Below are 115343 nucleotides of genomic sequence, written 5' to 3' on the forward strand. Positions count from 1 at the left end.
TGGACCTGGCGGGGGCCGTCGCGATCGTTCCGCTGCGGGCGTTCTCCGACTCCGGGGCGCGGGAGGACGAACCAAGGAAGGCACGAGAGAAGAAAGAAAAAGCGGCGGACAGGCCTGGCGCAGAGGTGCCCGTGCGACTTACCGTGCAATTGCAAGACCAATCGCATGTGCACCGTAGTGTGCACGCGGTTTTGGGCCTGCTGAGGGACGGAGTGGCGACGCTCCAGGCCGGTGACCGGCAGGTGCGGGTGTCAGTCGGCGTGAGCGCCGTCCTGACCGGGCCCGGAGCCGTCCGCGGGGGCGCGGAAGAGGCGGCTCACGCGAGGCGTCTTGCGGAGGCGCGAGGTGGAGGGGTGGTGACCAGCGACGAGATCTACACCTGTGATCTTCTGCTGGCCACCGTGCCCGACGAGGTGCGGCGATCGTTCGCGCAGCGGATCTTGGATCCGCTTTTCGAGTACGACCGGCGTCACCGGTCGGAGCTGGTCCGTACCCTTGCGGAGTTTCTCGACTGCGCCGGCTCCTGGAACGGGTGCGCGGCGCGGTTGCACGTGCATGTCAACACGGTGCGCTACCGCATTCAGCGGGTCGAGGAACTCACAGGACGGAACCTGTCCTCAATGGCGGACAGGGTTGACCTGTTTCTCGCGCTACGTGCCTGTTGAGTCACAAATCAGCAGCAAGGGAAGTCGTTTGCCATGAGATGGGAAGACGTGGAAGCTTCGGCAGTCATAGCATTGGCTCCGACGCCCAGAAGGGCGAGGAAGCATACGCTCAGGGCCGAGAGGGCGAGACGGCGACGACGCATGGAGAACTCCCGTTCGTGGCAGTTGTCGGGGCTTTACATCTTCAAGGAGTGCCAGTGACTGGTCAAGATCTCATAGGCCAGCGAATCAAGACGATTCGTCGCCAGCGCGGTCTTTCGCAAGCACAACTGGCGCACCCTGAACTCTCAGACAGTTATGTGTCACTCATTGAGAGTGGCAAGCGTACGCCGACGGCGGCGGTTCTGGAACTGCTGGCGGCCAAGCTCGATTGCTCCCTGACGTATCTGATCAACGGCGTCACCGCCGAGCAGATGCAGGAGCTGGAGCTCGGCCTGCGGTACGCCAGCCTCGCCCTCAACAACGGCGAGGTCACCGAGGCGCGGCGGCGCTACGCCGAGCTGCTGGAGGACGGCAGCCTCGCCGGCCTCATCTCCCTGCGCCAGGAGGCCGAGTACGGCTACGCCCTGGCCAGCGAGGCGTGCGGGGACCTCGACGGGGCGATCTCCGTGCTGTGCCGGCTGCGCGAGCCCGGTAGCGACCCGCTGCCTCCGGACCGTTCCATCGCCGTCGCCATCGCGCTCTCCCGCTGCTACCGCGAGTCGGGCGACCTCGCCGCCGCCGTGCGCGTCGGCGAGGAGGCGATCATCGGCCCGGCCCGCCCGGCCTGGAACGACGACCTCGTCGAGCTCGGGGCCACGCTGCTCTCCGCCTACGAGCTGCGCAACGACATGCTCAGGGCCGAGCAGTTCGCCGCCGAACTGCTGTCGGCCGCCGAGATGCTCGGCACCCCCCGTGCCACCGTCGCCGCCTGCTGGAACGCCGCCATCGTCGCCGAGCGCACCGGCCGCATCACCGAGGCCCTCGCCTTCGGCGAACGCGCCCTGGCCATCCAGTCCGAGAACGGCGCCGAGCCGCGCAACCTCGCCCGGCTGCGGCTGGCCGTCGCCGTCCTGCGGTTCCGGGCCAGCCCGGCGGAGGCCGAGGCGTGCCGCGACCTGTTCCTGCGCGGCGAGCGCGAGCTGACCGAGAGCTCGGGCAGCATCGCCGACCGCGCCCGCTGCGCCGTCGAGCTGGCCAAGGTCGAGATGGCGCTCCACAACCCCGACAAGGCCGCCGGGTACGCCCGCAGGGCCAACGAGCTGGCCCAGGAGCGCCCCCGTTCCGTGCGCGCGGACGCCCACCTGGTGCTCGGCAACGCCCTGCTCTCGCTCGGGCGCACGGAGGAGGCCGCCGCCGAGCTCGTCGCCGCCGAGGACCTGCTGTCCACCTCGCCGGTGACGCGCAAGACGGCCGAGGGCTGGCTGACCGCCGCGACCGCCCTGGAGCGGATGGAGGACGGCGAGGCCAGTGTGGCCGCCTACCAGCAGGCCCTGGCCTGCGTCGGCCTGTGATCCACCGGGCTCTCTGAGCACGTCCTTCACGTCCTCGCGGGGCGCCGTCCCCGCGAGGACGCCGCTTTTCCGGGGCCGACCGGGCCGTGCTCCCCCACTAGGGGTGAGTTGTGGTAGGGACCGACCTGGTGCCTGGATAGCCTTAGGGCATTATGAGGACTTCTCCGCTCGCCGCCGCGCTCGCGCTCCTCGCCGCCCTCGTGCTCGGCACCGCCCTGGCCTCGCCGGCGCTGGCGCACACGGCCCTGAAGAGCAGCGACCCCAAGAAGGGCTCCACGGTCGAGACCCTGGAGGGGGTGACGCTCACCTTCACCGAGAGCGTGAAGTTCCCCGTCGTGCTGGTCCGCGACGCCGACGGCCGCGCCCACCAGGACGGCAAGGCGAAGCTCGACGGCGCGACGGTCACGCAGAAGGTCTCCGGCGCGCTGCCCTCCGGGAAGTACGTCATCGCCTGGCGCGTGGTCTCGGTCGACGGCCACCCCATCGAGGGGGAGATCCCCTTCACCGTGAAGGCCCCCGCCGCCTCCCCGACGCCCACGACCTCGGAGTCCTCCACGGCGCCGGCCTCGCCCGAGCAGCCCGCGCCCGTGACGAGCTCGCCGCCGCCCTTCACCCCGACCCCGGTGGCCGACCAGGCCGCGCAGGACGACAAGGGCTCCGGCGTCCCCGCCTGGCTGTGGATCGCCGTCTTCGGCGTCGCCGGCGTCGGCATCGGCACGGCGATCAGCCTGCGGAAGAAGTCGTGAGCAGAGCGGTCCGCCTCGCCGTCGCAGGGGTGTGCGCGGCGCTCGCGGGCCTGGTCGCCGCCATGGTCGCCGGCGGTGCGGCCACCCCCCGCATCATCCCCGGCCTGCCCGACGAGGGCACCCTCACCCGCTGGGCGCTGCCCGTCTCCAAGCTGACCATGGACGTCGCCGGCGTGCTGACCGTCGGCCTGCTGCTCACCGCCACCGTCTTCCTGCCCAGCGACAAGGGGCTGCTGAGCAAGCCCGCCCAGGTCTACGTGCGGGCCGCGGCGTGGACGGCGCTGCTGTGGGCGCTCGCCGCCGCCTCGTCGCTGGTGTTCAGCCTGTCGGAGACCCTCGGCATCCCCGTCGCCGAGGCGCTCGGCGGCAACGAGCTCACCAGCTACGCCAGCCAGGTCCCACAGGGCATCTCGCTCACGCTCGTGGTGCTGTTCGGCACCGCCATCGCGTTGTTCTCGCGCGGCGCGATCACCACGGGCGCCTCGGGCGGCCTGCTGGTGCTGGCGCTGGCCACGCTCATGCCCCCCGCGCTCACCGGCCACTCCTCCTCCGCGCCCAACCACAGCCTCGCCACGACCGGCGTCGCCCTGCACCTGGCGGTGCTGTCGCTGTGGGTGGGCGGGCTGCTGTTGCTGTGCGCCCACGCCCTGCGCGGCGCGCCGCACCTGGACCTGGCCGCCGGCCGCTTCTCGCGCATGGCGCTGTGGTGCTTCATCGGCACCGGCCTTTCCGGCCTGTTCAGCGCGCTGGCCCGCCTGACCTCCGTCGCGGAGCTGTTCACCACCTCCTACGGGCTGATCCTCGTGGCCAAGGCCGTCGCCTTCACCGTCCTCGGGGTGCTCGGATGGTGGCACCGCCGCCGCACGCTGCCCGAGCTGTCCGCGGGCAGGCCCGGCGCCTTCGTCCGGCTCGCGGGGGCCGAGGGCCTGATCATGCTGCTGGCCGTGGGCCTGGCGGTCGCCCTCTCGCGCACCGCGCCGCCGCCGCTGCTCGACCAGCCTCTGGACCGGGCGTTCGAGCTGCTCGGCTATGTGATGCCGCCGCCGGTCTCGGTGGCCAATCTCGTGACCCTGTGGTGGTTCGACCTGTTCTTCGCGGTGATCGCCGTCGTGCTGGCGGGGTTGTACGGCGCGGGGGTGGCCCGGCTGGCCCGCCGCGGCGACCGCTGGCCGGTGGGCCGCACGATCAGCTGGGGCGTGGGCGTGCTCCTGCTGGTGCTGGCCACGCAGAGCGGCGTCGCCCGGTACGCGCCGGTGCTGTTCAGCGTGCACATGGCCGAGCACATGGTCCTCTCCATGCTGGTGCCGATCTTCCTGGTGCTCGGAGCCCCGGTGACGCTGGCGCTGCGCGCGCTGAAGCCCGCCGCGCGGCGCGGCGACCGCGGCCCGCGTGAGTGGATCATGGCGATCCTCCACAGCAGGATCACCAAGGTCGTCACCCATCCGGCCGTCGCCACGATCCTCTTCGTGACCTCCACCTACATGCTGTACTTCACGCCGCTGTTCACCTCGGCCATGGAGGAGCACCTCGGCCACATCGCGATGACGCTGCACTTCCTGCTCAGCGGCTGCCTGTTCTTCTGGGTGATCATCGGCGTGGACCCCGCGCCCACCCGGCTGCCCTACGTCGGGCGGCTGCTGCTGCTGTTCGTGACCATGCCGTTCCACGCGTTCTTCGGCATCGCGCTGATGAACATGGGCACCGTGATCGCCGCCGAGTGGTACGACCAGCTCGGCCGCACCTGGGGGACGTCGGGGCTGACCGACCAGAGCACGGGCGGCGGCATCGCCTGGGCCTTCGGCGAGATCCCCACGCTGATCGTCCTCATCGCGCTGGCCTTCCAGTGGTACCGGGACGAGGACCGCACGGCCCGGCGCGCCGACCGCCGCGCCGACGCGCGCGCCGCGAAGGTGGGCGGCACCGGCGACGCCGCGTTGGACGCCTATAACGCCTACCTCGCCAAGCTCAATAAAATGGACAGTCTGGACAAGACTGGCAAAGAATGACGCTTCACCATATTTTCCATACGGCAATCCCAAGCAAATCAGGTATCACCCGGCTCCTCGACGCGTCGTCCCCTACCTGCGGGTAGCGTGGCAGTCGAGGGTTTCGGGCATATACACGGTGGGTGGGCTTGGGTCGGACGCCTCGCCCGGGGTCGTCCCATCACTGTCCCATTCAGGTACAACCGCTCTTCAAGCGCGCGCCGGTAGCGTCGCCCCGATCATCGAGCGGGGCGCACGGGTGGGGACCGGAATCACGTCGCCGGAGCGGTGCGCCGGGAGGGTGGGAAGTTGTACGAAGAGCTGGCCATGCGCGGAAAGCGAAGTCTGGCGCGGGCGATAGAGGACTACCTGACGGAGTGGTCGGAGCGCACCGGCATCACCGTCGAGGTCTGGGCGATGCCCAAGGACCGCGTCACCGGGCCGGTCGCCGACGCCGTCTACGCGGTGGTGATCGAGGCCCTGACCAACGTCGAGCGGCACAGCGGCGCGCACACCGTGTCGATCGCGCTCACCACGGGCGGGTCCGGCCTCCGGCTCACCGTCAGCGACAACGGCATCGGGTTCCCTCCCGGGCGCACCGGCCGCGGCATGGACCTGATGAAGCTGCGGTTCAGCCAGGTCGGCGGCGTCCTGACGATCAACAGCGTGGTGGGCGAGGGCACCACCGTCAGCGGCCAGATCTGACCACGGCCGGCACGGCGTCACGGCTCGGGGCAGTGCGCCGCCGCCGGCTGCTTGGCGTACAGCTTGCCGCACTGGCGTACCACCACCTGGCGGCCGTCCGGGTCGAGCGCCACCAGCAGGATCGGACGGTCCTTGGCGTGCCGCCGGTCGGCGGCGCCGTGCAGCTTGACCAGGCCGCTGTCGCCGTCGATCTCCTGGAGGTTCTCCAGCGCCAGCAGCACGCCGCCCCGGTCCACCACGGGAGGCGGGCCGCCCGGCGCGGCGGTGACGCCCTGCCCGGCGAAGGCCTCCTGAGCGGCGGCCATGAGCGCCACCGCGGCGTCCTGCGCCTGCACCGCGTACTCCGGCGAGGGAAGCTGCGTCCTCGGAAGGCCGGTCAGGCGCAGCGTGGCGGTGAGCCCGTCCAGCCGCCGGTAGAAGTCCGTCTTGTACTCCGGCGGGAAGATCCGCTGCTGGTCGCGGGTCGCGCTCGGCGGCGCGAGCGCGACGTACATCACCCGCACGCGCTCGTTGCCGCCCAGTTCGGGGGCGTGGTCGTTGACGTACTGGGTGACGTCGTCGTTGGCCAGGATGGTCAGTCCGTGGCACTGGGACTGCCCGATCGCCGTGACGAACGCCCCGAACTGCGCCGTACGCCCCGCGTAGTACATCAGGTCGGGCTGGGTCTTCTGGCCGCACGCCTTGGTGACGAGCGCGGGGAAGTCCCGCGCGTGGTGGTACCGGACGGGCTCGGCCCCCGGTCCGAAGGCGGCGACGAACTTCGCGCCGAGGTCCGTGCCGATCAGGTCGGTCGTGGTGCTGTCGATGAACACCTTCGCCGTCCCGGCTCCCCGCACCTTCCGCTCCGGAACGCCCGCGTGCGCCCAGCCCGCCGCGACGGCGGCGAGCCTGCTGTTGGGCGGGGCCAGCGGGAAGAACGACGGGACGCGCCTGCCGTCCCGCACGCGCAGGTCCAGGTCGTCGAACGTCGCCGTCGTGCTGATCACGGGCAGTGCCTTCCTGCCCAGCTCCTCGATCGCCGCGCGGACGTGCGTCCTGCTCTCGCCGAGCCCGATCACGCCGATGACCGTGGGATCCTCCTCGGCCTTGCGCACCGTCTCGCGGGCGACGTCCTGCGCGTACCGGAAGTCGGCGCCCGCGTTGGCCAGGAGCACCCGCATCTGCAGCAGGCTCCCGTCGGTGTTGTTCTCGATGAGCCGGCCCTGGGCCAGGGCGATCCCGGCGAGCTCGCCGTGGATGTCGGTCAGCGGATCGTAGGCGCCGGCCTGCGAGCTGCCCGAGGTCGTCATCTTCCCGAAGTAGACCACGGTCGCGTACGGGTGGCCGGAGGCGAGGATCGTCCGGTTCTGCAGGTCGATCAGCCCGAGCACGGGCGCCAGGTGGGGCGCGAAGTCGAACCCGCCCTCGCTCACCCCCACGCACTCGCCCGTGGAGGTCCGCCAGATGCCGGGACCGCAGGTCGCGGTGGCGGTCGCCAGCACCCGCACCAGCGAGACGGCGATCAGCGCCGTGACCGCGATCCAGGGGATGAGCGGGTGGGCGAGCAGGGGGCGCGGCCTGCGGTACACGGGGAGGGAGTTGGCCTTGGCCACGGCCTGCTCGTCCTCGGCCTCCAGCTCGATCCGCAGGTCGCGGACGGATCCGAGTGCGCGGTCCCTGGCCAGCTCGGCGCCCCACCGGTCCCACAACTCCTCGGCGGTGTCGGGACGTCCGGCCAGCACGCCGGGCCGGGGAGCCGATCCGGGCCGCTCGCCCGCGTCGGTCACGACCACGAGCAGGGGGTCGGCCTGGCGCGTGGCGCCGCGCACCTCCTCGATCCGCGACACCAGGCGGAGGTCGCCGCCGTTCACCAGCATCACCGGATAGGACGTGCGGGCCCAGGCGACCCGCCGCCAGACCTGCCACAGCCGCCGCTCGAACCCCTGGCGCAGATCCTCAAGGAAGGCGTTGACCAGGAGGCGCTCGATCTCGGCGTTCGCCTGCGCGGCCTCGCGGGACCTGCGCGGCTCGGCCGCCGCCGCGCCGTCGCGGGCGGCCAGCAGGCGCACGGCGAAGCCGGTCAGGTCGCGGGGCTGGTTGCGGCGGTTCTCCGGCATGAGGTACGGCTGGCGCAGGAACCACATGTACCGCCGCCGTCCCGCCCACGTGCGCGACAGCAACAGGACGTGGAAGGAGCCGATGACCGGGCCCGCCAGCAGGGCGCACAGGCCGAACAAGGTGGTGAGCTGGTCGGCCCAGCCCGCGCTGAGGATCGCCGTGGCGGCGGCCCACGCCGGCAACGGCCCCTCCGCGTACGCACGGACGTTCTTCCAGAACGACCTGCGCTCCTGCTCGGTGCCCGTCTTGATCTGCCTGCGCCGCTGGTTCATCGCCCGCCGCACGCCGTCGCGCAGCTCGTGGCCCTCCTCGGTCACGTGCAGGCCGAGCAGCCACTGCACCTGCGCGAACAGCGGGAAGCGCAGGTGGGCCTCGCCGGGCGCGGCGTGCTCGGCGAGGTGCTTGGTCGCGTCGTAGAGCTGGGACGCCAGCGCGGCGTACGGGGGAGCGGAGCCCTCGCCGGGCGGGTCCTGGGCCGGGGCCGGCACGGTGTGCGGGGTGCCCGCGCACCGTTCCTCAAGGGCGTCGGCCAGCGCCGAGGTCGCCTCCCAAGGGCCGGTCACCCACAGGACCGGCAGGGGGATGTCGCCGCCCCGCCGGGTGGGGCGGATCCGGATCCGGTCGAAGACGCGGAGGAACTCCTGCAGGCCCTCGCGCCGCGACTGCGGGGTGTGGGCGGGCTCGGCGGGGGCCCGGCCGGGCGGCGGCACGGGACGCGGGCCTTCCGGGGTGGCGGAGGGGAGAGCTGAGGTCACGGATCTCCTCCGGGTCGACGGGAGTGCGCGACGGCGTCGCGGGCGCGCCGGCGGGCGCGCGGACGGCGCCGCGCGGGCCTCCGCGGCCGACCGGCGTTCCCGTCCTCCCCCGTCGAATGGGAGCCGGTTTCACGGCAGGCGGAGCCCAGGTGTCTCCGGTCCCCATATAAGGGGAACCGGTTTTAGATACGTGACCGTGAACGATTTCTCACGGGGTCCAGCATATGCGGCCGGAGCGTGCGGCGCGGGGGTGATCAGGGGCTTTCGCGCGTGAAAAGACGTGCGTGCGGGCGTCGCGCGGTGGGGGAGTGCCGCCGGTTGCTTATGCGCGGTGGTCGGCGCTCGGGACGGCTCCGGTGCGTGCAGTAATGAAATGGTCTGAAAAGTCGGTATATCGCGGGCTGAAATCCGGGGTGGTCCATCAAAGATCGCGGCGCATGCACACGCGCGGCCATCGGTCCAGCCCCTGCGCGGCCTCCTGACGGCGCAGCGCCCGCAGGCCGGGGGTCAGCTCGCCCTCGTCCAGGGACCAGAACCCGCAGCGCTCGTAGTAGGGCGCGTTCCACGGCACCCGCGCGAAGGTGATCAGCGTGAGCGCCGGGAACCGCTCGGCCCGCGCGTAGGCGGCGGCGTGGTCGATGAGCGCGCGCCCGAGACCCCGGCGCGCCGCGTCCGGATGGACCGAGACCTGCGCCAGATGCAGGTTGCCGTCCACGACCTCGGCGATGAGGTAGGCGAGGGGACGATCCTCGGCGTCGGGCCGCACCCACGCCCGCCCCGCCCCCTGGTACCCGGCGAGGACCTCCAGGGAGAGCGGCTCGTCCTCGGCGACCGACGGCATGCCGATCTCGCGGAAGAGCCGCCCGGCGGCACGCTCGATGTCCTGAAGCACGGGGAGTTCGCCGACGGCGGCCACGCGAATGCTCACCGGATCATTGTGGCGGGAGTGAGCCCCGCTGAACAGCGATATATCCACTGCCCCGACCTCCTTTCGGACAGCCACCTGACCAAGCTTCCCGGCCCCGGCTCCGACAGCCGGGACATGACGACGTACCCGCTCCCCCAAGGGCCGCTCGGCGCCGGCCCGGCGCCGCCCCTGCCCCTGCCCCCGGCTCGCGGATCCTGGGGATCACCGCGCCCCCACCCATGAACTGCGTACCTTCGCCGACAGGCAGCGCGGCGCGGCTGGTGCGGGGGGAGAGTCCGGGTTCGCGGCGGCGGGATGAGGTTTCCCGCGGGAGGCGGCCGGTGGCGCGCGGCCTGCGGCGATCCCCCCGTGACCTCTTGGAGTTCGTCTTGCATGCAGGGAGGAGAATCTGCCGGCTGGGGTTGTGTGATCCCACCCGTACCGCGCCGTCGTGGTGGCTCACCGCGCTCCCACCCATGAACTGCCGGCCTCCGGCGATCGGAAGGATGGCCCGGTCTGTAAGGGACGAGAGGCCGGGGTTTGCGGCGGCAGGTCGGCGCTTCTCCATGGGAAGTAGCTGGTGGTATGCGCGGCCTGCGGCGATGCCGCCCGGCGATCTCTGCGAGTTCGTCTTGTGTGGAGGGGGGAGGGTTTGTCGGCTGGGGTTGTGTGATCCCACCCGTACCGCCCCGTCGTGGTGGCTCACCGCGCTCCCACCCATGAACTGCCGGCCTCCGGCGATCGGAAGGGCGGCCCGGTCTGCGGCGATGGAAGGACGGCCCGGCCTCCGGCGATGGAAGGACGGCCCGGTCTGCGGTGATCGGAAGGGCGGCCCGGTCTGCGGCGATGGAAGGACGGCCCGGCCTCCGGCGATGGAAGGACGGCCCGGTCTGCGGTGATCGGAAGGGCGGCCCGGTCTGCGGTGATCGGAAGGGCGGCCCGGTCTGCGGCGATGGAAGGGTGGCCCGGCCTGTCCGATCGGAGGGGCCGGGCGTGCGTGGCATGAGCGGTGCTCACGGTCTACGGCGGTGACAGCGGTGCTTGCGCCTGCGGGGACAGAAGTGGCGCTTCTCGGGGTAGGGGGTACTGTGCCCGGCTGCGGCGTGTGGGGGAGCCCGCTTCCCGATCCTTCGAGCTCGTCTTGGGCTGATCTGCTGACCGCTCGGACCAGGAGGGCGGGAGGAAAGCGACGGGGGCGGGGCCCGCTGTAGGCGGGGAGCCATGGGTGGGAGCGTGGGGTCGGTTCACGCCGGAGGCCGGGAGGCCATGGGTGGGAGCGCGGTGAGTGACCACGACGGCGTGGTACGGGTGGGTTCACACAACCCCAGCCGATAGGCCCTTTCCTTCCGCAGGGTTGAGGCCCTGGCCGGTGCCGTGGCGGTATGCCTGGGGCGGTGCTGTCGGGGAGGGGCGGGGCGGAGACGAAAAGATAGCTCTCGTCGACGGCGTGATCTGGCGGGTCGGCTGGGCTCTGGTGGCCTTGACTCATGGTCGGGATTATCGAGTCAGCGCATGCGGAGCGTAGCCTTTCGTTTCCGGAGCGAATTGGTGCGTTCTAATCACTGTCTTCGTCGTATATCCGCAGGCAGGGGGTGTGGTGGTGGCTTTGGGGGGTGTCTGTGGTGTGCCGACGGTGAAGGTGAAGGATATCTTAATGGCAACCAAATTCGATGAAATGATGACACGGCAGGGCCCAGTCAGGAAGGCTCACTCCGGGCCCGATCCTTGCGGGCACCGCGTGTTTCGGCGGCGCCGCAGTCAGTCATGGGAGGACGAGTGTCCGTGCCTCGTTCGCGCTCCGGGTTCTCGCCGGAGGTCGCCGCGGCGCTGAGCCAGGCCGACCGCGGAATCCGCGCGCGCATGGGCGATCACTATGCGCTGTTCGACTACTGGCGCTTCGCCATGAGCACGGTCTGCACGGTAGACGCGTTCTATGTTGGCTTTTACCGGGACAACCGGAAAATCGTATATCCTTACACCTTCGACGTGACGCTGCCCGTGAAGCAGTACGTCCCTCCGGAGGTGTCCGGCTACGGGCCGAAGGGGCAGGCGGCCTGGATTCTCCGGCACCGGCGCGCGTACACCTTCGCCGAGGACAACGGCGCCCTGCTGCACAACGGGGCCGCGTTCGGCGACGAGAGGCGCGCCTCGGCGGACGCCGTCACGATCCCCCTCTTCGAACGGCGCGACGGCGGGCTGGCCGTCATCGGGCTGGCGTCGATGCAGTCGTACAAGGCGGGGGTCTACAGCGGCGAGCACGTGCGCGCGTTCGAGTGGACGGCGCGGTCGGTGGCGACCGTGCTCGCCCGGGAGCGCGAGGACGCGCTGGACCGCGACGAACTCGCCGTGCCGGGGGCCGGTTCCGAGACGGGGCCGCCCACCGTGATGGACGTGGTGCAGGACGTGTCGGCCATCCTCGCCGCCCTGCACGCCGGGATCTGCGAGCTGGAGGAGGCCGCCGCGCTGGAGGGGTCGCCGCTGCTCGGCCGGGTCCGCAGGCTCAGGCGGCGGTGCGAGCAGGGGCAGACCGAGACGATGGACATCATCGCCCGCCCCTCGCTGCACGAGGAGAACCTGCTCAACTCGCTGTCCTCCAAGGAGCGGGAGATCGCCTTCCTCATCGCCAGGGGAGGGATGACGAACAAGGAGATCGCCGCCCGTGTTTTCGTCACCGAATCGACCATCAAAGGCCACGTCTCGCGGATACTGCGGAAACTCGGCGTCGAACAGCGGTCGGGCATCGCCGCCAGGCTCGGGCATTTCATCGAAGAACCTCACCGGTAAGGCTTCTTACCGTCGGACGCCACGGTCAGGATCCGCCCGGGCCGCCCGGCCCGGCCGCGTTTCCGCACGTTGGGTTCACCGGTGTTCGCGCGCCGGGCGCCGGCAGTACTTAGTACTGGGGGCGTCCCCGGAAAACCCGACGCGGATGTGGACGCCGCAGATGATCCGTGGGGATATGGTCCTTATGTCTAAAGGGAGGGTTTGTCCGAACCTGCCGGTTTTCTTGGCATACGTACGTGCCGTATGCCGGGGCCGGACGGCGCGGACACAGGCAAGGAGCCGGCTATGGAGGGGTTGACCATCGCCATCCTCCTGGTCACGCTCGTCTTCGGAGTCCTGGTCTCCTGGCTTCACCGCCAGGGGATGGCGGCGCGCGAGCGCGTCTGCGAGGAGTTCCCCCTCGCTCCGGACCGGGCGATGCGGATCACGTTGGAGGCGGGTCTGACGACGCGGGAAAGGCTGTTGGGGAAGGCCGTGCCCGTCCAGTGCACAGGGAAGGGGATGAAGGTCGCGTTCGCCTGCCGGGCGGGGGTGATGAGCTTCGAGATCAGCGGGCTCGGTCACGCGGCGGGAAGCCGGGTGCTCGCGCACGCCGAGGATCTGGCCGTCATCCGGCTGCCCGAGGTGGGGGGCCTCGGGGCGTCGGCGACGAACGTGGTGTACCTGAAGGGAAGCCTGGCGAGGAACCCCGCCAGGCTGCTCCGCCGGCGCGAGCGCGTCTTCCGCGCGCTGGAGCGGGCGGCGCGACGGCAGGACGACCTCGCCGACGATCGGCGCGTGGGGAGACGCGTCAACGTGGGCGAGGCGGCCGCGGATGAGGTGACACCGCGGGCGCGGTGACACCGATCAGGTGACCCCGTCGTTCCGGTGGCGTTGTCATCGGGCGGCGTTGTCATCGGGTGGCAGCGTCGTCGAGGTGGCGTTTCGGGGGCGGGGTGCGCGTCCGGGAGTCTCGTCCCGGGCGTGCGCCCCGCCGGCCTAGTCGGGCAGGACGCGGACGTCGATCACCGCGGAGCGGCCCGACTCCACCGACTGCAGCCCCCGGCGCAGCGCGGGGACCAGCTCGGCGAGGGCCGTGACGGTCTCGCCGTGGGCGTGGCAGGCGCGGGCGACCGCCGCGAAGTCGGGCGGCGCGGCGAACCGGGTGCCCTCGGCGTCGCCCCGGGCGGCGGACAGGCCCTCGGGGAACAGCTCGAAGACCGGCAGCCTGCTCGCGCGGTACCCGTTGTTGTTCACCACCACGGCCATGATCGGGGCGTTCGCCTCGGCGGCCAGGCACAGCGCCGCCGTGGGCACGCCGAACATGAAGCTGCCGTCGCCGACCACGGTCACGACCCGGCTGCCCGGCGAGGCCATGCGGACGCCGACCGCCCCGGCCAGGCCCCAGCCCAGGCCGGGCGTCCCCGCGCCGTACATGGTGCCGGGCAGGGTGCGGTGCAGGGTCTCGTGCAGGGCCCCCGCGCTGGTCACGGCCTCCTCGACCACCAGGTCCTGAGGGACGAGCACCTCGTTGAGCGCGGTGAACACCTCCTCGACGGTGATGTGGCCGCCGGCCGGGCGGGGGGCGGCGGACGGCGGGGGCGCGCCGGCGCCGGAGGAGGCGTCGGCGGCGAGGCCGGGCCGGTCGTCGGCCGGGGTGAGCCCGAGCTCCTCCAGCCGCACGGCGATCTGGTCGAGGGCGGTGGCGCCGTCGGCGGTCACCGCGAGGTCCACCGGGAACGTCCACAGCGGCATGTCGGTCTTCAGCGGGTCGGCGTCGATGTGCACGATCGTGGCGTCGTCCCGGGGACGGGTGACCTTGGGGATCCACGGCACGTCGGCGTCGGCGACGAGGATGAGGTCGGCCTCCTCGACGGCCCGCCGCGCGTCCGCGGCCGAGAGCACGTTCATCGGATGGGAGGTCGAGATGTTGACGCACCCGCTCTCGGCCAGGTCGACGACGCGCACGCCCGCGAGGTCCGCGAGGCGGGTGACGGCGCGGAAGCCGTCGGGGCGCCTGCCGGTCTTGGCGGTGATCAGCAGGGGGCGCTCGGCCGCCACCAGCCGCTCGGCGATCCACCGCACGGTCTCGGCGTCGGCCGCGGGAGGCCGGGGGACGGCGTAGCCGGTGGTGCGGCCGGGCTCGCGGGCGGGCGGGTCCATCAGCACGTCGCGCGAGACCATCAGGTAGGCGGGGCCGGGCAGCCCGCCCGCCGCGACCTGCACGGCGCGCCCGATCGCCCGGGCCAGCATCTGGGGCCGGGTGATCTCGGTCACCCATTTGGCGTACGCGCGGACGGTCCCGGCCTGGTCGGGCACGTCCTGCAGCCAGTGGATCGGGGTGGACCGGCCACCCGGGGCGTCGGGCTCCTCGCCGTAGGGCGTCTTCCCGGCGATGACGATCACACCGGCCCGGTCGCGCAGGGCGTTGTGCATCATCGCGCCGAGGTTCTGCGTGCCGACGTCCACGTGGACGAACACGCACTGCGGGCGGCGGGTGACCTGCCAGTACCCGTGCGCGGCCGCCAGCGCGACCGACTCGAAGGAGCAGGTGACGATGCCGGGGATCGTCACGCCCGCCTTCTCCAGCGTGGCGGCGGCCTCCTGCAGGGGCGCCGAGTCGGTCCCCGGGTTCAGGAACAGGTGCTCGACGCCGTGCTGCGCCAGCAGCCACAGCAGGTGCTCCGCGGTCGTCGCCGGCCGGAAGTCGTCCACGCGGTGTCTCCTCGTGTTGGGCGGCGTCCGACGCCGGCATCGACATATAGGAAATCCGATCGTATGTGATCGCTCCCTCGGACGTCAGGCCCGGTCGGGGCTTCGGCCCCGTCAGGACCCGAGGAAGCGCAGGACGGCGAGCACCCGGCGGCTGTACCCGGTGACGTGGGAGAGCGCCAGCTTGTCGAAGATCGCGTTGACGTGCTTCTCGACCGCGCTCTGCGAGACGAACAACTGCGCGGCGATCGAGGCGTTGGTGTAGCCCTGCGCCATGTGCCCGAGCACGTCGCGCTCGCGGGGCGTCAGCGTGGCCAGCGGGTCGGCGTGCGTGGTGCGGGCCAGCAGCCGCCGCACGACCTCCGGGTCGAACGCCGCGCCCCCGGCCCCGACCCGTTCCAGCGCGTCCAGGAAGTCCGACACCTCGGCCACCCGGTCCTTCAGCAGGTAGCCCACGCCCGCCACGTCGCCGCCCATCAGCTCGGCGGCGTACTTGCGCTCGACGTACTGCGACAGCATCAGCACCGGCGTGCCCGGCCAGCGCCGCCGGATCTCCAGGGCCGCCCGCAGCCCCTCGTCGGTGTGGGTCGGCGGCATCCGCACGTCGGCCACCACGATGTCGGGACGGCGCTCGGCGACGGCCGCGAGCAGCGCGGCGGCGTCCCCGACGGCGGCCTGCACCTCGTGGCCCTCCTCGGCGAGCAGGCGCGCCAGCCCCTCGCGCAACAGGGCCGAGTCCTCGGCCAGGATCACCCGCATGGCAGCTCCGCGGTCACGGTCGTCGGCCCTCCGGAAGGGCTGTGGACGGCGAGACGCCCGTCCAGCGCCGCCACCCGGCGCGCGAGCCCGGACAGGCCGCCGCCCGCGGGGTCGGCCCCGCCCCGTCCGTCGTCATGGACCCGCACGACCAGCATTGTGCCCGCACGGGCCAGGCGGACGGTCACGAGCCCGGCCCCGGCGTGCTTGGCGGCGTTGGTGACCGCCTCGCACGCCACGAAGTACGCGGCCGTCTCCAGGTGCGGCGCGGGCCGCTCCTGGAGCTCGTAATCGACCGTCACGGGGACGGCCGCGCGCTCGGCGAGCGTCGCCAGCGCCTCCTGCAGACCCAGCGAGTCCAGCCCGCTCGGGTAGGCGCGCCAGGCCACCTCGCGCAGGTCGCCGATCGCGGCCCGCGCCTCCTGGTGCGCCTGCGCGAGCAGCGCGTCCAGCAGCTCGGGCGAGCGGCCCCGGCGCGCCCGCCCGATCAGCACCGCGAGGGCGACGAGGCGCTGCTGCAAGCCGTCGTGCAGGTCGCGCTCGATGCGCCGCCGCTCCTGGTCGACGGCCGCCACCACCCCGGCGCGGGTCTGGGCAAGCTCGGTGATCCGCCGTTCCAGCCGTTCGGTCGGGCTCGGGCCGAGCAGGCGGCCGGCCAGTGCGCGGTCCAGGTTGAGCACCCCGATCATGCCCATCACGTCCAGGAACAGCAGCAGGGCCGCGGCGGTGCCGAGGTACAGGACGATCCAGGGCTTGGGCGGGATGCCGTCGAGGGTCCCGCCGGTCAGCCAGGCCACCGCCATCTGCCCCACCGTGGCCGCGCCGAGCACCAGCAACAGCAGCACCGCGCCCCCGAGCAGGCCCACCGGCCAGCGCGCCGCCACATAGGCCAGCGGCCGGGAGCCCCGGGGCGGCGACTCCGGCAGGCCCCGCGCGCCGCAGAAGCGCAGGCGCCGCAGCTCCAGCGCGGCCAGCCGCCAAGCCGCGCCCTCCAGCGCCCGCCGGGCCGCGCCCCGTCCTCGCGGCCCTCCCGCGCGGACCGGGACGGCGGCGGCCCCGGCCAGCGCGCAGGCCAGCTCCGCGGGCGCGGTCACCGTGCCGAGCGCCAGGCCGGCGACCAGCCGCACGGCCCGCCGGGCGGCCCGCAGGACCGCCCGCCGGTCCCGCGCCGCCCCCGGGTCCGCGCCGTCCGGCTCCTCAGCGAGCCCCATGCCTGCCTTTGCGCCGCTCGGCCAGCCGCACCCACACGAACACGGCCACGGTCAGCGCCACCGCGCCGACGACGACCTTGCTGAGGATCCCCGCGTAGGTCTCCACCAGCGACCAGTTCTCGCCCAGCAGGTACCCGGCGACGACGAACGCGGTGTTCCAGATCAGGCTCCCCAGGGTGGTGAGCAGGGTGAACGGCACGATGGGCATGCGCTCCACGCCCGCGGGCACCGAGATCAGGCTGCGGAAGATCGGGATCATCCGCCCGAAGAACACGGTCTTGCGGCCGTGCCTGGCGAACCACGCCTCGGATCTCTCGATGTCGGACACCTTGACCAGCGGCAGGCGGCACGCGATGGCCACCACGCGGTCGCGCCCGAGCAGCGCCCCCACGGCGTACAGGGCCAGCGCGCCGATGACCGAGCCCAGCGTCGTCCACACCACCGCGTCCAGCAGGTCCATGTCGCCCCGGCTCGCGGTGAACCCCGCCAGCGGGAGGATCACCTCGCTCGGCAGCGGGGGGAACAGGTTCTCCAGCGCGATGGCGAGCCCCGCCCCCGGCGCGCCGAGCTGTTCCATGAGTCCGATCGCCCATCCGGCGACCCCGTCTACGGTCGTCGTGTTCATGCCCGAGAGGCTATGCAACACCGGACAAATCCGGGCATGAGGCGCACCACCCGCGTCCCGACGGTGCTCCACACCCCGGCACTGCGGAAAACCGCACCCCGCGCGGCGTCAGGGCAGCGTGAGGATCTCGCTCCCGCCGTCGGTGACCACGATGGTGTGCTCGAACTGCGCGGTGCGCCTGCGGTCCTTGGTGACGGCGGTCCAGCCGTCCGGCCACAGGTCGTACTCGATGGTGCCGAGCGTGAGCATGGGCTCGATCGTGAAGGTCATGCCCGGCACGAGCGTCACGGCCAGCGAGGGATCGTCGTAGTGCGGCACGATGAGGCCGGAGTGGAACGAGGTCGAGATGCCGTGGCCGGTGAAGTCGCGCACGACGCCGTAGCCGAACCGCTTGGCGTAGGCGGAGATCACCCGGCCGACGATGTTGAGCTGCCGTCCGGGCGCCACGGCCTTGATCGCGCGCATCATGGCCTCGCGGGTGCGCTCGACCAGCAGCCGGGACTCCTCGTCCACCTCGCCGACCAGGAAGGTGGCGTCGGTGTCGCCGTGCACGCCGCCGATGTAGGCGGTGATGTCCACGTTGACGATGTCGCCGTCGCGCAGCACGGTGTCGTCGGGGATGCCGTGGCAGATCACCTCGTTGATCGAGGTGCACAGGGACTTGGGGTACCCGCGGTACCCGAGCGTGGAGGGGTAGGCGTCGTGGTCGCAGAGGAACTCGTGCCCGACGCGGTCGAGCTCGTCGGTGCTGACGCCCGGCGCGACGTGCCGGCCCACCTCTTCCAGGGCCTGGGCGGCGATGCGGCCCGCGACGCGCATGCGCTCGATCGTCTCGGGCGTCTGGACGTCGGTCTCGCCCCGGCGGGGCTGCTTGCGGCCGACGTACTCCGGCCGCTCGATGTGGGCGGGAACCTTGCGGGTGGGCGAGAGCCGCCCTGGCCGGAGCGTTGTCGTCATGCGGCAAGTCTAGTTCCGCCCCGGTAGGGCAGGATCTGAGTGGACGGCGGGCGCGCAGCGGCTGAGGAGGGCGTATGAGCGGCGGCCAGTGGTGGTTCTGCCTCAAGCACACGAGGGTCGAGCCGGACAAGGGATGCCCCGACAAGCACCGGATGGGCCCCTACGCCACCGAGGGGGAGGCGGCCGCGGCGCTGCAGACCGCCGCCGCCCGCAACGCCTCGTGGCGCGAGGACGACAAGGAGTGGAACGGCGACTAGAGGGCCCCGGGGCGCTCAGCCCCGGCCTCCCCCCGAGGAGCGCCCCCGCTTCCAGGGCCTGGCCGCGATGATCCGCGTCAGCGCGAGCACGCCGATCCCGCACCAGACCAGGTTGAGCACGGCCGACGGCCAGGCGAAGTGGTAGGCGGAGTTGACCATCAGCGCGACCGCGCCGCCCAGGTTGATGAGCTGGTAGGCCAGGCCGCCGCCCGACATCTTCGCCATGGACAGCATCGCGTAGGCGTACAGCAGCGCGGCGGCGCCGAGCATGCCGAACGCGTCGATGAGGTAGGAGACCACCGAGGACTCCATCTCAGGCTTTCCCGAGACGGACGGTCGCCGGCGCCGCGCCGGAGTCGCGGCTTGAGACCCTGCGGTACAACCGAGCTCACCCCAATCAGCGAAGAGGTCGGTTTCCTGTCGGTCATGCCGCTGACCGGCTCGTTCTCCAGGCTACGCCCCCCGGGGCCCGGGGCCGCGGCGCCGCCGGGGCAGGGATGCGACGCGGGCGGTGAGGCTTCAGAAGCGAGCGGAACGCATTGCCATTCCGGGTGAGGTTTTGCTCCCGATAAAGCTCGCGATATAGGGACAGATGGTCACTCGGGGACCCGCGGGCCGCTGACGCGCTCGGCCAGGCGGGCCAGCCGGTCCAGGAAGCGGGAGCGCGACCTCGGCGCCTCGCCCGCCGCCATGCTCACCAGATGCTGGGCGGCGTCGAAGGTGAACAGGCCCTCCTGCGGCGGCACGGCCAGCGCGTCGTGGGCGAGCCCTTCGAGGTCCGGGTCGCCGCCGTCCAGCGACAGGATCGTCGCCCCCGTGCGCCGCGCGTCGTCCACCCGCTCCAGCAGGGGCGCGGGCGCCTTGTGCTCGGTGACCACGAACAGGGTCTCGCCGCGGCGCGCCGCCTGGATGCGGTCCACGCCCACGGCCAGGTGCGGCGGCGCGCCGGGGGGCGGGGACCAGCGCACCAGCGTGGGGGCGAGCTGGGCGAGCCCGGACAGCCGGGCCTCGTCGCCGAGGTGGGCGGTGAGGTGCCAGGGCTCCTCCTCGGGGGTGCCGACCACGAGCAGCCCGCCCGGCGTGCGCGTCGCGCGCAGGGAACGCCCGAACTCGCGGGTGCGTTCGACCCAGCCGGTGGCGGAGAGCACCTCGCGCAGAAAGGTCACCGACGCAGCGTCCATGGGCTCCATGGTGCATCACCGCCCCCGCCGCCGTCCTGGTTAGCGGCACCTGGCATGATCTGGAGAATCGCACAGCACGTGAGGGGATGAAGATCATGGGGGATGAGGGTCTGGACGTCAGCGGCCTGTCCATCGGAATCCTCGGCGGCACCGGCCACCAAGGGATGGGCCTCGCGCACCGCTTCGCCGCGGTCGGCCACCAGGTCCTGATCGGGTCGCGCAGCGCCGCGCGCGCCCACGAGGCGGCCGAGAGCCTCGGCCCCGGGCTGCCGGTGCGCGGCGAGGAGAACGCGGTCGTGGCGGCCGAGTCCGACGTCGTCATCATCGCGGTCCCGTGGGAGGGGCACCGGCTGACGCTGGAGGCGCTGCGGCCCGTGCTGGCCGGCAAGATCGTCGTGAACTGCGTGAACCCGCTGGGCTTCGACAAGCAGGGCGCCTACCCCCTGGACGTCGAGGAGGGCAGCGCGGCCCAGCAGGCGGCCGCCATCCTGCCGGAGAGCCGGGTGGTCGCGGCGTTCCACCACGTCTCGGCGGTGCTGCTGCTCGACCCCGAGGTGTCCGAGATCGACCTGGACGTGCTCGTGCTCGGCGACGACCGGCAGGCCACCGACACCGTGCAGGCGCTGGCGGCCCGCATCCCGGGCATGCGCGGCGTCTACGGCGGGCGGCTGCGCAACGCCCATCAGGTCGAGGCGTTCACGGCGAACCTGATCTCCATCAACCGCCGGTACAAGGCGCACGCCGGGATCCGCGTCACGGACGTCTGACCCGCGGCCGGGCGATATCAAACTGACAAATCCGGCTTGAGCCGTACATCCTTGACAGCATGAGCGACCTCCACCCGGATACCCGCGCCGTCCACGTGCCGCGGCCGTCCCTGGACGGCAGCACCCCGATCGCGACACCCATCTACCAGACCTCGGGCTTCGCCTTCGACGACCCGGCCGTCTTCGCCGACGGCATGACCAGACCGGACGGCGCCTTCGTGTACGGGCGGCTCACCAACCCGACGGTCCGGGCGCTGGAGGACGCGGTGGCCGGCCTGGAGGGCGGCGTGTCCGCCGTGGCCGCGGGGTCGGGGATGGGGGCGATCAACTGCGTGCTGCTCGGCCTGCTCACCCCCGGCGACCACCTGATCGCCCAGCGGGCCCTGTACGGCGGGACCGCGTCCATGATCGCCGACCTGGCCCACCGGTTCGGCGTCGAGGTCACCTACGTCGACCAGGACGACCCGGCGGCGGTGCGCGCGGCCGTGCGGCCCCGCACCCGCCTGCTGTACCTGGAGACGATCGCCAACCCGATGACCCAGGTCGCCGACCTGCCCGGCATGTGCGCCGCCGCCCGCGAGGCGGGCCTGGTGTCGGTGGTCGACAACACCTTCGCCTCCCCGGTGCTGTGCCGCCCGCTGGAGCACGGGGCCGACATCGTCGTCCACTCCGTGACCAAGTACCTCAGCGGGCACAGCGACGTCCTCGGCGGGGTGGCCGTCTTCGCCGACGAGGCCCTGCGCCGCAGGGTGTGGTCCTTCGCCATCGAGCTCGGCGCCACGCTCGACCCCTTCGCCGCGTGGCTGACCCTGCGCGGCGTCCAGACCCTTCCGCTGCGCATGGCCCGGCACTGCGAGAACACCCGCGTGCTCGCCACCCGCCTCGACGAGCACCCCGCCGTCACGGCCGTCCACTGGCCGGGACTGCCCTCCCACCCCTCCCACGCCCTGGCCGCCAAGCTCCTGCCCGACTTCGGCGGGGTCTTCTCCTTCGACCTGGCCGGCGGGCGCGCGGCGGGGGAGCGGTTCATGGCCGCCCTGGAGCTGGCGCTGCTCGCGCCCTCGCTCGGCGGGGTCGAGACCCTCGTCCTGCACCCGGCCACCACCTCGCACCGCGCGCAGACGCCCGAGGAACTGGCCCGCTCGGGGATCGGCGAGGGCACCGTGCGCGTGGCCGTCGGCATCGAGCACGCCGAGGACCTGTGGGCCGACTTCACCCAGGCCCTCCGCCGGACGGAGACCCCGTGATCATGACGCGGGCGGAGGTGGAGCGGGCCGCCTCCCGGATCGCCGGGCACGTCCGGCGCACCCCGGTGGCCGAGGCCGCGCCGGGTCTGCTGCTCAAGCTGGAGTCCCTGCAGCACTCCGGGTCGTTCAAGGTCCGGGGCGCCTTCAACCGCGTCCTGGCCGCCGGGACCGTGCCCGAGGCGGGGGTCATCGCGGCGAGCGGCGGCAACCACGGCGTCGCGGTCGCGTACGCGGCCCGCGCGCTCGGCGTCCGGGCGGAGATCTTCGTGCCCGAGGTGTGCGCGCCGGTCAAGGTGGCCGGGCTGCGGGCGCTCGGCGCGCACGTCACCCAGACCGGCGCGATCTTCGCCGACGCCTACGAGGCGTCCGCCAAGCGGGCGGCCGAGACCGGCGCCCTGGAGGTCCACGCCTACGACCAGGCCGACGTGGTCGCCGGGCAGGGCACGCTCGGCCTCGAACTGCTGGAACAGGCGCGCCCTCTCGGAGGACTGGACACGGTGCTGGTCGCGGTGGGCGGCGGCGGGCTGGTCGCGGGCGTCGCGGCGGCCCTGGCGGGCGAGGAGCGGGGGCCGCGGGTCGTCGCGGTGGAGCCCGAACGCATCCCGACCCTGCACGAGGCGCTGGCGCGGGGAGGCCCGGTGCCGGTGGAGGTCGGCGGGGTCGGCGCCGACGCGCTCGGCGCGACCAGGGCCGGGCGCATCGCCTTCGACACCGCCCGCGCCCTCGGCGTGGAGGTCGTGCTGGTGGGGGAGGAGGCGATCGTCGAGGCGCGGCGCGCGCTGTGGCGGGACCACCGGGTGGCCGCCGAGCACGCGGGGGCGGCCGCGCTGGCCGCGCTGCGCGCCGGCGCCTACGTCCCCGGGCCGGGCGAGCGCGTCGCGGTCGTGGTCTGCGGCGGCAACACCGACCCGTCCACCCTGGCCTGACCCGGCGGGGACGCCGCCCGTCCCGTACGGGTGGCTGAGTGACCTGGCGACGGCCGTGCCGGGTGGGCACGGCCGTGCGCGGGGCGACGGGGTCAGCTGTAGCTGTGCTCCGGGGCCGGGAAGACGCCGGAGACGACGTCGTGGGCGAACGCGCGGACCGCGTGGTCCATCTCGCCTGCCAGGTCGGCGTACTTCTTCACGAACTTCGCCGGGTGCGGCGTGAGGCCCATGAGGTCCTGCCACACCAGGACCTGGGCGTCACAGGAGGGCCCGGCGCCGATGCCGATCGTGGGGACCGACAGGGCCGCGGTGACCCGTGCGGCCAGGTCGGCCGGGACGCATTCGAGCACGACGGCGAACGCGCCCGCGTGCTCCAAAGCCTTGGCGTCGGCCATGAGCTCGTCGCCCGACTGGCCCCGGCCCTGCACCCGGTAGCCGCCGAAGGCGTTGACCGACTGCGGGGTGAGCCCGAGGTGCCCGATGACCGGGATGCCCGCCGAGACGAGCAGCTCGATCTGCGGGAGCACGCGGCGGCCGCCCTCCAGCTTGACCGCGTGCGCGCCGGCCTCCTTCATGAAGCGCGCCGCCGTGGCGAGGGCCTGCTCCGGAGACGCCTGGTAGGAGCCGAACGGAAGGTCCGCGACGACCAGCGCGCGGGAGGAGCCGCGGACGACGGCGGCGGTCAGCGGCAGGAGATCGTCCACCGAGACCGGCAGCGTGGAGTCGTAGCCGTACACGACCATCGCGGCCGAATCTCCGACGAGCATGACCGGAATCCCCGCCTCGTCGAACACCTTGGCGGTCATGGCGTCGTAGGCGGTGACCATGGGCCACTTCTCGCCGCGTTCCTTGGCGGCGGCGATGTCGCGGACGGTCACCCTTCGCCCAGCCTGGCCGCCGTAGAGCGTGGTCGGCGAGCTGGGAATTCTCGACGTAGAGGACATCATGGATACCTCCAGGTCTCGAGGCGCCCCTGTGGCGTCCCCGGACGGTCAGATCATCGCACGGCTGACCGTTATGACAACACCCGGGCTGCCCACTACTCATCCCTCCACTCCCCGAGGGACGTCCTTTACCCGCGCCGGGGCCGTGCGCGGTGACCCCCTACGCCTCCCCAGGGCGCCCAGAGGGAACCGCCGGCGCCGCGATCCCGGCGCCCGTCGGCGCTAGCATTACGAAACGGGACTGTTGCGTATCGAATCGGGACCTTGTAGCGTGGCCCAGCGAAACGCATCCGTATCGAATTTCGTCTTACGTGTACTTGGGGGATTCGTGGAACACCCGACAGGTCACCCACGCCGCTGGCAGATCCTCGGCGTGATGGTGTTCAGCCTGCTGGCCGTGGTTCTCGACAACACCATTCTCAACGTGGCCCTGAAGGTCATCTCCGACCCCGACGCGGGGCTCGGGGCGTCGCAGAGCCAGCTCGAATGGGCCATCAACAGCTACACCCTTGTGTTCGCGGGGCTTCTGTTCACCTTCGGGGTACTGGGTGACAGATTCGGACGCAAGCGCATGTTGCAGATCGGGATGGTGCTGTTCGGCCTGGCGTCCCTGGCCAGCGCCTACGCACAGGATCCCGGCCAGCTGATCGCCGCGCGGGCGGCCATGGGCCTCGGCGGCGCCGCCGTCATGCCCGCGACGCTCGCGATCATCTCCAACGTCTTCGCGCCCCGCGAGCGCGCCAAGGCGATCGGCGTCTGGGCCGGCGGGGTGGGCCTCGCCGTCGCCATCGGCCCGATCGCCGGCGGCCTGCTCCTCGAGCACTTCTGGTGGGGCTCGGTCTTCCTGGTCAACGTGCCCATCGTGATCGTCAGCTCGATCCTGATCGCGCTGATCGTGCCCGACTCGCGCAACCCCGACAAGGCGCAGCTCGACCCGCTCGGCGTGCTGCTGTCCATCATCGGCCTGGTGGGCGTCGTGTACGGCATCATCAAGATCGGCGAGCTGGGCACCGTCGCCGACCCGCAGGTCTGGGCGCCCGCCCTCGGCGGCATCGCCGTCCTGGTGGCGTTCGTGCTGCACGAGCGCAGGACGGCGCACCCCGCGTTCGACGTGCGCTACTTCACCGTCCCCCGCTTCTCCACGGCCGTGGCGAGCGTCGGCCTGGTCTTCTTCGCCATGATGGGCGTGATGTTCTTCCTGGCGTTCTACCTGCAGCTCGTCCGGGGATACTCCCCGCTCGCCGCGGGCGCGCTCATGCTGCCGTTCGCGGCGGCCCAGCTCATCTTCTCGCCGCTCAGCGCCGGCATGGTCAGGCGCTTCGGCGGCAAGATCGTCGCCACCGTCAGCATGCTCCTGGTCGCGGCCTCGCTCAGCGCCTACCTGCTCGTGGGGGTGGACAGCCCGATCCTGGTGTTCGAGGTCATCGCCTTCGTCCAGGGCGCGGCGATGGCCAACATCGGATCCCCGGCCACCGAGGCCGTGATGTCCTCGCTGCCCCGCGAGAAGGCCGGCGTGGGCTCGGCCATGACGAACACCATCCGGCAGGTCGGCGGCGCGCTCGGCGTGGCGCTGCTCGGCTCGGTGCTCTCGGCGACCTACCGCGAGAACGTCGCCGGCACGCTGACCGTCCTGCCCGAGGGGGTGCGGCACGCCGCGGGCGAGTCGATCACCGCCACCCTCGGCGTCGCCGAGTCCCTCGGCGCGCGCGGCGCCGCGCTCATCGGGCCCGCCAAGGAGGCGTTCGTCGACGGCATGCACGTGACGGCCCTGTGCTCCGCCGCCATCGCGCTCGTCGGCGCGGCGGTGGTGGCCAGATGGCTGCCCGGCAAGGAGAAGCCCGTGCCGCCGGTGGCGCGGCCCGAGAAACCGGAACCGGCAGTAGTGTGATCGCACCATGGTGACGCAGCAGACGGGGCAGGCGGGACCGGTCCGCGCGCCGGGCCGCCCCCGCAGCGAGAGGGCCGAGCGGTCGATCATCGACGCGACGATCGACCTGCTGGCCGAGGGCACGAGCGTGGCGGAGCTGTCCATCGAGGCCGTGGCGGCGCGCGCGGGGGTCGGCAAGACCACCATCTACCGGCGCTGGTCCAACAAGGAGGACCTCGTCGTGGACGCGCTGGCCACCCTCAAGCCGCCGCTGCCCGAGCCGCTCGGCAGGTCGGCGCGCGAGGACATCGTCCGCCATCTGGGCGCGATGCTGCAGGAGACCCATGACCGGCGTCTGCGCTGCATCATGACCGTCGCGCTGAACGAGTCCGACCGCTTCCCGCACCTGGCCGAGCGGTTCCACGAGATCGCGGTCAAGCCCCGTCGCGACCTGCTGCGTTCCATCATCCAGCGCGGCGTCGACACCGGCGAGTTCCGCGCCGGCGTCGACGTCGAGGTGGCGATGGCCGCCCTCAGCGGCGCGATGCTGTTCTTCAGCAAGTGGCGCGGCAGCGGTGAGGAACTCCCCGACGACCTGGCCGAGCGCATCACCGGCCAGGTCCTGGAGGGGCTCTACGCCTAGGTGGCGGGCGTCTCGCGCCAGCGGTTGGTGATGGGCAGCCGGCGGTCGCGCCCGAAGTTCTTCGGGGTGATCTTCGGGCCCGGGGGGTACTGGCGGCGCTTGTACTCGGCCAGGTCCACCAGCCGGATCACCCGCGCCACCAGCTCGGCGTCGTGCCCGGCCGCCACCAGCTCGCCCTTGCCCATGTCCCGCTCGACGTAGTCGGCCAGCAGCCGGTCCAGCAGGTCGTACGGCGGCAGCGAGTCGGTGTCGCGCTGGCCGGGGCGCAGCTCGGCGCTCGGCTCCTTGGTGATCGAGTTCTCCGGGATGGGCGGCACGGCGAAGGGGTGCAGCAACTCGCCGCCCCGGCCCGCCTGGGCGTTGCGCCACCGCGACAGCTCCCACACCGTCGTCTTCAGCACGTCCTTGATCGGGGCGAACCCGCCCGCGGAGTCGCCGTAGAGGGTGGAGTAGCCGGTGGCGAGCTCGCTCTTGTTGCCGGTGGTCAGCACCAGGTGGCCGTGCTCGTTGGACAGGCTCATCAGCAGCATGCCCCGCACCCGCGCCTGCAGGTTCTCCGCGGCGAGCCCGTGGACGTCGATCTCCTTCTCGAAGGCGTCGACGATCCCCTCGATGGGCACCAGCCGGGAGTGCAGCCCCTGCCGCTCGACCAGCTCGCGGGCGTCGCCCACCGAGTGGTCGGAGGAGTGGCGCGAGGGCATGAGCACGACGTGGACGCGGTCCGGGCCCACCGCGTCGGCGGCGATGGTGGCGGTCAGCGCGGAGTCGATGCCGCCGGACAGGCCGAGGATCACCGAGCCGAAGCCGTTCTTGGTGACGTAGTCGCGCACGCCGAGCACCAGCGCCGAGTACACCTCCTCCAGGTCGTCCAGGCGCGGGGCCACGACGGGCGGCTCGGGGGTGTAGGCGGGCAGGGGCCCGGCCGAGAGCTCCAGCCGCTCGACGGTGATCGTGGTGCCGTCCTTGGCGTCCACCGGGAAGGCGCCCGGGCGGGCCGCGGGGTCGGCGGCGGGCAGCTCCAGATCGGTGACCAGCAGCTCTTCGCGGAACTGGTCGGCGCGCGCGACGAGCCCGCCGTCCGGGCCGACCACGATCGAGTCGCCGTCGAAGATCAGCTCGTCCTGGCCGCCGACCTGGTTGACGTACGCCAGCGCGCACCCGGCCTCGCGGGCGCGGTCGGCGCACAGCGCCAGGCGCACGTCGTCCTTCTCGCGCTCGTACGGCGAGGCGTTCGGCACCACCAGCAGGCCGGCGCCCGCCTCGGCCGCGGCCGACACCGGGCCGCCGTCCTGCCACAGGTCCTCGCAGACGGCGATCGCGACGTCGACGCCGTGCAGGCGGAAGATCGGCATGCGGTCGCCGCGCACGAAGTAGCGGTACTCGTCGAACACGCCGTAGTTGGGCAGGTGGTGCTTGGCCGTGCGGGCGACGATCCGGCCCCGGTGCAGCAGCGCGGCGGCGTCGAGCGGCGCACCCTTGGGCTGGCCCGGCCGGGGCGCCACGCCGGCGCGGTCGACGTAGCCGACGACGACCGGCAGCTCGCCGAGCCCTTCCTCGGCCAGCCGCGCGGCCACGGCCTCAAGGGTCGTGATCGAGGCGTCCACGAACGACGCGCGCAGCACCAGGTCCTCGACGGGGTACCCGGTCAGGAACATCTCGGTGAACACGACCAGGTGCGCGCCGCGGTCCGCGGCGCGGCGCGTCCACTCCAGCAGGGTGGCGGCGTTGGCGGAAAGGTCGCCGACCGCCGGGTTGGTCTGGGCGAGGGCTATACGCAGTTGTGGCACGACCTCCACCTTACGCGCGGCACTCCCGTGGCCCCGGGCGAGGATCAGCGCTGGGGGCGCAGGCCGTCCATCATGATCGTGAGCAGCAGTTCGCCGCTCTCCGGCGAGCGCTCGGTCGCCACCGCGACCGCGTGGCCCATGCGCAGCAGCTCCAGGCCGTCGAGGCCGTCGCGTACCTCCCCGGCCGCCACGGCGCGGGCCAGCAGGGTGTCCGCCGCCTGGCGCATGTAGGTGTGGCAGGCGGAGAAGACCTCGGAGCGGCCGTCCAGCGTGGACTTCAGCGCCTCGACCAGCCCGCGCTTGGTGTGGCTGTGGGCGACCAGGGCGCGCAGCCACTCGCGTACCGCCTCGCGTGGCGGGAGGCGGTCGGCGAACTCCGCGGCCTGCCCGGCCAGGCCCACCACGTGGTCGTGGTAGACGGCCTCCTGGAGGGCGAGGCGGGTGGGGAAGTGGCGGTAGAGCGTGCCGATGCCCACGCCGGCGCGGCGCGCGATCTCCTCCAGCGGAGCGTCCGGGCCCAGCTCGGCGAACGCCGCGTGCGCCTCGGCGAGCAGCCGCTCGTAGTTGCGGCGCGCGTCGGCGCGCATGGGGCGGGGTGCCGAGGTGGTGCTCATGGCTCTCTCGCAATGCGGACGGGTGGGCGAGGATCGCGCGCCCACATCACGACCTTAACCGATTGCCAACCGGAGGCAGCCTCCGTATAGTCACAAGCGGAGGAACCCTCCGATTGTCGCACGGGGTCGTTTTCCGCGTGCCCGTCGTTTCCGTCTTTTCCGTCTTTTCCTTTTCCCGACTTCCCGTCGTTTCGTGGAGCGTCCATGTTGACTTCGACCACTTTACGTGACCATGCGGATACGAAAGCGGCACGGCCGGGCGTCGCCCTGGCCGTCGTCGCCGGCACCCAGCTCATGATCGCGCTCGACGCCACCGTCGTGACCATCGCCCTGCCGCGCATCCAGGCCGACCTCGGCTTCTCCGCGACCGCCCTGTCCTGGGTGCAGAACGCCTACATGCTCGCCTTCGGCGGCCTGCTGCTGCTCGGCGGGCGCGCCGGGGACATCCTCGGGCGCAGGCGCGCCTTCCTGGGCGGCGTCGTGCTGTTCACGCTGGCCTCCCTGCTCGCCGGGCTCGCCACCGCCCCCTGGTGGCTGCTCGCGGCGCGCGCCCTGCAAGGCGTCGGCGCCGCCGTGGCCGGGCCGAGCGTGCTCGCGCTCATCGCCACCACGTTCACCGAGACCCGGGCCCGCGCCCGCGCCCTGTCCATCTATTCGGCCGTCGCCGGCGCCGGGGCGGCGGTCGGGCTCATCGGCGGCGGCCTGCTCACCGGCACCACCTCCTGGCGGTGGGTGTTCTTCGTCAACCTCCCGATCGGGGCGCTCGTCCTGCTGCTCGCGCCGCGGTTCATCCCCGAGACCGACCGCAGGCCGGGACGCTTCGACCTCGCCGGCGCGCTCACCTGCACCACCGGCATGACCGCCCTGGTCTACGGCTTCATCTCCGTCGCCGAGCACGGCTGGGGCGACCCGGTCTCGCTCGGCGCCTTCGCCCTCGCCGCCGTCGCGCTGGGAGGCTTCGTCGCGGTCGAGCGCCGCGCCCGCCAGCCGATCATGCCGCTGCGCCTGTTCCGCGCGCGCGACCGCGCCGCCGCCTACCTGGCCCAGCTCGTGCTCGCCGCCGCCATGTTCGGGGTGTTCTTCTTCCTCACCCAGTTCTTCCAGGCGGTGCTGCGCCTGGAGCCGCTCGCGGCGGGCCTCGCCTTCCTGCCCATGGCGGGCACGCAGTTCGCGCTGGTGCGCGTCGTCCCCTCGCTGATCCCGCGTCTCGGCGCCAAGACCCTCATGGTGACCGGCGCGGCCCTGGCCGCCGTCGCGATGGTCCTGCTCACCCGGCTCTCCGCGGACACCGCGTACTTCCCCGGCATCTTCGTCCCGCTGCTGCTGCTGGGCATGGGCGGGGCGCTCGCCTTCCTGCCCCTCAACATGACGATCCTGTCCGGCGTCGCGCCCGCCGACTCCGGCGCCGCCTCCGGCCTCGCCCAGACCATGGTCTGGGCGGGCGGCTCCCTCGGCTCCGCCGTCCTGGTCACCATCCTCGCCTCCTCGTTCCGGCACGCCGCCGCCGCGCCGCGCGAGGTCCTGGCCGCCGGCATCGCGCACTCCTTCGCCGGCGGCACCGCCTTCGCCGTCTGCGGCCTCCTGGTGACGCTCCTGCTGAGCCGCCGCCCGCGCGCGACGGACGGCTGACGCCGGGCTAGGCGCCGAGATGGGTGCCGGGGCTGATCAGGCCGGACTCGTAGGCCAGGATGACGAGCTGGGCCCGGTCGAGCAGGGCCAGGCAGTCGAGGATGACGGCCAGGGACGTGGCCACGTCGGACTCGGGGACGGCCAGCGTCGTGGCGATCTCCTGGTTGGTGAGACCGCGGGCCACGAGCTTGACCAGGTCGAGGTCGCCGTCGGACAGGCCCTTCAGCCCCGGCGGGACGGCCGGGTCGCCGCGCCCGGCGAACCCGGCGATCAGGCGGGTGGTGACCGCCGGGTCGATCAGCGCGTCGCCGTCCGCCGCCGCGCGGATCGCGGCCAGCAACTGCTCGGGGGGCGAGGTCTTCAGGATGAAACCGCTGACGCCCGCCCGCAGCGCCGCGTACAGGTTCTCGTCGGTGCCGAAGGTGGTCATCATGATCACCTTCGGCGGGGCGGCGTCGGAGAGGATCCGGCGGGCGGCGGCCAGGCCGTCCAGCCGGGGCATGGAGATGTCCATCAGCACCAGGTCCGGGCGGGTGCGCCGGATCAGCGCGATCGCCTGCTCGCCGTCCTGCGCCTCGCCCACCATCTCCAGGCCCGGCTCGTTCTCCATGATCACCCGCAGGCCGGTGCGGACGAGGGCCTGGTCGTCGGCCACCACCACGCGCAGAACCGAGGTCTCCGGCGCCGGCGCCTCCACGGGGGCGGCGTCCGGCGCCGGGGTGTTCAGGTGGGACGCCTGGGCGAGGATGTCACGTTCCAGCCGCTGGAGGGTCGGGCCGAGGTCCAAGCCGAGTTCCTCGCGCAGCAACGCGCGCGCCCGGCGCAACGCCCCGAGCGCGTCGCCCTGCCGTCCCGCCCGGTACAGGGCCAGGGCCAGCAGGCGCCACGCCTCCTCGCGCAGCGGGTGCGCCGAGGCGTGCGACTCCAGGTCCGGGATCAGCGCCGAGGCCCTGCCGAGCCGCAGCGCCGCCTCGGCGCGCTGCTCGATGGCGAGCAGGCGCAGCTCGTCCAGGCGCATCGCCTCGGCGGCGGCCCAGGGGAGGTCGGCGAACTCGGCCAGCGCCGGGCCGCGCCACAGCCCGAGCGCCCGCTCCATCCGGTCCAGCACCGCGGTGGGGTCGCCGCCCTGCTCGGCGCGGACCAGGTTCTCGAACAGCCAGCTGTCCACCGTGTCCGGGTCGGTGCGCAGCGCGTACCCCGGGGGAGCCGAGACCAGCACCGCGGCCTCCTCGCGCGGCGCCCGGTCCGGCTCCAGCGCGCGGCGCAGCCGCGAGACGTAACCCTGGATCGTCGAGAGGGCCTGGGACGGCGGGTCGCCCGGCCACAACTCGTCGATCAGCACGCTCATGGGCACGGACCGCCCGCCCGCCACCAGCAGCCGCGCCAGCACGGCCTGCTGGCGTTGCCCGCCCAGGTCCAGCACTGAATCATGATGAAGTACCTGAAAGGGCCCAAGAGCACGAAATTTCAACATCGCAGCGCATAGCGTAGGGCCAAACCCCCCTCCCCGTACGCCACCACCCCATGCCGTTGCCCATCCGTGAGCTTCCCTCACAATTCCCCGGCCGCCGTCGGCCCATCCGAGAGTGCGCATCGGCGGGACGGCGGGGGATGAGCCGGCGTGTCGGCGGCTCGCACTGACAAGCGTTCGGTTCGATCGACCAGAGCTGCTGGGTGGGCCGACGGCGGCTGACCACGACGGACCCGCACGGTGGGTCTCTGACCTCCTTGATTACAATCCTGGACCATCGACTTCTCTGTGCCGCACCTCAAGGTGCATGGCGACGAGGCCGGACTTTCTCCGACGCCACCGACATCTCTTCCGAAAGACGGCGATTCGTGATGCCCGTTCCTCCCGATCCGACCGTGGTGCACCCCATGCCCGGGCAGCCCCGGGTCGTGCTGCTCAAGCCGCTGGTCACCTCGCCGCTGATCGAGGTCGGAGAGTTCTCGTACTACGACGACCCCGATGATCCGACCGCCTTCGAGACCCGTAACGTGCTGTACCACTACGGGCCGGAGAAGCTGGTGATCGGGAAGTTCTGCGCGCTCGGCGAGGGCGTGCGGTTCCTCATGAACGGCGCCAACCACCGCATGGACGGCCCCTCGACGTTCCCCTTCCCGATCATGGGTGGCTCGTGGGCCGAGCACTTCGACCTCATCACCGGCCTGCCCGGACGGGGTGACACCGTGGTGGGCAACGACGTCTGGCTCGGCTACCGGTCCATGGTGATGCCCGGCGTCCGCATCGGCCATGGCGCGATCGTCGCCTCGGGTGCCGTCGTCGTCGAGGACGTGCCCGACTACGGCATCGTGGGCGGCAACCCGGCCCGGCTCATCCGCCGCCGCCACAGCGACGCCGACATCGAGCGCCTCCTGGCCCTGGCCTGGTGGGACTGGCCGCTGGAGCTCGTCACCGAGCACCTCCGCACGATCATGTCCGGCACCGTCGACGAACTGGAGAGGGCGGCCGCCGCGCAGCGGTGAGGCGGTGCGCCGTCGTCCGTTCGCCTTCGACACCAGAATCGAGTCGTCAGCATGCCGGTTCCGTCCCACCCCACCACGTTCGCCGGCATCCTCACCATCCCGGCCTCCACCGTCGCCGACCTCTGAGAACCGAGACCCGACCCATCCGGGAGGACATCTGATGACCGGCCATGACTCCCTCGCGGACGGCGAAGTCCGGGATCCGTTCGGCACGTTGCGCCGGGCATTGTGGATCGGCGGTGGTCAATGGGCCGGGAAGTCGACCGTGGCCCGGCTCCTGGCCGTCCGGCACGGCGTCACCGTCTACAACTACGACTACCACGACGCCCGCGGTCACAACGCTCGCCGGATCGCCCGTCGCGTCGGCCTCGGCGAGCCCGCCGCCGAGCCCGACCCGGACGAGGTGTGGGTCCACACCACCCCGGAAGAGATGGCCACCGCGACCCTGGCCGGTTTCCCGGACCGGTTCGAGTGGGCCCTGGACGACCTGCGCGCGCTCGTCTCAGGCCACCCGATCATCGCCGAAGGCTGGGGACTGCGCCCCGAACTCGTCGCCCCCATCATCGACTCACCGCGCCGGATGGTCGTCATGGTGCCCACGCCGGAGTTCCGCCGGCACCAAGTGCGAGAACTACCGCGCGCCGCCTCCCTCGGGCACCGCCTCAGCGATCCGGCCCGCGCGCAGGCCAACCGCCTCGCCCGGGATCGCCTCGTCGCGGAGGACGCCGTCCGCGCCGCCCACCGGCTCGGCGTCCGCGTGATCGAAGTCGACGGTTCCCGCGACGCCGCCGCCATCGCGGGGATCGTGGCCGACCATTTCAGCCCCTACCTCCCAGAGCGAGATTCCCGGTCCTGATCGACAGAGGCATCCCGGCACGTCACCATGACCGGCCGCTGCCGATCTCGAGGATTCGGCGGGGTGGGTGTTCTCCAGGGGCGGTCGGTCACAGGGGGAGGACCGCTTCGACGACGGTGCCGCCGCCGGGGGCGGGGGAGGTGGTGCAGGTGCCGCCGAGTTCGGCGGCGCGTTCGCGCATGGAGTGGAGGCCCACGCCGGCGCGGAGGCGGTCGGGGAGGCCGGCGCCGTCGTCGGTGACGCGGAGGCGCAGGGCGTCGGCGCGGTCGAGGGTGATGACGGCGTGGGCGGCGCGGGCGTGCCTGCGCACGTTGGTGAGGGCCTCCTGGACGATGCGGTACGCGGCGACCTCCACGGCGGCGGGCAGGGTGGCGAGGTCGCCTGAGGTCTCCACGAGGGTGGGGGGCGGGCCCTCGGCGGCCAGGGCGCGCACGGCGCCGGCGAGGCCGAGGTCGTCGAGCGCGGGCGGGCGCAGGCCGTAGACGAGCTGGCGGATGTCGCCGGACACCGCGTCCATGCCGGTGCGCAGGTCCCGCAGGAGCGTGTCGGCCGAGTCGGGGGACTTCCTCAGGCTGCTGCGCGCCATGTTGATCGTCATCGCCATCGTGGACAGGGTCTGCCCGAGGCCGTCGTGCAGGTCGCGGCGCAGGCGGCGGCGCTCCTCCTCACGGGCGGTGAGGATCTGGTGGCGGGAGCGTTGCAGGTCGGCGGCCATGCGGACGGCGTGGGCCACGTCGGCCGCGTACGGCGCGAGCGTGCCGATCACCCGCTCGTCGTGGGCGGCGGCGAACCGGCGCGGTCCCGGCGGCCCGAGCAGCAGGCGGCCGACGGTCTCGCCGTGCCAGACCAGCGGGATCCGCCGCGGCGCGTCCCCGACGTGGCCGCTCTCGACGTACGCGGGCCTGCCGCCCACGACCTCGATGGCGGCGCCCTGGACGGCGAGGCCGTCGCGCAGGACGGTGACCACCGAGGACAGCGCGTTGGCGGGGTCGGCGCTGCTCACCTCCTGGGTGAGCCGGTCGGCCAGCAGCCGGGGGTCGCCGACCTGGCCGTACATCGCCCGGTCCACGAGGCGCTGGAAGGTCCGCCGCAGCGGCTGGAAGAACGCGCCCGCGAACAGGGCGGCGACCAGCCCGCCGATCTGGTGCCGTCCGGACACCACGAGGCCGGCGAGGCCGCCCACCCCGAAGTAGATGCCGCTGACCACGGCGATGATGCCACCGGCGACGACCGTGCGGCTGACGATCGTGTCGATGCCGTACAGGCGGTAGCGCATCACGGAGAACGCGATCGCGACGGGCACGAGCGCCGCCCACATCACGGCGAGGAACCACACGCGCTCGCCTACCAGCAGGAAGACGACGTACCCGGTGAGCGCGACCAGGGGCCAGGCGATCTGGCGCCGGGTCACCGGGTCGGCGTGCCGGAAGCGGAGGGCCAGGGAGAGCAGGGCGAGGACCACCGCGGCGTAGATGCAGATCCAGGCGACCTGGCTGATCACCGCCTGGTACGGCCGCAGCGCCTCGATCGCGAGGGGGTTGGGGATCAGGGCCGGCAGCCGGGTGGTGATCGGCGCGGGCCTGGTGAACGCGCGGAACAACTCCGTGAAGGTGGCGAGCAGCCCGAGTGCCACGACCGCCCGCCAGCGGCGCGAGGGCAGCCGTCCGTCGGGGGAGAGAAGCGGCAGCAGGACCGCCAGGGAGAAGCCGGCCACGAACCACCCGGCGACGGAGACGTACCGCACGTACCCGGCGAGGACGAGTTCGCCGTCGGCGGCCAGGCGGTAGGTCATCATGCCGAAGAAATGGTCGATCGCCGCGCCGAACCCGCCGCCGCACATCAGCCACGCCATGATCAGCCGGGGCCGGTGGAAGACGAGGAACGCGCCGACGGGAGGGATCGCGAGCCCGGCGGCGAAGTCGGGGGTCGCGGGGACGGCGGGCCGCCATGCCAGGGGGAGGCCGGCATAGAGGATCAGCCCGGCGACGACCATGAGCGGGGACGCCACCGCCGTGACGACGGCCACCGCGCGCGCCGTCGTGATCCTGACCATCCCGTGCACCTTTCCCCCTGGGCCGGGACCGCGTCGCGCGATCTCCGGCCTCACCGAATTATGGTCCGACAAAGAGCGATATTTCGCGCATTGAGCATTGCCGGGTCGTCCCGGCCGTCCGGCGTCACGCCCGGCCGAGGGCCTCCAGCCCCGCGGCCTGGAGGAACGTCTCCGGCCGCCGGGGCGCCTCAGGTGGCGGCGGCGCCTCGGGTGGCGGCGGCGCCTCGGGTGGCGGCGGCGCCGTGGGCCCGCCGGGCCCGGGGGCGGGGGCCGGGTCCTCGGACACGGGGAGCACGATCTCGACCACGGTCCCCTCGCCGGGCGCGGAGGTGACCGCGCAGGTCCCGCCCAGTTCCGCCGCGCGTTCGCGCATGGACGCCAGGCCCACCCCCGCCCGCGCGTCCGGCGGGAGCCCGGCCCCGTCGTCGCGGACGCGCAGGCACAGCGCCTCGGGGGAGCGGGACAGCTCCACCAGGATCGAGGACGCCCGGGCGTGGCGGCGGGCGTTGGTCAGCGCCTCCTGCGCGATCCGGTAGGCCGCCACCTCGACCGCCGCGGGCAGCACGCCGAGGTCGCCGCGCGTCTCCACCCGCGCGTCCGGCTCGGCCAGGCGTCCCACGGCCAGGGCGAGGCCGAGGTCGTCCAGCGCGGGCGGGCGCAGGCCGTAGACCAGCTCGCGGATCTCCTGCGTGATCCGGTCCATGCCGCCGCGCAGCCGGGCGAGCAGCGGCTCGGCGGACTCCGGCGAGTCGCGCAGCAGCTTCCTGGCGACGGTGACCGACATGGACATGTCGCCGAGGGCCTGGCCGAGCCCGTCGTGCAGGTCGCGGCGCAGGCGGCGGCGCTCCTCCTCGCGCGCGGCGAGGATGCGCTCGCGCGAGCGCTGCAGGTCGGCGGCCATGCGCGCGGCGTGCGCCACGTCGGCCGCGAACGGCGTGAGCGTCGCGATCATCCGCTCGTCGTAGGCGCGGGGGAACCGGCGCGGCCCGGGGCGGCCGATGAGCATGCGGCCGACGGGTTCGCCGTGCCAGACAAGCGGCACCTCGCGGGGCGCGGCGCCGACCGTCCCGATCGCCACCCGCCCGGGACGCCCGCCGGCCACCTCCACGATCACGCCGGACACGTTCAGGCTCTCGCGCGCGGTCGCGACCACGGACGCCAGCGCGCCCGCGGGGTCGGCGCTGTGCACCTCCATGGTGAGCCGCTCGGCCAGGCGGCGCGGGTCGCCGCTGTACCCGTAGAAGGCCAGGTCGACCAGCCGCCGCAGCGCGCGCCGCAGCGGCTGGAACGCCGCGCCCGCGAACAGGGCGGCGGCCAGCCCGGCGAGTTGCCCGAGCCCGGCGGCGACCAGCCCGAGCGTGCTGACCGCGAAGTAGACGGCGCCGACCGCGCCGACCAGCCCGGCCGCGATCAGCGTGCGGCTGACCAGCGTGTCGATGCCGTACAGCCGGTAGCGGGTCACGGCGACCGCCACGGCGACCGGGATCGCGGCCGTGGTCAGCATCGCGGCCACGGAGAACGGCATCCAGCTCTCCATCGCCCAGTTGGCGGCGACCGCGTACAGCAGCCAGCCGATCTGGCGCCGGCCCGCGGCGTCCGTGGTCCTGAAACGGTCCACCAGGGACAGCAGGCACAGGCCCTCGGCGATGAGGTACCAGTCCACGTCCGACGCGGCGGCGAGTTCGGCGAGCGGCGCGAGGACGGGGACCGCGAGGGGGTTGGGGGCGCCGGGCGCCGAGGGCCGCACGACGTGCAGGAACGCCAGAACGACGATCGTCCCGACGGCGAACACGGCCACCGGACGCCAGCGGCGGGAGGGCAGGCGGCCGTCCGGGAACAGCAGGGGGATCAGCAGGTCGACGCAGACGATGCACACCGCGCCCATCGCGGCGTTGTAGTCGCCGATGAGCGCCACGGTCGTCCGGTCGCCCGCGAGGTGCGCCCGCTCGTAGAAGCCCTGGGACAGGCAGAGCGTCGCGGTGGCGAGGCCGCCGCCGAGCATGAGCCACGCCGGCAGCAGGCGCGGCCTGCGCAGTGTCAGCAGCAGGCCCAGCAACGGGTAGGCCAGGCCCACCACGTCGTCGCCGGACACCACGCCGGGGCGTATCCGGTCCTGCGCCGGAATCTGCAGGCGCATCGCCAGCCCCGCGGCGACGATCGCCGCCGACGCCGTCGCGACCGCCACCGCGGTCCAGCCCATCCGTCCAAGCCGCCGCATGCCCCGTCCCCCTCTGCGCTCCCAGGTCCGTGCGGGAGGCATCCGGAAAGTATGGGACTTCGTATAACGCCCGATCAACGACCGCTTGATATCGCATTTCAACTGATACGCGCTGCTTAATGGGAGGTGACGGCTTTGTCGGGTCGAACCGGGTCAGGCGGGACGGGCCTGGCGGAACCGGAAGGCGGCTGGGTCAGGCGGCGGAACGGCGCCGGATCGCGGGCGCGATCGCGAGCTGGCCCGCGGCGGCGACCAGTCCCACCGCGCCCACCGAGACCCACAGCACCTCATGGCCGACCGCCAGCAGGCGGGTGCCCGCCAGCGGCGCGAGCAGCCCGCCCGCCGACCACGCGAACCCGAACAGCCCGCTGTAGCGCCCCCGCAGGTGCGGCGGGGCGAGCGCCGCCACCACCGCGCCCGCCATGCCCGCCGTGACCACCTCGCCGAGCGTCCAGACCGCGACGGCCGCCGCGTACCCCGCCGTCGTCGACACCAGCGCCGTCAGCGCGAACCCCGCCCCCACCACGGCCATGCCCACCGCCAGCGTGCGCCCGGGATCGTGCCTGTTCAGCCACGGCCCCACCAGCGGCTGCACCAGCACGATCAGGATGCCGTTGACCGAGATCGCCAGCCCGTAGGCGGTGGTGGACAGCCCCTGTCCGGTGATCGCCAGCGGCAGCGTCGTGTACGCCTGGAGGTAGACGAACGCGTACAGCAGCGAGGTCACCACGAACACGACCATCAGCCGGTCCTTCAGCGCCTCGCGGAACCCGCCCGCCTGCGCGGAGCGCGCGGGCCTGGTCTCCGGCACCGCCCGCCACACCAGGAACCCGAAGATCAGCGAGGACACCGCGTCGATCCAGAACAGCCAGACGAACCCCTCTCGGGCCAGCGACCCCCCGGCGACCATGGCCACCGCGAACCCGAGGTTGATGGCCCAGAACAGCAGACCGAACGCGCGCGGCCGGTCGTGCGCCGGGATCAGGTCGGCCACCAGCGCCTGCGAGGCCGGCCGGTAGGCGTCCACGACCAGGCCCAGCACCGCCATCACGGCCACGATCGCCGGAAGCGACGTGCTGTACCCGAGGAGGATCATGCACGCGGCCGTCGCCACCATGCCGCCGGCGAGGGTCGCCCTGCGTCCCACATGGTCGGCCAGCCAGCCCGCGACGAGCTGGGAGAACAGCGACCCCACCCCGAACACCGCCATGACCAGGCCGGCCGTGGCCAGCGACATGCCGCGCGCCTGGGTCAGGTAGACGCCGATGAACGGCTCGACCATGGTGCCGAGCCGGTTGACGAAGGTGCCGCCGAACAGGACCCAGAAGGCGCGCGGGAACCCTCCGATCCTGGATCCGAGCAGGGACGACGGCTTACCGCGAGGGCTGTGGGTTCGGGTGGTCACGCGGACAAGCGTTGAGCCTCGGGCGTGTGCCGTGCCAATCTTTTAGCGCACACTAAAACGTCGGGGGGCGGTGCCGTAATGAGCGTCCAGTGGCGGTTCGCGGCCGATGATCTGGCGCGCCTGCGGTTCGCCTTCTCCCCGATGTGGGAGCTCGTGGCCAGCCTGCGCGTGCTGCACGCCCCCGCCCGCCACTCCGTGCACCTGCCCTGGCTGCGCGCGGTACGGCCTCGGCTCGGCGCGCTCGACCTGGCCGAGCTGCTCGCCCTGGTGCCCGCGCACGGCTACATGGCCGACTTCCTCACCCCGCCCCCGGACACCCCCCTTCCCGACTTCGCCGCCGAACTGGACCGCGTCCGCCAGGCCGTCCCGGAGATGGCCGCCGAGGAGGCGGGGCGGGTCGACACCCCCGATCGGCAGGCCATCGCGCGGTTCCGGGACGACCCGGTCGCCGGGGTCCGCCGGGTGGCCGGCACGCTCGCCGCGTACTGGGAACTGGCCCTCGCCGAGTTCTGGCCCCGCGTGTACGGCCTGCTGGAGGCCGACGTGATGTGGCGGTCGCGGCGGCTCGCCACCGGCGGCGCGCACGAGCTGTTCGCCGACCTGCACCCCGGCGTCCACTGGCACGGCGACCGCCTGACCACCACCACCGGCGGCTGTGGCCACTCCGGCGGGCTCGGCGGCGACGGCCTGCTGCTCGTGCCGAGCGCGTTCCGCTGGCCGGACATCGCCACCATGACCGAGCCCTACCAGGCCATGCTCGTCTACCCGGCCCGCGGGATCGGCACCCTCTGGGACGACGGCCCGCCGCCCGCGCCCGAGGCCCTGGCCTCCCTCATCGGCAGGACCCGCGCCCAGCTCCTGCTCTCCCTGCGCGACCCGGCGTCCACGACGGCGCTGGCCCGGCGCATGTCGCTCACGCCCGGCGCCGTCTCGCAGCACCTGTCCGTGCTCAGCGGCAACGGCCTGGTCGCCCGCCGCCGCCTCGGCCGCGAGGTCCTCTACCGCCGCACCCCCACCGGCGACGCCCTGGTCTGCGGCTCCTGAGAGGGGCGGCGGAAGGGGAGCGCGGAGCAGAGGAACGGCGGGGCGCGCAGCAAAGGAAGGTCGGGGCGCTCAGCAGAAGAACGGCGGCGCGGACGGCAGCGCCGCCAGCGGCGCCGGACCGCCGGACGAGACCGTCCCCGGCCGTCGCGGGTCGTCCGGACGGCCGGTCGGGGGAAACGGCGCGGTGCCGTCCGCCGTGCCGTCCATGCCGCCCGCGCCGCCGTACAGGTCGCCGCCCGCGCCGCCGTCGAAAGCCCCGCCCCGCGCCCGGCCGCCGGACCCGCGCGGGTAGGGGGCCGACGCCGCCGGGAGCGGACGGCCCTCCTGCCCTGGGGAGACCGCGCCGGGCCCCTGAGAGCCCACGCCGGGCCCGTGGGCGACCGCGCCGGACCCTTGAGACGGCCCGCGGGGTCCCTGTGCGGGTGCGCCGGGCGCGGACTCTCCCGAGGTCGCCCGGGAGCCGGGGTCATGCGGGACCCCGCGGGTCCCGGTCGCCGGGGAGCCCGTGGTGTCCCGCGGCGCCGCCGTGCCATCGCCTGCCGCCGTGCCATGACCCGTCGCCGTGCCGTCGCCCGCGGCCGGGAGCGGGACCGGCGACGGCCGGGATGGAGGGACCGGTGCCGCGCGCCTGCCCGTCGCCGTGCGCGCGGGAGGAGGCGGCGACGCCTCCGCCGGGGCGTACAGCCGGTACGGGGTGCGCTGCAGCCCGCCGCCGGTCAGGCGGATGCCGGAGGCCGTGAGCCGCTGGCCGTACACGTCGGTGACCCGCACGACGAACGGGCCGGGACCCGCGCCGTGCTCGGCCACCCAGTAGTTGCCCGCGTCCCGCGACAGTTCCGCCCAGCGGCCGTCGCGCATGACCTCCAGCCCCACCAGCGGGTTGCCGTGGTCGACCACCTGGATCGACAGCCGGTGCGCCGAGGACCCCGGCCTGAGCCGGAACGCCACCGGCATCGCCACCGCCGGGTTGCGCACCGTGCGGTACCCGACCGGCACCGCGCGCCGCCCCGGATAGGCGATGCGCGCGTACGCCGGGCCGCTCAGGTCCACCTCGCCCGGCGCGCACGCCCGGCATCGGCCCACCACCTGGACGCGCACCACCCCCAGCGGCCCCGCGACGTCCAGGTAGGCGCCGCAGGCGGCCGAGCCCGCGTACTCCTCCGCCGACACCGCCGCGAGCAGGTCGTCCCTGACCGCGCCCGCCAGGGAGCACTCGTCCCCGGGCCGGGCTCGCGGTGGCAGGGACCCCGCCGCGAGCCCGCGCACCGCGCCGCCCCCGCCGCCGTACGGCCCGGTGAGCGTGGTCGCGCAGGCGGCGTTCCTGCCGGTCTGCGCGCCGAGCGCGACCAGCGCGAGCGCCGCGGCCGACGAGACGGCCCAGGCCAGCCGCCGCGCCACGGCCGTGTGCCGGAGGGCGGGCGCGCGCCGCCCGAGGCCCGCCCGCAGGCGCCGCAGGGCGGGCGGACGCCGCCTCAGGAGAGCCCGTGGGGCCGGACCCCGGACGTGCCGTCGATCCGCGTTCATTGCCGACTCCTCGCGCCGAGGTCACCCTTGACGAATGCAGAACGAGACCATGCGGTCACATTACGTGATGGCGGCCGGTATCCGTGATACACCCGCCGATGGCGTTCCGCCGCCCGGTCGCGCGGGCCGTGTCCAGAACCGGAAAGCACGGGGAACACGGGTCACGGGCCGGAGCGGGGCACGCCGCGCCGGGCCCTCGTAACGTGTCCGAAATCTCAAGCGGGCAGACTGGGAGATGACCAGACATGTCTTCCGCCGACTCAGCAATTGGCTCAGCGCGACGACGATGGTGTTCACGATCACCGTCCGGCAGAAGGGGATGCCTTGGACCGCCAGCAGGAGTTCGTGCTCCGCACGCTCGAAGAACGCGACATCCGGTTCATCCGGCTGTGGTTCACCGACGTCCTCGGGTTCCTCAAATCGGTGGCCATAGCGCCCGCCGAGCTCGAAGGGGCGTTCGCCGAGGGCATCGGCTTCGACGGCTCGGCGATCGAGGGCTTCGCCCGCGTGTACGAGTCCGACATGCTGGCCAAGCCGGACCCGTCGACGTTCCAGATCCTGCCGTGGCGCAGCGAGACGCCGGGCGCCGCCCGCATGTTCTGCGACATCCTCATGCCGGACGGCTCACCCTCGCACGCCGACCCGCGCTGGGTGCTCAAGCGCACGCTGGCCAAGGCCGCCGACATGGGCTTCACCTTCTACACCCACCCCGAGGTGGAGTTCTTCCTGCTGAAGGACCGCCCCGAGGACGGCCGCAGGCCGGTGCCCAACGACTCGGGCGGCTACTTCGACCACACCCCGCACAGCTCGGGCCACGACTTCCGCCGCAACGCGATCATGATGCTGGAGGCCATGGGCATCTCGGTGGAGTTCAGCCACCACGAGGGCGCCCCCGGCCAGCAGGAGATCGACCTGCGGTACGCCGACGCGCTCACCACCGCCGACAACATCATGACCTTCCGGCTGGTCATGAAGGAGGTCGCGCTGGAGCAGGGCATCTGGGCCTCCTTCATGCCCAAGCCCTTCACCGAGTACCCCGGCTCGGGCATGCACACCCACATGTCCCTGTTCGAGGGCGACCGCAACGCCTTCTACGAGCCCGGCGCCGAGTACCAGCTGTCCAAGATCGGCCGCTCCTTCATCGGGGGGCTGCTGCGCCACGCCGCCGAGATCACCGCGGTGTGCAACCAGTGGGTGAACTCCTACAAGCGGCTGTGGGGCGGGTCGGAGGCCATCGCCGGCCAGGGCGGCGAGGCGCCGAGCTACATCAGCTGGGGCCACAACAACCGGTCCGCGCTCGTGCGCGTCCCCATGTACAAGCCGCACAAGGGCAACTCCACCCGCGTGGAGTTCCGCTCCCTCGACTCCGCCTGCAACCCCTACCTCGCCTACGCGGTCATCCTCGCCGCCGGCCTGAAGGGCATCGAGGGCGGCTACGAGATGCCGCCCGGCGCCGAGGACGACGTCTGGGCCCTCACCACGGCAGAACGCCGCGCCCTCGGCATCGCCCCCCTCCCGCAGAGCCTCGACGAGGCCATCACCACCATGGAACACAGCGAACTCGTCGCGGAGACCCTGGGCGAACACGTCTTCGACTTCTTCCTCCGCAACAAGCGCGACGAATGGAGCGACTACCGCCGCCAGGTCACCGAGTTCGAACTCGGCCGCTACCTGCCCGTGCTGTAGCCGCGGCGACCGGTGAAGGCCCGCCGCGGCTACGGGTTTCCTGCGATGAAGGCTCTTTCATCAGGGCGGACAGCTGGAAAAGCGGGAGGATCCGCCTGATCTTCCCGCATCAGGAAAGCCGGGTCGGCGGCAACGGTCGCCAAGGGCGGGCCCATCACACCCGTATCACCTCTTCGGGGTGCTGACGCTCTCGCGGTCGACGGTCTGAGTGAAGGGTGTTGTAAACGAACGGGCCGGTCCTCGTGAGGCGCATCTCGCCGTCGCCGGGGGATCCGGTGGGCGTGGCACCTTTTCGGCTCGACGCCCTGGCGGATGACGCCCGGCGTCACGTCGACCGGCTCGGGGAAGGCGGGTTGCCTCGCAGGTCCTTGACGGCGCCGGCGCTGATGGTGAAGACGCCGATGGGCGGAAGCGGTTGGTAGGCGATATGTCCTGTCGGTGCTGAGCCGCTCCTGTCGTCCGCGCTGCCTATGGGATTGTCGGTCGAGCATGCTGTCAGCGAGATCGGGCAGGGCGGAAATGGGTGGCAATGCCCGGCGAATCGGCGCGTTGGACCGCCTTGACGCGCCGGAATGATCATCATGCAATTTCCCGCGCCGGGCAGGATCGCCAGGTTTTCCCGCCCCCTGTAGTGCGCTGGCAATTCATGCGCGGCAGGCCTATCCGAATTCGACACGAATCTTCCCCCGCGGGCCATCTCTGGCATCCGGAAAGGCCGAACGCCGTTTCCGGTCGCCTGTTCCTCCGTCCCCGCCGTACCGGTCCCGTCCCGCGTCCCGTACGCGGGGCAGGCCGCGCCCTGGCGGGCTTCGCGCCGGCGGGTTCGGGCATGTGCCAGGTCGTTCGCGGGGCGCGGCGACTCCTCGTGTGCGGGTTTCGGGTCGCCGGGAATGGGCACAGGGGTCGCCGTGGTTGCGCCTATCGGTGCCTTTGCGGTCTTCCGGCCGGGCGTCGTCCGGTCGTCCGGTCCCGGCGGGTGCGTACCGATGCGGTCCTTCGCCGCGCGTCACGCCTCCGTCACCGGGGGCTAACGGTGCCGTCATCGGGCCCTGCTTCGATGGGGGGGCCGATGGGGTGGATTAAAATGGAACGGTATAGAGGTTTTTCGCGGCATAAGCCGCATGTGAGCTGATTCACGGCATTGGTGGTTTGAATATATGCGAGCTTGCGCTCCGGGTCCTGGGGAGCAGTGGGGGGTGCCCGGTATGACGACGTCCGCGGGTTTGGAGACCGGTCTCACGGTCGCGGCCCGCTTCCGAGGCCCTGAGGGGATGGCCAACGGCGGCTGGATCGCCGGAACGCTCGCCGGGACCTTCGCGGAAACGCTGAACGGCCCGCACGCGGTCGAGGTCACGCTGCGCCGGCCCGTCCCCCTGTCCACGCCCCTCGACGTGTCCCACGTCGCCAACTTCGCCTCGCTCTCCCACGAGGGGCAGGTCCTCGCCGAGGCGATCCCCGTCGCCGAGGACGTCGCGCCCCCGCCGTTCGTGCCCTTCGCCGACGCCGCCCGTGCCGAGGCGGGCTTCGCCGGGTTCTCCGGTGAGCACCCCGTCCCGGGCTGCTTCGTCTGCGGCCTGCGCCACCCCGGCGACGGCCTGCGCCTGTTCCCCGGCCCGGTCGAGGGGACCGGCGTCGTCGCGGCCGGCTGGCGCGTCCCGGTGACCGTCACCGACGGCGAGGGCGTCGTGCCCGACGCGGTCGTGTGGGCGGCGCTGGACTGCCCGTCCGGCTGGGCGCACGCGGGCGACGGCGGCCCCGGCCTGCTCGGCCGCATCACCGCGCAGGTGTTCCGGCGCGTGTACCCGAACGGCACGTACTCGGTGGTGGCCCGCGCCACGGGCCGCGACGGCCGCAAGCTCTTCGGCGAGAGCGCCGTCTACGAGCTGGACGGCACCCTGGTCGCCGCCGCCAGGACCACCTGGATCATCCCCGCCCCGGCCGCCTGACCGGCCGGCTGCGTCCCCGGCGGGCCCCGCGCCCGCCGGGACCGGTCATGAGGCGATCACGATCGCGCCGAGCAGCGACCACACCCACGCGGCCAGGAACGCCAGCGTGGCCGCGCACAGCAGCAGCGACGCGCCGAACAGCGACCGGCGGAACAGCCGGTAGCCCAGCGGCGCCCGCCCCGCGGCGGCCCTGGCCGGGTTCCACGGGCGCCGCAGGTCCGTCAGCGTCAGCTCCTCCTCGGCCGCGCCGCCCTCCCCGCCGGCGTCCTTCTCCGGCGACGCGTGCGGGGAGGCGTCCGGTGGGACGCCGGGCCCTTCGACCGGCAGGCCGGTGAGCCAGGCCAGCAGGCGCCCGATCGCGGCGGTGTCGGCGGGCAGCCCGGAGGACAGGTACCGCACCTCCGCTGGGACGCCGGGCCCTTCGACCGGCAGGCCGGTGAGCCAGGCCAGCAGGCGCCCGATCGCGGCGGTGTCGGCGGGCAGCCCGGAGGACAGGTACCGCACCTCCGCGGCCGTCCTCGCCAGATCCCGCACCATGTTGCCGAGCCCGACGCCGTCGAACCACGCGGGAAGGTCGTCCGCGTCGTGGCCGACGGCCGTGCGGCGCAGCAGGTCGGCCTTGGTGACCACCACCGCGACCCGCTTCTGCCGCCCCCCGTCCGCCCGCGCGGCCAGCTCGTTGCGCACCCGCTGGAAGGTGTCGGACGGATCCTCCTGGGACAGCACGACCCCGGCGTCCTTGAGCGTCCGCCGCTCGGCCTCCGACAGGCCGCGCTGCACCAGCGGCAGCGCGAACGGGTCCACGACGATGAGCATCGCCTCGCCGTGGGCCAGGTAGCTCATCGCCTCCACCTGGGCCGCTCCGGTGAACCCCTCGCCCGACGGGTCGAACAGGTACAGGATGCGGTTGCCGCTGCGGGGCGTGGCGCCGGGCAGCGTGATGTCGACCATGGTCGCCGACGGCGCCTGCGTCGTGGTCTTGGACACCTTCCCGAGCCGCAGCTCCTGCCGCAGCCGCGAGAACGCCGCCTCGTCCCCTTGGACGACGAACCCCGCCCGGCCGCGCGCCTCCCGCACCACCCCGTGCAGGGCGTTGACGGCGAGCACCATGAACGTCGTCTTGCCCGCGTCCGGGCCGCCGACGAACGGCAGCGGCTCGATCCGCGCCCGGCCGATGCGGTGCGGCAGCGCCCGGTCGCATTCGGGGCAGTACGCCTGCAGGCGGAACCGGCCGAGCACGATGGCCGTGGGCAGCCGGGTGCCGCACCGGCACACGTGCCGGAACGCGCCGTCCCGGTTCGGCACCAGGCGCCGGTGGCGCTCGCCGCAGGACGGGCAGGCGTACTCGGGCAGGGGGAAGCGGGCGTAGCACTGCGGGTGCGGGCAGGTCTGCAGGATGCGCCGGGCCAGCATGAGGACGCCCTCGAGGCCGCGCACGAGCAGGACGCCCGCCGCCCACAGCAGCACGCCCGCCCCGCACACCGCGGCGTACGCGGCCGCCACCGCGGCGGCGGCGGCCCCCAGCGGCACCGCGGCGACCGCGACGCCGACCACGACGGCCAGCCACACCGGCACCAGGAAGAAGCCCTGCGTGTTGCTCATCAGCCACCGGGTGAGGGTGGTGAGGGACCTGCGCACCGTCCTCCAGACCGCCGGGACGGCGAAGCCCGCGATACGCCACCAGTCCTGGCCCGCCTGCCCGAACAGGTAGTGGCGGAACGCCGGGTCCCGCGTCCCGCCCGCCTCGCCCGGCACGGCGGGGGACGGGCCGCCCGCCGTCGCCGGGAGCAGCACCTCCCCGGCGCGCACGTGGTAGTGGACGGCGCCGGTGAGCGTGGCGGCGACCACGCTGAGCGCGCACACCACCGGGAACGCGTAGAGGAAGCCGAAGTACATGCAGGCGGCCCACAGCGCGACCAGGAACACCACGACGAGCGGCATCAGCGGTCCCCGCGCTTCCGCCCCCGGCGGCCCCGCGCCGCGTCCCGCAGCTCGCGCAGCCCCGCCAGCAGCTCGGCGTCCCGCCGGAACCGGGCCTCGACCGAGCCGAACATCGACCAGCCGCCCAGCCGGGACCGCGCCCAGGAGTCCAGCTCGGGCACCGTCTCACCGGCCAGGTGCAGCCGCACGGCGACCTCCAGCAGGGCGGGCTCCTCCTCGCGGGGAGTCCGGGCCGCGATCCAGGCGCGCGCCAGCACGGCCCGCGCCTCGTCCGGGAGCCGCCTGACCACCTCGGCCCTGAACCGCGGGTCCAGTTCGGCCACCGCCGCCGCCGCGACCGCCCACGCCGCGGCGTGCAGCTCCTCGTGCGTCTCGCGGGCCAGCTCCTCCAGCCGCAGGAGTATCGCGGCCGCGTCCGGCGGTTCCGCCGCCTCGCGCGTCCCCGCGGCGAGCAGCACGGCCTCGGCGTCCTTGGCGGGATAGCCGGGGACGGCCTGGCGCACCTGGTGCGCCAGGCGCACGGTCTCGGGATCCTCCAGCCCGGCCGCGAGGAACGCCCGGGCCGGGACGTCGCCGAGCACGGCCACCTCCCCGAGCACGGCCCCCACCCCGTCGACCAGCGCCGCCGCCTCCGCGACCCCCGGCACTTCCTCCCAGATCTCGGCGATCCCCGCATCCCGCGCGGCCGCCGCCCCGCCGCCCCGCCCGCCCGTATCGTCGCCGGCCCCGGCCTCCTCGGTCCCCGTCGCGGCGCGGTCCCGTGCGGTGGGACCGTCCGGGGGGACCAGGCGGAGGAGTTCTCTGGTCGCCTCCACGCGGGACAGTCGCCGCAGGCGGGCCAGCGACCGCACCACGGCGGTCCCGGTGCGCGGGGCGTGCGCGAGGTCGTGGGCCCATAAGCGCTCGGACACCTCGTCGGTGAGCATCCGCGTCCGCACCTCGTCGTCCGACTCCTCCAGGCCGAGCACGACGCCGGTCACCGCGGGCTCGCCGAGCCGCGCGGGGAGGCGGTCCAGCAGCCGGGCGAGGTCGCCGAGGCCGTCGCGGACCAGCGCCCGCGCCGTCCGTTCGAGGTCGGCCGCGGCCACCGGCGCGCCGACGGCGTGCGCGGTCCGTACCGCCCGGCCGAGTTCCTCCAGGTCGCGGACGGCGGCCAGCGCGCGGGCCGCGTCGGAGGCCAGGGACGCGCGCGTCTCCGGCAGCCGCGCGGGCTCCGGCGTCGGCAGGGCGGGGTCGGCCAAGGCGAGCGCCGCGCACCGCAGCGCGCACCACTCGGCCGTCTCGGCGGGCGCGTGCGCGCGGACGGCGGCGGCCAGTTCGAATCCCATCCGTCCGGTGGCACGCGCCAGGTCGTCCCACAGCCACTCGGGCAGGTCCTCGGAGAGGCCGCGGGCGATGGCCGACTGCTCCTCGGCGGTCACGGTCGCGTCTCCCCGGCAGAAGGCCAGCAGCGCCGCGCCCATGTCCGGCTCGAACGCCTGCTCCCCGGGCACGCCGTCCGAACCCTTGCCGGACGGCCCGCCGGAGAGTTCGCCGATCGCGTCGATGCCGTCGAGGTCGCCGCGCCGCCAGCAGTCGGCCACCGTGCGGGCGAAGCGCCCCGGCGCGGGCGCCGCCGCGTCCGGGGGGTCGTCCAGCCGGAAGACGGCGGCCTTGAGGTCGGCGGGCAGCCACACGTCGGGGGTGGTGCCGACGACCAGGTGCGGCGCGCCGCCCGGGTCGGCGCTGTAGGTGAGGAACGACAGGCGGGCCGCGACCGGCCAGGGCAGCGAGTAGGACAGGACGGCGATCCAGCGGACGATCTCGTCGACGTCGGCGCTGACCAGCACGAGACGGCCGTGGCCTCCGGCGAGGGCGAGCGTGACCGTCTCCAGCAGTTCGCCGAGCCGCGCGTACGCCGCCTCGCCGCCGGAGGTCAGCCAGGCGGCCAGCGCGTCGGGATCGAAGCCGTCGCCGGGCGGCAGGTCGGACAGGTCGGGCAGGTCGGCGCCGGGGGAGGCGGGGACGTCCCGCCACAGCGGCGACCCCCACAACTCGACCGGCCGCAACCCCGTCATCTCCTCCTCCGTAACCACGATCGCGTGGCCGAGGAAGTTGCCGTACCGCCCGGAGTAGTCACGGCCCAGGTAGACGCATCGGGCCAGAACGCTCAACTCGCCAGGAGCGCGGGAGGGACCGCTCTCGCGGGCGCCGGGGTGGCCGGCCGGGCCGAGGGAGCCGTAGGCGAGGGCGACGGGCATGCGGGCGATCTGCTCGGGGGACGGCGCCAGCGGGGCGCCGGGCGGCGGCTTGTAGGCGAGGTGCCGGGCGATCTTGCCGGTGAGCCCCTGAGGCAGCCCCGCCGACTCCGCGACGAACTGGAACCCCGCCCGCCCCGCGGGCCCGGCCTCCACCGACGTGTAATGCACCTGCCACGCCACGCCCTCACCTCCCGCCTTGTAACCCGGCCCTGACCCGCACCCCCGGACGCGCGATCACCCACGCCCCTCCACGACCGCCCATTACCGGCGAACCCCCGTGAGCATGCCGAACCTGTGCAGGAGCCACAGCAGTGGGTCTTCGACGCGGTAGGGGCGGACGCCGCCGGGGGCGACGGTGTCGTCGCCGGGGATGCCGCCGAGGGCCGAGAGGCCGAACAGGGCGAAGTCGGTGAAGTGCTGACGCAGGTAGCGGTCGACCATGCCGGCCTCCCATTCGTCCATGAGCGCCCGCACCTGCTCGTGGACGGCGTCCCTGTCGTCCAGGTCGAGGGTGCCGGAGGGCATGCGGGCGCGGTGCAGCGCGGACTGGGCGTCCATGGTGTCCTGCAGGGCGTCGATCTTGCTCAGCGCCACGGCCACGGGGACCTTCAGCTTGCCGGAGCCGGCGCGGTCGCGCAGCAGCTCGGCGACCCGGCTGATCACGTTGATCGGGTCGCTGTCGGGGTCGCCGGCGTTGACGCCGCCCCTGGCCGCCGCCGTCCCGCTCAGCGACGCCTTGGCGCCGGGCAGCTCCAGCGGGTCGACCAGGAAGATGATCGCGTCGGCGGCGTTGAGGTAGCGCAGGTGGGTCTCGGTGGACTCGCGGCTGCGCAGGTCCTCGCCGGCGGTGTCGAAGAAGACCAGCGTGAGCGACATGGTCTTGGTGCGCAGCCGCCCGGGCACCGTGCGGGTGAGCAGGTAGACCAGCGGGTCGCGCGGCTCGGTGGCCGCCGGCCGGGTGGTGCTGAGCAGGCGGTGCTCGCCGTACAGGGGGCGGGCGAAGTCCTGCTTGTAGCGGGCGATGGTGCGGTCGTCGCAGGCGACGAGCGAGGCGTCGAGCTCGGCGCCGACCCGGTTGGTCAGCTCGTGCAGCAGCACGGCGATGTAGGTGCTCTTGCCGGATCCCTTCGCCCCGACGAGGGCGACGATCCTGCCGGGGTTGGCGCAGTACTCGGCGGGCAGCCTGCTGTGGCACTCCGGGCACACCCGCCAGCCGGTGGAGCGGTGGCAGGTCGGGCAGTCGGCGCGGCGGCCGGGCCTGCGCACCGAGAACACCGGGGGCAGGTAGGCGGCGGCGGAGGAGCCCAGGTACTCGGCGAGGGTCTCGTCCAGCCGCGCCTCGCAGCCGCCGCCGCGCCCGGCCCTGCCCGCGCACCGGAACGCGATGCGGTCGCGGTCCAGCCGGGCGAAGCAGAACGGACAGGTGATGGTCACGCGGCCACCTCGCCTTCGGGCGCCGGTCCGGTGGCGCGGTCGAGGTCCGGGCACGCGTGGCGGAAGGGCGAGGCGACGATCACGCGCTCGTCTCGCCCCCGGCCGCGGTTCCGGCGCCGGGTGGGGATGTGGTCGTTTCGGTGGGGGGACACGTGGGGCTTCCGGTCGTGGTGCGGTCGTCGGGCGCGGTAGGGGGCGGGCACGTCGTCACTCCACCTTCAGGCGCCGGACCGGCGGGTCGATCAGGGCCACGCCGCCCGCGCGCCCGGCGGGGCCGTCCTCGGCGCCCTCGGCGAAGCAGCGCAGCCAGTACGGCCTGGCCTGCCGGGGGACGGGGACGGTGAGCCGGGCGGGCACGGCGAGGTCGGTCCAGTGGTCGAGCAGGACGCCGTCGTCGGCGGTCGTCGGCTGGACGTGGCCGGGCTTGAGCACCAGCGACAGGCGGCGCAGCAGCACCGGCCGGTCGGCGGTGACCTCGACGACCACCGACCGCTTCCAGGCGGGGCCGCGGTAGGTGACGTCGTAGTGGACGGGGATGCGCCCGGGCAGGTCGAACCGGGCGGCCGGCCCGCGCACCCGGGTGCCGCGCACCAGGGAGGTGGCCATGACCTCGATGACGACCGGCTCGCTCTCGGGGACGTCGAACCGCACCCCGCCGCGGGCCCGGTAGGCCGCGGAGGTGACCGGCACGCCGTGCCCGTTCCACATCACCTCGACCTCGGTGACGTCCTGAGGCCACTCGAAGCCGACGAACACCGTGCCGCCGCGCCGCGTGGCCGTGAGCTCGGTCGGCGGCACGAGGCTGATGTGGTCCAGGTGCCCGCCGACCGTCGCCAGCTCGCCCGCCACGGTGACCGCGACGAGCACGCTGCGGCCGGCCCCGGGGCGGATGGCCTGGCCGTCGCGGGTCGGGATGGACGGGATCGCCCGGCCGGCCGCGCGCAGCTCGGCGAGCGCGAGCGTGGTGCCGACCGGCCACGGGGGCGGGACGTCCAGCGCGACGAACTCGACCGCGCCCTCGGGCGGCTCCTCGTAGCGGACCAGGAACGTGCCGGGCGCGGACGGGTCGGCGCGCAGCGTGAAGCCGGTGACCGGCCGGGGACGCCCCTGCGGGGTGACCGCGCGCCGCACGCCCGGGGTGACGGCCTCGCCGTCCTGCCCAGGGTAGACCGCGGACACCACGTAGGTGTAGGTCGTGCCGTTGACCACGTCCCTGTCGCGGAACCCGCTCTCGCCGGCGGGGACCGGCAGCCCGTCCCGGGTGACCCGCACGCCCGCCGCCTCCGCGGGCAGCCTCCAGGAGCCGGACACCACGCCGTCGCCCGTGCCGAAGGCGACCTCCGCGGGCTCGGGCCGCACGATCAGGGTGGCCGCCACGGCGGGCATCGCCACCGCCTCCTCGCGCCGCGCGACCACCGCGTACACCAGCGGCACGTTCACCGGCGGGCGCTCGTCGCGGGCGGAGGGACGGTCGGTGCTGGTCACCACGGTCCCGTTGCGCAGCACGTCGTAGACCACCCGCCCGGCCCGCGACGGCGAGGGCTGCCACACCAGCCCCACCCCGTCGCCCTGGACGCTCACCCGCACCGCCCGCGCCGGGTGCGGGGCGAGCCGCAGCAGCAGCTCGCTCGCCCCCGGCAGGTCGGGCACGCGCCGCAGCGCGTCGCGCAGCGCGATCCAGGCGTCGTCGGGGTCGAGGGCGGCCCGCGCCCGGTCCCTGAGCCGTATCGCGGTGGCGAGCCTGGCCCTGACCTCGGTGGCCAGCTCGGCGGCCTCGCCGGTGAGCGCGGCGGCGTCGAGCGCCTCGGCGAAGTCGGCCGCCGCGTGGATCTCGCCGGCGCCGACCAGCTCGCGCAGCCGCGCCGCCGGTCCGGTGGCGACGCCGCCGCCCTCGGCGCGCACCGCGAAGACCAGGCGGCGGGCGTCGCCGGAGTCCAGGTCGAGCTCGGTGGTGGCGTGCCGCAGCAGCGAGTCGTCGTAGGGGTGCTCGCGGAGGCGTTCGCGCAGCCGGGCCACGATGTCGTAGCGGACCAGTGTGCCCGGGTCGGGGGAGTTGCGCAGCGCGGCGATCACCGTGTCCGCGCCGACCGTCCACGGCCCCCGGGTGCGGGCCGCCCAGTACCGCTCCGCCTCCTCCAGGGCGTCCTCGACCGGGGCCGCGCCCGGCACGGCGAAGCCGTCCAGGACGCGCATGCCCGCGCACCGGTCGCCGTACAGGAACCGGGCGAGGTGGGCCAGCCCGAGCGTGTCCAGCGCCTCGCGGGCGCGGCCGTACCCCGCGTACGGGGCGGCCTCGGGCAGCGTGTCCGGGTCACCGACCTCGATGGAGCTCTCGGCCGCCAGCCGCAGCGCCTCCTCGTGGCCGACGCCGCTGGAGCGGGCGATGGTGGCGAGCAGCGCGGGCGACAGCATGCGCAGCGGCCCGGCGGCGTCGGCGAGCCGGGTGGCCGCCTCCGACAGCCTGCGCGCGGCGCGGTGCTCGGACTCGCCGAGCGCGTCGCGCAGCGGCCGCAGGTCGCCCTCGGCGGCGGCGGAGAAGATCGGCGCGAAGCGCGCGTGGTCGGCCTCCAGCCGGTCGGCGAGACGCTTGTACTTCAGCATGCCGCGCGCCCTGCGCCAGCACTGGCGCACCTGCTTGACGGTGCCGGTGACGTCGGCCGCGGTCATCGACTCGTGAAGCTGGTAGCGGATCCGCAGGTCCTCCGGGGGGAGCCCGCCCGCCTCGCGCGCGGGCTCCAGCACCTCGCGGGTGTACCGCCGCTCGTCGAAGGCCATGGCCGCCCGGCTAGCCGACCTGGACGCGCGACAGGGCGGCCCGTGACTCGGCGACGTCCTCCTCGGACATGCCGCCGATCTGGATGCGCAGCTCCAGGGCCTCGCCGGTCTCGCGCTCCCTGGCGGTGACCTGGAGCAGGCCGGAGGCGTCGAGGGCGAAGGTGACCTCGACGGGCCATCCGGCGGGCTTGCCCGAGGGGATCTGCAGCAGCCCCTCGGCGATCAGCCCGTTGTCCTCGGGGGACTCCGACTCGACCGCGCCCGCCTGCTCCATGACCTCGACGTCGACGCCGGTCTGGCCGTCGTCGATGGTGTAGAAGTCCTGGGTGACGGCGGCGGGCAGGGCGTCGTTGGCGTGCACCAGGTGGGCGACGCCGCGGCGCCGGGTCTCCTTGTCGACGACGACGATGCCGAAGGCCCGCGAGGCGACGGTCTTGATCGTGCGGCCCGCGATCTGCTCCTGCTGGTCGGCGGTGAGGCCGGCCCGCGCGGCCATGTCCTCGGCCTGGTCGTGCCGTCCTTCGGCGATCAGCCGCCGGTAGGTCTCCTCGAAGGCGTACAGCGCGGCGCCCTTGGCGACGGCGAGGTCCGGGTCCTGCAGGCGGGGGAGGAGCTGGAACTCCTTCTGCAGGGTCTCGGCGACCGCGGGCATCTTGGTGGAGCCGCCGACCAGCACCAGGTGGTCGTAGTGGCGCACGCCCTTGGCCGCGGCCGTGTCGATGGTCCTGCGGGTGATCTCGACGGTGCGGTCGAGCAGGTCGCGGGTCAGGTCCAGCAGGGTCTCGCGGGTCACCTCGACGGTGGCCACCCTGCCGTCGTGGACGACGCGCACGACGTGCTGGGTGCGGGTGGACAGCGTCTTCTTCAGGTCCTCGGCGTCGCGGCGGAGCTGCTGCTCGGACTGCTTGTCCAGCAGGGGGTCGCCGGCGTCGGGGTGCTCGGCCTGGAAGCTCTCGGCCAGGTGCTCGACGAGGCGGTCGTCCCAGTCGGCGCCGCCGAGCTCGTGGTCGCCGTCGGTGCAGACGACCTCGATGTCGCCGTCCTTGAGGGTGATGACGGTGGTGTCGAACGTGCCGCCGCCGAGGTCGTACACGAGGATCGTGTGGTCGGCGCCGGGGTTGAGCACGCCGTAGGTGATGGCCGCGGCGATGGGCTCGGAGACGATGTCGATGACGTTGAGCCCGGCGATCTGCCCGGCCTTGCGGGTGGCGTCGCGCTCGGCGGCGCCGAAGTAGGCGGGGACGGTGATGACGACGTCCTCGACGGTGTCGCCGGTGGCGGTCCTGGCGTCGTCGGCGAGTTTGCGCAGGACGAAGGCCGAGATCTCTTCCGGCGTGTAGGGACGGCCGTGCCGGACCCGGGGGACGTCCTGCCCCATGTCGCGCTTTATCCGGCTTACCACGAGGTCCGGCTCCAGCACCGCGCTGTCCTTGGCGGTCGCCCCCACGACCACGTTGTCGGGGGACTCGAAGAACACCACGGACGGCGTGGTGTCGGTGCCCTCCAGGTTGCGCAGCACGGTCGGGCGGCCGACGTCGTCCACATAGGCGATGCAGGAATACGTCGTGCCGAGGTCGATCCCGTAAACAGCCATCGCCTACTCGCTCTCCTTTTCCTTGCCGCTGTCCTCTTCGGCGTCCCCGCCGTCCCGGCCGTCCGTGTCGCCCCGGCGGCCGGTGTCGTCTTTCGCGCCGTCCGTGTCGTCGGGCCCGTCCGCCGTCTCGGCCTCGTCCGTCCCGGCCGGGTCGTCCTCGGGGGCCGGATCGCCGTCCTCGTCTTCCGAGGCTCTGCCGATGATCACCGAAGCCTTGCGCAGCACGCGGTCGCCCGTGGTGAAGCCGTCGGAGAGGACCTCCACGACCGTGCCGTCCTCGGCCGCGGGGACGGCGCTGGTGCCCGCGGGGCGGTGCAGGGCGGGGTCGTAGGCGTCGCCGGGCCGGACCGAGAGCCGCTCGGCGCCCGTGCGGCCGAGGACCTCGGCCACCTCGTCGGCCATCGCGGCGAGCAGCGGGCCCGCGAACTCGGGGGACGGCGGGTCGTCGGAGCGCCAGCGCGCCGCCACGCGCGTCGCCGTGTCGTGGAGGCGGTAGAGCGCCGTGCGGACCGGCGCCAGCGCCTCCTGCAGGATCCCGTGCCGCAGCTGCTGGTTCTCGGCGTGCAGGCGGTCGATGACCTGCTCGCGGTGCGCGGCGCGCTCGTGGTCGCGCCGCAGCGTCTCGGTGAGCGCGCCGATCTGCCGCGTCAGCTCCTCGATCTGCCGCGCCGGCTCCGTGGCCTCGGCGCCCGCCGCGACGCCGGGGCCGGCGCCGTCCGCGGAGGTGGCTGCCGTGGTCACGCGCGGCTCTGGGGGCGGCGGCATCTATCTCCTTGTGCGGAAATACAGGAATTCCTGACGGCAGTTACTCTAGCCATCAATGCCTCCGCCTGGTAGAGATTCGCGTGTCCGGTAATGAGACGTATGTCGTGGTTCTTGGGGCTCTTTCGAACACCCTTCGGAGTGCCCCCCGGCGAAGTACGTATATCGGGGGCCGCCCACTCCGCACCCGGTTTTCCAGCGAAGAGACCGGAATCACAGGTGTCCCAAAGGCCACAAATTCCACGTTTATCGGTAAACACCCGCCAAACCCGGCGGGCACCTCGAAACCACGCCTTCGCCCCGCAAGGCGCCCCGCCGCCGCGTCCGCCCTGGCCGGACGGCCCGCCGCCCCGCCCGGGCCGTCCGGAGGGCCGCCCGCACCGCGCTCTCACCACACCGCCGGCCGCGCACCCCTGCCGCCGATCAAATGGGACACCCATAATTGAGTCATGACATACCGGGTACTGATCATCGAGCACGAGACCGACGCCGGCCTCGGGTTCTTCGGCGAATGGCTGACCGGGGCCGGCGTCACCCCCGAGGTCGTGCGGCCCTTCCTCGGCGAGGAGCTCCCCGACGGCACGCTCCCGCACGGGCTGATCGTGCTCGGCGGGTCCGCCTCGGCCTGGGACGACGAGGCGTACCCCTGGCTCCCCGGCATCCGTGACCTGATCAGGCGCTCGGTGGAGGCGTCCGTCCCCACCCTCGGCATCTGCCTGGGCGCCCAGCTCATGACCCTGGCCCTGGGCGGACGCGTCGAGCGCGGCGCCGCCGGCCTGGAGATCGGCCTGCGCCGCATCGCGCCGCTGCCCGCCGCCGCGGACGACCTCCTGATGGGACGGCTGCCCGCCGAGCCGAAGGTCGTCCACTACCACCAGGACGCCATGACCGCCCTGCCAGAAGGCTCCGTGCCGCTGGCCACCGGCGACCCCTACCCGAACCAGGCGTACCGGTTCGGCGAGCGCGCCTGGGCCGTGCAGTTCCACCCCGAGGCGTCCCCCGAGGTCTTCGCCGACTGGATGACCGTCACCGGCGCCTCGCTGACCGCCGCCGGGCACGACCCGCGCGCCCTGGACGCCGACGTCGCCGCCGCGGGCGCCGAACTGGACGCGACCTGGCGCCCGTTCGCCGAGGCGTTCGCCGCCGTCGTGCGCGATGCGCCGCGCCACGTCCGGGAACACCGCGAAACAGCGCGCAACCGCTGACGACGAACTCCGGGCCACCGGTTACGTTGGGCGTTGTGAACGCCGAGTCCCGCATCCAGACGACGGCCGGGCGCCTGGCCCGGCTCGGGTTCGCGGACGCCGCCCGTGCCGGACGGCTGCTGGACGGCCTAGGCCCCGAGGCCGCCGGCGACCTGGGCCTGCTCACGGCCCTCGTCGGCGCGGCCGACCCCGACCTCGCGCTCACCTCCCTGAGCCGCCTGTTCGAACGCGACCCCGGCGTGCTCGGCGCGATGCGCGCCGACCCGGGCCTGCGGGCTCGGCTGGTCGGCGTCCTCGGCCTGTCGGCGGCGCTCGGCGAGCACGTCGTGCGCCACCCCGGGCACTGGAAGGCCCTCGAAGGCGACCAGGCGCTCCAGCGCCCGCCCGAGCGTGACGTGCGGGCCGCGCTGCTGGAGTCCGTCGGCGCCGACCCCGCCGACCCCGAGCCCCGCGCCCTCCAGGGCGGCACCGAGGCCATGTCCGCCCTGCGCGTCGCCTACCGGGGCAGGCTGCTGCACCTGGCGGCGCGCGACGCCACGGGCGCCGCCTCCTTCTCCCAGGTCACCGCCGAGCTGTCCGGCCTGGCGGGCGCGGCGCTCGAGGCCGCGCTCGCCATCGCCAGGGCCGAGGTCCCCGAGAGCGCCGACGCCCGCCTCGCCGTGATCGGCATGGGCAAGTGCGGCGCCCGCGAGCTCAACTACATCAGCGACGTCGACGTCGTCTTCGTCGCCGAGCCCCGCGAGGGCGTGGACGAGACCAAGGGACTCCAGGCGGCGACGCGCCTCGCCCAGGCCATGATGCGCGCCTGCTCGGCGAGCACGCCCGAAGGGGCGCTGTGGGAGGTGGACGCGGCGCTGCGGCCCGAGGGCAAGGCAGGGCCGCTGGTGCGCACGATGGCCAGCCACCTGGCGTACTACCGCAGGTGGGCCAAGACCTGGGAGTTCCAGGCCCTGCTCAAGGCGCGCCCGGTCGCCGGCGACCCGGAGCTCGGCGGCGAGTACGTCGCCGCGGTGGACGAGATGGTCTGGCAGTCCTCCGCCCGCGAGCACTTCGTCGAGGACGTCCAGGCGATGCGCCGCAGGGTCGAGGCCCACATCCGCGCCGGCGAGGCCGACCGCCAGATCAAGCTCGGCCCCGGCGGCCTGCGCGACATCGAGTTCGCCGTGCAGCTCCTCCAGCTCGTCCACGGCCGCACCGACGCCCTGCTGCGCCGCCGCGCGACGCTGCCCGCGCTCGCCGCGCTCTCGCGGGGCGGCTACGTCGCCAGGGACGACGCCAAGGCGCTCGCCGAGGCCTACATCTTCCTGCGCAAGGTGGAGCACCTCATGCAGCTGCACCACCTGCGCCGCACGCACGTGCTCCCCGAGGACGAGGCCGACCTGCGCCGCATCGGGCGCGCCCTCGGCATGACCGTGGACCCGGTGGGCGAGTTCACCACCCGGTGGAAGCGCCACGCCATGGAGGCCAGGCGGCTGCACGAGAAGCTGTTCTACCGTCCGCTGCTGCAGGCGGTCGCCCGCCTGCCCGGGGACGAGGCCCGGCTCTCGCCCGCCGCCGCCACCGCGCGCCTGTCCGCGCTCGGGTACGCCGACCCCGACGGCGCGCTGCGGCACATCGCCGCGCTGACCAGCGGCGTCACCCGGCGCGCCGCGATCCAGCGCACGCTGCTGCCCGTCATGCTCGGCTGGTTCGCCGACGCCCCCGACCCCGACGCGGGCCTGCTCGGGTTCCGCCAGGTCAGCGACAAGCTCGGCACCACCCCGTGGTACCTGCGGCTGCTGCGCGACGAGACCGCCGCCGCCGAGCGCATGGCCCGCCTGCTCGGCACCAGCCGCTACGCCACCGGCCTGCTCCTGCACGCCCCGGACGCCGTGGCCATGCTGGGTTCGGAGGCCGAGCTGGCGGCGCGCCCCAAGGAGGCGCTGGCCGGCGAGCTGGCCGCGTCCGTGCGCCGCCACGCCGAGGACGCCGAGGCCGCCGTCGACGCGGTGCGCGCGCTGCGCAGGCGCGAGCTGCTGCGCATCGCCATCGCCGGGCTGGTCGGCGGCGCCGGCGTCGAGGAGGTCGGCCGCGCGCTGTCGGAGCTGAACGACGTCACCATCCAGGCCGCGCTGGACGCCGCGATCCACAAGGTCTCGGTGGAGCGCCGCGGGCCGCTGCCCACCCGCTTCACCGTGATCGCCATGGGACGGCTCGGCGGCTACGAGTGCTCCTACGGCAGCGACGCCGACGTCATGTTCGTCCACGCGCCGGTCGAGGGCGCCGGCGAGAAGGACGCCACCGACGTGGCGCACGCCGTCGCCAACGAGTTGCGCCGCCTGCTGGCGCGGCCCGCCCCCGACCCGCCCCTGCACATCGACCCCGACCTGCGCCCGGAGGGCCGCCAGGGCCCGCTGGTGCGTTCGCTGTCGTCCTACGCGGCCTACTACCGGCGCTGGTCCTCGCCGTGGGAGTCCCAGGCCCTGCTGCGGGCCCGCTACTCGGCGGGCGACGCCGCGCTGGGCGCGGAGTTCATGACGCTGATCGAGCCCCTGCGCCACCCGCCGGGCGGCATCGGCGAGGACGCGGTGCGCGAGATCCGGCGGCTGAAGGCCCGCATGGAGGCCGAGCGGCTGCCACGCGGCGCGGACCCCCTGCTGCACACCAAGCTCGGCAGGGGCGGGCTGGCCGACGTGGAGTGGCCGGCCCAGCTCATCCAGCTCCGGCACGCCCACGCGGTGCCCGGGTTGCGTACCACGCGCACGCTCGGGGCGCTGCGCGCCGCCGCCGAGGCCGGGCTGCTCGCCGGGTCCGACGAGGAGGTGCTCGCCGAGGCGTGGCGGTTCGCCTCGCGGGTCCGCGACGCCATCATGCTCGTGCGCGGCCGCGCGGGCGACAGCATCCCCGCCGACGTGCGCGAGCGCGCCATGATCGCCCGCGCGCTCGGCTACCCGCCCGACGGCTCGGAGGACTTCGTGGAGGACTACCGCAGGGCCACCCGCCGCGCCAGGGCCGTCACGGAGCGCGTCTTCTACGGCGCGGACTGATCTCGCCGGCTTGACCGACTGGGTACCTTTGTGGGGTCGAGTCGGCGAGCGGCGGAGGGACGACCGTGCCCCTTTCTGAGTACCTTGCGGGATTACGCGGTCAGGTGGGCAACGCCTTGCTGCTCCTGCCGTCGGTCAACGCCTTCGTGTTCGACGACGAGGGGCGGCTGCTGCTGGCCCGGCACAGCGAGCAGGGCGACGTGTGGTCCGCGCCGGGGGGCATCGTCGAGCCCGACGAGCCGCCCGCCGAGGCCGTGGTGCGCGAGACGCGCGAGGAGGTCGGGCTCGACGTCCGGATCCGCGGCCTGATCGGCGCCTACGGCGGCCCCGGGTTCCGCACGACCTACCCCAACGGGGACCAGGTGGCGCACGTCATCACCGTCTACGGCTGCACCGCCGAGGGCGGCACGCCCGTGCCCGACGGTGTCGAGATCTCCGAGGTCCGCTGGGTCACCGAGCCGGAGGCCGCCGGCCTGCCCACGCCGTCCTGGCTGCCGCTCGTGCTGCCCGACTGCTTCGCGTGGTGGCGGTCCGCCCGCCAGACCTGGAGCCCCGTCTCCTGACCAGCTCGCCCGCGCGGGCGATGGTCTGGTAATCCGGTGCTTGATATGGTCCCCTCGGAGTAGCCATGGCCGACAAACGCTATCGACGTCCTCTCGCGGAGCAACTCGATCACTTGTTTCGCACCGTGCGCCAGCCCGACGGCACCACCTACAGCTACGAGCAGGCGGCGCGAGAGATCACCCGGCGTGGCACTCCCGTCTCCCACACCACCCTGTGGAAGCTGCGCACCGGCAGGACCGACGACCTGTCGGTGAGCCACCTGGTCGCCATCGCCGACTTCTTCGGCGTCGAGCCCGCGTACTTCTTCGACGACGCCTACGCCGCGCAGGCCAACGTCCGGCTGGAGCTGCTGCCCGCCATGAAGGACGCGGGCGTGCGCAGGATCGCCATGCGCGCCGCCGGCCTGTCGCACTCCAGCATCGAGAACATCGCCAACATGATCGCCCACCTGCGCACGCTCGAAGGGCTCCCGCCGGACTGCGCCGCCGCCCCGCCGTCGCAGGAGCCCGCCGCGAGCGCCTCGCCGGAGGACTCCCGGCCCGGCTGACCGTCGCCCCTCCGAAGGGAGGACGGCCGCCTATCCGCGCGAGAGGTCCATCGCCGCGGCGGGCGGGCGCCGCCACAGGTCTCTGAGCGTGTCCGACAGCAGCACCAGCCACGCGGCGTCCGACTCCAGGTCGTCCCCGCCGCGCGTGGGGATCGGGTGCGGGTCGGCGGCGGGGGAGTCGCGCGCCCTGCGGCGCAGCGCGTCCGCGATCAGCGCCGCCTGCGCCGCGGCCTCCAGCGCCGTCCCCGACAGCCCGGCGGCCCGTCCCGCCGCCTCGGCCGCCTCCGCGACGCCGCGGTCGTAGTACGGGCCGAGCTGCACGATGCCGTCCCGGATCTCGACCACGCGGCGGTAGTAACCGCGGTGCGTCGGGCGCAGGCCGAGCGCGTCGCGCAGCCGGGACATCGGCACGCGGGTCAGCGCCAGGTCGGGGAACGCCTCGTTGAGCGCGGACCACAGCGGGCTGAGCCGCCGGTAGGCGCGGCGGTGGCGCCGCCACACCGGGATGGCGGCGATCATGTCGGTGACGGCCAGGTAGCCGACCCCGACGATGGCGGTGACGATCCCGACGAACACCAGCCACAGGTAGGAGGTGTTGAGCGGGCGCAGGACGGCGGGGTCGGCGGCGGTCGCGGCCTGGACGAGCGCGACGGAGATCTTCGCGACGGCGGCGCAGAGCAGCGCGCCCTGCGCGACCGCCAGGACCTTCAGCCCGCGCCTGAGCTGCGGCCGGGCGCTGGCCCGCGAGAACGTCGCCGAGGAGCGCAGGTTCAGCGCCAGCGCGTACCCCTGGTAGCCGAGCGCGGCGAGCACGAACACGGTCGCGTGCGGGTCGTTGCCGTTGGCCAGGTCGGCCGGGGCGGCGCGCACGTGCTCCGGGGCGAGCAGCCAGGCCGTCACCATCACGCCCGAGGCGGCCCCGAGCAGGACCGACCGTGCGCGCAGCCGGCCCCGCGCCGCCGCGCCGTGCACCGAGTAGGTGAAGAACGCCATCAGGAAGTACGCGCACAGCACCGTGAGCAGGTTCACCGCCAGCTTGGCGAGGCCCGCGCCGGCGTGGTCGACCGCCGTCCTGAGCACCGGGACGTTCAGGACGGCCGCGAGCGCGACGCACAGCACGAACGCGCCCATGGCGCGCAGGGGGAGGTCCTCCGGGGCCCGCCAGACCTGGACGAGCTTGTTGAGCACCCCGAGGAACGCCAGGGTGCTGAGGATTCCCAAGGCGAGCTGGCTCACAGCCACCCCTTGTGGTTGGCCAGGGAGGCGCGCATCCGCTCCAGGGCGTCGTCGTCCTCCGACGAATGGTGGGTGACGTTGAGGACGCTCGCCCACTCCAGGATGATCGTGGCGATCAGCTCGGCCTCGCGTTCGTACTTGGTGTCGTAGCAGGTGCGCCGCAGCACGCGACCCCCCGCGGCGAGGCCGGGCGTGATGGCCTCGCCGTCGGCGGGCTCGTCGCTCGGGTGCTCGGCGATCATGTGGCCGATCTCGTGCAGGACGATGTGATCCTGGTGGGGACGGGTGGTCTCCTGCTGGTAGTAAATGAAATCGGTCGAGTCCGTCATGAACCACAGCCCGAAAGGGCCGGGGATGTCAATCGGATATGCCACCAGCCGAATGTCGCGGCCCCGGCGTTCCGCCAGCCGCGCGCACAGCTCCCTCACATCGAGCGGCGGGCGGATGTCCAGCTCTCTGAGCAGGCGACGGCACTGTCTGCGCAGTGCCCTCTCTCTCATGGGGACGATTCTTTAGACTGCGACGCGGTAGTTCAACCCGAACGCCGGGATGTGCTCCGTAATGGAAGCCGAAATGAAATCGCCCTGACATGCGCCTTCACCGGCCGGGCGTCGCGGCTATTCCGGACGGGGCGGCGGCACGTGCGCGACGCCGTCCTTGACGACGAACAGCGGCCGGCGCAGGGCCTCGACGGTGGCGAGCGCGTCCCCGTCCGCCACCAGCAGGTCGGCGCTCAGCCCTTCGGCGATCCTGCCGGTCTCGCCGCCGATGCCGAGCGCGTCGGCGGCGCCGGAGGTGGCCATCTCGATGATCCGCTCCCGGGCGAAGCCGAGCTCCTCGTAGAGGGTGAAGCTGCCGGCGAAGTCGTCGAAGACCGAGCCGGGCAGCCCGGCGTCCGTGCCCATCACGAGCCGGACGCCGAGGTCGCGCATCCAGGGCAGCCGGCTCTGCAGCAGCGCGGCGCGCTCCTCGCCGATCCAGCGGGCCATGGCCCGCCAGCCGGGGCTGGTGGTCGGGCAGACGGCGATGCCCCGGGAGGCGATCAGCGCCGCGACGTCCTCGCGCGGGTCGTAGGCGTCGCCGGTGAGCCAGGTGCAGTGCTCGATGGTGTCCACGCCGGCGGCGGCGGCCGCGGCGATGCCCTCGGTGCCGTGCGCGTGGGCGGCCACGGGCAGGCCCAGCCGGTGGGCCTCCTCGACGGCGGCGCGGACCTGCTCGGGGGTGAACTGCGACTCCGACATCCCGGCCCCGCCGGAGGTGGTCTGCCCGCCGGTCACCATCAGTTTCACCAGGTCGGCGCCCTGCTCGGCGCGGGCGCGCACGGCCGCGCGTAACGCGGCCTCGTCCGCGACCTCGCCGCCGAGGTACCAGCAGTGCCCGCCGGGCACGGTGAGCGGCGGGCCGGCGGCCAGCACGCGCGGCCCGCGCAGCAGGCCGCCCGCGATGGCGTCGCGCAGGCGCAGGGACAGCCCGCCCCGGTCGCCGAGGTCCCTGACCGTGGTCACGCCGCTGTCGAGCAACCGGCGCGCGCGGTCGGCCATGCCGAGGAACAGCGAGAGGTCGTCGGCCTCGCGGACCTTGCCCATGCCGTCCATGCTCGCGTCGAAGACCAGGTGGACGTGGCAGTTGATCAGGCCGGGCAGGAGCGTGCCGCCGGGGAAGTCGTGGCGCGGGGTGCCGGGCGGGGCCAGGGCCTCGACCTGGTCGCGCGGGCCCGCCGCCCGGATGAGCCCCTCGCCGACGAGCACGGCCCCGTCGCGGATCGGCCCTTCCGGGGTGGCCGTGACGAGCAGGCCGGCGGTGACCAGCATTCCCACGAAGCGCTCCTTCGGTCGTGTCCCGGCGGTGGGGGCGGCCGGTCGCCGGTGCCGTCGCGGCGTCCTTCGATCTTCGGGTGATCTTCGGGAGCCGCCATACTCCCACATCCGTTCGCTTTACAGCCAGGACGACAGGTACCTCGATGGGCGACATTTCCACCATGAAAACAATGTGGCGCGAACGAGCGGGCGCTATCACTTCACGATTACAAAAGTCCCTTGTCATCATCTCCGGTTGACGTCCAGTCGGAGGTCGTGAAAGGCTCTCGGTGATGTGTATCCGGGGGTGCCGTCGTTCCACGGCCGCCGCGTCCTCCTATCACGGGCGTCGGCGGCGGGAATCGTGTCGTGGCCGATTCCTGATGTTTCCCGTGTTTCACCATGAGGCCGCCGCACGGCCATGGGACCAGGGGGTTCGCGCGAGTGCTCCACGTGTTTCCTGAAATGACGGCCGGTAAGGCCGCGGGCCGCTTCCGTGACGCCCCGCCGAGGCGCTCTCTCTAGGCCGCCGGCGATGTCACACGTGTTCCGCCTCCTCGGACCGGTCGAGGCCGGACTCTCGGGGAAGGCCGTCAACCTGGGCGGGCGCATGCGCCGCACGCTGCTGCTGTCCCTCCTGCTCAACATGAACCGCCCGGTCAGCCTCGACTGGCTGTCGGAGGCCCTGTGGGACAGCGAGCCCCCGCAGTCCGCCACGGCGAACCTGCGGACGTACGCGGGCGGGCTGCGCCGCGTGCTGACCGCCGAGATGAAGGGCGTCGGCATCGTCGCCTCCGACCGGGCCTACCAGCTCGTCGCGTCCCCGAGCAAGCTCGACCTGACCAGCTTCGAGAAGCTCACCACCGAGGCGAGGACGGCGCTCGCCGACCGCCGCCCCGACGTCGCGGTCCGGCGGTTCGACGACGCGGTCGCCCTGTGGCGCGGCCCGGTCGGCGACGGCCTGGCCTACGGCAAGCCGCTCGCCGCGCGCCTGACCGTCCTGCACGAGCAGCGCCTCAGCGCGCTGGAGGACCGGGCCGAGGCGCGGCTCGCGCTCGGCCGGCACTCCGAGGCCGTGGCCGACCTGCGGCTGCTGGTCGGGGAGCAGCCGCTGCGCGAGCGGGCCTGGGGGCTGCTCATGCGCGCCCTCTACGGCGCGGGCGACGCGGCCGGCGCGCTCGGCGCCTACGCCGAGGCCCGCGACCACCTGGCCGGGCAGCTCGGCCTGGAGCCGGGGGAGGAGCTGCGGCGCATCCACCAGGCCGTCCTGCACCGCGACCCCGCGCTCGCCCCCCTCGCCCACCGGCAGGCCCACGTCTCCGCCACGCCCTGCGCCCCGGCCCCCCGTCAGCTTCCGCGCCCGGGCCTGCTGGTCGGCCGCGACGCCGAGGCGCGCTTCCTGGAGGAGGCGCTCACCCCTACGGGCGCGGTCCCGCCGGTGGCGGCGATCAGCGGCCCGGTCGGCGTCGGCAAGTCGGCGCTGGCGCTGCGGGTCGCGCACGCGGTGTCGTCGCGGTTCCCCGACGGGCAGCTCTACGTCGACATGGCCGGTGCCTTCCAGCAGGAGCGCGCGGTCACCCCCCGGCAGGCCGCCACCTGGTTCCTGCGCGCGCTCGGCGACCCCGTCCCCGGGGAGCCGAGCCTCGGCGAGGCCAGCACGCGCCTGCGGTCCCTGACCTCCGGCCTGCGCGTGCTCTTCGTGATCGACAACGTCGCCGGGGCCTCGCAGGCGCGTCCCCTGCTGCCCGCCGGGCCCGGCTGCGCGGTGCTGATCACCAGCAGGCGGGTGCCCGCCCTCGACCACGCCGGACACCTCACGCTCGGCGCGCTCACCCCCGGGGACGCCGTCGCCGTGCTGGCCGGGCACGCCGGCGCCGCGCGGGTGGCGGCCGAGCCGGACGCCGCCGCCGAGATCGCCCGCCGCTGCGAGCACCTCCCGCTCGCCCTGCGCGCCGCCGGGGCCCTGCTCGCCGCGCGCCCCGACTGGCCCCTGGAGCGGCTGTCCGCCCGCCTGGCCCGCGGCCTGTGCGAGATCCTCGACAACCGGGACGGCGAGCAGAACATCCGCGACCGGCTGTGGGGCAGCTTCGAGCTGTTCCGCCGCACCGACCCCGAGGCCGCCCGCCTGCTGTGGACGATCACCTACCTGCCGGGCGCCGAGGTCACCGTGACCCAGGCCGCGGACATGCTGCGCGCCCCGGCGGCCACGGCACAGCGGGCGCTGGACCGGCTCACCGACGAGCACATGCTGCGCCGGGCGGCGCCCGGCCGCTACGAGATGGTCGGCCTGCTGCGCGGCCTCATCCCCCGCGACCCGCCGTGAAAAACCGCCCGGCCGGCCCTGAACCCCTTGGTTCCCGCCCGCCGGACGGTCCATGATCGGGCTTACCCCCCGACGATTGGACACACGGTGCGAAGAACCGTCCCGATCCTGGCCGCCCTGCTGGGCGTCCTGATCTCCCTGTTACCCGCCGTACCCGCCGCGGCCGGCCCCGCCCCGCTCGCCTGGTCCCCCTGCCCGGAGGACGCGGCGGTCCGGTGCGCCACCCTGACCCTGCCGGTGAACTGGGACGCCCCGCGCGGCCCCGTCTTTCGCATGGCGGTGGCCCGCCGGCCCGCCGCCGACCCCGCCGCCCGGGTCGGCACCCTGGTCATCAACCCCGGCGGCCCCGGCAACTCCGGCGTCGACGCCGTGCTGACCAACTGGCTCGGCCTGAGCCCCGAGCTCCTGCGCCGCTTCGACGTCGTCGGCTTCGACCCGCGCGGCGTCGGGCGCAGCAACCCGGTGCTGTGCTCGCTGCGGCTGGCCATGGCGGCCCCCGACCCGCTGATGGCCGACCAGGCCGCCTTCGACCGGCGGCTCGCCTACAACGCCCGCTACCGCGACGACTGCCGCGCCCGCACCGGGCCGCTGTACGACCGGGTGGACAGCGCGAGCGTCGTCCGCGACCTCGACGCGCTGCGCGCCGCGCTCGGCGAGCCCAGGCTGACCTTCTACGGCGTCTCCTACGGCACGCTCATCGGCCAGCTCTACGCCGAGCGCTTCCCCGGCCGGGTGCGCGCGCTGGCGCTGGACAGCAACATGGACCACAGCCTCGGCACCGCCGCCATGCTGGACACCGACACCTGGACCACCCAGGACTCCTTCGACCAGTTCGCCGCCTGGTGCGCCCGGTCGGCGGAGTGCGCGCTGCACGGCCGCGACGTGCGGGCGCTGTGGCGTGACCTGCTGGAGCGCGCCGGGCGCGGCGAGCTGCCCGACCCCGCGGATCCCGGCGTGCCGCTGGCTCCGGTCATGCTCATCTACCAGGTGTTCAACGCCTTCTACGCCCCCGGCTGGCCCGCCGTGGCCGAGTTCCTGCGCGCGCTCGACGCGGGCACGTCCGCGCGTCCGGCCGCCGCGCCGGCTGTGCCCGAGGAGCCCGAGGAGCCCGAGGACGAGGTGTTCAACGACGCGACCCAGGTGGTCTGCCAGGACTTCTGGCTGCCGATCCGCGACCACCGCGAGTTCGCCCGCCACCTGCGCCGGCTGGAGACCATCGCGCCCGACATGCGCATGAGCCCGGTCTCGGTCGCGCTCACCGTCGCCTGCCTCGGGCAGCCCGCGCCGGTCCCGAACCCGCAGCACCGCCTGCGCGTGGACGGCTCCCCGCCGCTGCTGCTCGTCAACGGGCGGCACGACCCGGCCGCCGGGTACCCGTGGGCGCTGAGCACGGCACGGCAGATCGGCGACGAGGCCCGGCTGCTGACCTATGACGGCGCCGGGCACGGCATGTACGGCCGTACCCCCTGCGTCACCGGGGCCGTCGACCGCTACCTCGTCTCCCTCGCCGTCCCGGCGCCGGGCGCGCACTGCGCCGCGGCGCCCATGACGGGGCCCGCGCCGTCACCCGCCCGGGCGGGCCTGACCGCGCGGCCTCAGTGGCCGGTCGCGCCGTCGATGCTCTCGCGCAGCAGGTCGGCGTGCCCGTTGTGCCGCGCGTACTCCTGGACCATGACGGAGTAGACCCAGCGCAGGCTCATCTCGATCCCCCGGCGCGGGTCGAGGAACGTCTCGTCCAGGGAGCGGCCGGAGGTCGCCGCGCCTTGAGCCTGTCCTCCGGGAGGCCGGAGAGTTTCCAGAGCAGCGTCTGCCGGTGCTGGTCGAGCCATGCCTCGGCCAGCACCCGCTCGTCCCCGGCGGTCGCGGCGGCGTGGGCGAAGTGGGGGTTGGCCGGGGTGACGGGCGGCGCGGTCCAGGTCATCGCGCCATCATGCCGCGCGTCTCACTGCATATGCCACGGAAAATCACGCTATGACAGTAAAGGGCAGGAAATCGGCGGAGGAAAACGGCATCCTGGACATCCTGATGAGGTCGTGTCCGGGGGGAGCCTCTCGTGCCGCGTATTCGCATATATCGTGCATGTACCCCTGATGTAGCGGCTTGATCTACGTTTCGTTACGGTGCTTTCCGACCGAGTCGAGGTCCGTCGATGATGGGTTATGTGGCCGCGGGGGCCGGATCTCTCGCCGGTGTCGTGTTCGGGGTGTCCTCGATCAGCAAGGCACGGAGCGGGGCCGCGTTCTCCACCTTCACCGGCGCCATGGGCGCGCTGCCCTTCGTGCCGTACGGCTGGGAGCGCCGCGCCGCGCTCGCGATCGTGGTCGCGGAGGCGGTGGTGGCCGTGACCTCCCCGCTCGTCCTGCCGCGCATGCTGCTGGCCAAGACGCCGTACGTGCCCGTGCTCCCGCTGGTGTGGGCGGTCGTCGCCGTCCTGCTGCTGGGCCTCGCGGGCGCGGCGTTCGTCGCCCGGGAGCGGGGGCCGCGCGCCCGCCACACCGGCACGGCGGCGTGCGCGACGACCACCTTCCGCATCCTGCGCAAGTTCGCGCTGGCCGCCATCGCCTCGCTCGGGGTGGTGAGCGGGATCGTCGCCCGGCCCGGCGAGCCCGACCTGGCCGGCGGCATGCTGGCGAGCCTGGCGGGCGCCGCGATCGCCTCGCTGTTCATCTACTTCGACGACATCGCCGAGGTGTTCGCGCTCAACCGCGTCCCCCACTCCACCGGCGACCGCAAGTGATCCGCCGTCCGGCGTCCGGCCAGGTCATCGGGTGAATATGCGTGTATCTCGCATATGCGTGCGTGTATATCGCTCCCCTCTAGGGTTGTCCGTGACGGCCGGCCGTCAGGAGGAACGTCGATGGGAACGCCTGCGCGGGTCCACTGAGGCAGGTGCATCACGGGTGCGGCACCTGCGGCGACGGCCGACGTGGCCGGCCGTCGCCGATTCCAGGTGAACGGCCTCCTTCCCACGGAAGGCGGGCCAATGCCCTCCGCCGTCCCGCGCGCACGCGAGGACGGTGGAGGGTGGCCGCCCCCGGAGTCCGTCACCCGCTTCACCGTCCGCGACAACCGATCGGCCCGCCGCGACGTCAGTTCAGTGCGGCCACCGGCCAAAGCGCGCCCACCGTCGCGAAAGTGCGTGTCCACGTGTCCACAGTCGCGGGTGATCTCATGAACTCGGTCTACATCGACCTGGCGATCGGCCTGGTCATCGCGTTCCTGCTCTTCTCCCTGCTGGTCAGCGGCGTGAACGAGGGAATCGTCCGCCTGCTCGGCATCCGGGGCAAGTTCCTGTGGGCGTACCTGCGGGACACCCTGGACGGGCCGGACGGCAAGAGGTCCTGGATCCCCGGCACCGTCGCCGAGGTCTTCGCCCGGCTCCCGTTCAGCAAGGACGCCCGGCCGGTCTTCAGCCCCCTCCCGGCGCCCGTCCACAGCACGGCCACCACTTGGTCGGGGCGGCTGTACGAACGGCTGCGCGAGATCGACCACCGCAAGGACGGCAGGACCAGCATCGCCTCCATCCCGCCGCCGCGCTTCGGCGTGGCGATCATGGAGATCGTCGCGGGCGAGGGCGGGGTCACCGCGTTCCTGGAGAAGCTCAAGGCCGACGGCAGCCCGCTGTACGGCCCGCTCAAGGGCGTGTGGGACGCCGCGCACGGCGACCTGGACGCCTTCCGCAAGGGCGTGGAGGACTGGTTCGACGGCGAGATGCGCCGGCTGACCATGCTCTACCGCCGGTACGTCAAGTGGGTCATCGCCGCGCTCGGCCTGGTGGTCACGCTGCTGTTCAGCCTGGACTCGCTGGAGTACGGCCGGGCGATCCTCACCGACAACGCCGTCCGCGCCCAGGTCGCGGTCCTGGCGGACGGCGGCACGGCCTCGCTCGCCTCCCTGCGCGACAAGTGCCCCGAGCACCCCGCCGACCCGTACGCCTGCGTCACCGAGGTGCTGTCCTCGCCCGCCTTCGTGAAGATCGTCGGCAACGCCCCGGTGTCGGTGACGATCCCCGACGAGGGCTCCCCGCGGTGGAAGTGGAACGGCGGCGAGTGGCTGCACCGCCTCGTCACCCCGGGCCACTGGCCGGGCTTCCTGGTCACGTTCGTCGCCGTGCTGTTCGGCGGGCCCTTCTGGTGGGACATCTTCCGCCGCCTCACCGGCATCCGGTCCCGCGCGGGGGAGACCGCGAAGTGACGCGGCCGACGGGCGGCTGACCATCCGTTATGGGAGATATGCAAGGCCCGTACCGAACATGGACAACAGCGTGTCACTTTTGGTGTTCGCGCGACTTCGGAACGTGTGCGTACCCCCGGCCGGTCGGGTAGGAGAGTCGTATCTCACTGCTCTGAGCGGCTTGGGGGGACGATGCGGCGTCTCGGGATACTCGGAACTGCCGGAGTGCTGTCGCTGAGCGCGCTCGCGCTCGCCGGCTGCGCGGACGAGCAGCCGTCCAAGGTGGTGGCGCAGCCCGCCAAGGGCGGCAAACAGTCCGCGCAGGAGGCGCGCAAGGCGGCCGCCGCCGCGGCGGCCAAGGTCAAGGCCAACGAGCTCGGCCAGATCCCGGTGCTGATGTACCACCGCATCGTGCCCAAGCCCGCCGGGACCGACGACCGGACCCCCGAGCAGTTCCGCACCGAGCTGGAACGCCTGGCCAGGGAGGGCTACGTCCCCATCACCGCCCGCGAGTACACCACCGGCAAGATCGCCATCCCGGCGGGCCGCCACCCGGTCGTGCTGACGTTCGACGACTCCTCGCCCTCGCAGCTCACCCTGGACGGCTCCGGCAACCCCAAGCCGGACACCGCCGTCGGCATCCTCAAGGACGTCGCCCGCAGACACCCGGGCTTCCGGCCCGTCGGTACGTTCTACGTCATCAAAGACATGTTCGGCACCTTCGGGGCCGAGGCGCAGGCGCAGACGCTCGGCTGGCTGCGTGACAACGGCTTCGACGTCGGCAACCACACGCGCGACCACCTCAACCTGCGCGGGCGCTCCCAGGACCAGGTGATGGGCCAGATCGCCGCGGGCCACAAGCTCATCACCGACCTGATCAGGACCGCGCCCGCGACGCTCGCGCTGCCCTACGGCAACCAGCCGAGCACCAAGGACTGGGCGATGCGCGGCGACTCCGGGAACGTGCACTACAAGTACACCGGCGTCTTCCTGGCCGGCTACACCCCGGCGGCCTCGCCGTTCAGCAAGGACTTCGACCCGCTCGGCATCCCGCGCATCCGCGCCATGGACAAGGTCGGCGACTGCGCCCGCTTCTGCTCGACGGCCTGGCTGGACTGGCTGAACGCCCACCCCGAGGACCGCTACACCTCCGACGGCGACGTCAGGACCGTCGCCTATCCGAAGTTCAAGGGCCCGTACGTCGCCCAGCGTTTCGCGAGCTACACGCTGCCGTACTGAGCGCGCGGGTCACACGGCGACCCGTTCCAGCAGGACGGCCACGCCCAGCCCGGCCGCGCCGCTCACGGCCGCCACGCCGTAACGGCCGCCGCGCCGGTCCAGCTCCTCGGCGCAGCCGCCCACCATGATCGCGCCGGTCGCGCCGAACGCGTGGCCCATCGCGATCGTGCCGCCGCCCGGGTTGAGCCGGTCGGGGCCCGCGGACAGGTCGCGGCGCAGGCGCAGGCACAGCGCGGAGAACGACTCGGAGAACTCGAACACGTCGATGTCGGAGGGCCGCAGTCCCGCCTTGGCGACGACCCGCTCGACGGCCTCCTGCCCGGCGGTGAGCATGAGCACCGGGTCGGCGGCGGCCGTGGCCGTGGCGACCACGCGCGCCCTCGGCCGCAGCCCGAGACGCGCGGCGCGCTCCGCGGTGCCGACCAGCAGCAGCGCCGCGCCGTCGGCGAGCGCGGGGGAGGTGCCCACGGTGTGCAGGTGGGAGATCTTCCCCGCCTCCGGGTAGGCGGCCAGCGCGACCTCGTCCTGCCCGGCCGCGCCGATCTCCTCGAAGGCGGGCGGCAGGGCGGCCAGCGTCCCCGCCGTGGCGTCCGCGCGGATCAGCTCGTCGCGGGCGAACGCGGTGCCGTCGGCGCGGGGCACCGGGACCACCGAGGCGGCGTGGTCGCCGCGGTCCCACGCGGCGGCGGCCTTGAGCTGGCTCTCCAGGCCGTAGGCGTCGAGCTCCTCGCGCGTCCAGCCGTCGAGGGTGGCGTTGAGGTCGGCCGCGACGCCCATGTTGATGGACCCGGTGCGCCGCATCGTCTCCGCGTCCGACCACAGCGGTCCGCGGTCGCTGAACATCGGCACCCGCGAGACGCTCTCCACCCCGCCCGCCACCGCCAGGTCCAGATCGCCCGCGCGGATCCGCGCCGCGGTCTGCGCCACGGCGTCGGCGCCCGAGGCGCAGAAGCGGTTCAGCGTGCCGCCCGGGACGCCCTCGCCCCAGCCGGCGAGCAGGGTGGCGGTGCGGGCCAGGTTGGCGCCCTGCTCGTCCACCTGGGACGCCGAACCCACGATGACGTCCTCGACGGCGGCGGGGTCCAGGCCGGTGCGCTCGACCAGCGCCCGCTGAAGCAGGACCACCAGATCGACCGGGCTCATGTGGTGCAGGGACCCCCGGGGCGAGCCCTTGGCGCGCGGGGTTCTGACGTAGTCGAGCACGTAGGCGTCGGGCACCCTACGCCGTCCTCTCTTTCCGGACTTTTGTTCCGGCAACCGTAGTTGCGCGCCGACACGGCGGCAAGGTCACCGTCACGACCGTCAGCGGAAGCGGCGCAGGCGCAGGCTGTTGCCCACCACGAAGGCGCTGGAGAAGGCCATCGCCGCCCCGGCGATCATGGGGTTGAGCAGGCCGGCGGCGGCCAGCGGGAGGGCGGCGACGTTGTAGGCGAAGGCCCAGAACAGGTTGCCCTTGATGACGGCGAGCGTGCGGCGCGACAGCCTGATCGCGTCCGCCGCGGCCCGCAGGTCGCCGCGGACCAGCGTCAGGTCGGACGCCTCGATCGCCGCGTCCGTGCCGGTGCCCATGGCGAGGCCCAGGTCGGCCCGCGCGAGCGCCGCCGCGTCGTTGACGCCGTCCCCGACCATGGCGACGACCCTGCCCTCGGCCTGCAGCCGCTCGACCACGTCCACCTTGCCCGAGGGCAGCACCCGGGCGACCACCTCGGTGATCCCGACCTCGGCCGCGACCGCCTCGGCCACCGCGCGGTCGTCGCCGGTCAGCAGGATCGGCGTGAGCCCGAGGGCGCGCAGCCGCGCGACGGCCTCCTCGCTGGTCGGCTTGACCGTGTCGGCCACGACCAGCACCGCGCGGGCCCGGCCGTCCCAGCCCACCGCGACCGCGGTGCGCCCGGCGGCGTGCGCCTCGCGGATCGCCTCCTCCAGGTCCGGGGTCAGGTGCTGGGACCACTCGGCCAGCAGCTCGGGACGGCCGGCGAGCACCGCGTGCCCCTCCACCACGCCCCGGACGCCGAGCCCGGCCACGTTGGCGAAGTCCTCCGGAGCCGGCGGCTCGCCCAGCCGCTCGCGGGCCGCCCCGGCGATCGCCTGGGCGATGGGGTGCTCGGAGGCGTTCTCCAGCGCGCCCGCCAGGCGCAGCACCTGGTCCTCGTCCTCGCCCGCGGCCGGGTGGACGGCGGTGAGCGTCATCCGGCCCTCGGTCACCGTGCCGGTCTTGTCGAGCACGACCGTGTCGGCGCGGCGCGTCGACTCCAGCACCTCGGGCCCCTTGATCAGGATGCCGAGCCGCGCGCCCCTGCCGGTGCCGACCAGCAGCGCCGTCGGGGTGGCCAGGCCGAGCGCGCACGGGCAGGCGATGATGAGCACCGCGACCGCGGCGGTGAAGGCCGCCCCCGCGCCGCCTCCCGCGCCGAGCCAGAACCCCAGCGTGCCGACGGCCAGGGCGATCACGACCGGCACGAACACGCCCGAGACGCGGTCGGCCAGCCGCTGCACGCGCGCCTTGCCGGTCTGCGCCTCCTCCACGAGCCGCGCCATCTGCGCCAGCCGCGTGTCCGCGCCGACCCGCGTGGCCCGCACGACCAGCCTGCCCCCGGCGTTCACGGTGCCGCCGGTGACCGCGTCGCCCGGCCGCACCTCCACGGGTACCGACTCGCCGGTCAGCATGGAGGCGTCGACCGCCGAGGAGCCCTCCTCGACCGCGCCGTCGGTGGCGATCTTCTCGCCCGGCCGCACGACGAAGCGCTCGCCCACCCGCAGCCCCTCGGCGGGCACGCGGACCTCCGCGCCGTCGCGCAGCACCGCGACGTCCTTGGCGCCGAGGTCGAGCAGGGCGCGCGTCGCCGCCCCCGCGCGGCGCTTGGAACGGGCCTCGAAGTAGCGCCCGGCGAGGATGAAGGCCGTCACCCCCGCGGCGGCCTCCAGGTAGATGTTGCCCGAGCCGTCGGTGCGTTCGATCGTGAACGCGAACGGGTGGGTCATGCCCGGCGTGCCCGCCCGGCCGAGGAACAGCGCCCACAGCGACCAGCCGAGCGCGGCGATCGTGCCCACCGAGATCAGCGTGTCCATCGTGGTGGCGCCGTGGCGCAGGTTCGTCCAGGCGGCCCGGTGGAAGGGCCATCCGGCGTAGACGACGACGGGGGCGGCCAGCGTCAGCGACAGCCACTGCCAGGAGGTGAACTGCAGCGGCGGGACCATCGCCATCGCGATCACCGGCACGGCGAGCGCCACCGCGACGACCAGGCGCCGCCGCAGGGGGCGCAGCTCGTCGTCCGCCGGGTCCCGCCCGTCGCCCTCCGAGGGGGGCGGGGCGGGCAGCGCCGCGCTGTACCCGGCCTTCTCGACCTCGGCGATGAGCCGCTGGGCGTCCACGCCGCCGGGGAAGGTGACCTTCGCCTTCTCGGTCGCGTAGTTGACGGTCGCGGTCACCCCGTCGATCTTGTTCAGCTTGCGTTCGATGCGGTTGGCGCAGGACGCGCAGGTCATGCCACCGATCGAGAGCTCGACCACGTTCTGCCGGTCGTCGATGACGGAACCCATCACCGGTCCTCCTCCCGATCAGTGACCGTGCCCGCCGGACCCGCCGGACCCGCCGGACCCGCCGGACCCGCCGGACCCGCCCGGCTCGCCGTGCCCGCCGGGGCTCTCGGACGCCCCCGGCGCCGCCGGGGCCGCCTGGCCCGCGGTCACCGTGAAGGCGGCGGTGCGGACCTCGCCGCCGTGCCGGAAGTCCAGGAACAGGCGGTAGCTCCCGGCGCTCGGCGCCTCGACGTGGAAGGCGACGTCGGGACCCGGCTTCGTGGCCCCGTCCCCGGGCGCGCCGTCGGGGTGGACGTGCAGGTAGGCCAGGTCGCCGGCGCGCAGCGCCACCAGGTGGCCGTACGCGCCGAGGTAGGGCTGCAGGTCGGTGACCGGGCGGCCGTCCTTGCGCACGGTCAGGGTGAGCATGCTCGACCGGCCCGCCGTCAGGTCGCCGCCGAGGGTGACGGTGTAGCCGTCCACGGTGGCCGTCCGGGACGCCGCGGGGAGCGGCCCCGGCGTGTAGGCGCCCGGCACGAGCAGGTCGGCGCCGAGCGTGACGGCCTCGCCGCCCTCGGGCGCGAAGTCGGCGAAGGCGCGGTAGGCGCCGGCGGCCGGGAGCGCGAGGGGCACCGACCAGACGCCGCCCCCGGCCTCGACCGGGTGCAGGTGCCGGAAGGTGGCGAGGTCGCGCGAGACCACGATGAAGTGGAGCTTCTTCTCGTGCTGGACCTGGTAGGCGGTGACCGGCCTGCCGTCGGGACCGTTCACCGTGAAGCGGTAGTCGGTGCTCTTGCCGGGCTCGATCGCCGTGCCGAGAGGAGTGAGCGTGTAGCCGTTCTGGGACACCTGGAGCCCCCCAGGGGTATCAGTGGTGGTCGGGGCGGCCGTACGGCCGGGGGCAGGGGTCGTCATCGCGGCGTGCTCGCCCTCGGGGGGCGCGCCCAGCGGGCCCAGGGCGCGGCCCGCGCCGAGCGCGCCGCCGAAGACGACGGCGAGCCCGAGCACGTAGGCGCCGAACCGGGCGGGGGCGTTCATGGCCTGCCCGCCACGTGATAGCCCGCGGCCTCGACCGCGGCGACGATCTTGTCGTCGTTCAGGGGGCCGTCACCGGACACGGTGAGCAGCCCGGTGGCCAGGTCGACCTCGACGGCGCCGACGCCGTCGACCTCGCCGACCTCCTCCTTCACGGAGCTCACGCAGTGTCCGCAGGTCATGCCCTCGACGGTGTAGGTGGCGGTGTTCATGTCGTCTCCTCGGTCATCAGACGGGCGGCTCCCGCCACCCGCAACGTACGGTTACCCGGTTGGGGTACCTCGACACGCTCATGACCGTAATATACCCCCCTGGGGTTTGTCAAAGAGGTCCGGTGCGGTGCGCCGGCGTCGTCAGTGCAGGTCCAGGGCCATCAGGACGGCGAGGCCGACGAAGTGGCCCAGCACGACGAACACGATCAGGAAGATGAACACGAACTTGGCCGGGCCGTGTTCGAAGTGCCGTCCCTCGCGGAGCGGGGGCAACTGGGCGCGGCGCTCGGCCAGGCGTTCTTCGAGGGGTTTGCGACCGAACACTGCACTGCCTTCCGCTCGACCGGGGGCCGCGTCGCCCAAGCCCGCGGGGGCCTGCCCGGGGGAGCGGCGCTCCGTGCGGGACGAGGTCCACGGATGGAGGATGACGAGGCCCTGCTTCCGCAAGGGTATCCGGCCCCACCTGTGGTCCCTCCGCCGGAGGTGGATGGGACGGGCCGAAGCGGTGGACATGTCGGGCTGACGAGACATATCGTGTCTTGTAGGCGTAGATCCCTGTGCAAGCCATCGTTCACCAGGAGGACGGACCATGTCGAGCGACGCCGAGAACGCCAAGCACGTCAAGGGCGAACCGGACGCCAAGGACCTCGTCACGACCCTCTTCGCCGCCGTCGCCGACCTCGCCGGCGCCCTCACCAAGGGCATCGTCAACACCCCGATCACCCCGGGCCCGGTCGTCGACATCAAGCACGGCAAGCCCCGCCGCCCCTGACCCGGCCGGGGACCTCCCTGGGGGCCCCTCGACCTCAGGCGGCGCCGTGGCCCAGCGCCGGATGTCCTCGGCGCTCGTCATGGGGGATTTGAGGGAACCGTATCCGCGGCTCCGCCGGCGCCTCCGCGTCGTCCACGGGGCACGGGCCCCCAGGGGCGAGCCTCGCCAGGCCGAAGCCGAGCTGGCTGTACAGCTCGAGCTGGTCGAAGTACTCCCGGTGCGTGCTGATCTTGCCGTTCGCGACGTGGCTGGCGCAGGTCGCGCGGACCGTCACGGTGCGGCCGGTGCCCTCGATCTCCTGCCCGTCCGGGAGCAGGAGGGGTCCGGTGTGCGTGCCGGTGTAGGTCCACTCGGTGACGGCCGGGTTGTCGCAGTCCCCGACCTCGAACCAGGCCGTCGCGTGGAAGTCCGGAAACCCCGTGAAGAGCTGCTCGTAGACCCAGGCGATCTCGTCGCGTCCCTGCGCCACGCCGGACGGCGCCACGTACACGGCGTCCTCGGTGTAGCAGTCGAGCACACCCTGGAGGTCGTGCGCGTTGATCGCGTCGCCCAGCCGGTGCTTGAGGTCCCAGTAGATGGACATGGGATGCCTTCGCAGCTCGAAAATCCTGACAATTAGTGCGATGCTACCCAGCCCCGATTAACCTCCCCGTCCTCGCGACCTCTCGCCCGCGCCAAAAGCCGCCGCCGGGTCTCCCGGTCACTTCAAGGACGGGTCTGCTCCGCCCCAGAGAAGACCGCCGGCCGGCCGGTCGATCACGCCGGGCTCGCGTGGGCGGCCAGGATCCGCCAGCCGTGCTCGCCGGTGTGGACCCAGGTGCGGGTGTAGCGCACCCGCATGGCGAACGGCTCCCCGGCGAACGAGCCCTCCAGCAGGCCCAGGAAGCAGGTGACGCCGGTGGTGTCCGCCACGACCACGGTGAGGTCCTCCTGGACGAGCTTGGTCATGACCTGCCGGCGCGAGCGGTGGTTGTCCAGGTCGAGCTGCTTGGCCCGCGGGTGGCAGGCGCCGTCCGGCGGGCCGGTGAAGACGAGTCGTTCGTCGAGCAGCCGGTCGAGTTCTTCGACGTCCCCGGCGAGCATGGCCGCCTGCAGGCGGCGTTCGGCCTCGTACAGTTCATCGGTGAGAGTGCGCTCGGCCATGAGACCGCCTTCCGGGAGGAGGGAGCTTTCGGGGACATGGGGGCGCGGACATCGCGGGGCGCCGTGACGCTCGGCGGCGCGAGTGGGCGCACCCGATGCGCGGCCCGGTGGTGCCGCCAAGATAGCGGCCGAGCCGTGGCCACGTCATGCCGCCAGGGGAGGAGCGCACGCGAAAGGCCGTCGAGCGCGCCCGGAACGGACGATCACTCGACGGCCTCGGGCGGGACGCCTCGGTGCCCTAGGTCACGGCCTCAGCCGATCACACGTCGTAGTACAGCTCGAACTCGTGCGGGTGCGGGCGGAGGCGGATCGGGTCGATCTCGTTCTCGCGCTTGTAGCTGATCCAGGTCTCGATCAGGTCGGGGGTGAAGACGCCGCCCTCGAGGAGGAAGTCGTGGTCGGCCTCCAGGGCGGTGAGGACCTCGGCCAGGGTGCCGGGAACCTGCGGGACCTGGCCGGCCTCCTCGGGCGGGAGCTCGTAGAGGTCCTTGTCGACCGGCGCGGGCGGCTCGATCTTGTTGCGGATGCCGTCCAGGCCCGCCATGAGCTGCGCGGCGAACGCGAAGTACGGGTTGCAGGACGGGTCGGGTACCCGGAACTCGATGCGCTTGGCCTTGGGGTTGGACCCGGTGATCGGGATGCGGATGCAGGCCGAGCGGTTGCGCTGGGAGTACACCAGGTTGACCGGCGCCTCGTAGCCGGGGACCAGGCGGTGGTAGGAGTTCACCGTCGGGTTGGTGAAGGCCAGCAGCGCGGGGGCGTGCTTGAGCAGGCCGCCGATGTAGTAGCGCGCCATGTCCGACAGGCCCGCGTAGCCGACCTCGTCGTAGAAGAGCGGCTCGCCGTCCTTCCACAGGGACTGGTGGCAGTGCATGCCGGAGCCGTTGTCGCCGAAGATCGGCTTGGGCATGAACGTGACGGTGTGGCCGTTCTGCAGCGCCGTGTTCTTGATGATGTACTTGTACAGCATCAGGTTGTCGGCGGTCTTGAGCAGCGTGCCGAATTTGAAGTCGATCTCGGCCTGGCCCGCGGTGCCCACCTCGTGGTGCTGCATCTCGGTCTCGATGCCCGCGTCGATCAGCTTGCGCACCATCTCCGAGCGCAGGTCGGTGAAGTGGTCCATCGGCGGGACGGGGAAGTAGCCGCCCTTGTAGCGCGGCTTGTACCCGAGGTTGCCGCCCTCCTGGGCCTTGCCGGTGTTCCAGGCGCCCTCGATCGAGTCGATGTGGTAGTACGACTCGCTGGCGCTGCTGGCGAAGCGCACGTCGTCGAAGATGTAGAACTCGGCCTCCGGGCCGAAGAACGCGGTGTCGGCGATGCCGGTGCCCTTGAGGTACTCCTCGGCCTTGCGGGCGACGTTGCGCGGGTCGCGGCTGTAGGCCTCGCCGGTCAGCGGGTCGTGCACGAAGAAGTTCAGGATCAGCGTCTTGTGCTTGCGGAACGGGTCCAGCACGGCGGTGGACGGGTCGGGCAGCAGGAGCATGTCCGACTCGTGGATGGCCTGGAAACCGCGGATCGAGGACCCGTCGAACATCAGGCCGTCGGAGAAGACGCCGGCCCCGAAGTTCTCCACGGGGAACGTGAAGTGGTGCGTCGTGCCGGGCAGGTCGGTGAACCTGACGTCGACGAACTGCACCCCTTCGTCCTTGATGTACTTCAGGACTTCGTCGGCGGAGCTGAACATCCAACCTCCCAAGGGCACGGGGCTTGCACAATCGAACGTAGGACTGCCCCGTTTCCACCCCGTGTCCCGTTTGTTTCACCGGTGTTAAGCAGGGGGGGTATGCCGCCGGACCGACCACAACGGCCAACGGCTATCTTACCTGCATGGACAAGCAGCCCAGGTGGACCCAGACGTGGATCAGCGGCACCCGCGCCGCCGGGGTCGATCTCGGCTACCCGGGCGAGCGCCTCGGCCTCCCGGAGGAGGGCAGCGGCTCGGTCGGCAGGTTCGGCAGGCGGATCGGCGCCATCATGGTCGACTGGCTGATCTGCACGTGGGCGATCACCCGCGGCCTGCTCCAGGCCGACCCGCGCCACGCCGCCTGGATCGGCCTGCTGGTCTTCGCGGCCGAGTACGTGCTGCTGGTCGGCTCGATCGGCATGACGTTCGGCATGCGGCTGTTCGGCATCAGGGTCGCCGCCCTGGACGGCGGCGGCAGGCCGCCGCTCGGCGCCGTCCTGCTGCGCACGCTGCTGCTGTGCCTGGCCGTCCCCGCCTTGATCTGGGACCGCGACCAGCGCGGCCTGCACGACCGCGCCGCCCGCACCGTGGTGGTCCGCCTCTAGCCCTCGGGCCGCACGCAGGTGAAGATCGCCGTCCCGGGGAGGTGACGGCCGCGCAGCGGGCTCCAGCCGCCCCAGGGGCGGTCGTGGCCCGCCGGCCACTCGGGCTCGGTCAGCGAGGTGAGCACCAGCCCGGCCGACACGATCGCCGCCACCCAGTCGCCCAGCGTGCGATGGTGCTCGACGTAGGAGACCTCGCCGTGCTCGTCGTGCTCGACGTACGGCGCCCGGTCGAAGTAGGACCGGTCGGCGGTCAGCCCGCGCGGCCCCGGATCGTCGGGGAACGCCCAGCGGATCGGGTGGCTCACCGAGAACACCAGCCGCCCGCCCGGGCGCAGCACCCGCCGGGCCTCCGCCAGCACCGCGCCCGCGTCCGCGACGAACGGCAGCGCGCCGAACGCCGAGCACGCCACGTCGAAGGAGGCGTCGGCGAACGGCATGCGCCCGGCGTCGGCCTGCACGACCGGCAGGCGCGACCCGTGCTCCTCGTCGATGCGGCGGGAGTGCCGCAACTGGCGGAAGGACAGGTCGAACCCCGCGACCACGGCCCCCCGCGAGGCCAGCCACCGGCCGCACTGCCCGGCCCCGCACCCGATCTCCAGCACCCGCAGGCCGCGCACCTCGCCGAGCAGTCGGGCGTCGGCCTCGTCCAGCCCCTCCGGGCACCAGACGAAGCCGTCGTCCCGCAGGAACGCGCCGTGCTCGGCCTGGTAGTCGTCGGCGGCCGAGTCCCACCAGGCGCGGTTGGCCCGCACGGTCGGCGCCTCGCCCACCGGGCCACGGGAGACCCCCGCCGAGGTGGGAGCGGACATCAGCGCATCTTGCCGCGCGGCATGCGCGCGCCCCTGGGCATCGGGCCCTTGGGCATGGGAAGGGTCTGGGGAAGCGCGCGGAGCCGGTAGTTGACCTCCGACACCGCCTGCTTCTTGAGGTTGCGCGGCAGCTTCATCATGTGGCGCTGGAGCTTCTTGAGGGGCACCTGGCCCTCGCCCTCGCCGCACTGGATGTCGTACACCGGGACGTCGACCGCCACGCGCTGGACGCGCTTCTTCTCGGCCAGGAGCATCTTCTGCACGCGGTTGCCGGGGCCCTCCGACACCAGCACGATGCCGGGGTAGCCGACGGCGCGGTGAACGACGTCCTGGTCGCGGGTGACGGCGACGGCCGGGGTGACCTCCCAGTTGCCGCGCATGCTCTGCAGGATGGCGGCGGCGGCGCCGGGCTGGCCGTCGAGCATGGAGTACTGCGCGCGCTGGGCGAGCTGCCCGAACACGACCATGCCGACCGTCACGGCGACCATGAGGCCGAGCACGATGAGCTGCCACACCAGACCCGTCACGAGCCCGAGCACGACGAAAACGGCCAAAGTGCCGAGCGCCGACGCGAAGACGATCGGCATGCCCTTCGGGTTGGCCTTCTGGATGATCTGAGCGATCATGCGGAGCTGCTTGACGCGCCCCGGGCGCTCTGGGTCTGCGGGCTTGTTGGCCATGGGTAAAGGATACAAATGCGGAGCTGAAGAAAGGAAAACGCGGCCCGCGAACGGGGGTCAGCCGGCGACGGTGAGCGCCGCCGCGAGCGGAAGATCGGCCGCGGAGCGTCCCGCGCGCACCAGATGACGGCCCGGGACGGCCCGCCATCCGGCCCCGGCCCACTCCTGGAAGGCGCGCTCCGGCAGGGGGATCGTCACCAGGACGCTGGTGCCCGGCTCGGCCTCGGCGACCGCGAACCCCGCCAGCCGCGGCGGCGGCCCGCCGTCCGCTCCCGCGGGCGGCGCCACGTAGACCTGCACGACCTCGCGGCCCGCGCGCCCGCCGGTGTTGCGTACCGCCACCGTCACCGACGCGCCGCCGTCCGCGGCCGGCGCGGCGGCCAGGGCCTCGTAGGACCAGCTCGTATAGCCGAGCCCGTGCCCGAACCAGAACGCCGGGGCCCGGCCGGAGGCCGCCCAGGCGCGGTGCCCGACCAGCGCCCCCTCCTCGTGGCGCGGCGTGCCCTCCACCGGGGCGACGGCCGGGACGGGGGCGTCGGCCAGGCGCGCCGGCCAGGTGGTGGGCAGCCGCCCGCCCGGCTCGGCCTCACCGAACAGCACGTCCGCCAGGGCGTCCCCGAACTCCTGCCCGGGGAACCACACCAGCAGCACGGCCGCGACCTGCTCCAGCCACGGCATCTCGACCGGGGCCCCGGCGTTCACGACGACGATCGTGCGCGGGTTGGCGGCGGCCACCCGCGCCACCAGCTCGTCCTGACGGCCGGGTAGCGCCGGGCCCGCCCGGTCGAAGCCCTCGCCCTCGGTCTCCTCGGTCGTGCCGACGACGACCACGGCGACGTCGGCGCCCGCGGCGATGCCCGCCGCCTCGGCGATCAGGACCTCGTCGTCGGGGGCGGGCGCGCCGTGGCCGAGGCCGAACGCGACGTGGCCCACGCCGTCCGGCGCCGCGGTGGCGTGGCGCACGGTCAGCGCGACCGGGACGCCCGCCTCCAGCTCGACGACGATCCTGCGCTCGGGCGGGGACAGCAGGACCGAGGCCGGGTCCTCGCCCGGCGCGGGGACGAGGGTCTCCTCCAGCACGGTGTGGCCGTCCACGGCCAGCGCGAACGCGCCCGCGCCCGAGATCGAGAACTGGTGCGGGCCCCCCGCGGCGGGCGTGAACGACGCGCGCAGCTCCACGGCCGCCAGGCGCGCGGCGTCCAGGCCGGGGGGAAGCTCGCCGATCCAGCGGGCCTCGGCGGTGGGCAGCGGACACTCGGCGAGCGTCGCGCCCTCGTCGTCCCGGAACACCGCCAGGCTGGGCGTGGCGAGCGGGGCCAGGCGCACCCGGGGGTCGGTGCCCACGGTGTGCCGCACGTCCAGCCCCTCCCGGCGGCGCAGGCCCTCCAGCGGGGAGACCACCCGCTCGGGGAAGACCCGTGCGGCGCCGCCTCCCATGATCCTCGGCTCGGCCGCCGCCGCGCCGACCAGCGCCACGCTGCGGATGCCGCCCAGCGGCAGCAGACCGCCCTCGTTCCGCAGCAACGTGAACGACCGGACGGCCACCTCGCGCGCCAGCGCCCTGCCGTCAATGGGGCCGTCAATGGGGCCGTCGACGGAACCGTCAACAGGGTTGTCGACGGGGCCCGCGTCGGAGCCGTTCACGGTGGCGGCCGGTGGCTCCTGCGCCGCGCCCACGGCGACGCCGGCGGTGTCACCGGGCGTGGCGCCGGCCAGGGCGCCCGTGCGTGCCGCCAGGCGCAGCACGCGGCGTACCTTGTCGTCCAGGACGTGCTCGGGGACCCGGCCGGCGCGGACCGCCTCCTCCAGGCGCCCGCCCCAGGGGCCGCCGGGGCCGGGCAGCACGACGTCCAGACCGGCGAGCGCCGCCGGCTCGGTCGAGCGGGCGGCGCCCCGGTCCGCGAGCACCACCCCGTCGAAGCCCCACTCCTCCTTCAGCACCCCGCGCAGCAGTCCGGCGTGCTCGGTCATCGTGGTGCCGCCCACGGCGTGGCCCGCGGCCGTCACGGCCCACGCGCCCGCCCGCGCCACCCGCTCGAACGGCGCCAGGTACACCTCGCGCAGCGCCGCCTCGTCCACCACGACGTCGGCCGTGAACCGCCCGGTCTCGGCGTCGCCCGCCACGAAGTGCCCGGGGGCCGCCGCCACCCCGCACCGCTGCACGCCCTCGACGTAGGCCGCGCCGATCTCGCCGGTCAGCAGAGGATCTTCGGAGAAGCACTCGAAGTGGCGGCCGGACAGCGGGCCGCGCTGGACGTTCAGCCGGGGCGCGAGCAGGACGTGGACGCCCTTGCGGCGGGCCTCCCGGCCGAGCAGCAGCCCGGCCCGCCGCACCAGGGCGACGTCCCAGGTGGCGGCGAGGGCGGTCGGGCACGGCAGGGCGATCGACGGGTCGGCGGCCGGCCGGGGCCCGCCCCGCACGCCCGCCGGGCCGTCGCTCACCACGAGTTCGCGCAGGCCGGCGGCGGACAGGGCGGGCAACGTCCACATGCCGGCGCCGGTCAGCAGGCGGACCTTCTCGCGAAGGTCCAGCCCGCGGATGAGTTCCTCGATGTCCACGACGCTCCAGGGGGAGGCGGATCAGCCGACCGAACAGGCCGATCATGCCACGCCGTGCGGGGCGCCGCGGCGGGACCGGTCAGGCGGTCTGCCGGGCCTCCACGGCCTGCCGGTAGAGACGGCCGGCGCGGTAGGACGAGCGGACCAGCGGGCCGGACATGACCCCGGCGAAGCCGATCGCCTCGGCCTCCTGCTGCAGTTCGGCGAACTCCTGCGGCTTGACCCAGCGGTCCACCGGGTGGTGCCGCGGCGTCGGCCGCAGGTACTGGGTGATCGTCAGCAGGTCGCACCCGGCCTCGTGCAGGTCGCGCATGGCCTGGACGATCTCGTCGCGCTCCTCGCCCATGCCGAGGATGAGGTTGGACTTGGTGACGAGCCCGGCCTCGTGCGCCGTGGTGATGACGCCGAGGGAGCGCTCGTAGCGGAAGGCCGGGCGGATGCGCTTGAAGATGCGCGGCACGGTCTCGATGTTGTGCGCGAAGACCTCCGGACGGCTGGAGAAGACCTCTTCGAGCTGGTCGCGGTGCCCGTTGAAGTCGGGCACGAGCAGCTCGACGCCGCAGCCGGGGACCTGCGCGTGGATCTGCCTGGCGGTCTCGGCGTACAGCCACGCGCCGCCGTCGGGCAGGTCGTCACGGGCGACGCCGGTGACGGTGGCGTAGCGCAGCCCCATCTGGACGACGGACTCGGCCACGCGGCGCGGCTCGTCCTTGTCGTACTCCTTGGGCTTGCCGGTGTCGATCTGGCAGAAGTCGCAGCGCCGCGTGCACTGGTCGCCGCCGATGAGGAAGGTGGCCTCGCGGTCCTCCCAGCACTCGGAGATGTTCGGGCAGCCGGCCTCCTGGCAGACCGTATGGAGACCCTGGTCCTTCACGAGGTTCTTGATCTCGTTGAAGTTCGGCCCGTTCCTGAGCCGGGTCTTGATCCACGGGGGCTTGCGCTCGATAGGGGTCTGGCTGTTGCGCACCTCCAGGCGGAGGAGCTTTCGGCCTTCAGGAGCAACGGTCACGCGATCCAGCTTACGTCTCCTTGGGCGCGAGCCCCGACCGGGTGCCGGGCGCGCGGACGAGGGGGCCCGCGAGGGTCAGAACCGGCCCGACAGCAGGTCCTCCTCCTGGACGTCGAGCCCCTGGGCGCCGAGCGCCTCGGCCAGCCGCTTCTCGGCGAAGGGGAGGACCTCGTCCACGGTGACCCGCCGGCCCGTCTCCGCCGACAGGGACGTCACGCCCACGCCCCGGATGCCGCACGGGACGATGCGGTCGAACCAGGTCGGGTCATTGGCGCAGTTGAGCGCGTAGCCGTGCATGGTGACGCCGCGGGAGACCCGGATGCCGATCGCGCCGATCGCGCGGTCGGGGACGCCGAGCGCCGGGTCGCCCGGCACCCACACCCCGCCCCGGCCCGTGACGCGCCGCGCGGTCACGCCGAAGTCGGCGCAGACGCTGATCAGCGAGTCCTCAAGGAGCCGGATGAAGGTGGTCACCTCGCGGGCGCCGGCGAGGCGGACGACCGGGTAGGCGACGAGCTGCCCGGGGCCGTGCCAGGTGATCTTGCCGCCGCGGTCGACGTCGACGACCGGGGTGCCGTCGGCGGGACGCTCGTCGGCGCTCGTGCGCGTGCCCGCCGTGTAGACGGGGGCGTGCTCCAGCAGCAGGCAGGTGTCGGGGATGGCCTCGGCGGCCCGGCGGGCGTGCACCGCCCGCTGGAGCTCCCACGCCTGCTCGTACGGGACGTCGACCCCGAGGCGGACCAGCGCGAGCCTGCCGGCCGCTCCGGCCCGGCCGGCCCTGTCGTCGGGGGGAGTCCGATGGTTGGCACGCTCGCTCACGCGGTCAGCCTAACGTGCGCTCATGTGGTGAGAAGGCGGGGTTCGATCCTGAACTCCTTCACGTCGCCGTCCTCGTCCCGTTCGATCTTGTAGGCGTAGCCCCGCGGGTCGACGGTGACCGCCTGGATGAACTCGCGGCCCACGTAGTGCAGGGCGACGCCCTCGTCCGCGGCGTACCCGGGCGGCAGCTCGCCCGAGGCGATCGACTCGTGCAGCAGGGCGCGCCGCTGGGGGTCGGAGTTGTAGTGGACGCCGCAGGAGTAGGGCAGCAGGCCGAGGCCCTCGGCCCACGGGCGCAGCACCGGGCCGAAGGAGTCGGTGTTGCCGCCGACGTGCCAGCACAGCGCGCCGGCGCTCTGCCCCGACAGCACCACGCCCGACCGCCACGCCTCCTCGAACGCCTCGTCCAGGCCGTGCAGCCGCCACAGGGCCGCGAGGTTGGCGACGCTGCCCCCGCTCACGTAGATCACGTCCTGTTCGAGCACCCAGTCCTTGGGGCTGTCGACGTTCGGCATGGGGAACACCGTCAGATGGCTCACCTCGACGTCCCAGGCGCGGAACGCGCCGTACATCTTCAGCAGCCAGTCGGCGTCGTCGCCGGTGGCCGTGGCGAGCAGGCCCAGCCTGGGACGGTCCTGGCCGCTCAGGTCGAGCGCGTAGCGGAGCAGGGCGGAGGCCTCGATGAACCCGTACCGGTCGGTGGGACGGAACGAACCACCGCCGATGGCGAGAATGTGGGACTGGCCGAGCCTGCTCATGTCGTCTCCTGCAGCCTTTCGGGGGGCGGGCAGCCTCGCGCCGAAGGCCGCGGGGCCGAGTCGGGGCTTGCTCTCCCATTCAACCGGAACGGCACCCTAGAGTATGGCCGCCAATGCCGCGTCGAGACGAGGATGCTGGAACCGGTACCCCATCTCCAGCAGGCGGCGGGGCATCACCCGCTGGCCGATGAGCACGCCTTCGTCCGCCAGGCCGCCGAGCGCGGCCCGCAGCGCGAGCGCCGGCACCGGGACCGGCAGGGTGGGCCGCCGCAGCGCCCGGCCGAGCGCCCTGGTGAACTCGGCGTTGGTGACGGGCCCGGGGGCGGTCAGGTTGACCGGCCCGGAGACCGCGGGCTCGGCCATCAGGTGCAGCACCGCGCCGGTCCAGTCGGGCATGGAGATCCACGAGGTGTACTGACGGCCGGAGCCGAGCGGCGCGCCGAGACCCACGCGGAAGACCGGGAGCATCTTGCCGAGGAACCCGCCCTCGCGGGTCAGGACGTGCCCGGTGCGCAGGTGGACGACCCGCACCCCGGCCTCCTCCGCCGGCGCCGTCTCGGCCTCCCAAGCCCGCACCAGCGCGGCGAGCCACTGGCCGGTGGGCCCCTCGCCCGGCTCGCCGACCGCGCGGGGCCGCGACCCGGGGCGTGCCCGGGGCTCGGCGGACTCGTCCACCGGATGGTCGCCGGTGTCGCCGTACACGCCGATGGCCGAGCCGGACAGCAGGACGGCGGGCGGGAGGTCCAGGGCGGCGATCGCGGTGGCGAGGGTGCGGGTGCCGGTGACCCGGCTCTCGACCAGCTCGCGCCGGAATTCCGGGGTCCACCGCCGGTCGGCCACCCCCGCGCCCGCCAGGTGCACGACCGCCTCGGCGCCCTCCAGCACCGCCGGGTCCAGGACGCCCTCGCCCGGGTTCCAGAACGCCTCGCCGGGGGCCGTGGGCGCGCGGCGCACGAGCCTGACGACGGAACGGCCCTCGTCGCGCAGGACGCGGACGAGGGCCGAGCCGAGAAGGCCGGACGAGCCGGTGATCACGACTGACATGCGGCCAGCCTATGTCGGCCTCCCCCGGCGCCGGGGGAGCATGGCCGTGTCGGGAAAGGGCGCCGCGGGTCCCGGCCGGGACCCGCGGCGTACGGGTCAGGCCAGGCCGAGCTGCGCCTCGAAGCGGCCCTCTTCCAGACGGCGCTTGACCGTCGTCAGGAAGCGGGCGGCGTCGGCGCCGTCCACCAGGCGGTGGTCGTAGGTCAGCGCGAGGTACACCATCGAGCGGACGGCGATGACCTCGCCCTCAGGGGTGTCGACCACGACAGGGCGCTTGACGACCGCGCCCGTGCCGAGGATCGCGACCTGCGGCTGGTTGATGATCGGCGTGTCGAACAGCGCGCCGCGGCTGCCGGTGTTGGTCAGCGTGAACGTGCCGCCGGACAGCTCGTCGGGGCTGACCTTGTTGGTGCGGGTGCGCTCGGCCAGGTCGGCGATCTTGCGGGCGAGCCCGGCGAGGTTGAGGTCGCCGGCGTCCTTGATCACCGCGGAGGCCAGGCCGCGCTCGGCGTCCACGGCGAAGGCCAGGTGCTCGTGGTCGAAGTAGGTGACCTCGCTGGTCTCGCTGTTGATCACCGCGTTGAGCTTGGGGTGCTGCTTGAGCGCCTCGACGGTGGCCAGCGCGAAGAACGGCGTGAAGCTGAGCTTGACGCCCTCGCGGCGCTGGAACTCCGCCTTGGCGCGGTCGCGCAGCCGCGCGATCTTGGTGACGTCGACCTCGACGACCGTGGTGAGCTGCGCGGAGGTCTGCAGCGACTCCAGCGTGCGCTTGGCGATGGTCTGCCGGATGCGCGTCATCTTCTCGGTGCGCCCGCGCAGGGTGGTGTCGGCCTGGACCGGCTCGGGCGCCGGGGCCGGGGCCTGCGCCGCCGGGGCGGCGGGCGCGGCGGGCGCGGGCTGGGCGGCCTGCGGCGCCTGGGCCTGGGCGGCCTGCTCGCGCTGGGCGCGCGCCGCCTCCAGGACGTCCTGCTTGCGGATGCGGCCGCCGACGCCGGTGCCGCTCAGGTTCTCGAGGTCGACGCCGTGCTCGGTGGCGAGCTTGCGCACCAGCGGCGTCACGTACGGGCTCTCGCCGCCCGCGGCGGGCGCCGCGGGGGCGCTCGGCGCGGCCGGGGTGGGCGGGGCCGGGGCGGCCTGGGGCCGCGGCGGCTGGGCCGCGGGCTGCGGCGGCTGAGGAATCGAGGACGCGGGGGCGGGGGCCGGCTCCGGGGCGGGGGCGGCCTTGGCCTCCTCCGGCTCGGGCTCCGGCTCCGGCTCGGGTTCGGGCTGCGCCTGCGGTTCGGCCTGCGCGGGAGCGGCCGCGCCCCCGGCGGCGCCGTTCTGGTCGATGACCGCCAGCTCGGCGCCGACCTCCACGGTCTCGTCCTCGGCGACCACGATCTTGGTCAGGACGCCGGAGGACGGGGAGGGGATCTCGGTGTCGACCTTGTCGGTGGAGACCTCGAGCAACGGCTCGTCGGTCTCGACGTGGTCCCCCTCCTTCTTCAACCAGCGGGTGACGGTGCCCTCGGTCACGCTCTCGCCGAGCTGGGGCATGGTTACGGAAACCGGCATGGTGTCTGTCTTCTCTCGCGTTTCCTGTGAGGGCTTAGTTGTGTACGTGAAGGGGCTTGCCGGCCAGGGCGAGCATCGCCTCGCCGACAGCCTCGGACTGGGTCGGGTGCGCGTGGATGAGCTGGGCCACCTCGGAGGGCAACGCCTCCCAGTTGTAGATCAACTGCCCCTCGGTGACGAGTTCACCCATGCGCTTGCCCACCATGTGGACGCCGAGCACCGGGCCGTCCTTCTGGGAGACGATCTTGACGGCGCCCTGCGTGCCGATGATCTGGCTCTTGGGGTTGCCGCCCAGGTCGTAGACGAGTTCCGTGATCTCGTAGCCTCGTTCCCTGGCGACGGCCGACGTGATGCCGACCGAGGCCACCTCGGGGTCGGAGTAGGTGATGCGGGGCACGCCCGCGTAGTCGATCGGCACCGGGTCGAGGCCGGCGATGTGCTCGGCGACCAGGATGCCCTCGGCGAAGCCCGCGTGCGCGAGCTGGAGGGTCGGGATGAGGTCGCCGACGGCGTAGACGCCCGGGACGCCGGTGCGGCAGAACTCGTCGACGACGACGGTGCCGCGCTCGATCGTGACGCCGGACTCCTCGTACCCGAGGTCGGCCGAGACCGCGCCGCGGCCGACCGCCACGAGCAGCAGCTCGGCCTCCAGGGTCTTGCCGCCCTCCAGCGTGACGATCACGCCGGTGTCGTTGCTCTTGACGCTCTCGAAGCGGGTGCCGAGCTCGTACTTGATGCCCCGGCGGCGGAAGGCGCGCTCCAGGAGCTTGGAGCTGGACTCCTCCTCCAGCGGGAGCAGGTGGGGCAGGGCCTCGACGATCGTGACCTCGGCGCCGAAGGAGCGCCAGACGGAGGCGAACTCGACGCCGATCACGCCGCCGCCGAGGACGATCACCGACGCGGGGACGCGGTCCAGCTTGAGGGCGTGGTCGCTGGTGATGACGCGCTCGCCGTCGATGTCCAGGCCGGGCAGCGACCGCGGCGCCGAGCCGGTGGCCAGCACGACGGCGCGGCCCTCGACGGCCTGGTCGCCGACGATGACGCGGCCGGGGCCCGCGAGCCTGCCCGCGCCCTCGATGAGCGTGACGCCGCGGCTCTTCAGCAGCCCCTGCACGCCCTTCCAGGCGCGGTTGACGATCTTGTCCTTGAACGCGTGGACGCCGGGCATGTCGATGCCCTCGAACCTCGCCTTGACGCCCACGCTCGTGGCCTCGCGGGTCTCGTCGGCGACCTCCGCCGCGTGCAGCAGCGCCTTGGTGGGGATGCACCCCCGGTGCAGGCACGTGCCGCCGATCTTGTCCTTCTCGATCAGCGCGACGGACTTGCCGAGCTCGGCCGCCCGCAGGGCGCAGGCGTACCCGCCGCTACCGCCGCCCAGGACAACGATGTCGAAGGGGCCGGTGCCATCAGCCACTGGAAAGCTCCTTGTCGGATCGGTGGGCCCTCGCGGCCGGCGTCGCCGCCCGTGATCTACGACGGAGGCGCGCCAGGCCTGCCCAACAGCATCTTTTCACTTGTCCCGCGTGCGCGTGACGCGCCGGCCTCCTCGACGGCGGCGTCACGCGTTCATCATGCCCCGCCGTCGGCCTGGTGGCGTTCGGCCAGCGCGACGAGGGTGCGGGTGACGTATCCCGTGCCGCCCTTGGGGATGTAGCCATAGGGGGCCTCCTTGTTGAAGGCGGGCCCGGCGATGTCGATGTGCGCCCAGCGCGTGCCGTCCGGCACGAACTCGCGCAGGAAGATGCCCGCGGCGAGCATGCTGCCCGAGCGCTCGGGGTTGAGGTTGGCGATGTCGGCGATCGGGGAGTCCAGGCCCTTGCGCAGCTCCTCGGGCAGGGGCATGCCCCAGGCGGCCTCGCCCTGGCCGGCGGCCACCTCGACGACCTGCTCGCGCAGCTCGTCGTCGGAGGCCATGACGCCGGAGGTGCGCCAGCCGAGCGCGACGATCTGCCCGCCGGTGAGCGTGGCGACGTCGACGATGATGTCGGGGGAGTCCTCGCCGGCGCGGGCGATGCCGTCCACGAGGACCAGGCGGCCCTCGGCGTCGGTGTCGAGCACCTCGACGGTCCTGCCCGAGTAGGTGGTGAGGACGTCGGAGGGGCGCTGGGCGCTGCCGCTTGGCATGTTCTCGGCCAGGCACAGGTAGCCGACGACGTTGACGCGCAGGCCGAGCCTGGCGATGGCGAGCAGCGCGCCGAACACCGCGCCCGCGCCGCCCATGTCCGACTTCATCCACGCCATGGAGGCGGACGGCTTGAGCGACAGGCCGCCGGAGTCGAAGGTGATGCCCTTGCCGATGAAGGCGAGGGTCGTGGCGGCCTCGGGGTGGGTGTAGCCGAGGCGCACCAGGCGGGGCGGGTTGACCGAGCCCTGGCCGACGCCGACGATGCCGCCGTAGCCGCCCTCCTTGAGCGCGGTCTCGTCCAGCACCTCCACCGAGAGGCCCGCCTTGGCCGCGCTCTCCTCGGCGATCTCGGCGAAGCGGGCCGGCGGGAGGTCGGACGGCGGGGTGTTGACCAGGTCGCGGACCAGCGCGACGGACTCGGCGAGCGTGGCGGCCCTGGCGACGGCCTCCTCGCCGCCGTCCGCGCCGCTCAGCACGGTGAGCTCGCCGACCGGGGCCTTCTGCTCCTCGGCGGTGCGGTATTTCACGAAGTCGTAGGCGCCGAGCAGGCCGCCGAGCGCCACGGCCTCGGCCTGCTCCGGCGTCGCGGCGGGCAGCGCGAGCGCGACGCGCGGCGTGCCGGCCAGCGAGCGGACGGCGGCGCCCGCGGCGCGGCGCAGGACCTCCAGGTCGTAGGAGTCGCCCTCGGGGGCCTCGCCGAGGCCGGCCGCGACGACCACGGCGGCGGGCAGGGCGCCGAACGTCGGGATCTTGGCGATCTCGCCGGCCTTGCCGGTGAAGCCGAGGGCTCCGAGCGTCGCCGCGAGGCCACCCGAGAGCGCGGCGTCGACGCCGTCCGCGCCCGGCGCGGGGCGGGGGCCCGCGGGGGAGGTGCTGATACCGACTACGAGGGCGTCGGTGTCCACCGACCCCGAGTCAAGGGCGTTAAGTCGCACTGTCGTCACGTAGGCCGATGCTAGTCCTGCACGCCCCGTACGCATAAACGAGGGTTCGTCCTACGAATTCGTTCACCTGTGGCGACGCCGATGGTGCTACTCGTATCGGCACCATCCCCACCAATCTCCGACACATGGTGCTACTGTGGCTAGCACCATGTTGCTCACCCTGGACCTGAACGACCCCCGGCCCCTGCACGAGCAGGTCGCCTCGGCGGTCAGGCAGGCCGTCGCCTCGGGCGTCGTCACCCCCGGGCAGCGCCTGCCGTCGGCGCGCCAGCTCGCCGCCGCGCTCGGCGTCAACGCCAACACGGTGCTGCGCGCGCTGCGCGACCTGCGCGACGAGGGGGTGCTGGAGTTCCGCCGCGGCCGGGGCGTCTCCGTCCTGCGCCCCCCCGACGGCCGCGAACTCGTCATGCGAAGGACGCGGGAACTGCTGGAGGAGGCGCGGCTGTACGGCCTCGACCCCGAGGAGGTCATCGAAATGATCAGGGCGTCGTCATGAACGGGCGTCCGTGGCTCGCCCGCGTCGCCGCCGGATGGGCGGCCCTCGTCACCGTGGTCCTGGTGGCCGTCCCCCTCGCGCTGAGAGGCCGGCTGCCCGACCCGCTCGCCACCCACTGGGACGTGTCCGGCTCGCCGGACGGCGCGATGTCCTTCTGGGCGTGGTTCGCCATGGAGGCCGCCCTGTGGGCGCTGCTCGTGGCCTGCGCCGCCCGCGGCGTCCTGCGCGCCGGCGCCGTGGCGAGGGGCGCGGCGGCGGCCACCCGCGGCCGCGCGGCCGGGGCCCTGTTCGCGGGCGGCGGGGTGTTCCTGCTGGCCCAGCAGTGGGCGACGCTCGCCGCCAACCTCGGGAACCCGGACTGGCGCGACGCGGCGCCGCTCGGCTGGCGCGCCGTCCTGGTGCCCGCCGCCGCGATCGCCGCCGGCGCGCTCGGCGTGCTGGTCGCCTCGGCGGGCGCCGGAGAGGCGGAGCCCGAGCCGCCCGCGCGGCCCGCCGTTCCCGTGCCCCTGAGGAGAGGGCAGCGCGCGGTGTGGGTGTCCTCGGCCAGGAACACCGGCGCGGCGATCGGCGGCGTCGCGGCGCTGGCCGCGGCCCTGGTGCTCGTCCTCACGCGCACGACGCTCGGGCCGAGCGGCCTGGAGAGCGCCGCGATCGGGCTGACGATCGCCGGGCTGGCGCTGCTGGCGGCGTCCACGGTCGGGGTGAGCGTCGGAGAGGAGGGCATGGTGATCTCGTTCGGCCCGTTCGGCCGCCTCCGGCGCAGGGTGCCGCTCGGCAGGATCCAGAGCGCCCGCGTGGAGGTGAAGGGCCCGTTCGAGACCGGCGGCTGGGGCTTCCGCGGCCTGCCCGGCATGGCGACGATCATGATCAGGGGCGGGGAGTGCCTGGTCGTCCGCTACCACTCGGGCGGCGAGCTGGCCGTGACCGTCGACGACGCCCATCGCGGGGCCGCGCTGATCAACGCCCTCGTCGCGAGGAGCGGCGTCCGATGAGCCGCCGTCCCGGCGACCTCGCCGTCTTCCTGCTCGTCGCCTACGGCCTGTCGTGGCTGGCCGCGCTGCCGTTGTGGATCACGGGCCGGTCCGGGCTGACCACGGTCACCGGCTTCGTCATGATGTTCACCCCGGCGCTGGCCGTGCTCGCCGTGTGGCGCCTTCGCCATCGCGACATCCCGTTCCGCGAGTGGGCCCGCGGGACGGGGCTCACGCTCGGGCCGGCACGCGGGCGTGGCCTGCGGTTCGTCCTGGTCGGCTGGGGCGGCACCGCGCTGCTGGTCCTGCTCGCGCTGGGCGTCAGCGTCGCGACCGGGCTGCTCAGCGTGGACCTGTCCGGCCTGAGCCTCCTGCGGCGCGAGCTGGCCTCGGCCACCGGCGGGACGCCCCTGCCGCTGGATCCGCGGACGCTCGCGGTGATCCAGGTCGTCCAAGGGCTGGTCATCGGGCCGGTGCTCAACGCGATCCCGTCCCTGGGCGAGGAGTACGGCTGGCGCGGCTGGCTGCTGCCCAGGCTGATGCCCCTCGGCGCCGTCCGCGCGCTGGTCCTCTCCGGCGTGATCTGGGGACTGTGGCACGCGCCGCTCACCCTGCGCGGCTACAACTACGCCCAGCTCGGGCCGTGGGCCGCCCCGGTGTTCGTCGTCTTCTGCGTGCTGTTCGGGATCTTCCTCGGCGTGCTGCGCCTGCGGTCGGACAGTGTCTGGCCCGCGGTGGCCGGGCACGCCACGCTGAACGCCCTGGCCGGGCTGCCCCTGCTGCTGGGGGACGCGGCGCGCCCGCCGGACCTGCTGCTCGCGGGGATCACCGGCGTGGTCGGCTGGGCGCTGCTCGCGGTCGTGGCGGTCGTGGCGGTCGTCCTCCTGCGCCGGCGGCCGGCCCTTGCCGCGCCGGTGCCTCCCCGGGCGTGAGCCTCGCGGCGGGTCAGGGCGCGGCGGCGCAGACGACCAGCGCGATCGTGGCGCTCACCTCGACCAGGGCCCCGAGCACGTCGCCGGTGATCCCGCCGAGCCGCCGGATCGCGTGCGCCAGCACCGCCCAGGCCGCGCCGAGCCCCGCCGCGGCGGCCACCAGGTAGATCACCGGGTGCTCCGCCACCAGGCCGATCGCCAGGGCCGCCGCCGCCACGGCGGCGGACGCGTAGATCGCCGAGGTCCGCCGCACGGTCCCGGCGACCATCGCCCCGAGGCCGCCCGGCCGCGCCGCGGGGACGCCCGCCACGCAGGCCCACGTCACCGCCAGCCGCCCGGCCGTCCCGGCCAGCACCAGCGCCGCGGGGCCGGCCTCGGCCGCGGCGGCGACCTGCGCCAGCGCGGTGAGCACGAGCGTGACCACGCCGAACGGCCCGATGTCCGAGCGCTTCATGATCTCCAGCGCCTGCGCGGCGGGCCGCCCGCTGCCGAGCCCGTCGGCGAGGTCGGCCAGGCCGTCCAGGTGCAGGCCGCGGGTCAGCGCGGCCAGCGCGGCGACCCCGGCGACGGCGGCGAGCAGCGGCGAGACCAGCAGCCCCGCGAGCGTCATCACCGCCCCGGCCGCGAGCCCGAGGAGCAGGCCGACCAGCGGCGCGAGCGTCATGGCCCACCCGGCCGTCTCCCGGTCGGCGCGCGGCAGCCCCGCCGGCCAGATGCTCAGGGTGCCGACGGCCAGGCGCAGCCCCGCGGCGATCGGCTCCGGGACGAAGGGTGCGGACATCTCGGCTGAATCTCCAGGACTTCGGATCGGCAGGGGGCGACCGGCTTCGGGGCGAAGGACGCGGCGGCCGTCCCTCCAGGACGTCAGATCGGCAGGGGAAGGACGCGGCCGGCCACGACCAGCAGGGCCTCCTCCGACTCCTCGGCCAGCCCCCGGTTGAGCCGGCCGAGCGCGTCGCGGAACACCCGCCCGGCGGCGGTCGCGGGCACCACGCTCAGCCCCACCTCGTCGCTGACCGCCACCACCTGCGCCCGGGTCCGCCGCCACGCCGCCACCAGCTCCTCGCAGCGGGCCGCCACCGCGTCCAGCGCCGTGCCGAACCGTCCCGGCTTGCGCCCGCGCGGACGGTCGTGCGCGGGGTCGTCCCAGGCGCCGCAGGCGTCGAAGACGGCGGCCAGCCAGGTGCCGATCCCGTCGATGAGCAGCGGCCCCGACTCCGACCTGAGCAGGGCCTCCAGCTCGGTGGTCTCGATGGTCGCCCAGTACGGCGGGCGCCGGTCCCGGTGGGCGCGCACCCGGGCCAGCCAGTCCTCGTCGAGCCTGCCCGTGGGCCCGGTGGCCACGTAGGTCACGTCGGGCTCGGCGATCAGCCGGGTCTCCGCCTCCTCCGACTTGCCCGAGCGCGCGCCGCCGAGCACCAGCACGCGCTTGGGCGCGGGGGCGCGGGCGGGCGCGGGCCGCCTGGTGTCCAGCGTCGTGCCGTCGGCGACGACCTCGGCGCCCCAGAACGCCAGGCGTCTGGACAGCTCGGCCTCCGAGGGCGCCCGGTGGTCCAGGCCGACGGCGACGACCCGCGTCCTGTCCGTCACCAGGCCGCGGCGGCGCAGGTCGCCGAGGCGCTGCGGACGGTCGAGCAGGTCGATGAGCACCAGGTCGTAGGCGTCCTCCGCCCAGCTCGGCGAGGGCTCGCCCGCGCGCCCGCCGGGCGGCGCCGCGTGCAGCACCCGGCTGCGGTCGGGGCCGCTGACCGCGTAGCCGTCCGGGGTGACGGTCATGCGGTAGCCCTTGGGGAGCGTGGCCGGCGGGGCGAGGGCGAGCCCGGCGGGCGGCGCGAGGCGCACCACGTCGTCCAGCACCACGGCCGTGGGCAGGCGGTGCCCGGCGGGCAGGCGGCCGCAGGAGGCGCAGCCGCAGCCGGGCTCGGGCCAGCCGTAGGGACCGGCCGTGCCGGACAGCAGGACCTTCACCAGGCCCCGCACGAGGACCGGGCCGGCGAACAGAGGCGCGGGAAGCGGGAGAACGCGGATGCCGCCGCCGTCGCGGGTCCGGGCGCCGGAGGACGGGGCGTGGGCGGCATGGGACGGCCTCCATCGTTCGAAGGGAGCAAGGCGGGGCGGACGCCCCGGGCCTCCTGGTCCGGCCCGAGCCCGGCGGCAAGATCTGCGGCACACTCCAGGAGATAGGGTTCGCACAACCATGGTGTGGGTATTGGGCGATCCCGCGAAAAGGAGCGTATGGCATGACTTGGCGCTGGCGATATGAAAACGCGAACGGCGGCGAGGTAACGGACGGCCCGCTTCCCCGCGAGATCTTTCCCAGCCAGGCCGACGCGGAGTCATGGCTCGGGGAAAACTGGCGGACGCTGCTGACGGCTGGGATCGAGCAGGTCACGCTGCTGGAGGACGACAAGGTCGAGTACGCGGGAATGTCGTTGCGCGTCGAGTGAGAGGGCCGTGCGCCCCCCGCCTTTACCCGGTGCCGGTGTGACCGTAACGGTTTCGAGCGACCGGAGGGACAGGGGGCGGAACGGGGATTACGGACGCGTCGCCGGGCTTTCTGTTCTGGCCGGATCCCGCTCCACGACGGGCCCCAGCAGGTCGTCGATCTTCTCCAGCACCTCGGCGTCCAGGCGCACCCCCGAGGCCCTGACGTTCTCGCGCACCTGCTCGGGCCTGCTGGCCCCGATGATGGCCGAGGAGACGTTCGGGTTCTGCAGCACCCACGCCACCGCGAGCTGGGCCATGGACAGGCCGAGATCGGCGGCGATCGGCTTGAGCTCCTGCACGCGGGTCAGCACGTCGTCGCCGAGCATGCGGCCGATGAACGACGAGCCCGTCGGGTCGGTGGCCCGCGAGCCCGCGGGAGGGGCGTGGCCGGGCAGGTACTTGCCGGTCAGCACGCCCTGCGCGATGGGCGACCAGACGATCTGGCCGACGCCCTCCTTCTCGCACAGCGGCACGACCTCGGCCTCGATGACGCGCCAGAGCATCGAGTACTGCGGCTGGTTGGACACCAGCCGGTCGAAGCCCATCTCGCCGGCGATCTTCAGCGCGGCGGCGATCTGGTCCGCGGTCCACTCGCTCACGCCGACGTAGAGCACCTTGCCCTGGCGCACCAGGTCGTCGAAGGTCTTCAACGTCTCTTCGAGCGGGGTCTCGTGGTCGTAGCGGTGCGCCTGGTACAGGTCCACGTAGTCGGTGCCGAGCCGCCGCAGCGAGCCGTTGATGCTCTCGGTGATGTGCTTGCGGGACAGGCCCCGGTCGTTCGGGCCGGCGCCCGTCGGCCAGTAGACCTTGGTGAAGATCTCCAGGGACTCGCGCCGCACCCCCGCCAGGGCGCGGCCGAGCACCTCCTCGGCCTTGGTGGCCGCGTACACGTCGGCGGTGTCGAACGTGGTGATCCCCTCGTCCAGCGCCGCGCGGACGCACGCCGTGGCGGCGTCCTCCTCGACCTGGGATCCGTGGGTGATCCAGTTGCCGTAGCTGATCTCACTGACCTTCAGACCGCTGCGGCCGAGATGGCGAAATTGCATGTTCTGACCTTAACGACCCATGGCGATGCCGCCGCGGGCCGGCGGAAGGGCCGGCCACGGCGTCACCGCCCGGGCGTCACTTCTTCGGCGGGACCGGCCTGCCGCCCGGGAGCAGCGTCGGCGGCGGGAAGCGCAGCCGGCGGATCTGCATCGCGCGCATGGCGGCGTAGAAGCCGACGCCCTTGAGGCTCTCGCCGGGGAACTTCTCGCCCGCCTCCTTCTTGACGCGCCGCGCCACCCAGAACCCGCTCAGGGCCACCACGACGATCATCGCGGGCCACAGGATCGTGATGGCGTAGGAGTAGAGCAGCATGCCCGTCTGCCCGCCGAGCATCGGGATCGTCCACAGGACGACCAGCAGGAGCAGCGAGACGGGGAGGAAGTACTGGCTCACGGTGCGCCGGGAGTCGACCCAGTCGCGGGCGAACTTGCGGGCCTGACCCCGGTCGCGCACGGGAAGGTAGCGGTCGTCACCCCGCAGCATGCCCTCGCGGGCGCGGGCGCGCTCGGCGGTCTGACGCTCGCGCGCCTGCCGGTAGGCCTCTTTGCGGTTGGTGGGGGCCGTCACCGGCGAGCGGCGGCGGCCTTGGGCCTCGCGGCGCTTGGGAGTGGGGCGGCCCTTTCCCGCGGTCTTCCCCTGCGTCTCTTCGGGCGCGGGGGCGGAGGCGTCCGCGGGAGCCTCGGTACGACGTCGGAACACGACGTCAGCCTACCGGCGGTGCAACTTAATGACGCCCTCGTGCGTTATGCGTAGGGTGGACCTAGGCGACTTTGCCGCGATAATCGGGGGCTGACGATGAGTGGGCAGCCAGTGGAGTTGCGAGTGGGCGCGAGGGAGCATCGAGTGCCTGCGCAGCGATCATACGGCCGGCGAGCGTCGCGTCGAGCGGGAGCATAGGCACAGCACTACCTAGAAGGGGACGGCCAACGCGCATGAGCGTGATGAAGAGACTTTCCATGATCTTCAAGTCCAAGGCGAACAAAGCCTTGGACAAGATGGAGGATCCGCGCGAGACCCTCGACTACTCCTATCAGCGGCAGCTTGAGCTTCTGCAGAAGGTTCGCCGGGGCGTGGCCGACGTCGCCACCTCGCGCAAGCGGGTGGAGCTGCAGATCAACCAGATCCAGCAGCAGGCGAACAAGCTGGAGGACCAGGGCCGCAAGGCGCTGAGCGTCGGCCGTGAGGACCTGGCCCGCGAGGCGCTGAGCCGCCGGTCCGCGCTGCAGACCCAGATCGCCGACCTGCAGGTGCAGCACAACAACCTTCAGGGCGAGGAGGAGAAGCTCACCCTCGCGAGCCAGCGCCTCCAGACCAAGGTCGACTCCTTCCGTCACCGGAAGGAGACCATCAAGGCGACCTACACCGCCGCCGAGGCGCAGACGCGCATCAACGAGGCGTTCTCCGGCATCTCCGAGGAGATGGGCGACGTGGGTCTGGCGATCCAGCGCGCCGAGGACAAGACCGCCCAGATGCAGGCCCGCGCCGGTGCGATCGACGAGCTGCTGGCCAGCGGCGCCCTGGACGACTTCAGCGGCCAGCGCGGCGACGACATCCAGGCCGAGCTCGACCGCATGGGCGGCGGCAGGGACGTGGAGCTGGAGCTCGCCCGCATGAAGGCCGAGCTGGGCCAGGGCCCGGCGCCGCGCGACGCGATCGAGTCCGGCCCGCAGGGCCAGCAGCAGGCCGCCCCGCAGCAGGCTCCCTCGCAGCACACCCAGCAGTACCGCCAGCCGGGGGAGGGCCTGTGATCGTCCGCATCATGGGGGAGGGGCAGGTCCAGATCGCCGAGGGCGACATCGACGTGCTCAACGCCCTGGACACCGAGCTGGAAGCGGCCATCGAGACCGATGACGAGTCCGAGTTCCGCTCCAAGCTCCACGCCCTGCTGGACAAGGTGCGCCAGCTCGGCAAGCCGCTCCCTGACGACGCGCTGGAGCCGTCCGAGCTGATTTTGCCTCCTTCTGACGCTTCGATCGATGAAGTGAGAGGAATGCTGGGGGATTCGGGCCTCATCCCGGGATAGTTTGGGCATATGACTCAAACCCGGTACGCCCCCGACCGGGGACTGACCGTGCGCATGGTCGTCACCATGTTCCTGCTCGGCCTGCTCTACGTCGCCTTCGTGGGCGCGCTGATCGCCGTGGGGGTCCGGGCGATCGTCGTCCTCGTTCTCGCCGGTGGCCTCCTGCTGGTCCAGTACTTCCTGTCCGACAGGATCGCGTTGTTCGCGATGCACGGCAGGGAGGTCTCTCCGCAGGAGGCACCGGAGCTGCACGGCGTGATCGACCGGCTGAGCGCGATCTCCAACACGCCGAAGCCGCGGGTGGCCATCGCCGACAGCGACGTGCCGAACGCCTTCGCCACCGGCCGCGACCAGAAACACGCGGTGGTCTGCGTCACCACCGGCCTGCTGCGGCGGCTCGACCCTCTGGAACTGGAGGGCGTCATCGCCCACGAGATGTCGCACGTGGCGCACCGCGACGTCGCCGTGATGACCATCGCCTCGTTCCTCGGCGTCGTCGCCGGCCTGATGACCCGCTTCGCGCTCTACAGCGGCCTCGGCCGCGACCGGGGCAACAACAACGGCCCTCCCATCGGGCTCATCATCATGCTCGTCTCGCTGATCGTCTACGCGATCAGCTTCCTGCTCACCCGCGCGCTGTCGCGCTACCGCGAGCTGTCGGCCGACCGGGCGGGCGCCCTGCTCACCCAGCGCCCCTCCGCCCTGGCCAGCGCCCTGGTCAAGGTCACCGGCGACATGGCGCGCATCCCGACCCGCGACCTGCGCGAGGCCCAGCCCTTCAACGCGTTCTTCTTCGCCCCGGCCCTGTCCGGCAGGGGCGCCGGCGCGAGCCTGGCCACCCTGTTCGCCACCCACCCGCCGCTGGAGCGCCGCCTGGACCAGCTCAGCCGCATCTCCGCCCAGCTCGGACGGGGAGCCTGAGCCGGTGAGGTGGCTGGACGCGCTGCTCGGCCGCAGCAGACCCGTCAAGCCGGACCTGGACGCGCTGTTCGCGCTGCCGTCCGCCGCGGTGACCCTGCAGGCGGCCACCGGCTTCACGCCCACGGGCACCGGCTCGGTGTGCTTCCGCGCCGCCGAGGGCGGCGCCTTCGCCACCCTCCAGCAGGACATCCGCGCCCTGCTCGGCGAGTCCGAGGTCGAGCAGACCCAGGACTCCTACGGCTACACCTGGCTGGTCGCGCGCCGGAGTCCCGACGACCTCTCCACGCTGGTCACCGACCTGCACGGCATCAACTCCTCGCTGGAGGGCGCGGGCTTCGGCCCGTCCCTGCTGTGCTCGATGGCCGACTTCGCCGACGGGCCGGGACGCCGCCTGGCTCTGGTCTACCTCTACAAGCAGGGCACCTTCTACCCGTTCGCCCCGCTGACCGGCCGGCGCAGGGACAACGCCCTGGAGCTGGAGGTGCGCGCCGCCGTGTCCGGCGATCTGAAGATGGAGCCCGACCTCTCCCGCTGGTTCCCCCTCTGGGGCGCCCCGGGCCTCTGACCACGGCCCCCGGCCAGGCCCGTCCGAACACAGAACGATCAGTAATGCCCGCTCGCCCTTAACGATACGAATCGAGGGGTATACCCGGCGTGACCGAGTCATCGCCGGGGGGACACAGGGTGGCAGTGACCGAGCAGGGCCGCGACGGCGTGGCCGTAGGGGCCGAGGCGGGAGGGCGTTTCCGGGTCAGGGTGCCGCGCGTGCTGTCGGTGTGCATGGCGGTGGCCGCCGTGTACTCGGCGGCCATCGCGGTCGCGGGCCCGCTGCGCAGCACGCTCGGCCCCGTCACCGGCCTCATCGAGACGGCCGTCTTCCCCGTCGAGCCGAACCTCGGGTACGCGGTGTTCCTGGCGATCCTTGCCGGGGCCCTGGCCCGCCGCAAGAGGGCGGCCTACGGCGTCGTCACGGCCATCTTCGCGCTGCTCGTGCTCGGCAACCTCGCGGTCGTGCTCTCCTCGTCCCTGATGCCCGACCTGGTGGAGGAGTTCTCGCTCACGGGGCAGGTCGTCGCGGCCGACGTCAACCTCGTGGTGTCGGCGGTGGTCCTCGGCGTGCTGGCGGCCACCCGCGACGAGTTCTTCGCCCCGACCCGCCGCGCGTCCTTCAGGAAGGCCCTGCTCACGCTCGGCTCGCTGCTGGGGGTCTCCTTCGCCGTCGGCTACGCGCTCGTCACGCTCTTCCCCGGCACGCTCAAGCCCGGCGACCACCTCGCCTGGACGCTGGAGCGCACCCTGGGCGGGGTCGTCACCCTGGACTTCTACCGGGCGGGGCGTCCCCCGTCGTGGGTGAACCTGGTCATCGGCCTGCTGAGCGCCGTCGCGGTGCTGGTGGCCTTCGCCGTGCTGTTCCGCTCCCAGCGGGCCAGAGCCGAACTGCCCGCCGAGAGCGAGGAGCGCGTCAGGGCGCTGCTGCGCTCCTACGGCTCGCGCGACTCGCTCGGCTACTTCGCCACCCGCCGCGACCGCGCCGTCATCTTCTCGCCGAGCGGCAAGGCCGCCGTCTCCTACCGGGTCGTCGCCGGGGTCTGCCTGGCCGGGGGAGACCCGATCGGCGACGTCGAGGCGTGGGGGCACGCCATCCGCGCCTGGCTGGAGGAGGCCCGCCGCTACGGCTGGGCCGCGGCCGCGATCGGCCCCGGCGAGGCCGGCGCGCACGCCTACGCCCGCGCCGGGCTGCGGGTGCTGGAGCTCGGCGACGAGGCCGTCATCGAGGCCGCGGCCTTCGGCCTGGAGGGACGGGAGATGCGCGGGGTGCGCCAGGCCGTCAACCGGGTGCGCCGCGCCGGGTTCACGCTGCGCATCCGGCGGCACGCCGACCTGACGCCCGAGGAGACGCGTCACGTCATCGAACGCGCCGCGGCGTGGCGCGGCACGCGGGCCGAGCGCGGCTTCTCCATGGCGCTCGGCCGCCTGGGCGACCCGGCGGACGGCGCGTGCGTCCTGGTCGAGGCCAGGGACGCCGCCGGCAGGCTCGCGGCGATCCTGTCGTTCGCGCCCTGGGGCGAGGACGGCCTGTCGCTGGACCTCATGCGGCGCGACAGGGGCGGCGACAACGGGCTCATGGAGTTCATGGTCGCCGGGCTGATCGCCGAGGCGGACCGGCTCGGCGTCAAGCGGATCTCGCTCAACTTCGCCATGTTCCGGTCGGTGTTCGAGGGCGGCGCGCGCCTCGGCGCCGGGCCCGTGCTCCGGCTGTGGCGCGGCACGCTGCTGTTCCTGTCGCGCTGGTGGCAGCTCGAATCCCTGTACCGGGCCAACGCCAAATACCACCCGGTGTGGGTCCCGCGCTTCATCGCCTTCGAGGACACCCGCGACCTGCCCAAGGTGGGCCTGGCCTCGGTGATCGCCGAGGGGTTCCTGACGCCGCCCCGCGTCCTGCCGCGGCGGCGCGGCGGGGACGGCGCGGCGCGGGCGTGAGGCCGGGGTCTGCGATCGGTCAAGTTCCCGCCGCGTGCGGAGGCGGCTCGCCGGGGCCGGTCGCGCCCGGTGGTGGCATGGCCTCATGACCGTACTCGTGACCAAGGTGGGTGCCGTGCTCGTGGCGGCGGGGATCGTCTTCGCCGGAGCGGGGCCCGCCCTCGCGGCCCCGCGGCCTCCCGGTGGCGAGGCGCCCGCCGCTGGGGAGGCGGCCGAGGTCGGCGTCGCCGGGCGGGGGAGCGTCCGCGCCGTGCCGGACGTGATGCGCCTCGGCGTGGGCGTGGAGGTGCGCAGGGACAAGGCGGGGGAGGCGTTCGCGGCCGCCAGGGCGGCCGCCGCGCGGCTGACCGACGCCCTGCTCGCCGCCGGGGTGGCGAAGGAGGACCTGCGCACCAACGACCTGTCTCTGGGCGCCGAGTACGAGAAGTACCCGAGGGTCGTCGGCTACCGCGCCACCCAGGGCGTCGAGGCGCTGGTCCGCGACCTGTCCCGGGCGGACGCCGCCGTGGACGCCGTCGCCGCCGCGGGCGAGGAGGCACGGCTGACCGGCGTGACCTTCGAGATCTCCCGCTCCCAGGCCCTGCTGCGGTCGGCCCGCGAGGCCGCCTACCGCAACGCCCTGGCCAAGGCCCGGCAGTACGCCGCGCTCACCGGCCGCCGCGTCGGGCGGGTGCTGAAGCTGGAGGAGGAGGGCGACGGCGCGCCCCCGCGCTTCGCCATGGTGGCGGAGAAGGGGGCGCTCAGCCCGGGGCAGGGCACCGTCACGATCGTCGTCCGCGCGCTGTACGAGCTGGTCTAGCTCACGGCAGGGCCAGCATGCGGTCGAGGGCGATCTTGGCCCAGTGCGTCGTGTCCGGGTCCACGGTGATCTGGTTGACGACCTGGCCCTCGGCCAGCGACTCCAGCGCCCACACCAGGTGCGGCAGGTCGATGCGGTTCATCGTGGAGCAGTAGCAGACCGTGCGGTCCAGGAACGTCACGGTCTTGTCCGGGTGCGCCGCCGCCAGCCGCTTGACCAGGTTGAGCTCGGTGCCGATCGCCCACGCCGAGCCGGCGGGCGCCTGCTCGAGCGTCTTGATGATGTACTCGGTGGAGCCGACGTGGTCGGCCTTGGTGACCACCTCGTGGCGGCACTCGGGGTGCACCAGCACGTTGACCCCGGGGATGCGGGCCCGCACGTCGTCCACGCAGGCGGCGGAGAACCGGCCGTGCACCGAGCAGTGGCCGCGCCACAGGATCATCTTGGCGTCCCTGAGCTGCTGCTCGGTGAGCCCGCCGTTCGGACGGTGCGGGTTGTAGACCACGCAGTCCTCCAGCGCGAACCCCATCTCCAGGACCGCGGTGTTGCGCCCGAGGTGCTGGTCGGGCAGGAACAGCACCTTCCTGTCGCCTGCGGCCTTGTCGGGGCCCTCGGGGCCCTGGTCGAAGGCCCAGTCCAGCGCGCGGCGGGCGTTGGAGGACGTGCAGACCGCGCCGCCGTTGCGCCCGCAGAACGCCTTGATGTCGGCCGAGGAGTTCATGTAGGTGATCGGCACGGTCACCTCGGCGAGGCCGAGGTCGGCCAGCACGTCCCACGCCTCCTCGACCTGGTCGAAGGTCGCCATGTCCGCCATCGAGCAGCCCGCGGCCATGTCCGGGAGCACGACCTTCTGGTCGTCGCCGGTGAGGATGTCGGCCGACTCGGCCATGAAGTGGACGCCGCAGAAGACGATGTACTCCGCCCCGGGGCGGGCCGCCGCCTCGCGGGCCAGCTTGAAGGAGTCGCCGGTGACGTCGGCGAACCGGATCACCTCGTCGCGCTGGTAGTGGTGGCCGAGCACGAACAGCCGGTCGCCCAGGGCGGCCTTGGCCCGTTCGGCCCGCGCGACGAGTTCCGGGTCGGAGGCGGGGGGCAGGTCGCCGGGACAGTCGACGCCGCGCTCGCTGTGCGGGTCGGTCCCGCGGCCGAGGACGAAGAGAGGAAGGCCGGTGTCGGTAGTGGTCACGGCAGCGCACCTCGTGTGGGGTGGGAGGACTTATCGTCTAGTTGACGACTAATGATGACACATGGCGTCGCCCGGCTATTCCCGAGGGGGGTCCGCGTACCGGACCCTGAGACAGGAATGTGTAGTCGTGCCGTGGTGTTGGTAGCGTCTGAGTACGACCTCAGAACAAGGCCACCGTCCCCAAGGGGCGTTGGGGCAGACGGGGAGTCAACAGATGACGGTTGAGAGCAGCGAGACCACGCAGCAGGGCCTGGTCCTGACGGACGCGGCCGCGGCCAAGGTGCGCAGCCTGCTCGAACAGCAGGGCGAGGAAGGGCTTCAGCTCCGCGTCGCGGTGCAGCCGGGCGGCTGTTCCGGTCTGCGCTACCAGCTCTTCTTCGACGACCGCTCGATGGACGGGGACGTCGTCTCCGACTTCGGCGGCGTCAGTGTCGTCACCGACCGCATGAGCGCGCCGTACCTCATGGGCGCCACGGTCGACTTCGTCGACACGATCGAGAAGCAGGGCTTCACGATCGACAACCCGAACGCCACCGGTTCCTGCGCCTGCGGCGATTCGTTCAACTAAAGACGGCGCGCGGTCCGGCCCCGCTCGCGGCTCCCTCCGCCGGGCGGGGTTTCGGCATGCCCGGCTTCCGTGGCCCCGCGAGGGCCCACCCCAGCCCCGCGTCGCGGCAGGTCGGCGCGAACGTTCGGGAGCCGTAGGGGGGCGCGGGCGTCACCCCAGGTCAGGCGGGTCGCCGCGTTCGCGTCCGACCGGTCTCCAGCTCCGGCGAAGATCATCGGCGGCGCGGCGCCATCGCTATGCGCCGGGTTTCCGTGTCATATTCTTGGCGGGCTCAACAGGCTGACGACGCCGACCAGGGCCGTTCCCAGGCCGTGGCAGACCATGCTGATCCATGAGGAGAGCGACCCGTGCGCATCGCCGTCACCGGCTCCATCGCGACCGATCACCTGATGACGTTCCCGGGGAGCTTCGGGGAACAGCTCATCGCCGAGCAGCTCGACCGCGTCTCGCTGTCCTTCCTCGTCGACGATCTCCAGATCCGGCGCGGCGGCGTGGCGGCCAACATCGCCTTCGGCATGGGATGCCTGGGCCTCAAGCCGATCCTCGTCGGCGCGGTCGGCGACGACTTCGCCGGCTACCGCTCCTGGCTGGAGCGCCACGGCGTCGACTGCGACTCGGTGCACGTCTCCGAGCTGCGCCACACCGCGCGCTTCCTGTGCACCACCGACGAGCACCACAACCAGATCGCGTCCTTCTACACCGGCGCGATGGCCGAGGCCCGCGAGATCGAGCTGAAGCCCGTCGCCGACCGCCTCGGCGGCCTCGACCTCGTGCTGATCAGCCCCAACGACCCCGACGCGATGTTCCGCCACACCGAGGAGTGCCGCGAGCGCGGCATCCCCTTCGCGGCCGACCCCTCCCAGCAGCTCGCCCGCATGGGCGGCGAAGAGATCAAGGCCCTGATCGAGGGCGCCGCCTACCTGTTCACCAACGACTACGAGAAGGCCCTGGTCGAGCAGAAGACCGGCTGGTCGGACGAAGAGGTGCTCGGCCGCGTCGGCGTGCGCGTCACCACCCTCGGGCCGAAGGGCGCCCGCATCGACCGCGAGGGCGAGCCGTCCGTCCACGTCCCCCCGGCCGCCGAGCGCGGCAAGGTCGACCCGACCGGCGTGGGCGACGCCTTCCGCGCGGGCTTCCTGTCCGGGCTCGCCTGGGGCGTCTCGCCCGAGCGCAGCGGCCAGGTCGGCAACCTGCTCGCCACCCACGTCCTCGAAGAGGTCGGCGGCCAGGAGTACCAGCTCGGCCGGCAGGGCTTCCTGGACCGCTTCGCCGCCGCCTACGGCGCCGAGGCCGCCGGAGAGATCACCGAGCACCTCGACTGCTTCCACGCCTGACGCCTCCGCGGCGCGAGGTCTCGCGCCGCGAGGTCTCGCGCCCGGCGCGGCATGCCCGCCGCGGGTCTGTAGCCGCGGGTCAGTGGCCGCGGGTCAGTAGTTGCGCCGGACGTGGATCGCCCAGCCGCCCTGGGGGAGCTCGTAGCTCCCCACATGGTGGTGCGACTTCAGCCGGCACCAGGCGGGGACGTCGGTGAACGCCGCGGGATCGTCGGCGAGGACGGCCACCGTCGCGTTCATCGGCACGTCGTTGATCCGCTGGGCCAGCATGATGATCGGGATCGGGCACTTGCGCCCGAGCGCGTCGATCGTCAGCGCGACCGGCGGCGGCCCCTCGGCGCCCTCCGGCGCCGCGGCGGCGTTGACCGGGGTGTCGGCGTCCCGCCTTCTCACGGCGACTCCACCCCGACGGCGGCGCGGACGCGCCGCACGATCTCCGGCAGGACGGCCAGGAACCGGTCCACGTCCGTCTCGGACGCGCCCCGGGGCAGGGACACCCTGACGTTCCCGTGCGTGAGCACTCCCATGGCCTCCAATACATGCGACGGACGTAGCGTACTCGCCGTGCACGAACTGCCCGACGAGACGGCGAACCCGGCTCTATCCAACTCGGTCAGTATCACCTCACCTGCCACGTAAAGACACGAGAACGTGACAATGTGCGGCACTCTCTCCACCGGGTCGCCGACCACCTCCACGTCCGGCACGAGGCGCGGCACGCTCGCGCGGATGCGGTCCACCAGCGCCGACAGCCGGGCGTTCTCCGCCTCGGCCTCGGCGGCGCGCGCCCGCAGCGCCGCCACCGCCGCGACCACGGCGGGGACGTTCTCGAAGCCCGGCACCCTGCGCCGCTCCCGCTCGTCCTCCGGCAGCGGCGAGCGCCAGCGGGTGCCCTTGCGCACGGCCAGCAGCCCCACGCCCGCCGGGCCGCCCCACTTGTGCGCGCTCCCGGTCAGCACCGACCATCCCGGCGGCACGGGCAGCCGTCCCAGCGTCTGGGCGGCGTCCACCAGCAGCGGCACCCCCGCCGCGCGGCACGCCTCCGCGGCCTCCGCGACCGGCTGCAGCGTGCCCACCTCGTGGTTGGCCGTCTGCAGGCACGCCAGCGCCGTGCCCTCGCGCGCCACCGCCGCCGCGAACCCGGCGGGATCCACCCGGCCGGTCATGTCCACGCCGACGATCTCCAGCTCGCCGCCGTCGCGCTCGTGGGCCGCCCCCGCCTGCAGCACGCTGGAGTGCTCCACCGCGCCCGCCACCATGCGCCGCCCGGCGCGGCGGCGCCCGAGCAGCGTGCCGAGCACCCCCAGATGGACGGCCTGCGTGCCCGAGGTGGTGAAGGACACCTCGTCGGGCCGGGCGCCGATCAGCTCGGCCGCCTCCGCGCGCGCCCGCTCCAGCAGCAGCCGGGAACGGCGGGCCGCCCCGTACAGGCGGGCCGGGTCGGCGTCCGCCGCGTCCAGCGCCGTGACCAGCGCCTCGCGCGCGGCGGGGTGGAGGGGTTCGGTGGAGGCCGCGTCGAAGTACGCCACGCGTTCATGGTCCCATCCGGCGGGCGGCGGCCCTCCTCCAGGGCGCGGCCGGGCCCGCCGCGGCCCCGCCGGCACGCTGGGGAGGCGCTGGTGAAGACGTGGCGGCCCCGTTACCGGGGGCTGAGAAGGAGGGCGGCCCCGGTGCGCGCTAATGTGTCCCCCAGTGTGACGTGAGACAACTTGGAGCGCGGTCCCCTCTAGAGATCGCGAATCTGAAAACGACCGCCCGGGAGGCAGCCTCTTGGGCTTCAACTGTGGAGTAGGCGACCCGTGAGTCCGACCCGCCGTTCGACACGGCGCCCGTTGGCCCGCAGGGTGCCGCGCGCCGCCGCGCTGGCGGTGCTGCTGGTGTCCCTGACGGCGTGTGGAGGCCCCGGCACGTGGAATCGTGCCGGCATGCCCGAAGGTGCCACCAAGGAGGCGGGCATCATCCAGAATCTCTGGAATGGTGCCTGGATCGCCTCCCTCGCCGTGGGTGTCGTCGTCTGGGGCCTGATCCTCTGGGCGTGCGCGTTCCACCGCAAGCGCAAGAACTCGCCCGACGCCCTGCCGCCCCAGGTGCGCTACAACCTGCCGATCGAGATCCTCTACACCACGGTCCCGATCATCATGGTGGCGGTGTTCTTCTACTTCACCGCGCGGGACGAGAACACGATCGTCGCGGTGTCGAAGAACCCCGACGTCAAGGTGCACGTCGAGGGCTTCCAGTGGAGCTGGCGCTTCACCAGCGAGTACGGCGGCAAGACGGCCCAGGTCGTCGGCACCCCCTCCAAGCGGCCCGAGCTGGTGCTGCCCGTCGGCAAGAAGGTCCAGTTCGACCTGTCCTCGCCGGACGTGATCCACTCCTTCTGGGTGCCCTCGTTCCTGTTCAAGCGTGACGTGATCCCGGGCGTCAAGAACGTCTTCGAGATCCAGACCAGCAAGACCGGCACGTTCGCCGGCCGCTGCGCCGAGCTGTGCGGCGTCGACCACAGCCGCATGCTCTTCACGGTGAAGATCGTGTCGCAGGCCGAATACGACTCGTACCTCAACCAGGCGGGGAGTGCCCAGTGACCGCCGCAAGCGAATCGATCGCCGGGGCCGTCCAGGCCCGGCGCGCCCGCAAGGGGAACGTCATCGTCCGGTGGATGTCCTCCACCGACCACAAGGTGATCGGGCACCTGTACCTGATCACCTCGTTCGTCTTCTTCCTGATCGGCGGCGTCATGGCGCTGATCATGCGCGCCGAGCTCGCGCAGCCGGGCCTTGAGTTCGTGAGCAACGAGCAGTTCAACCAGCTGTTCACGATGCACGGCACGATCATGCTGCTCATGTTCGCGACCCCGCTGTTCGCGGGCTTCGCCAACGAGCTGATGCCGCTGCAGATCGGCGCCCCCGACGTGGCGTTCCCGCGCCTCAACATGGTGAGCTACTGGCTCTACCTCTTCGGCAGCACGATCGCCGTCTCGGGCTTCTTCACCCCCGACGGCGCCGCCTCCTTCGGCTGGACGGCCTACACCCCGCTCTCGGACGCGGTCAGCTCGCCCGGCGTGGGCGGCGACCTGTGGATCATGGGTCTGTCGATGTCCGGCATCGGCACCATCCTCGGCGCGGTGAACTTCATCACCACGATCGTCTGCATGCGCGCGCCCGGCATGACCATGTTCCGCATGCCGATCTTCACCTGGAACGTCCTGCTCACCAGCATCCTGGTGCTGCTGGCCTTCCCGGTGCTGGCCGCCGCGCTGCTGGCCCTGGAGGCCGACCGCAAGCTCGGGGCGCACATCTTCGACTCGACGACCGGCGGTGCGATGCTCTGGCAGCACCTGTTCTGGTTCTTCGGTCACCCCGAGGTGTACATCATCGCGCTGCCGTTCTTCGGCATCATCACCGAGATCCTGCCGGTCTTCAGCCGCAAGCCGGTCTTCGGCTACATGAGCCTCATCGGCGCCACCATCGCCATCGCGGGCCTGTCCGCGGCGGTGTGGGCCCACCACATGTTCGCGACCGGCCAGGTCCTGCTGCCGTTCTTCTCGTTCATGACCTTCCTCATCGCCGTCCCGACCGGGGTGAAGTTCTTCAACTGGATCGGCACGATGTGGCGCGGCCACCTGTCGTTCCAGTCGCCGATGCTGTTCGCGGTCGGCTTCCTGGTCACGTTCCTGTTCGGCGGCCTCACCGGCATCATCCTGGCCTCGCCGCCGCTGGACTTCCAGGTCAGCGACTCCTACTTCGTGGTCGCGCACTTCCACTACGTCGTCTTCGGCACCGTGGTCTTCGCGATGTTCGCCGGCTTCTACTTCTGGTGGCCCAAGTTCACCGGCAAGATGCTGAACGACACGCTGGGCAAGGTCCACTTCTGGACGTTGTTCATCGGCTTCCACACCACCTTCCTGGTGCAGCACTGGCTGGGCGCCGAGGGCTTCCCGCGCCGCTACGCCGACTACTCGGTCGCGGACGGCTTCACCGACCTGAACGTCGTCTCCTCGGTGGGCGCGTTCATCCTGGGCGCCTCGACGCTGCCGTTCCTCTACAACGTGTGGCGCACCGCGAGGACTGCTCCCAAGGTCGTCGTGGACGACCCGTGGGGCTTCGGCAACTCGCTGGAGTGGGCAACCTCCTGCCCGCCGCCGCGGCACAACTTCACGAAGCTGCCGCGCATCCGCTCCGAGCGGCCCGCCTTCGACCTGCACAACCCGCACACGCTCGTCCCGGTCAAGGAACTGGAGGAGGCCCGATGAAGGTCCAGGGCTGGATGTTCCTCCTCTGCGGCATCTTCTTCGCCGCGGTGGACCTGGTGTACTGGTTCTGGTCCAAGGAGCCGACCGGTACGACCGCGCTGGCGATCTCCGTGGGCCTCGCCCTCATGATCGGCTACTACCTGCTCTTCACGGCCCGCCGCATCGGCGACCAGCCCGAGGACAGGAAGGACGCCGAGATCAGCGACGGCGCGGGCGAGCTCGGCTTCTTCAGCCCCTCGAGCTGGTGGCCGCTGTTCATCTGCCTGGCCGCCGCCCTGATGACCGTCGGCTTCGTCATCGGCTGGTGGATGTTCCTGATCGGCGTCTTCGCGGTGATCATGGCCGCCATCGGCTTCGTCTTCCAGTACTACCGGGGTCACTTCACGCACTGATCACCCGCGGATCTACGCGCCCGCCCCGGCGCCCGGCCCGTGATCGCGGGCGGCGGCCGGTTCTTCCAAGGGACCGCCTGCCGCCCGCGATTCTTTTTTGGCGCGTCGTGTCGGCCTTTCTCCCTGGCTTCGGGTACGCGACACGCAGTAACCGGGTAATAACCGACAAGGAGTGATCCATCGGAGGCGGGGGAGACGTCACGTGGGACACGTCGAGATCCGGGTGGTCGCCCTGGGCGCGGGAGCTCTGGCCCTGACGCTGGCGAGTGGATGTGGAAGTTCCGGCACGGACAAGGACCGGGCCGCGGAGAACCGCGGGGACGTGGCCGTGAGCGTGTCTCCGGCCGACAGGGCGGCCCAGGTGGCCCCGGAGCTGCCCGTCACGGTCGGGGCCGTCAACGGCGCTCTCAGGAGCGTCAGCGTGCAGGCGGTCTCCAGGAACACGCAGGTCGAGGGCGTGCTCAGCGCGGACCGCACCCAGTGGCGCAGCAAGCGCCCGATGGCGCCGGGCGAGACCTACCGCGTCACCGCGGAGGCGGTGGGCCGCGGCGGCGACACCAGGAAGGTGACCAGCGAGTTCACCACCATCAAGGCGTCCAAGGTCTACGCGGTCGACAAGCTGATCCCCAGCAAGGACAGCACCGGCCTCACCGTCGGCGTCGGCATGCCGATCATCCTGACCTTCGACCAGCCCATCGCCGACCGGGTGTCGGTCGAGCGCAACCTCATGGTGCAGGCGTCCCGGCCCATCGAGGGGGCCTGGCACTGGTTCGACGAGAAGACGGTGTCCTTCCGGCCCCGGCAGTGGTGGCCCGCGCACACCAAGGTCAAGGTGATCGCCCGGCTCGCCGGCGTGCGGGGCGGCCCGGGCATGTACGGCGGGCAGGACTACGTGCGCGAGTTCGAGATCGGCCGCGCCCAGATCAGCCACGCCGACACCTCCAGCCACCAGATGACCGTCAGGCGCGAGGGGCAGGTCATCAGGACGGTCCCGCTCAGCGCCGGCCGGGGCGGCGACATGAAGTACTACACGACCAACGGCATCCACCTGGCCATGTCCCGCGAGGACGTCACCACGATGACCTCGCCCGACGCCGGGCCCGGCAGCCCCGGGTACTACAGCATGACCGTGTACGACACCGTGCGGATCTCCGACACCGGCGAGTACGTCCACGGCGCGCCCTGGTCGGTCGGCTCGCAGGGCAACTCCAACGTCAGCCACGGCTGCATCAACATCAGCCCGTCCAACGCCAAGTGGTTCAAGGAGACCACCCTGATCGGCGACCCGATCATCGTGAGCGGCTCGCCGCGCCCCCTGGACCCGGCGAACGGGTGGGGCCACTGGCAGGAGACGTGGCCGCAGTGGCTGCGCTGGAGCGGCCTGCGCTCGGGCTTCACCACCGAGGCCTTCACGGTCGGCGGCCACGAGGGCGCGGGCGTGCCGGTCAGCGAGAGCAAGAAGAAGGTCTCCTCCTGACGCGGTCCCCTCCTGACGCGGCATCCGTCGGACGCGAAAGGGCCCGGGCGCGACATGCGCGCCCGGGCCCCTTGTCGCCCGTGGAACCCCCGCAGGGGCTCGCTCAGTGGCCGATGGACTTGGTCTCGTCCGCGCCGGCTCCGACGGCGGCGTGGCCGTGGCCCTCCACGTGGTGGCCGTCGGTGTCCAGCGAGATGGCGTCGCTGTCCTCGGAGTAGGCCCGGCTGAGCTTGGCCCTGAGCCTGCCGAGCGGGTTGCGCATGCCCTTGGGGGGCACTCCCGCGCCGTCCGGCTCGGCCTCGATGGCCGGGATGCGCTTCTTGCCCTGCACGAGGGCCACCAGGTCCTCGGCCGGGGGCACGTGGACCTCGATGTACTCGCCGTGGGGCAGGCGCT

Annotated in this window: 99 protein-coding genes (2 of these 99 running past the window's edge); 46 read left to right on the plus strand and 53 right to left on the minus strand. The window is 73.2% G+C overall.

The features are described from left to right. From BJ981_RS23765 to BJ981_RS23790, 5 genes are all read left to right on the plus strand, one after another. On the plus strand, positions 1-665 hold the 3' portion of the coding sequence (locus BJ981_RS23765; protein WP_239138982.1) for a PucR family transcriptional regulator. 1021 nt of this gene lie to the left of the window's left edge; the window shows 665 of its 1686 coding nt (coding positions 1022-1686); the start codon falls outside the window, past its left edge; its stop codon occupies positions 663-665. 197 nt (positions 666-862) lie between these two features. Continuing rightward, positions 863-2158, plus strand: a complete 1296-nt coding sequence (locus tag BJ981_RS23775) for a helix-turn-helix domain-containing protein (RefSeq protein WP_204069995.1) — start codon at positions 863-865, stop codon at positions 2156-2158. Between the two features lie 152 nt (positions 2159-2310). After that, a complete protein-coding gene (locus tag BJ981_RS23780; protein WP_184613894.1) occupies positions 2311-2904 on the plus strand; it encodes a copper resistance CopC family protein in 594 nt (197 codons plus the stop codon). After that, positions 2901-4910 (plus strand): bifunctional copper resistance protein CopD/cytochrome c oxidase assembly protein, encoded by a 2010-nt coding sequence (locus BJ981_RS23785; RefSeq protein WP_239138981.1) that lies wholly within the window; start codon positions 2901-2903, stop codon positions 4908-4910. The genes BJ981_RS23780 and BJ981_RS23785 overlap by 4 nt, the downstream gene beginning before the upstream one ends. A gap of 306 nt (positions 4911-5216) precedes the next feature. Next, entirely contained in the window at positions 5217-5594 is a 378-nt protein-coding gene (locus BJ981_RS23790) for a sensor histidine kinase (RefSeq protein WP_184613896.1), read from the plus strand. Positions 5595-5611: 17 nt separating this feature from the next. On the opposite strand, the gene BJ981_RS23795 is transcribed toward BJ981_RS23790, so the two are convergent. Then, complete coding sequence (locus BJ981_RS23795; RefSeq protein ID WP_184613898.1) at positions 5612-8446, minus strand: type 1 periplasmic-binding domain-containing protein; 2835 nt, start codon at positions 8444-8446, stop codon at positions 5612-5614. Between the two features lie 421 nt (positions 8447-8867). Further along, positions 8868-9374, minus strand: coding sequence for a GNAT family N-acetyltransferase (locus tag BJ981_RS23800; RefSeq protein ID WP_204069994.1), 507 nt, complete (start codon positions 9372-9374; stop codon positions 8868-8870). Between the two features lie 1755 nt (positions 9375-11129). Between BJ981_RS23800 and BJ981_RS39340 the strand changes: the two genes are divergently transcribed. Both BJ981_RS39340 and BJ981_RS23810 read left to right on the plus strand, forming a co-directional pair. Further along, entirely contained in the window at positions 11130-12137 is a 1008-nt protein-coding gene (locus tag BJ981_RS39340; protein ID WP_204069993.1) for a helix-turn-helix transcriptional regulator, read from the plus strand. A gap of 285 nt (positions 12138-12422) precedes the next feature. After that, positions 12423-12977: a hypothetical protein gene (locus BJ981_RS23810; RefSeq protein WP_184613901.1), complete on the plus strand. Its 555-nt coding sequence runs from the start codon at positions 12423-12425 to the stop codon at positions 12975-12977. Positions 12978-13115: 138 nt separating this feature from the next. Here the strand turns inward: BJ981_RS23810 and BJ981_RS23815 are convergent, their stop codons facing one another. The 5 genes from BJ981_RS23815 to map form a co-directional block, all read right to left on the minus strand. Beyond that, positions 13116-14831: a thiamine pyrophosphate-requiring protein gene (locus tag BJ981_RS23815; protein ID WP_184613902.1), complete on the minus strand. Its 1716-nt coding sequence runs from the start codon at positions 14829-14831 to the stop codon at positions 13116-13118. 111 nt (positions 14832-14942) lie between these two features. Next, positions 14943-15587 carry a response regulator gene (locus BJ981_RS23820; protein WP_184613904.1) on the minus strand — a complete coding sequence of 215 codons (645 nt, stop codon included), beginning with the start codon at positions 15585-15587 and terminating at the stop codon, positions 14943-14945. Continuing rightward, positions 15578-16795 (minus strand): sensor histidine kinase, encoded by a 1218-nt coding sequence (locus tag BJ981_RS23825; RefSeq protein ID WP_184613907.1) that lies wholly within the window; start codon positions 16793-16795, stop codon positions 15578-15580. The genes BJ981_RS23820 and BJ981_RS23825 overlap by 10 nt, the downstream gene beginning before the upstream one ends. After that, positions 16782-17420 carry a DedA family protein gene (locus BJ981_RS23830; protein ID WP_184613909.1) on the minus strand — a complete coding sequence of 213 codons (639 nt, stop codon included), beginning with the start codon at positions 17418-17420 and terminating at the stop codon, positions 16782-16784. Before BJ981_RS23830 ends, BJ981_RS23825 begins: the two co-directional genes overlap by 14 nt. A 108-nt stretch (positions 17421-17528) precedes the next feature. After that, entirely contained in the window at positions 17529-18377 is an 849-nt protein-coding gene (gene map, locus BJ981_RS23835) for a type I methionyl aminopeptidase (RefSeq protein ID WP_184613911.1), read from the minus strand. A 74-nt stretch (positions 18378-18451) separates the two neighbouring features. On the opposite strand from map, the gene BJ981_RS23840 reads away from it, so the two are divergent. Further along, positions 18452-18634 (plus strand): hypothetical protein, encoded by a 183-nt coding sequence (locus BJ981_RS23840; protein WP_184613913.1) that lies wholly within the window; start codon positions 18452-18454, stop codon positions 18632-18634. Positions 18635-18649: 15 nt separating this feature from the next. On the opposite strand, the gene BJ981_RS23845 is transcribed toward BJ981_RS23840, so the two are convergent. Together BJ981_RS23845 and BJ981_RS23850 are read right to left on the minus strand one after the other, a co-directional pair. Further along, positions 18650-18946, minus strand: coding sequence for a CBU_0592 family membrane protein (locus BJ981_RS23845; protein WP_184613915.1), 297 nt, complete (start codon positions 18944-18946; stop codon positions 18650-18652). 284 nt (positions 18947-19230) lie between these two features. Then, positions 19231-19815, minus strand: a complete 585-nt coding sequence (locus BJ981_RS23850; protein WP_204069992.1) for a hypothetical protein — start codon at positions 19813-19815, stop codon at positions 19231-19233. 95 nt (positions 19816-19910) lie between these two features. Here BJ981_RS23850 and npdG point away from each other — a divergent pair, with 95 nt between their 5' ends. From npdG to BJ981_RS23865, 3 genes are read left to right on the plus strand one after another with little or no spacing between them, the layout of a single operon-like run. Further along, the gene (npdG, locus tag BJ981_RS23855) at positions 19911-20582 is read left to right on the plus strand and encodes an NADPH-dependent F420 reductase (protein WP_184613919.1); all 672 of its coding nucleotides are present in this window, start codon (positions 19911-19913) and stop codon (positions 20580-20582) included. Between the two features lie 59 nt (positions 20583-20641). Continuing rightward, positions 20642-21829: a trans-sulfuration enzyme family protein gene (locus BJ981_RS23860; protein ID WP_184613921.1), complete on the plus strand. Its 1188-nt coding sequence runs from the start codon at positions 20642-20644 to the stop codon at positions 21827-21829. A 2-nt stretch (positions 21830-21831) separates the two neighbouring features. Beyond that, positions 21832-22755 (plus strand): serine/threonine dehydratase, encoded by a 924-nt coding sequence (locus BJ981_RS23865; RefSeq protein WP_221315290.1) that lies wholly within the window; start codon positions 21832-21834, stop codon positions 22753-22755. 92 nt (positions 22756-22847) lie between these two features. Here the strand turns inward: BJ981_RS23865 and panB are convergent, their stop codons facing one another. Next, positions 22848-23699: a 3-methyl-2-oxobutanoate hydroxymethyltransferase gene (panB, locus tag BJ981_RS23870; protein WP_184616359.1), complete on the minus strand. Its 852-nt coding sequence runs from the start codon at positions 23697-23699 to the stop codon at positions 22848-22850. A 328-nt stretch (positions 23700-24027) separates the two neighbouring features. On the opposite strand from panB, the gene BJ981_RS23875 reads away from it, so the two are divergent. Next, the gene (locus tag BJ981_RS23875) at positions 24028-25587 is read left to right on the plus strand and encodes an MFS transporter (RefSeq protein ID WP_204069986.1); all 1560 of its coding nucleotides are present in this window, start codon (positions 24028-24030) and stop codon (positions 25585-25587) included. A gap of 7 nt (positions 25588-25594) precedes the next feature. Next, positions 25595-26209 (plus strand): TetR/AcrR family transcriptional regulator, encoded by a 615-nt coding sequence (locus tag BJ981_RS23880; protein ID WP_184613922.1) that lies wholly within the window; start codon positions 25595-25597, stop codon positions 26207-26209. Here the strand turns inward: BJ981_RS23880 and BJ981_RS23885 are convergent. Next, positions 26206-27996 carry an NAD+ synthase gene (locus tag BJ981_RS23885; protein WP_184613923.1) on the minus strand — a complete coding sequence of 597 codons (1791 nt, stop codon included), beginning with the start codon at positions 27994-27996 and terminating at the stop codon, positions 26206-26208. The genes BJ981_RS23880 and BJ981_RS23885 overlap by 4 nt on opposite strands. 44 nt (positions 27997-28040) lie before the next feature. Further along, the gene (locus tag BJ981_RS23890; protein WP_204069985.1) at positions 28041-28610 is read right to left on the minus strand and encodes a TetR/AcrR family transcriptional regulator; all 570 of its coding nucleotides are present in this window, start codon (positions 28608-28610) and stop codon (positions 28041-28043) included. Between the two features lie 204 nt (positions 28611-28814). Between BJ981_RS23890 and BJ981_RS23895 the strand changes: the two genes are divergently transcribed. After that, a complete protein-coding gene (locus tag BJ981_RS23895; RefSeq protein ID WP_184613924.1) occupies positions 28815-30239 on the plus strand; it encodes an MFS transporter in 1425 nt (474 codons plus the stop codon). 7 nt (positions 30240-30246) lie between these two features. Here the strand turns inward: BJ981_RS23895 and BJ981_RS39345 are convergent, their stop codons facing one another. Continuing rightward, complete coding sequence (locus BJ981_RS39345; RefSeq protein WP_307837790.1) at positions 30247-31662, minus strand: BTAD domain-containing putative transcriptional regulator; 1416 nt, start codon at positions 31660-31662, stop codon at positions 30247-30249. Between the two features lie 419 nt (positions 31663-32081). Between BJ981_RS39345 and BJ981_RS23905 the strand changes: the two genes are divergently transcribed. Both BJ981_RS23905 and BJ981_RS23910 read left to right on the plus strand, forming a co-directional pair. Further along, positions 32082-32726, plus strand: a complete 645-nt coding sequence (locus BJ981_RS23905) for a CatB-related O-acetyltransferase (protein WP_184613928.1) — start codon at positions 32082-32084, stop codon at positions 32724-32726. Between the two features lie 160 nt (positions 32727-32886). Further along, positions 32887-33582, plus strand: a complete 696-nt coding sequence (locus BJ981_RS23910) for a hypothetical protein (RefSeq protein ID WP_184613930.1) — start codon at positions 32887-32889, stop codon at positions 33580-33582. Positions 33583-33670: 88 nt separating this feature from the next. On the opposite strand, the gene BJ981_RS23915 is transcribed toward BJ981_RS23910, so the two are convergent. The 3 genes from BJ981_RS23915 to BJ981_RS23925 form a co-directional block, all read right to left on the minus strand. Continuing rightward, positions 33671-35635: a sensor histidine kinase gene (locus BJ981_RS23915; RefSeq protein WP_184613932.1), complete on the minus strand. Its 1965-nt coding sequence runs from the start codon at positions 35633-35635 to the stop codon at positions 33671-33673. Positions 35636-35759: 124 nt separating this feature from the next. Next, entirely contained in the window at positions 35760-37895 is a 2136-nt protein-coding gene (locus BJ981_RS23920; protein WP_221314754.1) for a sensor histidine kinase, read from the minus strand. 151 nt (positions 37896-38046) lie between these two features. Beyond that, positions 38047-39258, minus strand: a complete 1212-nt coding sequence (locus tag BJ981_RS23925) for an MDR family MFS transporter (protein ID WP_184613936.1) — start codon at positions 39256-39258, stop codon at positions 38047-38049. Positions 39259-39336: 78 nt separating this feature from the next. Between BJ981_RS23925 and BJ981_RS23930 the strand changes: the two genes are divergently transcribed. Next, a complete protein-coding gene (locus BJ981_RS23930; protein WP_184613938.1) occupies positions 39337-40302 on the plus strand; it encodes an ArsR/SmtB family transcription factor in 966 nt (321 codons plus the stop codon). A 69-nt stretch (positions 40303-40371) separates the two neighbouring features. On the opposite strand, the gene BJ981_RS23935 is transcribed toward BJ981_RS23930, so the two are convergent. Further along, complete coding sequence (locus BJ981_RS23935; RefSeq protein ID WP_184613940.1) at positions 40372-41826, minus strand: expansin EXLX1 family cellulose-binding protein; 1455 nt, start codon at positions 41824-41826, stop codon at positions 40372-40374. Positions 41827-42150: 324 nt separating this feature from the next. Here BJ981_RS23935 and glnA2 point away from each other — a divergent pair, with 324 nt between their 5' ends. Continuing rightward, positions 42151-43512, plus strand: a complete 1362-nt coding sequence (glnA2, locus tag BJ981_RS23940) for a gamma-glutamylpolyamine synthetase GlnA2 (RefSeq protein WP_184613942.1) — start codon at positions 42151-42153, stop codon at positions 43510-43512. A gap of 1205 nt (positions 43513-44717) precedes the next feature. Then, positions 44718-45458, plus strand: coding sequence for a hotdog fold domain-containing protein (locus BJ981_RS23945; RefSeq protein WP_184613944.1), 741 nt, complete (start codon positions 44718-44720; stop codon positions 45456-45458). Positions 45459-45503: 45 nt separating this feature from the next. Here BJ981_RS23945 and BJ981_RS23950 read toward each other — a convergent pair whose 3' ends face one another. From BJ981_RS23950 to BJ981_RS23975, 6 genes are all read right to left on the minus strand, one after another. Continuing rightward, the gene (locus tag BJ981_RS23950; protein ID WP_184613946.1) at positions 45504-47399 is read right to left on the minus strand and encodes a TRAFAC clade GTPase domain-containing protein; all 1896 of its coding nucleotides are present in this window, start codon (positions 47397-47399) and stop codon (positions 45504-45506) included. After that, positions 47399-49819 carry a GAP1-N2 domain-containing protein gene (locus BJ981_RS23955; RefSeq protein ID WP_184613948.1) on the minus strand — a complete coding sequence of 807 codons (2421 nt, stop codon included), beginning with the start codon at positions 49817-49819 and terminating at the stop codon, positions 47399-47401. Before BJ981_RS23955 ends, BJ981_RS23950 begins: the two co-directional genes overlap by 1 nt. A gap of 81 nt (positions 49820-49900) precedes the next feature. Then, on the minus strand, positions 49901-51073 hold the full coding sequence (locus BJ981_RS39350) for a TRAFAC clade GTPase domain-containing protein (protein ID WP_184613950.1): 1173 nt from the start codon (positions 51071-51073) through the stop codon (positions 49901-49903). 207 nt (positions 51074-51280) lie between these two features. Further along, positions 51281-53848, minus strand: coding sequence for a SaeA-related protein (locus BJ981_RS23965; protein ID WP_184613951.1), 2568 nt, complete (start codon positions 53846-53848; stop codon positions 51281-51283). A gap of 10 nt (positions 53849-53858) precedes the next feature. Continuing rightward, the gene (locus BJ981_RS23970; protein WP_184613953.1) at positions 53859-55442 is read right to left on the minus strand and encodes an Hsp70 family protein; all 1584 of its coding nucleotides are present in this window, start codon (positions 55440-55442) and stop codon (positions 53859-53861) included. A gap of 3 nt (positions 55443-55445) precedes the next feature. Continuing rightward, a complete protein-coding gene (locus BJ981_RS23975) occupies positions 55446-56207 on the minus strand; it encodes a nucleotide exchange factor GrpE (protein ID WP_184613955.1) in 762 nt (253 codons plus the stop codon). Positions 56208-56653: 446 nt separating this feature from the next. On the opposite strand from BJ981_RS23975, the gene BJ981_RS23980 reads away from it, so the two are divergent. The 4 genes from BJ981_RS23980 to BJ981_RS23995 all read left to right on the plus strand — a co-directional run bounded on the left by BJ981_RS23980 (position 56654) and on the right by BJ981_RS23995 (position 61546). After that, positions 56654-57409 (plus strand): type 1 glutamine amidotransferase, encoded by a 756-nt coding sequence (locus BJ981_RS23980; protein WP_184613957.1) that lies wholly within the window; start codon positions 56654-56656, stop codon positions 57407-57409. A gap of 35 nt (positions 57410-57444) precedes the next feature. Then, positions 57445-60435, plus strand: a complete 2991-nt coding sequence (locus tag BJ981_RS23985) for a bifunctional [glutamine synthetase] adenylyltransferase/[glutamine synthetase]-adenylyl-L-tyrosine phosphorylase (RefSeq protein ID WP_184613959.1) — start codon at positions 57445-57447, stop codon at positions 60433-60435. 104 nt (positions 60436-60539) lie between these two features. Continuing rightward, positions 60540-60998, plus strand: a complete 459-nt coding sequence (locus BJ981_RS23990; RefSeq protein WP_184613961.1) for an NUDIX domain-containing protein — start codon at positions 60540-60542, stop codon at positions 60996-60998. Positions 60999-61111: 113 nt separating this feature from the next. Next, on the plus strand, positions 61112-61546 hold the full coding sequence (locus BJ981_RS23995; RefSeq protein WP_184613963.1) for a helix-turn-helix domain-containing protein: 435 nt from the start codon (positions 61112-61114) through the stop codon (positions 61544-61546). 30 nt (positions 61547-61576) lie between these two features. On the opposite strand, the gene BJ981_RS24000 is transcribed toward BJ981_RS23995, so the two are convergent. The 3 genes from BJ981_RS24000 to BJ981_RS24010 form a co-directional block, all read right to left on the minus strand. Beyond that, entirely contained in the window at positions 61577-62782 is a 1206-nt protein-coding gene (locus BJ981_RS24000) for an MAB_1171c family putative transporter (RefSeq protein ID WP_184613965.1), read from the minus strand. Continuing rightward, positions 62779-63282 (minus strand): hypothetical protein, encoded by a 504-nt coding sequence (locus BJ981_RS24005; protein ID WP_184613967.1) that lies wholly within the window; start codon positions 63280-63282, stop codon positions 62779-62781. The genes BJ981_RS24000 and BJ981_RS24005 overlap by 4 nt, the downstream gene beginning before the upstream one ends. A 117-nt stretch (positions 63283-63399) precedes the next feature. Next, on the minus strand, positions 63400-64593 hold the full coding sequence (locus BJ981_RS24010) for an amidohydrolase family protein (protein WP_184616362.1): 1194 nt from the start codon (positions 64591-64593) through the stop codon (positions 63400-63402). Between the two features lie 520 nt (positions 64594-65113). Here BJ981_RS24010 and BJ981_RS24015 point away from each other — a divergent pair. Then, positions 65114-66901, plus strand: a complete 1788-nt coding sequence (locus BJ981_RS24015) for an AfsR/SARP family transcriptional regulator (RefSeq protein ID WP_184613969.1) — start codon at positions 65114-65116, stop codon at positions 66899-66901. A gap of 87 nt (positions 66902-66988) precedes the next feature. Continuing rightward, entirely contained in the window at positions 66989-68584 is a 1596-nt protein-coding gene (locus tag BJ981_RS24020; protein ID WP_204069981.1) for an alpha/beta hydrolase, read from the plus strand. Here the strand turns inward: BJ981_RS24020 and BJ981_RS39355 are convergent. Next, positions 68497-68730: a mycothiol transferase gene (locus BJ981_RS39355; protein ID WP_239138976.1), complete on the minus strand. Its 234-nt coding sequence runs from the start codon at positions 68728-68730 to the stop codon at positions 68497-68499. The genes BJ981_RS24020 and BJ981_RS39355 overlap by 88 nt on opposite strands. Before the next feature lie 320 nt (positions 68731-69050). On the opposite strand from BJ981_RS39355, the gene BJ981_RS24030 reads away from it, so the two are divergent. The 3 genes from BJ981_RS24030 to BJ981_RS24040 all read left to right on the plus strand — a co-directional run bounded on the left by BJ981_RS24030 (position 69051) and on the right by BJ981_RS24040 (position 72313). Continuing rightward, on the plus strand, positions 69051-69638 hold the full coding sequence (locus tag BJ981_RS24030) for a hypothetical protein (RefSeq protein ID WP_184613971.1): 588 nt from the start codon (positions 69051-69053) through the stop codon (positions 69636-69638). 434 nt (positions 69639-70072) lie between these two features. Continuing rightward, positions 70073-71095 (plus strand): hypothetical protein, encoded by a 1023-nt coding sequence (locus BJ981_RS24035; protein WP_184613973.1) that lies wholly within the window; start codon positions 70073-70075, stop codon positions 71093-71095. A 204-nt stretch (positions 71096-71299) separates the two neighbouring features. After that, on the plus strand, positions 71300-72313 hold the full coding sequence (locus BJ981_RS24040; RefSeq protein WP_239138975.1) for a polysaccharide deacetylase family protein: 1014 nt from the start codon (positions 71300-71302) through the stop codon (positions 72311-72313). 9 nt (positions 72314-72322) lie between these two features. Here the strand turns inward: BJ981_RS24040 and BJ981_RS24045 are convergent, their stop codons facing one another. The 5 genes from BJ981_RS24045 to BJ981_RS24065 all read right to left on the minus strand — a co-directional run bounded on the left by BJ981_RS24045 (position 72323) and on the right by BJ981_RS24065 (position 77403). Then, the gene (locus tag BJ981_RS24045) at positions 72323-73531 is read right to left on the minus strand and encodes an acetyl-CoA C-acyltransferase (protein ID WP_184613976.1); all 1209 of its coding nucleotides are present in this window, start codon (positions 73529-73531) and stop codon (positions 72323-72325) included. Between the two features lie 84 nt (positions 73532-73615). Then, on the minus strand, positions 73616-75853 hold the full coding sequence (locus BJ981_RS24050; protein ID WP_184613978.1) for a heavy metal translocating P-type ATPase: 2238 nt from the start codon (positions 75851-75853) through the stop codon (positions 73616-73618). A gap of 18 nt (positions 75854-75871) precedes the next feature. Continuing rightward, on the minus strand, positions 75872-76870 hold the full coding sequence (locus BJ981_RS24055; protein ID WP_184613980.1) for a DUF8832 domain-containing protein: 999 nt from the start codon (positions 76868-76870) through the stop codon (positions 75872-75874). Then, the gene (locus BJ981_RS24060; RefSeq protein ID WP_184613982.1) at positions 76867-77079 is read right to left on the minus strand and encodes a heavy-metal-associated domain-containing protein; all 213 of its coding nucleotides are present in this window, start codon (positions 77077-77079) and stop codon (positions 76867-76869) included. The genes BJ981_RS24055 and BJ981_RS24060 overlap by 4 nt, the downstream gene beginning before the upstream one ends. A 141-nt stretch (positions 77080-77220) precedes the next feature. Beyond that, a complete protein-coding gene (locus BJ981_RS24065) occupies positions 77221-77403 on the minus strand; it encodes a hypothetical protein (RefSeq protein ID WP_184613983.1) in 183 nt (60 codons plus the stop codon). Positions 77404-77668: 265 nt separating this feature from the next. Between BJ981_RS24065 and BJ981_RS24070 the strand changes: the two genes are divergently transcribed. Continuing rightward, positions 77669-77851 carry a hypothetical protein gene (locus tag BJ981_RS24070; RefSeq protein WP_184613985.1) on the plus strand — a complete coding sequence of 61 codons (183 nt, stop codon included), beginning with the start codon at positions 77669-77671 and terminating at the stop codon, positions 77849-77851. A 34-nt stretch (positions 77852-77885) separates the two neighbouring features. Here the strand turns inward: BJ981_RS24070 and BJ981_RS24075 are convergent, their stop codons facing one another. From BJ981_RS24075 to glnA, 3 genes are all read right to left on the minus strand, one after another. Beyond that, the gene (locus tag BJ981_RS24075; RefSeq protein WP_184613987.1) at positions 77886-78434 is read right to left on the minus strand and encodes an ester cyclase; all 549 of its coding nucleotides are present in this window, start codon (positions 78432-78434) and stop codon (positions 77886-77888) included. A 173-nt stretch (positions 78435-78607) separates the two neighbouring features. Continuing rightward, positions 78608-78994 carry a nuclear transport factor 2 family protein gene (locus BJ981_RS24080; RefSeq protein WP_184613989.1) on the minus strand — a complete coding sequence of 129 codons (387 nt, stop codon included), beginning with the start codon at positions 78992-78994 and terminating at the stop codon, positions 78608-78610. Positions 78995-79253: 259 nt separating this feature from the next. After that, a complete protein-coding gene (glnA, locus tag BJ981_RS24085) occupies positions 79254-80678 on the minus strand; it encodes a type I glutamate--ammonia ligase (protein WP_184613991.1) in 1425 nt (474 codons plus the stop codon). 143 nt (positions 80679-80821) lie between these two features. Between glnA and BJ981_RS24090 the strand changes: the two genes are divergently transcribed. Continuing rightward, positions 80822-81283 (plus strand): RDD family protein, encoded by a 462-nt coding sequence (locus BJ981_RS24090; RefSeq protein ID WP_184613992.1) that lies wholly within the window; start codon positions 80822-80824, stop codon positions 81281-81283. Here BJ981_RS24090 and BJ981_RS24095 read toward each other — a convergent pair. From BJ981_RS24095 to BJ981_RS24140, 10 genes are all read right to left on the minus strand, one after another. Then, positions 81280-82092, minus strand: a complete 813-nt coding sequence (locus BJ981_RS24095; RefSeq protein ID WP_184613994.1) for a class I SAM-dependent methyltransferase — start codon at positions 82090-82092, stop codon at positions 81280-81282. The two genes, BJ981_RS24090 and BJ981_RS24095, sit on opposite strands and share 4 nt — an antisense overlap. Further along, positions 82092-82772, minus strand: a complete 681-nt coding sequence (locus BJ981_RS24100; RefSeq protein ID WP_184613996.1) for a DUF4191 domain-containing protein — start codon at positions 82770-82772, stop codon at positions 82092-82094. The genes BJ981_RS24095 and BJ981_RS24100 overlap by 1 nt, the downstream gene beginning before the upstream one ends. A gap of 57 nt (positions 82773-82829) precedes the next feature. Beyond that, the gene (locus BJ981_RS24105) at positions 82830-85331 is read right to left on the minus strand and encodes a beta-glucosidase family protein (RefSeq protein ID WP_204069980.1); all 2502 of its coding nucleotides are present in this window, start codon (positions 85329-85331) and stop codon (positions 82830-82832) included. Positions 85332-85410: 79 nt separating this feature from the next. Further along, a complete protein-coding gene (gene lipA, locus BJ981_RS24110) occupies positions 85411-86340 on the minus strand; it encodes a lipoyl synthase (RefSeq protein WP_184613998.1) in 930 nt (309 codons plus the stop codon). Positions 86341-86415: 75 nt separating this feature from the next. Then, positions 86416-87084, minus strand: coding sequence for a lipoyl(octanoyl) transferase LipB (lipB, locus tag BJ981_RS24115; RefSeq protein ID WP_184616365.1), 669 nt, complete (start codon positions 87082-87084; stop codon positions 86416-86418). 95 nt (positions 87085-87179) lie between these two features. After that, complete coding sequence (locus tag BJ981_RS24120; protein ID WP_184614000.1) at positions 87180-87917, minus strand: Type 1 glutamine amidotransferase-like domain-containing protein; 738 nt, start codon at positions 87915-87917, stop codon at positions 87180-87182. Between the two features lie 96 nt (positions 87918-88013). After that, positions 88014-88961 (minus strand): TIGR01777 family oxidoreductase, encoded by a 948-nt coding sequence (locus BJ981_RS24125; RefSeq protein ID WP_184614002.1) that lies wholly within the window; start codon positions 88959-88961, stop codon positions 88014-88016. A 96-nt stretch (positions 88962-89057) separates the two neighbouring features. Continuing rightward, entirely contained in the window at positions 89058-90515 is a 1458-nt protein-coding gene (sucB, locus tag BJ981_RS24130; protein ID WP_184614004.1) for a 2-oxoglutarate dehydrogenase, E2 component, dihydrolipoamide succinyltransferase, read from the minus strand. Between the two features lie 34 nt (positions 90516-90549). Then, positions 90550-91929 carry a dihydrolipoyl dehydrogenase gene (gene lpdA / locus BJ981_RS24135; RefSeq protein WP_184614006.1) on the minus strand — a complete coding sequence of 460 codons (1380 nt, stop codon included), beginning with the start codon at positions 91927-91929 and terminating at the stop codon, positions 90550-90552. A gap of 155 nt (positions 91930-92084) precedes the next feature. Beyond that, positions 92085-93620, minus strand: a complete 1536-nt coding sequence (locus BJ981_RS24140; RefSeq protein WP_184614008.1) for a leucyl aminopeptidase — start codon at positions 93618-93620, stop codon at positions 92085-92087. A gap of 100 nt (positions 93621-93720) precedes the next feature. Here BJ981_RS24140 and BJ981_RS24145 point away from each other — a divergent pair, with 100 nt between their 5' ends. Genes BJ981_RS24145 through BJ981_RS24155 form a run of 3 tightly spaced genes read left to right on the plus strand, consistent with a single transcriptional unit; the run spans position 93721 to position 95983 of the window. Further along, a complete protein-coding gene (locus tag BJ981_RS24145; RefSeq protein ID WP_275422285.1) occupies positions 93721-94080 on the plus strand; it encodes a GntR family transcriptional regulator in 360 nt (119 codons plus the stop codon). Next, positions 94077-95072, plus strand: coding sequence for a DUF1648 domain-containing protein (locus tag BJ981_RS24150; protein WP_184614010.1), 996 nt, complete (start codon positions 94077-94079; stop codon positions 95070-95072). Before BJ981_RS24145 ends, BJ981_RS24150 begins: the two co-directional genes overlap by 4 nt. Further along, the gene (locus tag BJ981_RS24155; RefSeq protein ID WP_184614012.1) at positions 95069-95983 is read left to right on the plus strand and encodes a CPBP family intramembrane glutamic endopeptidase; all 915 of its coding nucleotides are present in this window, start codon (positions 95069-95071) and stop codon (positions 95981-95983) included. Before BJ981_RS24150 ends, BJ981_RS24155 begins: the two co-directional genes overlap by 4 nt. A 13-nt stretch (positions 95984-95996) precedes the next feature. On the opposite strand, the gene BJ981_RS24160 is transcribed toward BJ981_RS24155, so the two are convergent. Further along, positions 95997-96764, minus strand: coding sequence for an adenosylcobinamide-GDP ribazoletransferase (locus BJ981_RS24160; protein WP_184614014.1), 768 nt, complete (start codon positions 96762-96764; stop codon positions 95997-95999). A gap of 83 nt (positions 96765-96847) precedes the next feature. Continuing rightward, positions 96848-97963 (minus strand): bifunctional adenosylcobinamide kinase/adenosylcobinamide-phosphate guanylyltransferase, encoded by a 1116-nt coding sequence (locus tag BJ981_RS24165; RefSeq protein WP_239138973.1) that lies wholly within the window; start codon positions 97961-97963, stop codon positions 96848-96850. A gap of 260 nt (positions 97964-98223) precedes the next feature. Between BJ981_RS24165 and BJ981_RS24170 the strand changes: the two genes are divergently transcribed. Continuing rightward, a complete protein-coding gene (locus BJ981_RS24170) occupies positions 98224-98430 on the plus strand; it encodes a hypothetical protein (protein WP_184614018.1) in 207 nt (68 codons plus the stop codon). Positions 98431-98517: 87 nt separating this feature from the next. Here the strand turns inward: BJ981_RS24170 and BJ981_RS24175 are convergent, their stop codons facing one another. Together BJ981_RS24175 and BJ981_RS24180 are read right to left on the minus strand one after the other, a co-directional pair. Further along, the gene (locus BJ981_RS24175) at positions 98518-99516 is read right to left on the minus strand and encodes an aldo/keto reductase family protein (RefSeq protein WP_184614020.1); all 999 of its coding nucleotides are present in this window, start codon (positions 99514-99516) and stop codon (positions 98518-98520) included. Positions 99517-99592: 76 nt separating this feature from the next. Further along, complete coding sequence (locus BJ981_RS24180) at positions 99593-100216, minus strand: DUF3043 domain-containing protein (protein ID WP_184614022.1); 624 nt, start codon at positions 100214-100216, stop codon at positions 99593-99595. Between the two features lie 257 nt (positions 100217-100473). Here BJ981_RS24180 and BJ981_RS24185 point away from each other — a divergent pair, with 257 nt between their 5' ends. From BJ981_RS24185 to BJ981_RS24210, 6 genes are all read left to right on the plus strand, one after another. Continuing rightward, positions 100474-101265: a PspA/IM30 family protein gene (locus BJ981_RS24185; protein ID WP_239138972.1), complete on the plus strand. Its 792-nt coding sequence runs from the start codon at positions 100474-100476 to the stop codon at positions 101263-101265. Beyond that, on the plus strand, positions 101262-101540 hold the full coding sequence (pspAA, locus tag BJ981_RS24190; protein WP_184614026.1) for a PspA-associated protein PspAA: 279 nt from the start codon (positions 101262-101264) through the stop codon (positions 101538-101540). The genes BJ981_RS24185 and pspAA overlap by 4 nt, the downstream gene beginning before the upstream one ends. A 9-nt stretch (positions 101541-101549) precedes the next feature. Next, positions 101550-102461, plus strand: a complete 912-nt coding sequence (gene htpX / locus BJ981_RS24195) for a zinc metalloprotease HtpX (RefSeq protein ID WP_184614027.1) — start codon at positions 101550-101552, stop codon at positions 102459-102461. Between the two features lie 4 nt (positions 102462-102465). Next, positions 102466-103026 carry a PspA-associated protein PspAB gene (gene pspAB / locus BJ981_RS24200; RefSeq protein WP_184614029.1) on the plus strand — a complete coding sequence of 187 codons (561 nt, stop codon included), beginning with the start codon at positions 102466-102468 and terminating at the stop codon, positions 103024-103026. A 119-nt stretch (positions 103027-103145) separates the two neighbouring features. After that, positions 103146-104942, plus strand: a complete 1797-nt coding sequence (locus tag BJ981_RS39360) for a phosphatidylglycerol lysyltransferase domain-containing protein (RefSeq protein WP_239138971.1) — start codon at positions 103146-103148, stop codon at positions 104940-104942. Between the two features lie 85 nt (positions 104943-105027). Then, the gene (locus BJ981_RS24210) at positions 105028-105741 is read left to right on the plus strand and encodes an SIMPL domain-containing protein (protein ID WP_184614031.1); all 714 of its coding nucleotides are present in this window, start codon (positions 105028-105030) and stop codon (positions 105739-105741) included. A gap of 1 nt (position 105742) precedes the next feature. Here the strand turns inward: BJ981_RS24210 and nadA are convergent, their stop codons facing one another. Then, on the minus strand, positions 105743-106927 hold the full coding sequence (nadA, locus tag BJ981_RS24215) for a quinolinate synthase NadA (RefSeq protein ID WP_184614033.1): 1185 nt from the start codon (positions 106925-106927) through the stop codon (positions 105743-105745). Positions 106928-107141: 214 nt separating this feature from the next. On the opposite strand from nadA, the gene erpA reads away from it, so the two are divergent. Together erpA and BJ981_RS24225 are read left to right on the plus strand one after the other, a co-directional pair. After that, positions 107142-107495, plus strand: coding sequence for an iron-sulfur cluster insertion protein ErpA (gene erpA, locus BJ981_RS24220; protein WP_114031177.1), 354 nt, complete (start codon positions 107142-107144; stop codon positions 107493-107495). A 347-nt stretch (positions 107496-107842) separates the two neighbouring features. Then, entirely contained in the window at positions 107843-108829 is a 987-nt protein-coding gene (locus BJ981_RS24225; RefSeq protein ID WP_184614034.1) for a carbohydrate kinase family protein, read from the plus strand. A 93-nt stretch (positions 108830-108922) separates the two neighbouring features. On the opposite strand, the gene BJ981_RS24230 is transcribed toward BJ981_RS24225, so the two are convergent. Together BJ981_RS24230 and BJ981_RS24235 are read right to left on the minus strand one after the other, a co-directional pair. Then, positions 108923-109222: a sulfurtransferase TusA family protein gene (locus tag BJ981_RS24230; RefSeq protein WP_372436880.1), complete on the minus strand. Its 300-nt coding sequence runs from the start codon at positions 109220-109222 to the stop codon at positions 108923-108925. Then, a complete protein-coding gene (locus BJ981_RS24235; protein WP_184614036.1) occupies positions 109219-110358 on the minus strand; it encodes a cysteine desulfurase family protein in 1140 nt (379 codons plus the stop codon). Before BJ981_RS24235 ends, BJ981_RS24230 begins: the two co-directional genes overlap by 4 nt. A 303-nt stretch (positions 110359-110661) precedes the next feature. On the opposite strand from BJ981_RS24235, the gene ctaC reads away from it, so the two are divergent. From ctaC to BJ981_RS24255, 4 genes are all read left to right on the plus strand, one after another. Next, positions 110662-111411, plus strand: coding sequence for an aa3-type cytochrome oxidase subunit II (gene ctaC / locus BJ981_RS24240; protein WP_239138970.1), 750 nt, complete (start codon positions 110662-110664; stop codon positions 111409-111411). Beyond that, positions 111408-113078, plus strand: a complete 1671-nt coding sequence (gene ctaD / locus BJ981_RS24245) for an aa3-type cytochrome oxidase subunit I (protein WP_239138969.1) — start codon at positions 111408-111410, stop codon at positions 113076-113078. Before ctaC ends, ctaD begins: the two co-directional genes overlap by 4 nt. Continuing rightward, the gene (locus tag BJ981_RS24250) at positions 113075-113470 is read left to right on the plus strand and encodes a cytochrome c oxidase subunit 4 (RefSeq protein WP_184614040.1); all 396 of its coding nucleotides are present in this window, start codon (positions 113075-113077) and stop codon (positions 113468-113470) included. The genes ctaD and BJ981_RS24250 overlap by 4 nt, the downstream gene beginning before the upstream one ends. A gap of 202 nt (positions 113471-113672) precedes the next feature. After that, the gene (locus BJ981_RS24255) at positions 113673-114947 is read left to right on the plus strand and encodes a L,D-transpeptidase (RefSeq protein ID WP_239138968.1); all 1275 of its coding nucleotides are present in this window, start codon (positions 113673-113675) and stop codon (positions 114945-114947) included. Between the two features lie 103 nt (positions 114948-115050). Here the strand turns inward: BJ981_RS24255 and qcrB are convergent, their stop codons facing one another. Further along, on the minus strand, positions 115051-115343 hold the 3' end of the coding sequence (gene qcrB / locus BJ981_RS24260; protein ID WP_184614042.1) for a cytochrome bc1 complex cytochrome b subunit. 1357 nt of this gene lie beyond the right edge of the window; the window shows 293 of its 1650 coding nt (coding positions 1358-1650); its start codon lies beyond the right edge, outside the window; it ends in the stop codon at positions 115051-115053.

The organism is Sphaerisporangium krabiense, from assembly GCF_014200435.1.
In the GTDB taxonomy this organism is placed as follows: Bacteria; Actinomycetota; Actinomycetes; order Streptosporangiales; family Streptosporangiaceae; genus Sphaerisporangium; species Sphaerisporangium krabiense.

Coding starts and splice junctions, on each gene's coding strand:
- BJ981_RS23780 (WP_184613894.1), top strand. CDS start 2,311: ATGAGGACTTCTCCGCTCGCCGCCGCGCTCGCGCTCCTCGCCGCCCTC.
- BJ981_RS23790 (WP_184613896.1), top strand. CDS start 5,217: ATGCGCGGAAAGCGAAGTCTGGCGCGGGCGATAGAGGACTACCTGACG.
- BJ981_RS23810 (WP_184613901.1), top strand. CDS start 12,423: ATGGAGGGGTTGACCATCGCCATCCTCCTGGTCACGCTCGTCTTCGGA.
- BJ981_RS23820 (WP_184613904.1), bottom strand. CDS start 15,587: ATGCGGGTGATCCTGGCCGAGGACTCGGCCCTGTTGCGCGAGGGGCTG.
- BJ981_RS23825 (WP_184613907.1), bottom strand. CDS start 16,795: ATGGGGCTCGCTGAGGAGCCGGACGGCGCGGACCCGGGGGCGGCGCGG.
- BJ981_RS23830 (WP_184613909.1), bottom strand. CDS start 17,420: ATGAACACGACGACCGTAGACGGGGTCGCCGGATGGGCGATCGGACTC.
- map (WP_184613911.1), bottom strand. CDS start 18,377: ATGACGACAACGCTCCGGCCAGGGCGGCTCTCGCCCACCCGCAAGGTT.
- BJ981_RS23840 (WP_184613913.1), top strand. CDS start 18,452: ATGAGCGGCGGCCAGTGGTGGTTCTGCCTCAAGCACACGAGGGTCGAG.
- BJ981_RS23845 (WP_184613915.1), bottom strand. CDS start 18,946: ATGGAGTCCTCGGTGGTCTCCTACCTCATCGACGCGTTCGGCATGCTC.
- BJ981_RS23850 (WP_204069992.1), bottom strand. CDS start 19,815: ATGGACGCTGCGTCGGTGACCTTTCTGCGCGAGGTGCTCTCCGCCACC.
- npdG (WP_184613919.1), top strand. CDS start 19,911: ATGGGGGATGAGGGTCTGGACGTCAGCGGCCTGTCCATCGGAATCCTC.
- BJ981_RS23860 (WP_184613921.1), top strand. CDS start 20,642: ATGAGCGACCTCCACCCGGATACCCGCGCCGTCCACGTGCCGCGGCCG.
- BJ981_RS23865 (WP_221315290.1), top strand. CDS start 21,832: ATGACGCGGGCGGAGGTGGAGCGGGCCGCCTCCCGGATCGCCGGGCAC.
- panB (WP_184616359.1), bottom strand. CDS start 23,699: ATGTCCTCTACGTCGAGAATTCCCAGCTCGCCGACCACGCTCTACGGC.
- BJ981_RS23880 (WP_184613922.1), top strand. CDS start 25,595: ATGGTGACGCAGCAGACGGGGCAGGCGGGACCGGTCCGCGCGCCGGGC.
- BJ981_RS23890 (WP_204069985.1), bottom strand. CDS start 28,610: ATGAGCACCACCTCGGCACCCCGCCCCATGCGCGCCGACGCGCGCCGC.
- BJ981_RS23895 (WP_184613924.1), top strand. CDS start 28,815: ATGTTGACTTCGACCACTTTACGTGACCATGCGGATACGAAAGCGGCA.
- BJ981_RS23905 (WP_184613928.1), top strand. CDS start 32,082: ATGCCCGTTCCTCCCGATCCGACCGTGGTGCACCCCATGCCCGGGCAG.
- BJ981_RS23910 (WP_184613930.1), top strand. CDS start 32,887: ATGACCGGCCATGACTCCCTCGCGGACGGCGAAGTCCGGGATCCGTTC.
- BJ981_RS23915 (WP_184613932.1), bottom strand. CDS start 35,635: ATGGTCAGGATCACGACGGCGCGCGCGGTGGCCGTCGTCACGGCGGTG.
- BJ981_RS23920 (WP_221314754.1), bottom strand. CDS start 37,895: ATGCCTCCCGCACGGACCTGGGAGCGCAGAGGGGGACGGGGCATGCGG.
- BJ981_RS23930 (WP_184613938.1), top strand. CDS start 39,337: ATGAGCGTCCAGTGGCGGTTCGCGGCCGATGATCTGGCGCGCCTGCGG.
- BJ981_RS23935 (WP_184613940.1), bottom strand. CDS start 41,826: ATGAACGCGGATCGACGGCACGTCCGGGGTCCGGCCCCACGGGCTCTC.
- BJ981_RS23945 (WP_184613944.1), top strand. CDS start 44,718: ATGACGACGTCCGCGGGTTTGGAGACCGGTCTCACGGTCGCGGCCCGC.
- BJ981_RS23950 (WP_184613946.1), bottom strand. CDS start 47,399: ATGCCGCTCGTCGTGGTGTTCCTGGTCGCGCTGTGGGCCGCCTGCATG.
- BJ981_RS23965 (WP_184613951.1), bottom strand. CDS start 53,848: ATGGCCTTCGACGAGCGGCGGTACACCCGCGAGGTGCTGGAGCCCGCG.
- BJ981_RS23970 (WP_184613953.1), bottom strand. CDS start 55,442: ATGGCTGTTTACGGGATCGACCTCGGCACGACGTATTCCTGCATCGCC.
- BJ981_RS23975 (WP_184613955.1), bottom strand. CDS start 56,207: ATGCCGCCGCCCCCAGAGCCGCGCGTGACCACGGCAGCCACCTCCGCG.
- BJ981_RS23980 (WP_184613957.1), top strand. CDS start 56,654: ATGACATACCGGGTACTGATCATCGAGCACGAGACCGACGCCGGCCTC.
- BJ981_RS24005 (WP_184613967.1), bottom strand. CDS start 63,282: ATGAGAGAGAGGGCACTGCGCAGACAGTGCCGTCGCCTGCTCAGAGAG.
- BJ981_RS24010 (WP_184616362.1), bottom strand. CDS start 64,593: ATGCTGGTCACCGCCGGCCTGCTCGTCACGGCCACCCCGGAAGGGCCG.
- BJ981_RS24015 (WP_184613969.1), top strand. CDS start 65,114: ATGTCACACGTGTTCCGCCTCCTCGGACCGGTCGAGGCCGGACTCTCG.
- BJ981_RS39355 (WP_239138976.1), bottom strand. CDS start 68,730: ATGGCTCGACCAGCACCGGCAGACGCTGCTCTGGAAACTCTCCGGCCT.
- BJ981_RS24030 (WP_184613971.1), top strand. CDS start 69,051: ATGATGGGTTATGTGGCCGCGGGGGCCGGATCTCTCGCCGGTGTCGTG.
- BJ981_RS24035 (WP_184613973.1), top strand. CDS start 70,073: ATGAACTCGGTCTACATCGACCTGGCGATCGGCCTGGTCATCGCGTTC.
- BJ981_RS24050 (WP_184613978.1), bottom strand. CDS start 75,853: ATGGGTTCCGTCATCGACGACCGGCAGAACGTGGTCGAGCTCTCGATC.
- BJ981_RS24055 (WP_184613980.1), bottom strand. CDS start 76,870: ATGAACGCCCCCGCCCGGTTCGGCGCCTACGTGCTCGGGCTCGCCGTC.
- BJ981_RS24060 (WP_184613982.1), bottom strand. CDS start 77,079: ATGAACACCGCCACCTACACCGTCGAGGGCATGACCTGCGGACACTGC.
- BJ981_RS24070 (WP_184613985.1), top strand. CDS start 77,669: ATGTCGAGCGACGCCGAGAACGCCAAGCACGTCAAGGGCGAACCGGAC.
- BJ981_RS24075 (WP_184613987.1), bottom strand. CDS start 78,434: ATGTCCATCTACTGGGACCTCAAGCACCGGCTGGGCGACGCGATCAAC.
- BJ981_RS24080 (WP_184613989.1), bottom strand. CDS start 78,994: ATGGCCGAGCGCACTCTCACCGATGAACTGTACGAGGCCGAACGCCGC.
- glnA (WP_184613991.1), bottom strand. CDS start 80,678: ATGTTCAGCTCCGCCGACGAAGTCCTGAAGTACATCAAGGACGAAGGG.
- BJ981_RS24090 (WP_184613992.1), top strand. CDS start 80,822: ATGGACAAGCAGCCCAGGTGGACCCAGACGTGGATCAGCGGCACCCGC.
- BJ981_RS24095 (WP_184613994.1), bottom strand. CDS start 82,092: ATGTCCGCTCCCACCTCGGCGGGGGTCTCCCGTGGCCCGGTGGGCGAG.
- BJ981_RS24100 (WP_184613996.1), bottom strand. CDS start 82,772: ATGGCCAACAAGCCCGCAGACCCAGAGCGCCCGGGGCGCGTCAAGCAG.
- BJ981_RS24120 (WP_184614000.1), bottom strand. CDS start 87,917: ATGAGCAGGCTCGGCCAGTCCCACATTCTCGCCATCGGCGGTGGTTCG.
- BJ981_RS24125 (WP_184614002.1), bottom strand. CDS start 88,961: ATGTCAGTCGTGATCACCGGCTCGTCCGGCCTTCTCGGCTCGGCCCTC.
- sucB (WP_184614004.1), bottom strand. CDS start 90,515: ATGCCGGTTTCCGTAACCATGCCCCAGCTCGGCGAGAGCGTGACCGAG.
- BJ981_RS24140 (WP_184614008.1), bottom strand. CDS start 93,620: ATGCGTACGGGGCGTGCAGGACTAGCATCGGCCTACGTGACGACAGTG.
- BJ981_RS24150 (WP_184614010.1), top strand. CDS start 94,077: ATGAACGGGCGTCCGTGGCTCGCCCGCGTCGCCGCCGGATGGGCGGCC.
- BJ981_RS24155 (WP_184614012.1), top strand. CDS start 95,069: ATGAGCCGCCGTCCCGGCGACCTCGCCGTCTTCCTGCTCGTCGCCTAC.
- BJ981_RS24160 (WP_184614014.1), bottom strand. CDS start 96,764: ATGTCCGCACCCTTCGTCCCGGAGCCGATCGCCGCGGGGCTGCGCCTG.
- BJ981_RS24170 (WP_184614018.1), top strand. CDS start 98,224: ATGACTTGGCGCTGGCGATATGAAAACGCGAACGGCGGCGAGGTAACG.
- BJ981_RS24175 (WP_184614020.1), bottom strand. CDS start 99,516: ATGCAATTTCGCCATCTCGGCCGCAGCGGTCTGAAGGTCAGTGAGATC.
- BJ981_RS24185 (WP_239138972.1), top strand. CDS start 100,474: ATGATCTTCAAGTCCAAGGCGAACAAAGCCTTGGACAAGATGGAGGAT.
- htpX (WP_184614027.1), top strand. CDS start 101,550: ATGACTCAAACCCGGTACGCCCCCGACCGGGGACTGACCGTGCGCATG.
- BJ981_RS24210 (WP_184614031.1), top strand. CDS start 105,028: ATGACCGTACTCGTGACCAAGGTGGGTGCCGTGCTCGTGGCGGCGGGG.
- erpA (WP_114031177.1), top strand. CDS start 107,142: ATGACGGTTGAGAGCAGCGAGACCACGCAGCAGGGCCTGGTCCTGACG.
- BJ981_RS24250 (WP_184614040.1), top strand. CDS start 113,075: ATGAAGGTCCAGGGCTGGATGTTCCTCCTCTGCGGCATCTTCTTCGCC.